The following is a 115,343-nucleotide window of genomic DNA, read 5'->3' as shown; positions in this document are numbered from 1 at the left end:
CGTTTGCACTTTTAACGAAATACGAATGAATTTATTCGCCGCAAGGTTCGTCGTGATTTCCGGTATATCGACCGAGGATTCTACTATTTCATCGATAGTCGGCCCTGTTTCTTCTTCACCTTTATTTAGTTGAAAAATAATGAGCACTGCAATGACACCTACTAAAGTGATAGAAACTAAAATAATAAGCATAATCGTTAGCAGTCTATTTTTACTCTTCATGATCTTCACCTCTTATATGGGGGTTCGCTAATATATGTATATCCTTGTAAAACTGATAAATTTGAGCGTGTACTTCTTCTCTGGACTCCAACGCAACATATTTATGACCATTTGTAAGTGTAATCGTTGTATCCGGAAAAGCTTCCACCGTCTCTATGTATAGAGCATTCAACGAAAACTCTTTGCCATTTAATCGTGTTAAGTTAATCATATATAAAGGGCCGGGCCATTCAAGGAACGGCCCACCCCTCCCTTACAAATTTACTAGTTTAATAGATTAACGTTTTAAGTTGATAAGCTCTTCTAATATGGAATCAGAAGTTGTAATAATACGAGTGTTCGCTTGGAAACCACGTTGTGCTACGATCATGTCTGTAAATTCTTCGGATAAGTCAACGTTGGACATTTCTAGGAAACCTGAGTTGATAGATCCACGACCTTCCTCTAAAGGATTTCCTGCTAATGGAGCACCGGAAGCTGGAGATTCTTTAAAATAGTTTGAACCTGCTTTTGTTAATCCGCCGCTATTTGGGAATTTTGCCATTTGAATTACACCCGCAGTTTGTAGAGCTCCCGCATTATCAACATAAGTAACTGTACCATCTTGTCCAATTGACATACTTTGTGAGTCTACTGGAATATTTAAAGGTGTAGTATCACCTACCAAATACATACCATCTCCATTTACTAAATCACCGTTGCTGTCTAGATAGAAGTTACCGGCTCTAGTATAAGAAATATCAGTAGAACCATTTTCGCTTACCTGAAAATAACCTTCTCCCGAAATACCTAAATCCAATGTATTACCAGTAGTCTGTAAAGAACCACCAGAGTGAATTGTATCAATGCTTGCCAATTGAGATCCTAACCCGACTTGTTTAGCATTAACTCCACCACGTGTAGCTGTCGCAGCTGTTGCTCCAGCAGTAGTTTGCGAGATCAAATCTTTAAAAACTGTACGCCCCTTTTTAAATCCATAAGTATTAACATTGGCAATATTGTTACCAATCACGTCTAGTTTTGTTTGAAAGTTTTTTAAGCCTGAAATTCCTGAGTACATTGAGCGAATCATTTAATTTTTCTCCCTTCCATTTGTGTGCTAGCTTCTATCAGTCCGCTGCACATAGCATCCTTTTCAAGGTCCTGCTATTTATTAGTTAAGCACGATGGTGCCGTCGATATTTGTAAATAATTGATTGTTTGCTTCCGTGCGATCCATAGCAGTAATCACTGTTGCATTTTTTGCACTGACGATTAAAGCTGCTTGATCCGTCAAGACTAGAGAGTCTTTTACACCTTTTGAACGTGCTTCTGCTACTTTGTCATTTATCATTTGCCATTGTGCTTCTGAGATGTGAATATTTCTATCAATCAATCGTTGATTAGCATGTTTGCTAACTTTCAGCTCTGTTTTTACGGTAGCCTCATGTAAATGCTGTAAGAACGATTGTTTTGGCGTTGTGACTTGTTTGGATGTATAGGCTTGACGGATTGTTGGTTGCAGCGGAACTCGATTCATCTTCATGTTGTCCATTGCAAGTCCCCGTTCTATTTAACTAATCGAATTTATTTGATCAGATGTAATTGTCGTGTTATCACTTAAGTTATAAACGATTGAACCGTCTTTTTTGGTTACAGAAACAACCTGTCCGGTTCCTGCTGTTTCACCGTTCATATAGCCTACTGTTTTACCTATCATCATACTTGCATCTACTAAGCTATTTGCACCTGCTCCGTTTGCTATAATTTCAGAAATATTTCCTGGTGAAATCACTTTACCGTCTGCGAGTGTAAATTCTACATTCCCATTAACAAATTTAATCGCTTTTATTTGTCCGGTACCTTCATTTGCAATAGGCTTGCCCGCTTCATCTAGCTTATCTGTTAACTCATGCCATTTCACTTCTTTTCCTACGAAGCTACTATACTCAATCATCTGGCTTTGTTCTTGTACTTGTGCAAAATCCTCAAACGCTTTTGTTAAGTTGGACATTTGCTCTAAAGATGAGAATTGAGCCATTTGAGCGATGAACTCGGTGTCTTTCATCGGGTTTGTTGGATCTTGGTTTTGTAACTGCGCCATCAATATTTTTAAAAACGCATCTTTTCCAAGTGCACTGTTCCCCGTTTGCTTTTCTACCTTTTTTTGATTTGCCAAGTACATATTACTTGTAATTGGGTTCATGTCAGCCACTTGCTATACCTCCATTTCCTTTAAAAACTCTTCAAATGAAGATTGGTCTTCCGGTTGTTCATTAGATTGTTCCTGCTGCTGTTGTTGCTGTTGTCTAAATGACTCCTGGAAAGATTGGTTTCTTTCTTGTCTATTTGGATCTTGTAGAGCTTGTGTTATTTCTAGCTTATCGATTTGTATGTTTTGGTTAACTAAGCTTTGCTTTAAATGACTGGAGTTTGAATCTAACAGCTCTTTTCCAAGTGCGGTAGATGCCAACATTTTCGCCGTTAATATTCCATCTTTTTGGACTAATTCGATACGAATTGTACCAAGCTGCTCCGGATACACTTTAATAACTAACCTATTCGCTCCGCCTGTTTGTCCAAACTGTACACGATTCATGACCTTTTGTAGCTCTTTTAAAAATTCTTCTGATTGTGCAGGTTTTTCAGTCGGTAATGTGATCGATACTGTTTCTACTTTTGTTTGTACAATGGCAGAAGATTGCGATTGTATATTGGTCATTTCTTCTTTCGTTACAACAATCGCTTCATTTGGAGCCTGAGTTGAAACTTGTCGGACGATCACTTGTTGGGTAACTTGCTTTAACCCTAGCATCATATCGTTTTTCTGGCTTCCATTAACGTTAACTTGTGTGTTACCTTCTTTGACTTTTTCGAGCAATTGTTTTAGGTCAAATAGTGTGGATTCTTGTTTTAAATTAAGATCCGATTTATTGCCAATTAGCTGTGCTATTTTTAGTAATTGTACAGCTTGCTTTGCTTCAGCCGGTGATACCGGTCCTTGCCCATTAAGTGATAAGGTAATCGCATCTGTCAGCTTACTTGGCTGTTGTTGTACGCCTGCTAGAATGTCCCATACGTTGGCTTCTGTCATTTCTTCTACCGGATCCATTTCTTCTCCTAGTAGCTTAGAAAGTAACTCTTTTAATTGTTTCGGACTTACTGCTAATTCTTTCGATCCGATTAACGTTTCTAGTTCTTCTAGCGACACTGTATTAAGAATGGATAATACGTCTTGGGTTACATCCTGTTCAGGCATTTTACGCATCGTATCAACGGTTGGTTGCAGTTGTTGATTGGATAGTATTTGTCCAAAAACATTGCCAAAAATTTGATTACTTTTAGGAGATAACTGCTGCCCCTTTGCTGGTAATGCTATATTATTTCCCATATGGACAATTGTTGCGAGATTCACGAACTATCTCACCTCCTTTCAAATAGAACTGTTATTACTCTGCCATGAGCTCTGTATATTTTGCAGCGTCTTCAGGCGTCATTTTTTCGTAAATTTTCGCTACGGTATCTGGTTTTAAACTAGTTAGTATGCGCAGTGCCTCTGCGTCACTCATTTTCGTTATGACAGGAGCAGCCGCTTTAGCAGACATTTTTTCAAACGTCGAAACTATTTCGCTATATGCTTGTTTCGTGCTTGTTTGTTCTCTTTTAAGTGTTTCTATTTCATCAAGTAGTCGTTCCTGTTCTACTAGCAGCGCTTCATTTGACTTTGCCGAGTCTTCTATCTGTTGTTGCAATTGACCTATTTCTGCCTCTTTTTGTTGAATTTCTGCTTGTAGAGAGACAACTCGTTGTTCAAGATTGTCCGTTTTTAAGTCTTCTGTTACCACTTCAGTTTGTCCAACACCGGTTAACTCTTTTGCTTTCTCAAAAACATTCACATTCAATATTTGAGCAATAATTAGTAGGAGAGCTAAAGCAAATAACAAAGGAATGATAAACCAATAAAAAAACATTTTCATTTTGCTTATACCTTTTGCATTATTTTCTTCTTGTAGAATGCTTTTCTTCGATTTGTTCCGGTTAGCCATGCTTTTACTCACCTAATCTCTTTGTTTTGAAACTTTATAGAAGAAATCTCATCTAACTGTATCGTTTCTAGTCGTTGTTGTTCTTGCCTGAATTGTTCAAAGTCTTTTTCTTTCATCTTTTCGAACTTTCGCACTTCCAATGATTTTTCTACTAGCTTCTCTTCGAACCAATTCATCTTTGTGCGTGCTTGTATGACTTCTTTTTGAACTACTTCAATTCTTTTTTGGAGTCCATCTATATATTTGGAATAATGATGGACTTGGTCGATATACAGCCCTGATGATAAACGGTCATTTTGCGCATCAACTGTATCTTCTTGCTTTTTCAATAGCTCATATAATTCCGTTGCTACTTTTTCAAAAGAATGGACAGATTCTTTATACGCAATTTCCGTTTCGGACTTTTCCTGTTCCCGAATGTTTAACACTTTTGCAAATTTATATTGATAGGCAACCATTTTACGAACCACCACCTGCTAATTTCACTAATTCATCTACACTGGACGCGAGAGATACTTTGTCTAAATAGCCTTGTTTTAGGAATGCTGTGATTAAAGGCTCATACTGTATTGCTTCATCTATTTCTCTGGATGTTCCTCGCTTATAAGCACCTATATTGATCAAATCCTCTGATTTGTTATACGTAAAATATAAATCTCGCAAACGTTCCGCTGCTTTTTTATGTTTTTCATCCGAAATATGATTCATCAGCCGGCTAATACTTTTCAGTACATTGATGGCTGGGTACTGTCCTTTGTTGGCAAGTGAACGATCGAGTACGATATGCCCATCTAAAATACCTCGGACGGTGTCTGCAATCGGCTCGTTCATATCGTCACCGTCTACAAGCACGGTATAAAACGCAGTAATTGTTCCATTTTCATTGGTACCGGTACGCTCTAATAGCTTCGGTAAGATAGAGAACACAGAAGGAGTATACCCTCTTGTTGCAGGAGGCTCCCCAACTGCAAGTCCAATTTCTCGTTGAGCCATCGCAACGCGAGTCACAGAGTCCATCATCAGCATGACATTGAGCCCTTTATCTCGGAAATACTCGGCAATGGCAGTAGCAGTAAACGCCCCTTTAATACGCATTAAAGCAGGAGAATCTGATGTGGCTGCCACAACAATTGATCTTGCTAAGCCTTCTTCCCCTAAATCTCGCTCGATAAACTCACGTACTTCTCTTCCACGTTCTCCAATAAGTGCGATAACGTTTAAGTCAGCATTCGTATTTCTTGCAATCATCCCAAGCAATGTACTTTTACCAACACCAGATCCAGCAAAGATCCCAACCCTTTGACCTTTTCCGATTGTTAACATTCCATCAATCGCTTTTACTCCAACTTCAATTCGTTCGTCAATCGGTGGACGAGTAAGAGGATTTGGCGGATCTTGCTCTGTGCCAACAGTCATCAAGCCTTTTGGCAACATAGTTCCATCTATCGGATTCCCCATCGAATCAAGTACTTTCCCTATTAACTCAGGGCCAACCTTTATCTCTAACGGGCTACCCGTACCTTCGACTAAACATCCTGTCGATATTTCACGAATATTGGTGTAAGGCATTAAAATAACGATTTCGTCTTTAAACCCTACTACTTCAGCAAAAATGACAGAATGACCGTTTTTAGAAGAGTTGATATGAATTTTACATACATCGCCGATTGAGCTTTCAGGACCTTGAGATTCAATCATTAATCCAACAACCCTATTTACACGGCCATATTTTTTAAATGTAGGCACATTGGAAATTTGTTGAACTAAATCGACTGCTTTCATCACATTCACTCCATGCTTTCTAGTATGCCAACTAGTTTTTGTCTTAACTCCTGTAGTTGCTCATCAATGCTGACTACGATTCTTCCATGATTTGTTTCGATCAAACAATCCGTGGCATCCATATCTTCATCTACAAAAATCATAAAAGGCACGTCTACCGGAAACAAAGAGGCAAGTTCATCCCGATTACTTGACACTAAGGAAAAATAAGTGGAGGAGACATACAGTTTTATTTCCTTCATCTCTCTCGCTTCTTTTAATCCTCTTTTTACGATGGATAAAAAAACTTCGTCATTTTCTTCTAATTTGGTTCCAATTATTCGTTCAGCTGTTCGTAGGCCAAGTTCTAATATTACTTGTTCTTGCTGCCGTAAGTATTTTGCTGCGTTTTCTTGCGCTATTTGTATAGTTTCATTCGCAATTTGTATGGCGTTTTGCATATCAGAAAATGCCTTTTCGCGACCTTCCTCCACTCCTTGGGTAAATGCTTCGTCATATGCTTGTTGTTGAAAAGCCAGTTTTTGTTCATCCCAAGCTTTCCGTTCGTTTTCAATCGACTGATTGAATGCTTCTCTTTCCATTTCTAGAGCAGCTTTCTTTTGTGAAATTTCCTGCTCTACTTCCTGTATCATTTTTTCTCTTTCTTTTAATAAAATGTCCAAAGAAAGTGGTCGTTCGCTATCTAATTCTTCTTTCACATGAAGATTTCTTATTCCAATAGGCTTTAATTTTTCATTGTTTTCATTTACCTGTACGCCACGGAAAATCCTAGACAATAATGTCATCTCCTCCACCACGTGCAATGATGATTTCGCCTGCATCTTCTAATCTTCGAATAACTGTCACGATACGAGATTGTGCTTCTTCGACATCGCGTAAGCGAACTGGCCCCATAAATTCCATTTCTTCTTTAAAGGTTTCTGCCATACGAGTAGACATATTTCGGAAAATCACATCTTTTACTTCTTCGCTCGATACTTTCATCGATAGAAGTAAATCTTCGTTTTCACAATCACGAATAACACGCTGAATCGAACGATTATCCAATGTAACAATATCTTCGAATACAAACATTCGTTTTTTGATCTCTTCTGCAAGTTCTGGATCTTGAATTTCTAAAGCATCCAAAATCGTTTTTTCCGTTGTACGATCAACACCATTCAACACTTCAACTACTGCATCGACTCCACCAGTTTCGGTATAATCTTGTGTAACTGTGGATGAAAGTTTCCGTTCTAACACGGATTCAATTTCACTTATTACTTCTGGTGACGTAGAATCCATTGTCGCAATACGTTTTGCAATATCTGCCTGCATTTCTTGTGGCAATGAAGAAAGAATAATTCCCGCTTGCTGTGCCTCTAAATAAGATAAAATCAGCGCAATTGTTTGCGGATGCTCATTTTGAATAAAATTAAATAATTGCGTTGGCTCCGCTCTTCTTGCAAAGTCAAAAGGTCGCACCTGAAGTGAAGAAGTTAAACGATTAATGATCGCTTGAGCATGTTCTGCACCGAGCGCTTTTTCAAGCACCGTTTTCGCATAGCCGATACCGCCTTGTGAGATATAATCTTGCGCAAGAGCAATATTATGAAATTCTTCAATAATATCTTCTTTTATTTCAGGTTCTACTTTTTTCACTCCTGAAATTTCTAAGGTCAAGCGCTCAATTTCCTCTTCATTTAAATGTTTATAAATCGAAGCCGAAACTTCTGGCCCAAGAGAGATTAATAAGAGCGCTGCTTTTTGTTTACCACTAAGTTCTTTTTCTTTTTTATTCATAGCGGTCCTCCTAATCAATTACCCCACAGCGTAATTGCGTCCAGATTTTGAATTGCGCGAGCAATTAACTCCTTACAAAATCTGTGACATCCGCCGGAGGCTTTAACTTTATTCAGCAGAATAAAGTTAATCTTCGGCTATCCAAGTACGTAACAATTTCGCGAAATCTTCTGGCTTGTCTTTCGCCATTTTTTCTAGTTGTTTTCGTCTTAAGCTAGCTTCCGTTTCTTTTTCATCATTAATATCATCAATTCTCAATTCTTCTCTTTGCTCTTCTAGAATCACTTGTTCTTCCTCTTCTTTTCTTCTAGAACGAACGAGTAAGATTACGAGTAGAATAATTGCTGCGAGTGAAATTCCACCTATAAGGTACACCCACCAAGGAATTGTAGAGGTAGTTTCTGTAGTCGCTACAGATTTACCGTTAAATGGTTGAACAGATACTACAATTTTTTCTTCTAGTTGGGCTTCCGTTAATTCTCCTGCTTCTTCTTTATCAATCGAAGTTCGAATGATCGTTGCAAGAATTTGTTCAATATCTCCTTCAACACCAGTAGGCATAGAAGCAGCATCCTCAGGATTAGGCGGTTCCACCATTACTTGAATACCGATATCTCTAATTTTATAAGGACTTTCAACAATTTCTTTTCGAATTCTATTTACTTCACTATTGATCATGTCTTCGGTTCTTTCGTAGTCACCATTAGCATTAGAGCCTTCTACATAATTGGTGAAATTATCTGTAGCATCTTCTGCTTGTGGCGTCCCTCCCGCAACCGGGTTGTTTCCTGTGAATGTTTCCGAAATACGCTGCGCGCTTATTTCAATACCAGCCATATTTTCTTCATCTACAGGTAGTACTAAATTTTCTTCCCTATTTTCTTGTTGGAAATCGATATCTGTTGTGACAGAAACGACTACTTTGTCTTGACCCATTAAAGTGCCTAGCATCGTTTGTACTTGTCTTTGTAAGTCGCGCTCCACGGTCTTTTTAATCGTCATTTGATCCGTTACAGTTGTTCCACCTGCGCCACTACCTGCTTGTTTCATATCAAAATACTCTAAATACTGATTTCTAATCGTAATGTCGTCTGTTGATAAATTCGGAACGGATTTGGAAACTAAATTATATAAAGACGTGATTTGAGATTCTGTAAATTGATATCCTGGTTCCGTATTTAATATGATTGCAGCACTTGCAGCCTCATTGCTTTGTGTTAAAAACACACTCTCCTCTGGTAATGTAATCATTACTTGAGCATCTTTGATTCCTTTTACACCTTTTATCAGATTAGCTAGTTCCGTTTGCATAGAAGCTAATTTTAGTACGTTAAATTCATTGTCTGTCATACCAAAACCAGCATTTTGAGAAAAGAAACTATAGTCAATCATTCCTGATTGCGGAAATCCTTCTGCTGCTAGTTGGACCAATAATCCATCTACTTGTTCAGCAGGAACGGAGATCGAAGTTCCTCCAGCTGCAATCTCATTGGGTACTCCTTGTGCATCCAATGTTTCTTTTATGCGCCCTATCTCAGCAGGTGAAACGTCCGAGTAAAGGGGAACGAATTCTGTTCTTGTTAAAAAATAGGTAAGTATAGCAGCTAGTAAGATAACCGCAACGACACTACCTATCATTGTCCCTTTTTGAGTCTTCGTTCGACTTTTCCAAAACAGGGTTATATCATTTGTCATTTTTTTTATACGCTCATTCATTTGTATCCTCCGGTTATGGTGAATATTTTGCTCGATATTTAGCGATAACCGAGAGTTTATACTGGCATTCGCATGATTTCTTGATACGCTTCAATCACTTTGTTTCGAATTTCTAAAGTTGCGTTCAATGTAATACTTGCTTTTTGTGAAGCAATCATAACATCATGCAATTCTATATTCTCCCCACGGATTAATTTTTCTGTTGCAACATCAGAAGCTTTTTGATTTGCATTTACAGAATCAATTGCGCTTTTCAAAAAATCGCCAAATTTTTCTTGTGCTTCTGCGGAGCTTATCTTTGAAGTTGTAGAATCAGGATTTATTTGGGAAGGATTAAATAATGAAATAGATTCAATCGCCATATTCGTTCAGACCTTCTTTCTTCTTATTTTCCAATTTCTAATGCTTTCGACAACATTGCTTTATTCGCATTAAAAACAGTGACATTCGCTTCATAAGAGCGAGTGGCTGATATTAAGTCAACCATTTCTTTTAACGGGTCCACATTAGGCATTTCTACATATCCTTCCTCATTCGCGTCGATATGAGTCGGATCAAATACTAATTTGAATGGAGTTTCTGTATCTTCGTTGATTTTCGTTACTTTTACCCCATGTCCAACGCTATCTTTATTTGCCGTCCCCATCGCTACGTTTAAGAAATTCGAAAATTTCCCTTCTTGCGGTTGTAGTGTGACTGTCTTTCTTCTATATGCCTGCCACTCACCATCGACATATTTCGCACGAGTGGTATCAACGTTTGCGATATTAGAAGAAATCACATCCATACGCAGGCGCTGTGCCGTTAAAGCAGAAGCAGTTGTATTCATCCCTTGAAAAATCGACATTATCTGCTTCCTCCTTTAATAACTGTTTGGAGCGTGTTCATTTTTCCGCTCACACGGTCTACAAGTGCATTATAGTAAAGCTGATTGGTCGCAAGGTTCGCTTGTTCTTTGTCCATGTCGACCCCATTTCCATTGTTGCTATATCTAAAGTTTTTATAGTCAAACACTCCAGAAGTACTAGCTTGCATGCTAAAATTCATATGCTTCTGTTCTGTTCGATTCGCAGAAATAGTACTTTTTTTTGCATCTGATAAAAATTCATTAAAGCTAACACTTTTCGCTTTGTAATTCGGTGTGTCAACATTCGCTATATTTTGCGCTATTGTTTTTTGTTTCGCAGCAGAGAAAGCCAGTCCTCTTTCCAAATTTGATATTGTCCCACCAAATATACCCAACTATTTCACCCCATTTTGCTCTTGTATGTTTTTATAATAAGAATCTATGAAAATCATAATAATCTAATTGTAATGAAAACGTTACATTGTGTCTATTCAATTTACGCCGTTTTAATAGGTACTTTGTCCTTTTTTTCGCTAACTTTCGACTTTTTAATGTCTGTTCTTCACAATTGTTAATTTTTGCATAGATTACCTCCAAAAATCAATCAAAAAGTATCAATTTTCACAAATACTTAACTTTTGAATTAATAGAAAAGTGAAAATAATGTATCTTATTGTCTACCCTATTAGAGAATAAAAAAACTCTTGATTAAAAAGATAGTTCTTACTACGTGGAAAAAAAGTAGGAAGGTTTTATCAGATTACCAAACAATTTTCCGCTCCCTCCAATGTAAAAAATAGAGCTTACTATTTACTTAGTTCCATGTGAACCGATAACTTATATCATTAGTAAATATATTCCAATAAATGGTGTGGCGAGAGATAACTTAAGATGAACACGACAATCAAATCAAGCGGATGCTTTTCGCTCTCGCTAGTAATTTGGTTGCTCTTATCCTGTTTTAGTTGCTTTCAAATAGAATTGGTTGCTTTCTATGACTGGTTGATCGCCCTTAGCCATTAATTGGATAATAGTGAAGGGAGAAACTTTCACTTATTGAGATATTGCTGAGCAAAGGTGCCTAATAAAAAAAGCGCAACATTTTAGTCGGTACTCGCAACATTGTATGACATTTGCGCAACATTCGTAATCATACGTGCAATGATAATATCGATTTGCGCAATGTTTATAAATTATCACTTGTTATTTTAAGAATTGGTTGCTTTCATTACTAATTTGGTTGCTCTCGCCTTGATTTAGTTGATTTCACTAAGCAATCTGTTGCCCTTAGTCAATTATTGGGTTTACACCGTAGGAAATGCTGAAACTTCTCACCCACAAAAAAAGCCTCTCCTACTATTAAGTTGAAGAGGCTGCTTTGTCTTATTTATTATTTCATTTTTAGTTGAGCTAATTCAGCAAGGAATTTGTCATTAAGAACTTTAATATAAGTTCCTTTCATTCCTAAAGATCTAGATTCGATTACACCAGCACTTTCAAGTTTACGAAGCGCATTTACGATTACAGAACGAGTGATACCTACGCGGTCTGCAATTTTAGAAGCAACAAGTAATCCTTCGTTGCCGTCTAGTTCTTCAAAAATATGCTCAATTGCTTCCAATTCACTATAAGATAATGAATTGATCGCCATTTGTACAACTGCTTTACTACGTGCTTCCTCTTCAATTTCTTCCGATTTTTCACGTAGGATTTCCATACCAACAACTGTTGCACCATATTCTCCAAGGATTAAATCATCGTCATGGAATTCTTGTTTTAAACGACCTAAGATTAATGTCCCTAGACGCTCTCCTCCACCAATGATTGGAACGATCGTTGTTAACCCTTCTTTAAATAGGTCACGATTTTCCTCTGGGAATACAGAATGTTGACTGTAAACATCTAAATTAGATGATGTTTCGTTTACAGAAAACAAGTTCTTCGTATAATCTTCAGGGAATTGACGTTCTTCCATCATTTTAATCATACGCTCATTTTCAATTTGTTGATGTACTTCAAATCCAAGTAATTTACCTTTTCTGCTTACGATGAATGCGTTACATTCAATTACGTCACTTAATGTTGCTGCCATTTCTTTAAAGTTAACTGGTTTCCCAGCAGATGCTTGTAGCATTGAGTTAATCTTTCTTGTTTTGTCTAATAAATTCATTTTTGTATCCTCCATTGTATTTCCATTATTTATTTTAATATTCTAAAGTTTTTCAATTGTTCCGTTGAAAACACCCAGTATTCCATTCTACAGTATAAACTGCGATAAATCTTTATTTTTCACAATATTGTCAAGTTTTTGGTCGATATAAGCTGGTGTTATTTGAATATGGGCTGGTGAAATGTCGGAAGCTTCATAAGAAAGCTCCTCTAAAATTTTCTCCAAAATAGTATGAAGTCTTCTAGCTCCTATATTATCAGTTTCCTGATTTACTTCATAAGCGATTTCACCAATACGTTCAATGGATTCATCTGAAAACGTAATTGTTACTCCTTCTGTTTGAAGTAATGCCTCATACTGCTTCACTAAAGAATGTTGAGGCTCTTTTAAGATTCGAACGAAATCATCTTTTGTTAGCTTTTCTAACTCTACACGAATCGGAAAACGACCTTGCAATTCTGGAATAAGATCCGATGGTTTCGACATATGGAAAGCACCTGCAGCGATGAACAAAATATAATCTGTCTTAACAGCTCCATATTTAGTTGTCACAGTGGAACCTTCAACAATAGGTAAAATATCTCGTTGAACACCCTCTCTAGAAACATCCACGGAAGAGTTGCTTCCATTCCTACTCGCAATCTTATCCATCTCGTCGATGAAGATTATCCCGGATTGTTCCGTTTTTTCAATTGCAATTTGAGAAATTTCGTCGTTATCAATTAGCTTACCCGCTTCTTCTTGAACTAAAACTTTCCGTGCATCTTTCACTTTCATTTTTCTTTTCTTCTTTTTCTTTGGCATTAAGCTCGAAAACGCATCTTGCATATTCATACCCATGCTTTCCATTCCGCCGCCCTGTAATGCGTCAAAAATAGAAGGTGCTGTTTCCGTTACCTCAACTGTTACAATTTCCTCTTCAAGTTTACCGTCTCTTAAATCTTCGGCAATTTGAGAGCGTTTTAAACGTATATCTGTATCTTCTACATCAGAATTTTCATCTTCTGCTTTTCCACCAAAAAGAGCTTCAAACGGATTTTGGTTCGCACTCTTTTTCTTTAAGGAAGGAACTAATAGTTTCACAATAACATCATTTGCCAAGCGGACTGCTTGATCTTTTACTTCTTCCATCTTTTCTTCTTTTACAATTCGTATAGCTGCTTCTACTAAATCCCTAACCATCGATTCTACGTCTCTTCCGACATATCCGACTTCTGTAAATTTAGTTGCTTCTACTTTTACGAAAGGAGCTTTTGTCAGTTTCGCGATTCTTCTAGCAATTTCTGTTTTCCCTACACCTGTAGGTCCAATCATTAAGATGTTTTTAGGAATTACTTCATTTCTCATCTCTTCGCCAAGCAACTGTCTTCTATAACGATTTCTAAGTGCAACTGCCACCGCTTTTTTGGCAGTTTCTTGACCAACGATGTATTTATTTAGATGCTCTGTAATTTGTTTTGGGGTTAAGTTTGTTTCTTTCATTCACCTAATACCTCCACAATAATTTGATGATTCGTAAATACGCAAATATCAGCTGCAGTGGTTAAAGAAGCAACTGCAATTTCTTTTGCAGTCATTTTATCCCCAGCGTACTGTTTTAATGCTCTCCCTGCTGCAAGTGCATAGTTTCCACCCGATCCTATTGCAAGAATACCATCGTCTGGTTCAATAACTTCCCCAGTACCAGATACTAGTAATAGATTTTTACTGTCCATCACTAATAGCATTGCTTCTAGTTGGCGTAGCATTTTGTCTCCTCGCCACTGCTTGGCAAGCTCAACAGCTGCTCGTTGAAGGTTTCCATTATACTCCATTAATTTTCCTTCAAACATTTCAAATAATGTAAATGCATCCGCTACAGATCCAGCAAATCCAGCTACAACCTGACCGTTAAATAATCTTCTTACTTTTTTCGCTGTATGTTTCATTACTACTTGATTGCCTAATGTAACTTGACCGTCTCCTGCCATTGCATGAGTACCGTTATGACTAACCGCAAAAATCGTTGTTGCATGAATACTAGACATTTATCATTACCTCCAATATATCAAATTCACCTTCATATTGTTGCATTTATGCTCGCGGGTGAGCATTCATATACGTTTTTCGTAAATGTTCTTTCGTTACGTGGGTGTATACTTGAGTAGAAGAAAGATGTACGTGGCCTAATAACTCTTGAACACTTCTCAAATCGGCCCCATTGTTCAATAAATGAGTGGCAAATGTATGGCGCAGCATATGTGGATAAATCGTTGAATGCATGGATGCTTTCTCCATCATCCCATTTAAAATATACCTAACTCCCTCTGCTGTTAAGTGCTCTCCCCTGTTATTGACAAATAAAAAGGTATGAGACGTATGCTTCATCAGTTTGGGCCTACTATTTAACACATAGTCTTCTACAGCAGAAAGCGCAAAGTCTCCTACAGGCACATATCGCTCTTTTCTACCCTTTCCCATTATGCGGACGACCCCGTAACTACTATCTACATGACGTAATTCGATAGATATAAGTTCACTTACCCTTATTCCAGTCGCATATAACAGTTCAAGTATGGCAATATTGCGAACAGATAATGGATCAGAAGCCTTGTTTGCTTCGAATAATTTCTCCATTTCCTCTTCGTAAAAGAAATGCGGCAGCTTTGTTTCTTTCTTTGGAAGGTATAACGATTGGAAAGCATCATCTCGAATATTGTACTCTCTATGCAGAAATTTATAGAACGATCTTATTGCTGAGATTTTCCGTGAAATGGTAGTTCTTGCAAGCTGCTTCTCATATAAGTTCGTCACATACAATCTAGTATGAACATACTCCACAGCATTTAAATTTTTTACTCCTTCTATTTCAAGAAACTGGATAAATTGATATATATCATTTTCATATTCGCGGATGGTAAGTTCCGAATAATTTTTCTCTAATTGGATGTACGTTATAAAAGTATGTAATTTATCAGGTTCAATCATACAAAACAACTCCATTGCATTTCCATAATAAAAGCCTCTAAAAGTATACAACTTTTAAGAGGCTTAAAGCAATTATATTGCAGTATTTTTCATAAAATTTTGAATTGTCGCAAGCGCTCTGTTCGCTAATTGTTCCGTTCTTGCCTTTTTATCTCTTACTTTTGGTTGCAATTCTGGGAATAAGCCAAAGTTTATATTCATAGGTTGGAAGTTTTTTGAGTCTGCTTCTGTAATATATCGAGCCATACTGCCGAGCGCAGTTTCGCTTGGGAACACTACTAATTCTTCCCCTTTAGCAAGTTTCGCAGCATTGATGCCCGCTAGTAACCCACTACCAGCTGACTCTACATAACCTTCTACACCAGTCATTTGACCCGCAAAGAAAATATTTTGATTTGCTTTTAACTGATACGTCGGTTGCAAAACATATGGCGAATTGATGAACGTATTTCGGTGCATGACACCATATCGAACGATTTCCACATTTTCAAGTCCAGGTATTAACTTGAGTACTTCTTTTTGAGGTCCCCATTTTAAATGTGTTTGGAAGCCTACGATATTATAAAGTGTACCAGCTGCATCATCTTGTCTAAGCTGAACAACCGCATATGGTCGTTTGCCTGTTTTCGGATCTTCTAGACCTACTGGTTTCATCGGTCCGAATAATAATGTTTTACGACCACGCCCTGCCATTACCTCTACCGGCATACAGCCTTCAAAATAAATTTCTTTTTCGAATTCTTTTAGAGGTACTACTTCTGCCTCAACTAATGCATCATAAAAGCGATTGAATTCCTCTTCTGTCATCGGGCAGTTTAAATAGGCTGCTTCCCCTTTATCGTAACGAGACTTCAAGTATACTTTGTCCATATCAATGCTGTCTTTTTCCACAATCGGAGCAGCAGCATCGTAGAAGTATAAATATTCTTGCCCTGTCATTTCTTTCACTTTTTCAGCTAGTGCTGGGGAAGTTAAAGGGCCAGTCGCAATAACTGTAATACCTTCCGGGATTTCTGTTACTTCTTCATTGACTACCTCGATCAATGGATGATTTCGAATTGCTTCTGTTACTCTTCCAGCAAAATCATGGCGATCGACTGCAAGTGCACCCCCAGCAGGTACGCTGCTATTATCAGCGGAATCAATAATAAGCGAATCTAACATACGCATTTCTTCTTTAATAACGCCTACAGCATTCGTTAAATTATTTGCTCTAAGGGAATTAGAGCATACTAGTTCTGCAAATTTATCCGTATGATGGGCTGGTGTTTGTTTGACAGGGCGCATTTCAAAAAGACGTACTTTCACGCCTCTTTTTGCAATTTGCCAAGCTGCCTCACTTCCAGCAAGACCTCCACCAATAACGTTTACTATTTCAGTCATGTTGTATCCTTCTTTCTTTTAACTCTGTGGATCTTCTTTATAATCACAAGAAACACATTGTATTTGTATACCTTTTTTCAATTTTTTCTCTACTAGCATAGCATTACACTTAGGACATGGTCGATTGATTGGCTTGTCCCAAGAAACAAACTCACATGTTGGATACTGGTTGCATCCGTAGAATAATCGTTTTGTCTTACTTTTACGTTCAACGATTTGTCCTGTTTCACATGACGGACATGGTACGCCAATTTCCTTAATAATCGCTTTTGTATTTCTACAATCCGGGAAATTGCTACAAGCCATGAATTTTCCGTAACGTCCTAATTTGTATACCATCGGAGATCCACATTCTTCACAGTCTTCTCCAGTAGGTTCATCTTTAATGACGATTTTTTCCATTTCAGCATCTGCATGCTCCACGTGCTTTGCAAAGTCTTTATAAAAACCATCAATTACTTCTACCCATTTCACTTGCCCATCTTCTATACTATCTAAATCTTGTTCCATTTGAACAGTAAATTCGATATTTAAAATATTTGGGAAGAATTCTAGAACAAGCTGATGCACAATTGTTCCAAGCTCAGTAGGCACGAAACGTTTTGTTTCTAACGCAACATATCCTCTTTTTTGAATCGTATCAAGCGTCGGTGCATAAGTGGATGGTCTACCTATGCCTAACTCTTCTAAAGTTTTTACGAGTCTTGCTTCCGAATATCGTGGAGGCGGTTGAGTAAAATGCTGTATTGGTTCAATGGATAGAGCACTTACTTTATCCCCGACAGCTAGAACAGGTAAGAGTTTGTCTTTATCATCTGTTTGATCGTCCGAGCCTTCTACATACACTTTCATAAAACCAGGGAATTTTATTTGAGAACCGTTTGCACGGAATACGGCTTCTCCATTTTTCAAATCTACCGCAACTGTATCTAAAATAGCAGGTGCCATTTGACTAGCGATGAATCGTTCCCAAATTAGTTTGTACAAACGAAATAAGTCACGAGATAAAATCGCTTTCAACTCATTTGGTGTTCTTAAAACACTTGTGGGACGTACGGCTTCATGAGCATCTTGTGCTTTTTTTGATTGTTTTTCTGCTTTTTTCGGTGATATGAACTCAGAACCATATTCTTTCGTAATGAATTCTTGTGCATCTGCTTTTGCAGTATCCGAAATTCGCGTAGAGTCTGTTCTCATGTAAGTAATTAAACCAACAGTACCCTCTTTTTTACCAAGATCAATACCTTCGTATAGTTGTTGCGCAAGCATCATTGTTTTTCTAGCTCTAAAGTTTAACTTACGAGCCGCTTCCTGTTGGAGGGAAGAAGTCGTAAAAGAAGGTGCAGGATTTCTTTTGCGTTCTTTTTTCACAACGTTTGTTACTGTGAATTTTTTGCCTTTCATGACATTTAAAACTTCTTTTACTTCTTGTTCATTTGATAGCTTTACTTTTTCTTTTTCCGTACCGTAGTAAAGAGCATCAAATGCTTTTTTATCCTTTTCAAACTGCCCTTCGATTGTCCAGTACTCTTCTGGAACAAAGTTATTTATTTCATTTTCACGGTCAATAATCAATCGAAGTGCTACAGATTGAACTCGACCTGCCGATAGACCTTTTTTTACTTTCTTCCATAGTATAGGACTAATATTATATCCTACAAGGCGATCCAAAATTCTTCTCGCTTGTTGTGCATCTACTAAATCCATATTAATCGGTCTAGGATGCTTAAAGGATTCTAGAATGGCATCTTTTGTAATCTCGTTAAAAACAACTCGACAGTCTGATTCAATATCAACATTTAAGGAGTTAGCTAAATGCCATGCAATTGCTTCCCCTTCTCTGTCGGGGTCAGCCGCGAGATATACTTTCTTTGCTTTTTTTGCTGCTTTTTTTAAGTCTTGTAATACAGGACCTTTGCCGCGTATCGTAATATATTTTGGCTCATAGTCATTTTCCACATCGACTCCCATTTGACTTCTAGGTAAATCGCGGACATGGCCGACCGATGCTTTTACTTTATATTTTTTTCCAAGGTATCGCTCAATCGTTTTTGCTTTGGCTGGCGATTCTACTATAACTAAATAATCCGACATAAATGTGCCTCCTTATAGAAGGTAACTCGCTTTATTCTTCAAAACAAATACCTGTTGCAAAATGTATAACAGTTTCATAAGAAATGCAAGACTTTTCATTTTTAATTTATTTTGTTCGTTCGTTATTTTAGTAATTCTTCGAGTATTTGATGCCCATCCCAAACAGGCTTCGCACCTTCTAGTATAAGGTGATGAGGGCCTGCAGAAAGGGGAGAAAATATAGAGCCTGGGACCGCAAATATTTCTTTTCCGTTTTCGAGAGCATGTTCCATTGTCGAAACTGTACCACTTTTTTCTTTTGCTTCTGTAATAACGACACCTTGTGACAATCCACTAATAATTCGATTTCTCATAGGAAAATTCCACTTTTTTGGCGTTATATACGGAGGATATTCCGTTACTAACAGCTGGTTTTTCGACATTTTATGCGCTAGATTTTCGTTTTGTTTTGGATACATATGAAAAAAGCCAGTGCCTAATACAGCGATTGTATTTCCACCATATTGCATCGTCATTTCATGCGCTAATGTATCTGCACCTTTTGCTAATCCACTAACGATAACAAAGTTATTTTGTATTAATGGAGGCAAGATTTTTTCAATACTACTTTTAGAGTATGCGGTTGCTTCTCTCGATCCGATAATTGCAAGTTTTTTATCATTTAAAAGTAAATTTATATCACCTTTTATATAGAGAACAGCTGGTGGATCATATAAGTTTAATAGATTTGATGGATAATTGGGATTAGTGTAAATAATAGGGGATATAGCATGTTTTTCATATATTTGTAGAAGTGGGATTTCTACATATTTTCGGTACATTTCTTGCAATTTTATCGCGCGATCCTGTGAAATCTTGCCTAAACTTGCCAGTAAAGAAGGCTTCATCGTTTCTAGTTGAGTGAGGTTGGGGTCATACTCAAGCAGAGGTTTTATCTTGTTTAAAGGAACTGGAAATACATAATGCAAAGCTAAAAATCGTTGTAGAAATTGTTCATCCTTCATTGCTTCCCTCCTATAAAAAAATAGTACGGCAACACCAAAAGATGTGCCGTACTATTATCTTAATGTGTTTTACAAGCGTCGTAAAGACCTGCTTCTTTAATAGCTTCTATTAAAGTATCACCAATAACAGATGGAGTTGCAGCAACTTTCATTCCTGCATCTTTCATCGCTTGGATTTTTCCTTCAGCCGTACCTTGCCCACCAGAGATAATTGCTCCAGCATGTCCCATACGTTTACCTTCAGGAGCAGTTTGACCACCAATAAATCCTACTACTGGTTTTTTCATGTTAGCTTTAATCCATGCTGCTGCTTCTTCTTCAGCAGTACCACCGATCTCACCAATCATTACTACTGCATACGTTTCTTCATCTTCATTGAATGCAGTTAATGCATCGATAAAGTTTGTTCCGTTTACAGGGTCTCCACCAATACCTACAGCTGTCGTTTGACCGATACCAGCTTGTGTTAATTGATGAACTGCTTCATAAGTAAGTGTACCAGAACGTGATACAACGCCTACATGTCCTTTTGTATGAATATATCCTGGCATAATACCAATTTTACATTCATCTGCTGTAATAACACCAGGGCAGTTTGGTCCTACTAAACGAGTTTTCTTTCCTTCCATGTAACGTTTTACGTTAACCATGTCTAGTACTGGAATATGTTCAGTAATACAAATTGTCATATCTAGTTCAGCATCTACTGCTTCCAGAATCGCGTCAGCAGCAAATGGAGCTGGTACATAGATTACTGAAACGTTCGCACCAGTAGCTTTTACAGCGTCTTCTACTGTATTGAAAACTGGAACGCCTTCTACTTCTGTACCACCTTTACCAGGTGTAACCCCAGCAACGATTTTCGTCCCGTATTCAAGCATTTGTTTTGTATGGAAAAGAGCAGTTGAGCCCGTAATTCCTTGAACGATTACTTTCGTATCTTTATTAATATATACGCCCACAATATGTCCCTGCCTTTCTTATCCTACAAGATTAACGATTTTTTGAGCACCGTCTGCCATTGAGTCAGCAGCGATAATATTTAAGCCAGATTCATTTAATAATTTTTTACCTAAATCAACATTCGTACCTTCTAAACGTACTACTAACGGTACTGAAAGACCTACTTCTTTCGCAGCAATAATAACACCTTCTGCGATAACGTCACATTTCATAATACCACCGAAGATATTAACGAAAATACCTTTAACGTTTGCATCAGAAAGGATGATCTTAAATGCTTCCGTTACTTTTTCAGCTGTAGCACCGCCCCCAACGTCCAGGAAGTTTGCGGGTGAACCGCCGTAATAGCTAATTGTATCCATTGTAGCCATTGCAAGTCCTGCTCCGTTAACCATACAACCGATGTTTCCATCTAATGAAATATAGCTTAGGTCATATTTAGAAGCTTCGATTTCTTTTGGATCTTCTTCATCAAAGTCGCGCATTTCTAAAATATCGCTATGGCGATATAAAGCATTTGCGTCGAAGTTAAATTTTGCATCTAGCGCTAAAACGTTATCATCCGCAGTTACTACTAACGGGTTGATCTCTACGATAGAAGCATCTTTTTCTTTATACACTTGGTATAGGCCAAGCATAAATTTAGCTGCTTTATTAACAAGTTTTGCTGGAATGTTCATATTAAAAGCCATGCGACGAGCTTGGAAGCCCGTTAAACCTACAACAGGATCAATCTCTTCATAGAAAAGCTTTTCTGGTGTATTTGCAGCTACTTCCTCGATGTCCATTCCGCCCTCTTCAGAGCCCATCAATGTTACACGAGAAGTTGCACGGTCTAGTACTAAACCTACATAATACTCCTTCTTAATATCGCTACCTTCTTCGATTAGTAAACGTTTAATTTCTTTACCTTCTGGACCTGTTTGGTGTGTTACTAACACTTTCCCTAAAAGTTCCTTCGCGTATTCACGTACTTCATCTAAATTTTTTGCGATTTTTACTCCGCCTGCTTTACCTCGTCCACCTGCGTGGATTTGAGCTTTCACAACAATAACGCTTGAGCCTAACTCTTTTGCCGCTTTTACAGCCTCTTCAGGTGAAAAAGCAACAATTCCGTTTGAAACTGCTACGCCATATTGTCTGAGGAGTTGTTTCCCTTGATATTCATGGATATTCATCTTGCATCCTCCAATCAAACTTGTGTCAAGTAATTTACTACCTTATTCATTGTATTAAAACCGACACAACTTGTCCACAAAAGTCTAGTATTTGTAAAATTATCGAAAATTCAGATTTCAAGTCGAAATATTAGATTTGTAGATTTTTATTTGCTTTTTCCTGATCCACCTTATAAATAAAAGCGAATACCTCTGCAACCGCTTGATATAACTCTTCTGGAATGGATTGATTGATATCTAACTGCCCAAGAAGTTCTACTAAACTTGCATCTTGCTGGATAGGCACATTATGCTCTTTTGCTTTTGCTAGTATATTTTCGGCAATTTTTCCTTTTCCTTTTGCCACTACAGTAGGAGCATCTACCATACTAGGTTTATAGTTTAATGCTATTGCTTCTTTTCGGGTTTGTTTATCTTCTGTCATATTCGTATATCTACTCCTTGCGATTGTTTCGAAGCTCCTTTTGACTGGATCTTTGATGCAAGCTTTTGTTCTTCGAATGTTTTCATAAATACACCAGATAATGTGTACCCCACCGATGACAGGCCATCTTTTAAAGCATTTTTAAATGTATTGGCAATGTGCTGCAGCTGCGCATCGTTATTGTAAACATTAATGGTTACAATCCTATTTTGCACTTGCATATCTACTACTGTCTCATCCAATGTTTCCAATTTTAAATAAAACATAATCCTCGCAAAATCAGAGTCTATTTTACCGTCTTCTTTCATTCGTCCATTCCATTCGAGCGTCGCATCCATTTTCTTTCCAAAAAATTCTAAAGGCACTTGCATGAGCAGTTGATGTTGAGGGCCACTTTCTCCCGACAAAATTTGCAAACCATTCATTCGACCTAGTAACATTTCCGCACTCTCTCTAAGAGATGCAGCGATCGCGTGATTTTGCACTAGCTCCACTAATTGAGGTTTTAACTGGTGTGCTATATTTCTTATTTCTTCGCTGTTAGTTCCTAGTTTTGCTTCATAACTAAACCCAAGTGATTTTAACACTTCTTTCAATGCATGCTCAAAAGCTTTTCCATCCAATTGTTTTAGTGCTGCTTGCTCGGACTCCATCATCGATTGCGAGTTAAAACTATTAGAGTTACTTTTCACCAGCATATTTACCTGGTGTAAAATTTGATTAACAGTTTCCACCGTCTGTCCTTTGCCTAGTAACGTAACTAAATGTTCTTTAGCAGTTAAACCATTTGTATCTTTCTGAAAAATAGCTTGCCCACTTTGTTCTGCAAATGCTTTAACAAGCGCGTTTTGGATTGGTTGAGCTTCGCTATTTTCTTTTATTAGAGACAATACTTGTTCTTTTTGCCCTGCTATCAATAAAGGCTGTGCATTTATCCAGTTACGGAGCTGTTCCTTCAGTACTCCTTTTTCAGTTGGGGCAGCTTGTACTAATTTTGTCATCCATTGACCCGCAGAATTTGGTAAAGAAGGCTGGCTAAGTATTGGTGTTGGGTTTGATAGGGAAGCCACTGCTGGTAAAACTCCCGCTTCTTTTAATGTTTGTAAAATCGGTAATCTCTTCGAAATACTTGTTTGCTGATTTTGAAGTGTCTCTAATTGCTTTCCGATAATCGCACCTGCTACTGGTAAACGAAAAGGCTCTGCAATTTTTTGTAGGCTTTGCTGCATATCAGTTTTTACAGCCTGTGAAATAGTTGAATCTTGTAGCAAAGCGAGTTTGAAGCTTTCAATGGAGGACTGAAGCCCCCTTGTGGATTTCCCACTCAAAACGGCCTCCAACAGACTTGTTGTCAAAGGCAGCTTTAACTCTGTCATTTTTTGAATACCTTCCAACGCAGCCTTTATCGACGTCCCTGGTGGCAGCTGCTTTAATAGCTGTTCTGCTTGTATTAATAATTCTTTCGAAATAGGCAACTGCTCTTTCAAGAAAAATTGAGTCACCGCTTGCATTTCATTCGTTTTCGTTAAATTCATCGCCTGCAATAATTGGGTCGCTTGTTGAGCTAAAGTATTACCTCCAGTTAATGGACCGGTCACTACTTTTAGCTGTACTTCGGGAGATGCTTTAGATACTTGAAAAAAATGAGCATCTCCTGCTTTTAAAGGTGTTTCTAGCTTTGCAATGACTTTTTGATTGCCTATTTGCACCTCTGCCGTTTGATTTGGATATAGTTTTTTTATCACTCCGTGTACAACTTGCCCTTCTTTCATCGGCATTTGTTTACTAGCTGTAACGGCCTGGGTTGACTGTGCTCCAATAGTTGAAAAAAATGGAGATGTCATATATTCACCTCATTTTTAAAATAGACTTGATCGGTTCAAACGTTTTTCGATGATGCTCAGTTGGCCCATATTGTTTAATCATCTCCACATGTTCTTTCGTTCCATATCCTGCGTGTTTGTTAAATAAATAAAGTGGAAACGTTTCATGTAGTTGATCCATATACTCGTCTCTGGCTGTTTTAGCAAGTATCGATGCCGCCGCAATCGCTAAACTTTGCGCATCCCCCTTAATGATAGAGTGTGTCTCTATATCAATTGGTAGCTTCATAGCGTCTACAAGTACTACAGAGGGACGTTTATGTAAATGAAGGACCGATTCAGTCATGGACTGTTTTGTTGCCTCGTAAATATTTAATTCATCAATTTTTTCAACCGGTTGAAAATGAATAAAATAACTGATTGCATTGTTTTTAATAATGGTTGCTAGTTCATTGCGTTTTATTTTGGAAAGTTGCTTAGAATCGTTTAAGCCAATCAATTCTTCAGCTTGTGTATTTAAAATGACAGCTGCTGTTACTACAGGTCCCGCTAATGGTCCCCTGCCCGCTTCGTCTACTCCAGCTACTAAATCAAGTTCGTTTGCACAAAAACTGCGATCAAATAATATCTTTTCATCATGCGCTTGTTTTTCTAGCAGTAACTTTTGCTGCTTTCTTTTCCAACTACTAATTAATTTCTGTGCACCTACTCTAGTATCATTTTCTAGCTCCGTAAACCAAGTTTCTGAACCGGTTGCATGCTCTAATTTCTCTTTCATCTCTTTCAAACTTAACATATTCACATCTACTTTCTCTTGCTTACTATTATGTATCGGTTGATTTATCGATTAATTAAAAAAGTGCTTACATATTTTCTTTTTTTCTAACTAATTGGAATCTATATATCACATTATAGGGAAACTGCGCGGCAGTGAGTTGAATGAAGTAGCCACTGGGATTTCCGCTACGGGGCGGACGCTTTCCACGGGCACGGCTTCAATCTCCTCGGAGCTCTCGCTCCTGCGGGGCTTTCAGCTCGTACTGTTCCCGTCGGAGTCGCCACCCCTTCGCTACAATCCAATAGAGTATGCTATTTACTCCATAATGAGACACTAAATTTAGTACTATGTTGCATTTTCTATGGGTGAAAACCTTTGATTAGTTGAAAAGATATACTATCTAGCGATTGTTGGGACCCATTGCTTGAATGGCTAATAACAACCTTCCCTATAATTTATACTGTACATAAAATTATTTTAAATAAGAAACAGCTTGACAGTGGTAACTAAATTAAAGAGCTTTTTTGCATTTAATTATGGATTAGTCAGCAAGTTCTATTGATTGAAGCGCAAGGCGGCGACACCTGCGGGATCAGCGGGACAGGTGAGACCCCGCAGGAGCGTGCGACGAGGAGGCTCACCGCCCGCCCCGCGGAAAGCGTCCGCCTGGAGCGGAAATCAATTACCTTTGCCGTATCTCTTTACCGCGCAGTTTCCCTAAACTGTCTTATATCATAAATTTTATTACATCCCCAAAACAAGAAAACCCTTTTTACCATATGGCAAGAAGGGTATTTTTCGCATTAATATTCTTCTACAAAATCGAAAGTCAATCGACCAAGATGGAGACTACGTACGTCACGAACGATTAACTCTGCCACTTGATCGTAATCTATTTCTCCGCCACCTGCATAACATCTCCGCAGCTTTCCTATATGGTCGAACGTTTCGACTAAATCTTCGCTAACCTCTGATAGCTGATATCGTTCTTGCATACGCTTTGGATAATGCTCCTGTAGGAAACGAAGCCCGTAAACAGCTAGATCTTCCATGTTGATGACCGCATCTTTTATCGCACCAGTAAGTGCTAGCTTATATCCAACTTGTTGATCCTCAAACTTTGGCCAAAGAATACCTGGTGTATCGAGTAATTCAATTTCTTTTTCCACTTTGATCCATTGTTGTTTTTTTGTTACGCCGGGTGTATTACCTGTTCTAGCAATATTTTTCTTTGCAAATCGGTTAATGAGTGTAGATTTCCCTACATTCGGAATTCCAACAATCATCGCTCGAATTGCACGAGGTTTAATGCCACGGTCTTTCATTCGATCCCATTTCGGCTTTAAAAGCTCTTTAGCGGCTTTAAAAACCGTTTGGAGACCTTTTCCCTCTAAAGAGTTTATCGCAACAGCAGGATGTCCTTTTGACTCAAAATAAGCTATCCATTTTTTTGTTTGCGCTTCATCTGCCATATCCATTTTGTTAAGGATAAGCAATCTCGTTTTTTGATGAACTACTTCATCAATCATCGGATTTCTGGAAGACAACGGTAAACGTGCATCTATTAATTCAAAAATGATATCCACTAGTTTTAAGTTTTCCGTTACTTCTCTTCTCGCTTTGGCCATATGACCAGGAAACCATTGAATCGTCATTTTTGTACCACCTTCTTTACTTCACAAAACCAATATCATCCATAGGCCAAAATACGAAGTTCGTGTTTCCAATCACTTCATCAATCGCTACTAGACCAATATGTCGGCTATCTTTACTATACAAACGATTATCTCCCATAACGAATATGTATCCTTCAGGGATTTTATTCTCTTGTGTAATATCTTCTAAAGTGAAGTCACCTGTTAATGTTCCTTCAGTAATTTCGCTTTTATACTGCTCTAAATATGGTTCTGGTAATTCTTTTCCATTAATAAATAATTGATCATTTTTAAATTCTACATGATCGCCAGGTAAACCAATCACCCGTTTAATATAATTCTTTTGTTCTGGTGCATGAAATACTACTATATCGTAACGATCTGGTCCGCCAATCATGTATCCAATTTTGTTAACAACCATACGATCGCCATTTTTTAAAGTAGGCATCATCGATTCTCCGTCTACTACAATTGGTGTAAATAAAAAGAAACGAATTATTGCTGCGAGTCCAAAAGCGATCAAAAGAGCTTTCGACCATTCCCATAATTCATTCTTTTCTTTTTTTACTTGTTCCATCAATTTGCCTCCTTTATTCACTCTCTATATTGTACAAGGAAAATTAGTTTCAAGCAAAAAGAATGACATCATTTCTTTTGAAAAGCAAAAATGTTGTAGCAAAAGTGGCATCACCTTCACTACAACATTTACTTTTACTATTAGCGACGTTCTTTAATACGAGCTGCTTTACCGCGTAGTTCACGTAAGTAGTACAATTTAGCACGACGAACTTTACCACGACGAACAACTTCTAAGTTTGCAATTTTTGGTGTGTGTACTGGGAAAGTACGTTCAACACCAACGCCAGAAGAAATTTTACGAACTGTGAAAGTTTCGCTGATTCCGCCTCCACGACGTTTAATTACAACACCTTCGTACATTTGAATACGTTCACGAGTTCCCTCTACTACCTTAACGTGTACACGAACTGTGTCACCAGGACGGAAAGTTGGAAGATCTGTACGTAATTGTTCTTTAGTGATTTCTGCAATAATGTTTTGCATCATTTTCTCTCCTTCTCTAGAATGCTCTTACACACATTAACTGTTGCAGCGGAACACCCAAAATCAGTACTTTACATAAAAGTACATAATAGAATATATCATAACTAGTTGTTACTTGCAATTATAATTTGCTTTTTAATTCATTAATTAATTGTTTTTCTTTGTCACTTAATTCAACCTGGTCTAACAAATCTGGTCTTCTTTCCACCGTTCGTTTTAGCGACTGTTCTCTTCTCCATTTATCAATGGCCGCATGATTACCTGACAACAAAACATCTGGCACTTTATAGCCGCGATATTCTACCGGACGGGTATAATGCGGATGCTCTAATAGTCCAGTCGAAAAAGAATCTTGTTCATGTGAGGCAGCTTTTCCAAGTACATTCGGTAATAGTCTTACAACACTATCCACCACAGTCATTGCAGCTAGCTCACCACCGGTAAGCACAAAATCTCCAATGGAAATCTCATCTGTCACTAAATGCTCTCGTATACGTTCATCATAGCCTTCATAATGACCACAAATGAAGATAAGTTCCTCTTCTTTTGCAAGTTCTTCTGCTTTTTGCTGCGTAAATCGCTCGCCTTGAGGGCAAAGAAGAATAATACGTCGTTTATGTTCCGAATGTTGAACAAGCGACTCTACCGCATTAAAAATGGGTTCTGGCTTTAACACCATCCCGGCTCCGCCACCATATGGATAATCATCTACTTGGTGATGCTTGTTTCCTGCAAACTCTCGAAAATTAACTACATTAATCGTAACTTCTTCTTTTTCCTGCGCTTTTTTCAAAATAGAGGAATTAAAAACCCCCGTAAACATTTCCGGAAAAAGCGAAAGAATATGAATGTTCATCATGATAATAAACCATCCAACACGTCAATCGTAATTTTCTTATTCGCAATATCGACCGTTTTCACAACATCCTCGATATACGGAATATAATGGGTTTTCCCTTTTACAGGTTGAACTGCCCAAACGTCATTAGCACCGGTTTGAATAATTTCTGTAACTGTTCCGATTGCCTCACCTTCCAATGATTCAACCGAGCAGCCAATAATTTCATGGTAATAAAATTCATTCTCTTCTAAATCTGAAAGATACTTCTCCGATACTTTCAATACAGCATCTCTGAAAGCTTCTACATCTTTTAATAATGTATAACCTTCAAATGTCAATAAATCAAAGTTTTTGTGCTTACGATGACTAGCCACTTTGACGATAATCGGTTTAGATCCATCCGCTTTATAAAGTCCAAGCTCGCTTCCTACTTCATAGCGTTCATCTGCAAAGTCAGTAGTTGAAATAACACGAACTTCTCCCCAAATACCATGCGTGTTTACAATTTTACCAACATTAAACCATTCCATCTATAATTACCTCCTATCATAAAAGCGCAAGTGCCTATGTCTGCCCCGACAGGCAAGGCGCTAGAGCTGGATCTATCAAAAAAGGAAGAACAAAGTGTTCTCCCTTAATCTTGAATGTCGACATATGTTTTTTTCTTTTGGTGACTGCCTGCTGCTGAGTAAACAATAGTGCGAATGGCTTTTGCTACTCGCCCTTGTTTGCCAATTACTTTCCCCATATCTTCAGGATGAACAGAAAGTTTATAAACTATACGGTTTACATTCTCCTCTTCTTCAACTTGAACTTTATCAGGATAATCAACTAATGGTTTAACGATTGCCTCGATCAGCTGCTTCACATTGTCCCCTCCGATTATTTGCCGATTTTTGCGTTATGGAATTTTTCCATAATTCCTTGTTCTGAGAACAAGTTACGTACTGTATCAGATGGTTTCGCACCGTCTTGAAGCCATTTTAACGCTAATTCTTCGTTAATTTTAACTTCAGCTGGTTTTGTAAGTGGGTTGTAAGTACCTACTGTTTCAATTTGACGACCATCACGTGGTGAGCGAGAGTCTGCTACTACAATACGATAGAAAGGAGATTTTTTTGCTCCCATACGTTTTAAACGAATTTTAACTGCCATTTTTATTGCACCTCCGAATAGTTTCACACAAGATAGTATATTATCAAGCTTTTATTTGTTTGTAAAGTGTTTTTTCTTAACACCTTATTTTTTTCTAGAAATTTTACTTAAAAAGTGAGTCTAAACCAGGCATTCTCATCTTTTTCTTTCCTTTTTGTTGCATGTTCGTCATTTGTTTCATCATTTTTTTCATGTCTTCAAATTGCTTCAATAATCTGTTTACATCTTGAATCGATGTTCCAGATCCTTTGGCAATTCGTTTTTTTCTTGGACCGTTGATAATTTCAGGGGTTGTTTTTTCTTTTGCCGTCATCGAGTAAATAATGGCTTCTACACGATCCATTTGCTTTTCATCGACTTTCGCATTTTCCAACCCTTTAATCTTACCTGCTCCTGGTAGCATCTTCAGAATTTCATCTAATGGTCCCATTTGTTTAACTTGGCTAAGTTGCTCCAAAAAGTCATCAAATGTAAAAGACTGCGTACGGAATTTTTCTTCTAATTCCTTCGCTTTTTCTTCGTCTACATTTGCTTGCGCTTTTTCGATAAGAGACATCATATCTCCCATACCTAAAATACGAGAAGCCATACGTTCAGGGTGGAAGGCTTCTAAAGCATCCATCTTTTCGCCCATCCCGACAAATTTAATAGGCTTTTGCGTTACAGAACGAATAGATAAAGCCGCACCACCACGAGTATCCCCATCCAGTTTCGTTAAGAGAACACCTGTGATGCCAAGCGTTTCGTTAAAATTATTCGCAACATTGACTGCGTCTTGCCCCGTCATCGCATCGACAACCAAGAAGATTTCGTCTGGTTCTTTTATGGCACGAATGTCTTTTAACTCCTGCATAAGCGTTTCGTCAATATGAAGTCGACCTGCTGTATCAATCATTACAACATCATGATGCTCTTCTTTTGCATGTTCAAGTGCCTGTTTGACAATTTCTACAGGCGAAACATCTGTCCCTAATGCAAAAACCGGTAAAGATAACTGTTTCCCAAGCGTTTCTAGCTGTTTTATTGCAGCCGGTCGATAAATATCTGCGGCCACAAGTAAAGGCTTTTTGTTGTATTTTTTGCGCAGTACGTTTGCTAACTTCCCAGTAGTAGTGGTTTTACCTGCACCTTGAAGCCCAACCATCATAATGACAGTCGGAGGTCTCGTTGCAAAAGAAATCTGACTTTGCTCCCCACCCATTAACTCCGTTAGTTCATCTTTAACGATTTTAATGACATGCTGGCCAGGAGTTAAACTTTTCATCACTTCTTGACCAACTGCTCGTTCGGATACATTTTTGACGAATTCTTTTACGACTTTTAAGTTAACATCCGCTTCGATTAACGCACGTCTTACATCTTTCATCATTTCTTTTACATCTGCTTCAGAAATTTTTCCTTTGCCTTTGATTTTCTGAAGCGTCCCTTGGAGTCGCTCAGCTAATCCTTCAAATGCCATGCACGCCGCCTCCTAATCCCATTCTTTTAATTGATTAATGAGTTGAATCAGTGTTTCTTCAGATGATTGATCTTTTACTACTAGCAATAGCTCATCAATCGTTTCTTGCCGTTTTTCAAATTTCGTAAACAGATTAAGCTTCTCTTCATATTCTTCTAGCATTGCCTCTGTTCTCCGAATATTATCATAAACTGCTTGTCTCGAAATATCATATTCCTCTGCTATTTCTCCAAGTGATAAATCATCTAAATAATAAAGCTGCATATAGCTTCTTTGTTTATCGGTTAATAGAGCTTGATAGAAATCGAATAAAAAATTCATACGAGTTGTTTTTTCAATCATTTCCATCTCTCCTATTCAATTGTCATTCTCTAGTTTAGTAACTGCTGATGCATCTGTCAAGTAAAATTACTTGTCTGATTCATTTTCACTTTCGTGCTCTAGACCTTCTGCAAAAAGTCCATATACATATTTCTCTGCATCAAACGGCTGTAGGTCATCCATTTGTTCACCAAGCCCAACGTATTTAACCGGTATATGCAACTTCGTACGAATAGCTAACACAATACCACCTTTTGCAGTACCATCTAACTTTGTTAATACGATACCTGTAACATTTGTAGCTTCTTTAAAGGTTTGTGCTTGCACTAATGCATTTTGACCTGTTGTAGCGTCTAAAGCAAGTAATACCTCATGCGGAGCGTTCGGTATTTCCCGAGAAATAACGCGATGAATTTTCTCTAATTCATTCATTAAGTTAACTTTGTTTTGCAGACGACCTGCAGTATCACATATTAAAACATCTGCATTTCTATTTTTTGCTGCTCTAATAGCGTCGTACATAACTGCAGCTGGGTCAGAGCCTTCTGCTTGTTTAATCACTTCTACACCTACTCGGTCGCCCCAAACTTGAAGTTGGTCAATGGCTCCTGCACGGAATGTATCTCCGGCAGCAAGCATTACTTTTTTTCCTTCTCCTTTTAGACGATGCGCAAGTTTTCCAATTGTAGTAGTTTTTCCCACGCCATTTACTCCGACAAATAAAATAACAGATAATCCCTCGTTTTCCAATTGGAGTTCCGTTATATTCTCTTCGCCAGCTTCATAAATTTCTACTAGCTTTTCGGAAATAACTGACTGAATTCCTGCTGTGTCTTTTATATTTTTACGCTGTACTTCAAAGCGTAATGCTTCCATTAGCTCGTCTACCGTTTCAAAACCAACGTCCGCTTGCAGTAAAATTTCTTCTAATTCTTCAAAGAACTCTTCATCTACTTTACGGTACTTTGCCACAAGATCATTTACTTTAGAAGTAAATTGATTTCTCGTTTTAGCTAATCCTTCTTTAAACTTGTTTGTTACCGTAACAGTCTCTTGGACTTCTTCTGTTGTACCAAGCATTTTATCTTTTAGCTTTTTAAAAAAACTCATCCATATAAACTCCTTTACGTCACTAATTGTTCTTCTAGTTTAACAGAAACTAATTTAGAAATTCCTGATTCTTGCATCGTAATACCATACAAGACATCCGCACCTTCCATCGTTCCTTTTCGATGGGTAATCACGATAAACTGTGTATCATGACTGAATTTTTTCAAATAATCACTATAACGAGTGACATTTGCTTCATCTAGCGCTGCTTCGACCTCATCCAAAATACAGAATGGTACTGGTCTTGTATGAAGAATAGCAAACAACAATGCTATCGCTGTAAGTGCACGCTCCCCACCTGACAGTAAGGAAAGGTTTTGCAATTTCTTCCCTGGAGGCTGGGCGATAATATCAACACCAGTGTCTAGTAATGAAGTTGGATCTGTAAGGATAAGGTCAGCCTGCCCACCACCGAACAATTCACGGAATACTACTTTAAAATGTTTCTGTATTTCCTGGAAGGTAGTTTCAAAACGAATGGTCATTTCTTCGTCCATCTCTTTTATCACTTCATGCAATGTTTCTTGAGCAGAGAGCAAATCCTCTCTTTGTTCGGTCAAAAATGCATGACGTTCACTGACTTGTTCGAATTCTTGAATGGAACCCAAATTAATCGGTCCAAGTTCTTCAATAGAAAGTTTTAATAGCTTCACTTTTTTGCGAGCCAAATCTTCTTCCAGATCAAACGGGAAATCGCGTTCAGCCTCTTCTAAAGTCATTTCATACGTATCTTCTAGATGATTTTGTAAAGTATGCATCTCTACTTCTAGCTTACTGAGCTTAATCTCTAGTTCTCGTTCCATATTTGCATGAATGTTTGCTTCATTTTGTACAGATTTCAAGGTATGCTCGAGTTTACTTATTTGATGCACAAGGTCCAGCCTATTTGTTTTGCCAGATTGAATTTGTTCGATCAATTGATCCTTTTTCTCTTTCAATTGCGCGATCAGTAAAACTAGCTCTTCGGCAGAAGTACCACTTTGTTCATCATTTTCGTACCATGCAATTTCTTTCTGTAATGACTCTACTTTTTGGTTACTCGTTAAAATGGAGCTTTCCAACTGCGCTTTTTCTTTTTCTTGCTGGGAAACTTGTTCGTTTACGACAGCGATATGAGATAGTAGCTTCCCAAGTTCATTTTGAAACTTATCTTTTTCTACAATCGATTGTTGTTTCAACAATTGTAGTTGGTCAATTGTTTGAGTAATTGTAGCTAATGATTCCTTAATCTCCGCGTTTCTAATCGCAGTTTGTTCTTTTTTACGAACTAGGTTCTCTTGTAGATGATTTTTTTCCGTTTTTTCCTCATCGTATTCTAATAATTGATGCGTAAGTCTAGAAATGATTGCGGCACATTCTCTCGTTTCGGAAAGTACTCGAAGTTCCTCTCCTCGCAATGTTTCACCTGCAAGACGAGTTTCCTCTAACTCAATTTTTAGCTGCTGAACTTCTTGTTTCCTTGAAGAAACAGCTTTTTCTGCTTGATATACAGACTTTTCTAGTTCAACAAGCTTGTCATTTAGTTGATCCAACTCTGCTTTACGTGTAAATAGCGATGATTGCTGTTTTACCGAACCACCGGTCAGTGATCCCCCTGCATTGACTACATCTCCGTCTAACGTGACAAATCGGTACTTAAACTGTAAACGAGACGCCATTTCATTTGCGCCTTTTAAATCTTTGGCAATAATAATACTCCCAAGTAAATTTTCCACAATAATTTGATAGCCATCACTATAGTTTACAAGCTTATCCGCTGTATTGACAAACGATGGATGTCCGCTAATCGAAGCTAGAGTATGCTCGTTTAATTTACGAGACTTCATCACTTGGAGTGGTAAAAATGTTGCTCTACCAACCCTTTTCTTTTTCAACCATTCAATCGCCATTCGTGCATCTTGGCTCGTATCTGTAATAATATGCTGAGATTGCTGGCCAATAGCCGTATCAATTGCATTCATGTATTCAGGTGGAATTTGGATCAGCTCAGCTACAGCTCCATGAATTCCTTGTAATTCCTTTTTGTCTCTAGCTTTTAATACTTCTTTTACGCCCTGGAAAAATCCGGAGAACTCAGATTCTAGTTCTTCTAGCGAATCTTTTCTTGCTTGCATTTGATGCTTCATCTGATACGCTTTTTGGAGCATGGTTTGCTGCTCTTCAAATGTCGTCTCTAGTTGTTCTGATGCTTTTCTCTTCTGCCCAAAGTCACTTAGTTTTTGTTCTAATTCTTTTTGACAGGTTGCTAGCAATTTGTCTAATTCCTGTTTACGAGAAGTAAGTTTTTCTAACTCTTCTTTTATGTCCCGATAGTCTTCAATCATTTTTTCGGAAGAAACATGTTCAAAATGCAATTGCTGCTCCATATGCTTCATTTCATTTTTCATCGTTGCTTCTTCATTTAATAGATCAATATACTTGCTTTTCAACTCTTCTATTTCATCTTCTACTTCGGAGGCAGATTTACTTAATACAAGATCAATTTGATGCTTTTTAGCACGAAGCTCTTTTAGCAGAAGCTGTTTTTCTGATTTGGAAACATTATTTTCTTTTAATTGTTGTTCAAAAGAAACAAGTTTTTCTTGTTCCTCTTCTAGCGCTTTTCTTAGCTGAGAAATTTGCTGACTGGCATTATGTTGCTTTTCTGCGAGTAAAAGCTTACGACCTTCTAAACGTTCTAGTTCAGAGCTTGTCTCTACTAGTTCACTTTGTTCTGCATCTAGCTTTTCGTCTATTTGAGACATTGTTTTTCGATCTTTTTGAATAGAAGCTTCCATCGTATGAATTTGTTCTAAAAGTGATTGTTTTGTTTCTTCCATGGCTTGTAATTTACTATGTAATGTAGCATTTTCTTGAACATATAATCGTAAATCATGTGCAATTACAGCAATCTCAATACCTTTTAGCTCCTCGGACATTCGCAAATAGTCAGATGCAAGAGAAGACTGAATTTGTAAAGGCTCCATCCGACCGTCTAATTCATGTAATATATCTAGTACACGATTCAAATTATCATCTGTTTCGATCAGTTTAAATTCCGCTTTCTTTTTACGCTGCTTGTATTTTAGTACTCCAGCAGTTTCCTCAAAAATAGTTCTTCTATCTTCCGGACGGCTATTTAAAATCTCATCGACCCGCCCCTGCGAAATAATGGAAAAAGCTTCTTTTCCAAGACCAGAATCCATAAACAAATCGGTAATATCCTTCAACCTACATGATTGTTTGTTCAATAAATATTCGCTATCGCCGGATCTAAAAACCCTTCTAGTTACGCTTATTTCTGCAAAATCAAGCGGAACTAAATTGTCCGAGTTATCTAGTATCAATGTAACTTCTGCAAAGTTTAGGGCTTTTCTAGAATCGCTTCCTGCAAAAATAACATCTTCCATTTTCGCACCACGTAATGATTTAGCTGATTGTTCGCCCAGTACCCAACGTATTGCATCGGTCACATTACTTTTTCCACTACCATTTGGACCTACAACCGCTGTAACTCCTGGTACAAAATCTATACCAATTCGGTCTGCAAATGACTTAAAACCAATAATTTCTAATCTTTTAAGGAACAATGATTATTCCCCCTGTTCTTGATCCTTTATTGCAAGTATTGCTAGTCTTGCTGCTTGTTGCTCTGCTTCTTTTTTAGAACGACCCTTACCAATACCTAATTCTTTTGCGTTTAGTAAGACACGCGAAACGAACGTACGATTATGCGCCGGTCCTTTTTCCTCTACAATTTCATAGCTAAGTGTTCCATTGTTATGCTGTTGAACAACTTCTTGTAACTGACTTTTATAATCCATCACATGCGAAAAAGCACCGAGTTCTATTTTCGGAAAAACAATTTTTTGTAAGAAGGAGACAACTTCATCTAACCCTTGATCCAAATATAATGCGCCGACAAACGCCTCAAAAACGTCTGCAAGTAACGCTGGTCTTTCCCGTCCGCCTGTTAGTTCCTCTCCTTTTCCAAGCAATACATATTTACCAAAGTTTAACTCATTGGCAAATAACACAAGCGAAGGCTCACAAACGATTGCCGCACGAAGCTTTGTTAACTCCCCTTCACTCATCATAGTATATTGTTGAAACAAATATTGGGAAACAGATAATTCTAATACGGCGTCACCAAGAAATTCTAAGCGTTCATTATCGGCAAAAAATTTCCGTCGATGCTCATTCACATAGGATGAATGGGTAAAGGCTTGATACAATAGTGCTGGATTATTAAATTGAATTTGAAAATGCTGTTGAAATTGTTCAAACTTTTCTTTTACATTTTCAGAGAATACTGCTTTTCTGATTTGATTATTTTTGCGATTTACTTTCATGAATAATCTGCCTTCCTCACTTTTTTCACTTTTTCACGTATGCTTTTAAGTTTACCTGTTTATAAAGCATTGTGCAAAAAGAAATAGAGACGTCCTACTTATTCACCCGGAATAATAGAACGTCTCTTTTCGCTATTTGTCATTAGCTTTGTTTACTTTCAATATAGCTAACTGCACTACCTACAGTTGAAATGTTTTCAGCATCTTCATCTGAAATTTCCATATCGAACTCATCTTCCAGTTCCATTACTAATTCAACTACATCTAGGGAGTCAGCACCTAGATCATCACGGAAAGATGCTTCTAGTTTCACTTCGCTTTCGTCTACACCTAGACGATCCACGATTACTTTTGTTACGCGTTCTAATACTGTTGACACATTAGTCACCTCCCCTCAATGATTATACAAAATTCTCTCGCCTAATGAAAGAGGAGATTACATGAACATTCCACCGTTTACATGAAGCGTTTGCCCAGTTATATAGTTTGCATCATCGGAAGCTAAAAAAGCAACTGCTTTTGCAACATCTTCCGTGTTACCAAACTTAGCAAGTGGAATTTGGCTCAACATTTGTGCTTTCACTTCTTCCGGAAGGGCATCCGTCATATCTGTAGTGATAAATCCTGGCGCAACCGAGTTCACTGTAATATTACGACTTGCTAGCTCCAATGCCGACGTTTTAGTTAATCCAATAACACCAGCTTTAGCCGCTACATAGTTCGCTTGCCCTGGATTACCTGATACACCAACGATGGATGTAATATTAATAATACGGCCAGCACGTTGCTTCATCATTTGTCGTGTGACAGCTTTCGTGCATAGGAATACGCCTTTTAAGTTCGTATTAAGCACATCGTCCCACTCTTGCTCTTTCATGCGCATTAGGAGATTATCGCGTGTAATACCAGCATTATTTACTAAAATATCAATCGAACCGAATTGTTCAAGTGTTGCGCTCACTAATTCTTTAATATCTTCTGATTGATCTACATTTGCTTGAATAGCGAATGCTTCGCCACCAAGTGCTTTAATTTCTTCTACTACCGCTTCTGCTTTTTCTTTGCTTCCGCTATAGTTAACCGCAACTTTTGCACCTTCTTTTGCTAGGTAAAGTGCAATGTCTTTTCCAATTCCGCGAGATGCTCCTGTAACAATTGCTGATTTTCCGTCTAATTTACCCATTTACATTCTCTCCTAACAAATCCATTACTTGCTGCAATGATTCCTCATCATGTACACAATACGTCGTAACAGAACGATCGATTTTTTTCACTAATCCACTCAACACTTTTCCTGGACCACATTCGATAAATGTAGTGACACCCAGTTCGATCATCTTCCCAATGGATTCTTCCCATCGTACAGGTGAATAAAGCTGTTCCACTAATAGGTTTTTAATAGACGCACTTTCAGTCACTGGAAGTGCTGTTACATTCGAAATAACCGGAATTTCCGCTTCCTTTAAGTCTATGGAAGAAATAGCATCATCTAATTTAGCGGCTGCTGGTCGCATTAACTCCGAATGGAATGGTCCGCTTACTACTAATGAGATTGCTCTTTTCGCACCAGCTTCTTTTGCTTTAACAGAAGCTTCTTCTACTCCAGCAGCAGTTCCAGAAATAACGATTTGTCCTGGGCAATTTAAGTTGGCTACTTGTACAGTTTCGCCATTTGCAGTTACTTCTTTTGTTACTTCGATTAATGAGTCTTTGTCCAGCCCTAAAATAGCGGCCATTGCCCCTTCTCCAGCAGGTACTGCTTCATTCATAAAAAGACCTCTTTTATGAACCAACAAAACAGCATCTTCAAAACTCATTACACCGGAAGTTACAAGTGCGGAATACTCTCCTAGACTGTGCCCAGCCGTATAATCTGGAGAAATACCTGCGTCAAGCAACTTTTTCGCCACCATCGTACTAGTTGTCAGTAGAGCAGGTTGTGCATTGTAAGTTTTCGTTAATTCCTCCGCTGGACCTTCTAGCATAATGTTCGATAAAGAAAATCCTAATACTTCATCCGCTTGCTCATAATATTTTTTACTATCTTGATTACTTTCAATCAGTTGCTGACCCATCCCAACAGATTGGGAGCCTTGTCCTGGAAAAATAAATGCAATTTTAGTCATTGGATAATTCCTTTCTTAATGTACTATGAATAATTCCACACACGTCGTACTCAACCATCGTTCTTGCTTGGCGGATTGCATGGAAAATAGCGTTCGCATTGGAAGAACCATGCGCTTTAATAACAGGTGCTTTTAAACCGAATAACCCAGCACCACCATACTCCGTATAGTCTAGCTTGTTTTTCAATCCTCGAAGCTGGTCTTTAACTAATAAAGCGGAGAGTTTTGTTTTTGTAGAAGTATTAAACGCTTCTTTTAGCAAAGTAAAAATGCTTGATGCTGTACCCTCAATTGTTTTTAACACCATATTACCTGTAAAGCCATCTGTCACTACTACATCTGCAACGCCACTTAGCAAGTCTCGAGACTCCACATTGCCGATAAAGTTAATCGGTGCATTTTTCAATAATTCGAAAGCAGCTTTTGTTAGATCGTTTCCTTTAATATCTTCTGTCCCGATATTTAATAGCCCAACACGGGGGTTTGCAATTCCACGAACTTTTTCTGCATAAACGCTTCCCATAACTGCAAACTGCTCTAAATGTTCTGGCTTTGCATCTGAGTTTGCTCCTAAATCCAACATGACAAATCCTTTTCCATCGAGCGTCGGCAAAGTAGGGGCAAGCGCCGGACGATCTACTTGGTCGATACGTCCAACAACAAACAACCCAGCAGCCATTAAAGCACCTGTGTTTCCAGCTGACACACAAGCATCTGATTCACCGTTTTTCACAGATTCAGCCATTTTGACTAAGGAAGAATTTTTCTTTCTGCGAATGGCACGTACAGGTTCATCCGTCCCTTCAATCACTTCCTCTGTGTGGATCACTTTTAATCGGTCATGTACTTTAAGGAGGGGGTTTAACTGTTGTTCGTTTCCGTACAACTGGATTTCAATATCATCAAAAGCTTGTAGCGCTTCATATACACCTTTTACAATTTCATGTGGGGCATTATCTCCCCCCATTGCATCAATGGAAATTTTCATTTGTCATCACCTTTATTTAAGACTTTGTTACTCGGTACATACTAAATTGACCGATAAAAACGGTATCATTTTCTACTTTACTAGTCACTTCGATTAGCGTGCTATTTTTTTCTGTATCGCTAGATAGAACGACTGCTTTTGCAATTACTCTATCTCCTGCTTTAACAGGTTTCACAAACGTAATCGTAGACTTTCGAGTAAGTGCTAATTCATCATTTATAACAGCTACCGCTAAGGAATTTGCTTGTGCAAACAAGTGATGCCCCCTTGCAATGCCATTTCTTGCAAATACATGGTCTTGTGTAATATCCAATATGGAAATAGCTTGTTTATCTAAATCAATATCGATAATTTCTCCAATTACCTCATTTAGCGGAAGTGACTTAACTTCTTCTCCAAAATTATGTGCCGCCACTGATTTTATTCGTTCACGTAATTCTGGGATAGATAACTCCATTCGATCAAGACGAATCGTTTGAACGCTTACGTTAAAGGTCGAAGCCAATTGTTCATCTGTGATAAATGGATTTTTCTCTAATGTCTCTAGAAGTAGTTGTTGTCTGTCTTTTTTAGTGTATTTCATCCAATCACCACCATTTTAGCACTTGGTACTAATATCAGTATATAAATATTAAAAAAAGAATGCAAGAATAGATTCACATCTATCTCGCATTCTTTTTAATCGATACGTTCTCCATCTAGCGCTTTTGAATGGATAAGAATGGTTCGGAGAGCTTCCATTTCATCGGACTTCCAAAATTCATCCGAGCTTAAAAGCTTCTCAGCATCCACCTTTGCCGTATCAAGCGCACGATAATCATGCACAAGATCTGCCATTTTAAATTCGGGCAAACCGCTTTGCTTTCGACCGAAAAAGTCACCAGGTCCTCTTAGCTCTAGATCTTTTTCTGCTAAAACAAACCCATCATTTGTTTCGGTCATCGACATCATGCGCTCTTTTCCTTCTTCTGATTTCGGATCAGCTAGTAATATACAATACGATTGATGCTCCCCACGACCTACACGACCTCTGAGCTGATGGAGCTGCGCAAGTCCAAAACGCTCTGCATCGAAAATAATCATAAATGTCGCATTGGGCACATTCACCCCAACTTCCACAACCGTGGTAGAAACAAGCACTTTCACTTGTCCCTCTGAGAAGCTACGCATCACTTCATCTTTCTCATCCGGGTGCAAGCGACCATGCATGAGACCAACTGAATAATCAGTGCCCAGTTCTGCTGCCATCATATTATATACATCCACTGCATTTTGAACATCTAACTTTTCCGACTCCTCGATAAGCGGACAAATAATATAGGCCTGTCTTCCTTTTGCCAATTCTGCTTTTAAACGAACGATCAATTTATGGAGTTGTTCCTGCTTCATCCAATATGTATCGATTTTTTTACGACCAGCTGGCATTTCATCGATAATGGAGACATCCATTTCTCCAAAAGCAGTAATGGCTAAAGTTCTTGGAATAGGTGTTGCCGTCATAAACAAAACATCTGGATTTTCGCCTTTTTCTTTTAACACTCTTCTTTGCTCGACACCAAAACGATGCTGTTCATCCGTAATTACTAAGCCAAGCTGTTTAAACACCACGTCTGGTTGTATTAAAGCATGTGTTCCGATCAATAAATCGATGTTACCTGCTTCTAAGTTTTCTAGTACCGTTCGACGTGCTTTTGTTTTGGTCGACCCAGTAAGCAGAGCAATTTTCACACCAATTGGTGCTAGCCACTCATCTAAAGAGCTGGCATGTTGTTCAGCCAAAATCTCTGTTGGCGCCATAAGCGCACCTTGATACCCGGCAGTGATTGCTGCGTACAAGCAAATCGCCGCCACTATCGTTTTACCGGAACCAACATCTCCTTGAAGCAAACGGTTCATCCGATGTGGCTCTTTCAAATCTCGGCAAATCTCATTTACGACTCTTTTTTGTGCGTTTGTTAGTTCATAGGGCAATGTTTCGATTAACTTTTTCAGTTTTTCATTATCAAATGCTATGCTATTCCCTACATTTTGTTCTTTGCGAGCTTTTTTTATCGCTTGCATTTTCAACTGAAAAACAAGCAATTCTTCATACACAAAGCGTCTCCGAGCATTTTTGGAATGCTCTACATTTTGTGGGAAATGAATTCCTTCCAATGCTTCCGATATATCCGGCAGACGATAAGGTCCCTTAATCGATTCTGGTAAAGGATCTATTAAATGACCATTCACTTCATCCAACGCTTGACGCATAAATTTACGGAAAACCTTTTGGCTTATTAAACCTTTTAACGAATAAACCGGTTCAAAGTCTTGTTGATCCGTTTTAGGACCTGCTGAAAAAGTAGACACATTAATAACCTGTCTACCTCGATCCCATTTTCCAGTTACGGTAACTATGGATCCTGGAGTTATTTTATTTTTTAAATATGCTTGGTTGAAAAATACTGCTTTAATCAGATGCTGTCCTGCCAATAAACGAACTTGCATTCTAGATTTTTTCTGTCCTAAAAAAAGTAAGGAAGGCTCACTTTCGACCCTTCCTTCTACAGTGACACGCTCATTATGTGGTGTTTCTGCTATATTTTTTAATCGAAAATCCTCGTGTCGGTAAGGGAAAGTCATCACTAAATCTTCTAAGGTCTCAATACCGAGTTCTCGCAATGCGTTAGCAGATCCACTTCCCACTCCTTTTAAGGAAGTTACTAACTCATCTTTTTTAGTTACCACCAGTGACAACTGCTCCGCCAAAAATCTTCGCTTCTAACCATTTTCCAGTAGGAGTTGCCGCTAAACCGCCTTGAGCTGTTTCCTTTAAAGCAGTTGGCATTGTTTGTCCAATTTTATACATTGCATCAATTACTTCATCACAAGGAATACGACTAGTAACACCTGCTAGCGCCATATCAGCTGCTACCAATGAATTCGAGGCACCCATTGCATTTCGCTTCACACAAGGAACTTCCACTAATCCCGCTACAGGATCGCAAACTAAACCAAGCATATTTTTTAACGTAATCGCAAATGCAGTAGAGCTTTGTTCAGGTGTACCACCAGCCATTTCTACAATTGCTGCCGCTGCCATTCCCGCCGCTGACCCTACTTCTGCTTGACAGCCACCAGCTGCCCCAGAAATCGAAGCATTGTTCGCAACAACAAACCCAAATGCTCCCGCATTAAACAAATAACGAATCATTTGTTCTCTTGTCGGATTTAACTTATTTTTCACTGCAAATAAAGTACCTGGCACAACTCCCGCAGAACCTGCAGTTGGAGTAGCGCAAATAGTTCCCATTGCCGCATTTACTTCATTTGTAGCTACCGCTTTGCTGACAGCATCTAGCATTAACTCCCCAGATAAAGTGTTCCCTTTTTTCATATAAGCTTGAAGAAGTACTGCGTCTCCTCCAGTTAAACCGGAAGTAGAGCGAACACCCTTCAATCCTTTTTCAACCGCTTCTTCCATGACAGTCAAATTACGATCCATTTGAGCCATAATTTCTTCACGGGAACGACCTGTGATTAACATTTCTTGTTCTATCATAATTTCTGAAATGAGCTTTTGCTCACTATTCGCTCTATCTACTAACTCACGAACATTATGAAATAACACATCCATCTGACATCCCCCTTAATCTGCTATTCTCGTTACTTGTGTAATATTCGGTAGTTTACCAATTTCCTCAAGTATTTGCTCATCCACTGTTTGATCCACTTCTATAACCATTAACGCCATATTTCCTTTTTCTTTTCGTGAAACTTCCATATGACCAATATTTATATCGTACTTCGCTAAACAATTAGCAACATTTGCAATACAACCAGATCGGTCTTCGTGCACTACTAAAATGGCTGCTAAATTACCAGAAAGTCGTAATGGAAATCCGTTTAGCTCAGTAATTTCAGTTTTCCCACCACCGATAGAGATACCAACCATGGACATTTCCTGCTTGCCATCCCCAATAACGATACGCGCGGTATTTGGATGCTCTGTATTTGCCGTCTCCGGTATAAACTCAAAAGAAAGCCCTAATTTTTCGGCATCTTCAAAAGCCGTTTTAATGCGCTCATCAAATGTATCATAATCGAGCAATCCGCCAATTATGGCCACATCTGTACCATGTCCTTTATACGTTTCTGCAAAAGATCCATATAAATGTATTTTTGCCCATGTAGGTTGTTTTCCAAATAAATCCCTTGCCACTCGACCAATTCGTGCTGCTCCTGCCGTATGGGAAGAGGATGGTCCAATCATAACGGGTCCAATTATGTCAAAAACGGATTTGAATTTCAATGCATAGACCTCCAGTTGACTATTATATTTATCTTCTATTTTACACCTAAAATACTAAATTAACAAAAGGATTAAATTAGAGTAACCTATCTGGCACCATCCCTTGGTACTTACTAGGAAAAATAGCAAGCTGCACACGCTATGTTTTAGCGCTCTAGTATTCATTTTCAAGCGCAAACAACGCCTCCAGCCGCTACATTTCGTCCCAACATTTACTAATCTGATATAGCATAGGGGAACACTCTGTGGAAATCACTAACTTATTGGGGCTGAACGCCTAATGCGTAAAAAAACCACGGGAATTTCTTTTTCCCGTGGCATCGTATTATTCAACAGATAAAATATATGGATAAAGAGGTTGTTTACCGTTATAAACTTCCACTTCTACATCTTCATATTGTTCCTCGATGAATGTAGCAAAAGCATTTGCTTCTTCTTCTGAAACGTCTTCCCCATAAATGATTGTAACGATTTCTGCATCTTCATCGATTAATGCTTTTGCTAAGCTTGTTGCAGATTCTTCTCGAGAAGGGTTTGATAAAATAATTTTTCCTTCTGCAAGTGCCATGAAGTCATCTTTTTTAATTTCGACACCGTCGATTGACGTGTCACGAACTGCAAAAGTAACTTGACCTGTTTTGACATGCGCAAACGCGTTTGTCATATTTTTTTGATTTTCTTCTACAGTTGCCTGCGGATTGAATGCCAAGATAGCTGCCATTCCTTGTGGGATCGTTTTTGTTGGTACAACAGCAGCTTCGATTCCTAACACTTCTGCAGCTTGCTCAGCAGCCATCACGATATTTTTGTTATTAGGCAATATTAATACGCGCTCTGCTCCAACAGCTTCAATCGCTTTCACGATATCTTCTGTGGAAGGATTCATTGTTTGACCACCTTCGATGACAGCAGATGCACCTAAGCTTTTAAGCAGGTCTGAAACGCCGCTTCCCATTGCAACTGTAACTACAGCGTATGGATGTACCTCTTGTTTTTTCGAAGGCGCTTCTTTAGCGAAATCATCGCCAACGATTTCCGAGTGTTGCTCACGCATATTTTCGATTTTAATTTTGATCAAATCACCATATTGCTGACCATATGTTAATACATCACCTGGTGTTTCCGAGTGAATATGGATTTTCGCTACTTCTTCATCTGAAATGACTAATAAAGAATCTCCGAATGCACTTAAATCATTACGAAACTGTGTCTCGTCAAATGCTTTTTTACCTTCTTCTAAACGAACCATGAATTCGGTACAGAAACCAAATTCAATGTCTGCCGTATCCATAAATCCTTGCACACTTTTATGATGCTCTGCACTTACTAAATCGTCCATCGAAGTAGCAACCGTTTTTTCAGGAAGCGCTTCCCCTCTCAAGCTAGCTAAAAAGCCCTCATAGACGAAAACAAGCCCTTGCCCACCACTATCAACTACTCCTACTTCTTTTAACACTGGTAATAAATCAGGAGTTCTGTTTAACGATTGTTTCGCTTCTTCCACAATTTCTGCCATTAACGTACGAATGTCATCCTCTGTTTCACTAACTTCCACAGCTTTTTTAGCAGCATCTTTTGCTACTGTTAGAATAGTACCTTCGACAGGTTTCATCACTGCTTTATATGCAGTTTCTACTCCGTAGTTCAATGCTTGTGCAAATTGTTTGGCATTTAAAGTGTCATAACTCTCCACCGATTTTCCAAAGCCTCTAAACAATTGTGATAAAATAACACCTGAATTACCACGTGCCCCCATAAGTAATCCTTTAGATAGAGCTTGTGCTGTTTTCCCAACATGCTCTCCTGTATGCGCAGCAGTTTCTTTTGCACCCGAAGTCATGGAAAGATTCATATTTGTTCCTGTATCTCCGTCCGGTACTGGAAACACATTTAGTGCGTCTACATAATCTGCGTTTTGAAAAAGATGATGCGCTCCCATCTTGACCATATCCGCAAATTGAATTCCATTAATTAATTTCATTATGTTCTCTCCTTATTCACACGTTTGCCACGCGAACTCCTTGTACATATACATTTACGGATTCCACTGACATTCCAAGAGATTTGTTAAGTGTGTATTTCACTTTCGATTGTATTTGATAAGCTATCTCAGAAATCTTCGTTCCGTAACTTACAATAATATACATATCAATATGTAGATTCTCTTTCTCTTGTCTTACTACTACACCTTTTGTGAAGTTTTCTTTTCTTAATATATCTGTTAGTCCGTCTCTTATTTGGTGCTTTGAGGCCATCCCAACGATCCCATAGCACTCAATCGCAGCCCCACCAGCAATTTGAGCAACTGCATCTTGCGATATATCAATTTGTCCGAATTCGTTTTTCAATTCAATTGACATGTTGAAACCTCCCAAGTCTTTTTGACTACCCATAATTGTACTACATCCATTGAAATTATAAAAGAAACGTTTCTTTTCGTCTATAGATTCACTGTTTAGGGAAACTGCGCGGTAAGGCTTTATTAGGTATCCGCCGTGATTTTCGCTACAGGGTGGACGCTTTCCGCGGGCACGGCTTCAATCTCCTCGTCGCTCACGCTCCTGCGGGGCTTTCAGCTCGTGCTGTTCCCGCTGGAGTCGCCACCCTTTCGCTACAATCCAGTAGAGTTTGCTAATTACTAAGACATAATGCACTAGATCTAGTGCTACATTGTTTTTTCTATAGGGAAAACCTATGATTAATTGAATAAGACTTACTTGATAGTGATTATTAGTAGGTTCTATTGATTGGAGTGCAAGGCGGCGACTCCTGTGGGATTAGCGAGACAGGTGAGACCCCGCACGTAGCGTTAGCGGAGGAGGAGGCTCACCGCTCGCCCCACGGAAAGCGTCCGCCTGGAGCGGAAATCATGGCGAACATCTTGAGATCTTTACCGCGCAGTTTCCCTAAACAATGCGTCTTTGGTCGACTATGTTGCGCATTTATTCTCCAGATAGTTCGGATACTTTTGCCGTTACGCGTCTGATCCTCATGTTCCGCGACATGAGATTCACATGTGGAACACTAGTTAAATCATACAGAGTACAGTAAGTGCGAAGGCAAGTAGAAACTCCATAAAACGCACTTTTCTTAAAGTGTACAGTTTTTGTCTGTAAAGGTTTTTTTCTTGATAAGGCTTGCGCATAGCAAAAGTCTGTGGTAAATTATTAAAGTATGTGAAATATCGAACTGAAAAATCTTTCAGCTTCTTTTAAGAGGAGGAAAATATAATGCCAAAAGTATGTGCAATCACTGGGCGTAAAGCTCGTACTGGTAATGCTCGTTCACACGCTATGAACGCTAACAAACGTACGTGGGGAGCAAACCTTCAAAAGGTACGTATCCTTGTAGATGGTAAACCTAAACGTGTATGGGTTTCTGCTAGAGCTTTAAAATCAGGTAAAGTTGAGCGCGTTTAATCGCACTCGTAATTAACACCAAGCTGACAATTGTCGGTTTGGTGTTATTTTATTTTCCCTAAACTATTCATACATACAAACAAGACCTAAACAGGCTAAATAAATAAAAAAGACCCCAAATATATTTGGAGTCCACTAAGTATTTCACTTCTTTACTTCTTCTTTCTTAAACAAACGAATGCAAACTTTCATCAAACTACTGACGGATTTAGGCAATCTAAATGTGTAGACCTTCACACAATTCCTCCCTTTTAGTCACTGCTTCTTATCATTAAACATATGCCAGCTATAAAAGAGATAGTACTTGTTCGTCCTTTTAGTTCATTACTAGTAAATTTTGCTGTACCCGCTGTAATGTTTTCATCTGTGACATTGTAGAGAAACCCATTTAGAGAAATTTTCTCAACTTTTTCACCGAAAGAAAAAAAAGAAATGTATTTATAATGGTCGTCTTGCTCGATTTCATGGCTTCCCGGCAGCAAAAAACGGATGATGTTTTGATTGTTTTGAATGGAGAAAAGAATATTCGGGTGTTCTATTTGAAAGCGGCATATATCATGCAAACTCGCTTCGTAATGATCTAATCGCCCACCAGTAACTCCAGTTAATATAATTTCGTCTGGTTCATATGTAAGTGCTTTTTGAACGGCTAGATGGGTATCCGTATCATCTTTTTCTACTTGGAGGATTGTGACTTCACTTACCCATTGTTTTACGAACTTTAATTCTTCTGCTGTAAGCGAGTCGAAGTCACCGATAATTTCATTAGGTGTTATCCCTCTTTCCAATAAATGAAGGGCGCCACGATCAGCGCCGATAAAAACAGTCTCTTCTTCCAAAAGAGGAAGCTGTTCAAAAGCAACAACTTCCTCTACTGGCCCACCGGAACAAACAATTACCCGTCTCATTTCGCTAATACACTTAAACCAGCTTCTTTAATCGCTTGTAAAGCTTTTCCTTTATCAGGTGCGTTATAAATAGCAGATCCTGCCACTAAAATAGTTGCCCCTGCTTCCACACAAGGTTTAATCGTTTCTTCATTAATACCACCATCGATTTCAATCTCAATTGACAGATTTCGTTGTCGAATAATATCTGCTAATTGCTTCACTTTTGGAACGACCGAATGAATAAATTTTTGCCCCCCAAAGCCTGGGTTAACAGTCATAAAGAGCACCATATCAATATCTTCCAAAACATGTTGAATGGTTTCGATTGGTGTATGTGGATTAAGTACTACACCTGGTTTTACACCAAATGTTCTGATCAGTTGAATCGTTCGATGTAAATGAGGACAAGCTTCCACATGAACTGTAATATAGTCAGCACCTGCTTTTGCAAATGCTTCAATATATTGATCTGCATTTTCAATCATTAAATGCACATCAAGCGGCAATTTTGTAAGCGGACGTAACGCTTCCACAACAATTGGACCCATCGTAATGTTTGGTACGAAATGACCATCCATGACATCGATATGAATCAATTCTGCGCCTGCTTTTTCAACTTCTAATACTTCTTCTCCCAGTTTTGCGAAATTCGCTGCTAAGATAGATGGAGCTATTTTTACCATAATTAGTACCTCGGCTTTCTTTCTACTATTTCATCGAAAAACTGTAAATAATGCTTATATCGATATTCCTTAATTTCGCCTGATTCCACAGCTTCTTTTACTGCACATTTCGGTTCCTTTACATGCAGGCATTCTCTAAATTTACACGCATCTTGTTTTTCCACAAAGTCAGGAAAACAGTTAGACAGCTCTTCCTTTTCCATCAGGTCAAACTCAAATGAGCTAAAACCTGGTGTATCAGCGAGTAAACCGCCACAAACTTCGATCAGCTCTACATGCCTTGTCGTATGTTTTCCACGGCCTAATGCATTGGAAATAACACCCGTTTTTAAATCTAGAGAAGGTAAAATCGTGTTTAAAAGTGTAGATTTACCGACACCTGATTGACCTGCAAGTACGGTCGTTTTATCTTTTAGTAGCGGTGCTATTTTTGCATCAAAATCAGGGTCATCCTTGAATGTCATCAATACTTGATATCCAATTTGCTCGTAGTCTTTTATATATGCTTCCATCGTTTTTTCCATTTGTTCATCCATTAAATCGCTTTTCGTTAAACAAATGATTGGTTCGATATAGAATGACTCAAGCACTACTAAAAAGCGATCCAATAAGATTGTATTGAAATCTGGTTCTTTTATCGAAAATACTAAAATCGCTTGATCTATGTTGGCAATCGGTGGGCGAACTAAGTTATTTTTGCGTTCATGAATGACCGTAATCGTACCGTCATTTTCTCCCTCCACCGTATAATCTACGAAATCACCTACTAAAGGAGATTCCCCCCTGTTTCTGAAAACTCCTCTAGCACGGCATTGAATCATCTTTCCATCATCATATACATAATAAAATCCACTTAACGCTTTTCTAATTTGACCTTGTGGCATCCGAAGCCTCCTTTATATATCGTCATAAGCAATCGTTTCATCTACGATTACATTTGAATTCACCAGAATACGATAGACTGCTTTTTGTCCTTCACTAATTTCAAATTTAAGTTGTTTTTGTGTCGTTTCGGTTAAAACAAACTCCTCTGCTGGCTCTTCCAGTGTTCTTGTTTTGTCTTGTATATAAATACGTACAACTTGTGGTTGCACTTCTATTTCTTCTTCCTCTTGTTCATCCTCAGCGTCTTCTTCATTTGGATTTGGTTGCGTATATGGAATTGTAACTGTTTTGGCATAGTATTTAGTCGGCTTTGCTTTCGGTCCGTCCGAAATGACGACTTTGATTGTACTGCCTGGTGCTACTTTGGCATTCGGTTTTGGATCTTGACTAATAACATTCCCTTTTTGAATACTATCAGAGTTTTCTTTCCCAGCTATTTGAATTTTAAAACCTGAAGACTTTTCCGTATCCTTTAATGCTTTTTCATTGTAATTTGTTAGATCATTTACCGTTCTTAGGTCAGGACCTTTACTTACGACAAAAACTAGATCCGTTTCTGCTGGAATAATTTCAGTACCACCAGCTGGATTTTGCTCTAAAATAGTCCCTACAGGTTCTGAATTGAATTTTTCTTCTACGTCAATATTACGTAATCCTTGATTTTGTAGTAAAGTTTTCACTTGATCTATATCGTGACCTGTATAATCACTAATCGCAGAGGTTTCTTTACCAGATGAGACAAACAAATGTATTTCTGTATCTTTGTCCCGCATTTTACCTGCTTCAGGTGTTGTCCGAATGACGTGATCCTCTTCAATATCTTCGGAAAATTCTAGTGTTTGTTCACCAATTTTGAACCCTTCTGCTTCTAGCTGTTCTATGGCTAGGTCAACCTCTAGCTTGGATACATCTGGCACTTCAATTTTTTTCGGCTTAAATAATCCAGGGAATACGATAATAACTAGCAGTGCAAGCACTACGATGCTTGCTATTATAGCGCCAATTATCTTTCTTTTTTTCCCCTTTTTCTTCGGTTTTACTTCTTCTACTCCCCCTGTTTCAGTTGCGACAGGAATCTTTTTTGTTTCCGAAACTTCTTCAAAAGAAACAGGTTCTTTAATAACCGGTAAAATCTTCGTTGCATCATCATCCAATGCTACAACAAACTTTGGTTCTTCCGCTCTTTCGGGTGATAGAGCAGTTGCTAAATCTGCTTCCATATCTTCTGCAGTGCGATATCGATTCTTTTGATCTTTTGCAGTTGCCTTTAAAACAACATTTTCTAAGCTTTGCGGTATTGCAGGATTAATCGCACGAATAGAGGGCGTTTCCGACTGCAAGTGCTTTAGTGCAATAGATACAGCAGATTCTCCCGAAAATGGGAGTTGTCCGGTAAGTAGCTCAAACAATACAATCCCTAATGCATAAATGTCGGATTGGTTCGTAGCCGTTCCCCCACGTGCTTGTTCGGGAGATAAATAATGCACCGTTCCTAACACAGAATTTGTCTGTGTGAACGAAGTTGCACTAAGGGCCATTGCAATTCCAAAGTCCGTAATTTTAATATTTTCCTCTTCATCCAACAATATATTTTGAGGTTTAACATCTCGGTGAATTATATGATTATTATGTGCATTAGCAATAGCGGAAGTAAGCTGTCTCATAATCGTTACTGATTTTTTAGGTGAAACCGGAGCATTCCGTTGTATGTATTGTTTTAATGTTTCTCCTTTTACATACTCCATGACAATATAATGTATATCGCCATCTTCCCCTACATCATATATATTCACTATATTGGGGTGTGTAAGGCTTGTTGCAGATAATGCTTCGCGTTGGAAACGACGGTGTAATTCTTCTTCATTGGAAAAATCGTAGCGTAAAATTTTGATTGCCACATCGCGGTCCAAAATCATGTCATGCGCCAAATATACATTGGACATGCCGCCTCCACCTATCATTTCAAGCAATTTGTATCTGCCGCTAATTCGTTTGCCTATTAACATCCTTACACCTCCTCTTCATTATTTGATAATAAGACTAATGAAATATTATCTTCCCCACCAGATTGATTAGCTTCCTTCACTAATTGACTCGCCTTTTCTTGGAGCGTTTTATCCGAGTAGAGGAGAGATTGCATAAAGTCTTCGGTTAATTTATTACTTAATCCATCTGAACAAAAAAGAAAATAAGAATTAGGAACAAATTCAACTTCGTAAAAATCAGGTTGGATGGTTGGTTCAGTACCAACTGCTTTCATCAATACATTTTTCTTTGGATGTGTTTTTGCCTGTTCCTCACTAATTTCTCCTGAATCAATTAATACATTTACATAAGAATGGTCTCGTGTTATTTGATTCACTTTTTCCTTTGTAATTTGATAAACCCGACTATCGCCGACATGTGCAACGATTCCTTTTTGCTTTTCAAATAAGCCAGCAATTAATGTAGTTCCCATTCCTTCGCACCCAGCATTCATTGCGGAATGTCTAGCAATGGATTGGTTAATCGATTGGAATGTATAAGTGAGCCAATCTTTTGCTTTTATTACAGTGGGGTTATAGGTCGTAAAATACTTTTTGAACTCAGATATCGCTAACTCACTTGCCACATCTCCCGCATTATGCCCCCCCATACCGTCAGCAACAACGGCAAGTATTCGATGATCGTCGCGGACAAATACATCCACCCGGTCCTCATTGACCGTCCTCTTCAAGCCAACATCAGTTTCAACAACGAACTTCATTTCTTCCATCACCTCTTTTAGATTAAGAAAAGTGTAAGCGCCTATGTCTGCCCCGACAGACAAATAGGGTTGGGGTAGGTCTGCAGAGTACGCCACATCGTGTGGCAAAGCAGACATAACCCGCATCGTGCGGGCCAAGGGGGCAGCTCCCCAGCCACCACAAGCGATTTTGTTTGCGACGAGCTTTGCGCAGGAGCAGCTTTTTCACATTTGACCCCGAGGGGCAAGGCGTTGCAACTGGATCGATACTTAGTAAATTTTTTTTTCCTTTAAGAATCTTACTTCTTCTTGAAAATTGAAACAAAAAATCCATCACTTTTTAAATCTTGCGGGAAAAGTTGGAGCATTCCTTCCTGTTCTTGTTCTTTAATACTTGAAATAACGTTAGGGAAAGGCTGTAGTTCCATATCAGGATGAGCTTCTAAAAATAACTTGGCTGTTCCTTCATTTTCTTCCCGGTCTACCGTACAAGTGCTATACACTAAAAGTCCATCTCGCTTTAACAGTGTATAGGCCTCATCTAAAAGTTTTAGCTGAATTGGCTTAAGCGTTGCAAAATCTTTTACATTTTTCGTGTATTTAATATCCGGCTTACGCTTCATGACACCTAAACCACTACATGGAGCATCGACCAATATACGGTCAAATGATTCTTTTGGAAATGCCTCTGAAGATTTACGACCATCCATTTGCATCGTTTCGATAAAATCGAAGCCGAGTCTAGCAGCATTTTCTTTTACTAGCTTTAACTTATGTTCATGAATATCCATTGCTACAAGTTTACCAGTATTACGCATTTTCTCTGCGATATGCGTCGTTTTCCCACCGGGAGCTGAACACATATCTAGCACCGTCATACCTGGTTCTGCTTGAAGTGCATAAGCAGGTATCATCGAGCTTTCATCTTGAATCGTAACGAAACCTTTCTCAAAAGCAGTCGTTTTCGCCGCTTGCGCATTAAACAAATAAATACATTCAGGGATTACTTCACTACGAGCCACGACGTATCCTTCTTGAGTATATAAATGTAGCACTTGTTCTACTGTACGTTTAAATAAATTCACACGAAGTGTAGTGACAGGTTGCTCATTATTTTCCTTTAACATTTTCGCTGTTGTTTCAAATCCGTATTCGGAAACGAATCGTTTTACCATCCAAAGTGGATGACTTGTTTCAATTGAAAGTCGCTCCAATTCATCTTTTATCTCTTCTGTTGAACGGACACCTTCTCTTAAAATAGAACGAAGAATACCATTTACGGCTCCTGAAATTCCTTTATGACCTCTTCTTTTCGCGATATTCACTGCCTCATTTACCGCTGCATGATCTGGAATTCGAGATAAGTAATGAATCTGATATAAAGAAAGGCGCAGTAATTGCTTAACCCAATCATCTAACTTCCCTTTAATAAATGGCTCCAAATAATAGTCTAATGTCATTTTATATTGGAGCGTTCCATAGGTTAACTCGGTTAATAACGCGCGGTCTTTATCATCGATTTTATATTTTTCAATCGTCTGATGTAATAACAAGTTGCTATATGCTTGTTGCTTTTCGACCGCCATTAGTATATTGAGTGCTGCGTCCCGGACATTACCTGTCCAAATTTTTTCTTGTTTTTTTGTCATTCAAAAATATCCCCTATTCGCAATTTCGAACCAACGCCACGCAAATAATCTTCTGCGGACATTTTCTTCTTTCCAGCTGGCTGTAATTCATTTATTCGAATTGCTTCTTCCAAGCCTGTTTGTACAACAAAATAATCCGATTCAATTTTCACAACCGTTCCTGGTAATTCTTTTGTCTTTACCTGTATCGTGTCTGCTTTCCACACTTTTACTGTTTGTCCTTCAAGCGTTGTATACGCTACAGGCCATGGATGCAAACCACGGATTTGGTTGTGTATATCAAGGGCCGATTTGTTCCAATCGATTCTCTCTTGCTCGCGTGATATATTTCTAGCAAATGTTACTTGAGACTCATCTTGCTGTATTCGATTATTAGTTTTCGAAATGATGGATGGTAAAGTTTCTTTCAATAAATCAGAGCCAACCTTGCTTAACTTTTCAAAAAGGAAGCCTGTATCATCTGTATGGGCAATCGGGATTTCGCTTTGTGAAATAATATCCCCAGCGTCTAGTTTTTCTTCCATATACATAATCGTTACGCCCGTTTTGTCTTGCCCATCAATAATTGCTTGATGAATCGGTGCCCCTCCGCGATATGCTGGTAATAGCGAAGCATGTACATTAATACAGCCAAGTTCCGGTGCATCAAGTAATTCTTTCGGTAATAGTTGTCCAAAAGCAGCTGTGACGATTAAATCGGGGTTTAACGCAATAATTTCTTCCAATTCTGCTGATCCTTTTAACTTAGTCGGTTGGATTACTGGAAGCCCCAGTTTAACAGCTTCTTCTTTAACAGGAGGAGCTGTTAATACCTTTTTTCTGCCGACTGGTCGATCCGGCTGTGTCACTACCGCTAGTACGTTATAGCCTTCTTCGACAAGCATTCGTAGTATTGGCGCTGAAAATGCAGGTGTCCCCATGAAAACAATATTTGTCATGCTTCTTCCTCCTCATTCTCTAATTCCTCTAAATCTACATATCGAATAACTTTGGAAGTAAACAAAACGCCATGTAGGTGATCGATTTCATGTAAAATAGCTCGTGCTTCATAGTCCTCTGCCTCTAGTTCATACAAAGCACCATCTCGATCTTGCGCTTCCACTTTTACATAAAAAGGACGTTCTACCTCCCCATAAAGATCAGGAAAACTTAAACAACCTTCCACTTCTATTTCAGATCCACCTACTTCTACGACTTCCGGGTTAATCATTTCGATTACTTCTTGCCCTTCCCCAAGGTCAACAATTGCTACTTGAATCGTCTCTCCAACTTGTGGGGCTGCGATTCCTATTCCGTCAGAAGCAATCATCGTGTCATACATATCATCTAATAATGTCGCTAACTTTGCGTCAAAAACCTCTACTTCGCGACATTTCGTCGTCAGTATTTCATTTGGGTGTGTAACTATTGGTAAAATTGCCATGTCATTTCCTCATTTCAAACTTAATCAATTTCGCCTCGGCGTAATTGCGTCCAAATTTTGAATTGTGCTTTGGGCTCAATTAACTCCTTTCAAAATTTGTGACATCCGCCGGAGGCATTATGCCTACAGGATGTAGGTCACTCAGGCGTTGCCGCAGGACGCGGCGTTCTTAGCCAGAATTCCTTTATTCAGCGTTTTGTTTGCGAAAGTAAAATTAAATAATAGTGGAAGGGTCTAAATCAATCGTCAAAATAACGCCTTTTTTTATCCAATCCGTACGGTACATTTTTATTAATTGCTGTAGTTTTTCGATTAATAATGGTTCTTTTTTGTATTTTATCAAACATTGGTAACGATATCTATTTTGTATTTTACTAATCGCACTTGCGGTAGGTCCAACGACCATTGTCGTGGACGATAAATTTGCTCTTAGCCAATCCGTCGCAAGCTTTGCATATTCAGAAGCAAGCAGGACATTCTCATGTGTTACTTGCACTAATGTTAAATAGTAGAAAGGTGGATACCCATACTGTTTACGCGTGAGCATTTCCGTATGATAAAAAGGTTCATAAAGTTGAGATTTAGATAATTCAATCGCATAATGCTCTGGCGTATACGTTTGTATATATACTTGTCCTTCTTTATCATGTCTTCCAGCTCTTCCGCTAACTTGGGTCATCAATTGAAACGTTTTTTCCGCTGCTCGGAAATCTGCTAGATGGAGAGTCGTATCAGCATTTAACACACCTACTAGTGTGATATTCGGGAAATCGAGTCCCTTGGCAATCATTTGTGTGCCAAGTAATATATCAGCTTCACCGTCCCCGAATTGCTTCAAAATTCGCTCATGCGCTCCTTTAGCTCTGGTCGTGTCCACATCCATTCGCAGTACTCTTGCATACGGAAATAATTTCGCAATTTCTTCTTCCACTTTTTGCGTACCAGTGCCAAAGAAACGGATATGCTCACTATTACATTCTGGACACTTAGTTGGAACCGGCTCTTCATGTCCACAATAATGGCATTTTAGTTGTTCACCGGCGCGGTGATAAGTTAAGGAAATATCACATTGTTTACACTCCACTACCGTTCCACAGTCTCGACATAAGACGAAGGAAGAAAACCCTCGTTTATTTAAAAACAGCACGATTTGTTCTTTTTTCTCTAGCTTGTCTCTTACAGCATCTGCAAGGTCCACGCTGAACATAGATCGATTGCCGTTTTTCAGCTCTGCTCGCATATCGACTACATTAACAGTTGGTAGCGCTTGTTCTTTTGCACGCATTTTCAATTTTAGTAAAGAATAAACTCCTTTAGATGCCCGTGCGTAAGATTCAAGAGAAGGTGTAGCACTTCCTAAAATAACCGGGCATTGGTGATATTCCCCTCGCCAAATCGCTACATCTCTTGCATGGTATCTTGGATTGTCGTCCTGTTTATAAGTCGACTCATGTTCCTCATCTAAAATAATGATACCTAGATCTTTGAACGGAGCAAAAATAGCAGATCTAGCACCGACCACCACTTTTACTTCTCCACGCCAAATTTTCCGCCATTCATCGTATTTTTCACCGATAGATAAACCGCTATGCATCACTGCAACCTGGTCACCAAAACGCAGCTTGAAACGTCGTGTCATTTGAGGTGTCAACGAAATTTCGGGTACAAGCATAATTGCTTGCTTTCCATTTACAATAGAATGCTCGATGGCGTTTAGATAGATTTCTGTTTTTCCACTACCGGTAATACCATGTAAAAGAAATGTGGTGTTTTCGGCATACTCCTGTGCATGATTTATCTTTGTTAGCGCTTCTGTCTGTTCATCTGTTAGCTCAAATCGCTTGTCTATATCCTGATAGTCTAAGGAAGTAATCTCACGGTAGACTTCTTCCGTTTCTTTTTCTAAAATGCCTTTTTCGAGTATAGCTTTTACCGTACTATTTGTGGCATTTGCTAGTTCAGTCAATTGTTTCATTGTAAAAGAGGTTTGTTCTTGCTTTAAGAGCCATTCGATCAATTCTTTTTGCTTCACTGCTTGTTTGGTTAAGCTGTTTAACTGCTCCACGATAAATTCTTTATCTGCAGTTACTTTGTACTTCGCAATCGTTTTTGCCTTGGCATGCTGTTTAATAACCGTTTCTAATTGAACAGCTCCATCTGACAAGTACTTTTTCATTGCACGTAGTAAGCCAGCTTTTTCAATAGCTTCATAAGAAACAACTTCTTTTTTGCCAAAGAGCGCTAAAAAATCAGCATCTAATGCAGAGGAATCGACTAACTTTATATTTTTCTTATAAGTGGCACGCAATGCCGCTGGAAGCATAACCTGCAAGGCATCGATTTCATAGCAAAGTGTTTTATTTGTCAGCCATTTAGATAACTGCAACAGCTCTTCCGTCATTACAGGCTCAACATCAATAATAGAATGAATGGCTTTTAACTTCGATATATCCAAATCCGTTTGTTCTTTTATATTCGTTATAAATCCTTGCACTTTTCGAGGACCAAAAGGAACATGCACTCGGCTTCCTCGTTCAACAAGGGTCTCTAATTCTTCGGGCACAACGTAGTCAAAGGGGCGATCAATTGGATAGGCAGAAACATCGACAATTACTTCTACAATCATTTTGACTCAGCTGTTTCTAATTTCATAATCGTTTGTAGTAATTGAATAGCAAGTTCTTTTTTAGGCAAATGAGCAAAATGTATTTCCACATCATTTTTCCCGACTAATGTAACGGAATTCGTATCCGTACCAAATCCTGAGCCTGCCTCTGTAACGTCATTTGCGACAATATAATCCGCATTTTTCTTTTCCAGCTTCCCTTTTGCATAATGGGTGACGTCATTCGTTTCTGCAGCAAACCCTATTAATAACTGAGTTGTTTTTCTTTCACCAAGCGCTGCCAGAATATCCGTTGTTCGCTCTAAAACAATCGTCGCTTCCCCCGGTTGCTTTTTCATCTTCCGGTCATGTACTTCTTTCGGTTTATAATCCGCAACTGCTGCTGTTTTAATAACGATCGAAGCGTTATCAAATTGCTCTACAACCGCTTCATACATCTCTTTGGCACTTTCTACCGAAATAAGTTTGACATTGGACGGTGGATTAATACTTACAGGACCAGAGATCAGAATCGTTGCTGCACCTAAATCAGACGCAGCTTCTGCCATCGCATAGCCCATTTTCCCACTAGAAAAGTTCGTCAAAAAGCGAACAGGGTCTATTCTTTCTCTCGTAGGACCAGCAGTTACGACGACTTTCTTTCCTTTAAGCGGTAAATCCTTCGGCGAGAAGTAGTCTTCCACAAGTTGCACAATTTTTTCTGGTTCCTCTAGTCGGCCTTTTCCAACATAACCACATGCTAAAAAACCTTCAGAAGGCTCTACGAATGAATATCCGTCTTTTGAAAGTTGGTCGATATTTCGTATAACCGCTGCATTTTCATACATATGTACATTCATCGCCGGTGCAATCCAAACCTTTGCAGTAGTCGCAAGTAATGTTGTCGTCACCATATCATCTGCAATTCCATTCGCAAGCTTACCGATTACATTCGCAGTTGCAGGTGCCACAATAACCAAATCTGCCCAATCTGCTAAATCTATATGCGCAATCACACTAGAATCTTTTTCATCGAATGTATCAAAATACACATCATTTCTAGACATCGCTTGAAAAGCTAGAGGTTGTACAAATTCCATCGCCGATTTCGTCATGATTACTTTAACATTGGCACCAGCCTGAGAAAGCTTGCTTACAAGTGCAACCGCTTTATATACCGCAATTCCACCAGTAACACAAACGACTATTTTTTTAGAAGTTAACATCTTAATTTCTCCCCTCTAAATAACAACCTCCCAAAGATTAAATTCTTTGGGAGGTGTTTCATACATCTCTTATTACACTTCGTCTTCGTAAATTACATTTTCGTTAGATGACTCAATTGCCAGTTCGCCTGCTGCTACTTCCTCTAACGCTTTCCCAACTTGTTTCGCAGATACGTATGAAGTTAAACGCTCGCCGCCTTCTTCTTGTAACTGTCGTGCTCTTTTAGAAGCCACACTCACTAATGAGTATTTAGAATCGATTTGATTTTTTAATTGGTCTACTGATGGATATAACATTTAAAATTCCCCTTCCAACATTGCTAAATATCTTTTTTCCACACGTTCACGTCTACAGTGTTCTGCAGCAACGATGGCATTAATTTTTGCACAAGCTCTTGCAACTTCATCATTTTCCACGACATAATCGTATAAATGCATCATTTCAAGCTCTTGTCTCGCAGCTTGGATTCTTGAATTGATCACATCTTCGGTTTCTGTTCCTCTGCCTATTAGTCGTTGCTCTAACTCAGACAAGCTAGGAGGCGCTAGGAATATAAAAAGTGCGTCTGGTGCTTTTTCTCGTACAAGTGCTGCTCCTTGTACTTCGATTTCTAAAAATACATCGCGCCCAGAATCGAGCGTTTCATTTACATAATCAATGGGAGTACCATAATAATTGCCGACATAAGAGGCATACTCTAATAACTTCCCTTGTCCGATCAACTGTTCAAATTCTTCTTTCTGTTTAAAGAAATAATCCACTCCATCTACTTCTCCCTCTCTTGGAAGTCTCGTAGTCATAGAAATGGAATATTCGTAATTTGTGCCAGGCTCGGAAAACAGTTCTTTTCTCACTGTCCCTTTACCAACTCCGGACGGACCTGATAAAACGATTAATATACCTTTTTCTCTTCGCATAACGTCTCCTTCAAATATATGCTTACTCCGTTTCGTTGTTGCAATATATACTTAACTGATTATAACACAAGTTTCCATTAAAATGATATCATATTAGAAAAGCGTTATTGCCGAAGGTTTGGCAATTGGCTAGTTCGACGATAAAGATTTGAAAGAGGATATAATTATGGCTTTTGATGGTTTATTTACTATAGCAATGACAACAGAACTGCAGCAATTAGTGACAGGACGTATTTCTAAAATACATCAACCTAATGCGCAAGAAATTTTAATGCACATCCGAGCACAAGGACAAAACTTTAAATTATTGTTTTCTGTACACCCTTCTTATTCTCGTGTACAAATTACAAATGAAACAATCGATAACCCAGCACAACCACCGCTATTTTGCATGGTATTACGCAAGCATTTAGAAGGTGGTATCATTCAGTCTGTTAAACAGCATGAAACAGACCGAATTATCATTATCAAAATTCAAAGTAAAAATGAAATCGGAGACGACATTACACGAGAAATTCATATGGAAGTAATGGGTCGTCACAGTAACCTACTATTAATAGATCCAACGCGCAATCTGATCTTGGAAAGTATTAAGCATCTATCTCCTTCCATGAATAGTTACCGAACGATTTTACCTGGGCAACCTTACATTGCACCACCTGCCCAAAATAAGCACCATCCTTTAGAATATTCAGAGGCACTACTGAATGTTATTCAATCAGCCAATGAATCAAAAGAAATTGTAGAGCAAATTTCTGGATTCTCTCCCCTGCATGCAAAAGAATTACTACATCGATTCCAAAACGGTGCGAACCGTGTCGAAATTTATAAGGAATATATGAAAGAATTTGAGCAAGGTGGAGCAGCAATACAAATTGTCGAATCTGGCGGAAAAACGTATTATTCACCAAACGAATTAACTCATCTAGATGGCGACAAATTTCGCGAAAAAACACTAGGAGATTTACTGGACCGAGTATATTTCGCAAAAGCGGAGCGCGACCGTGTAAAACAACAAGCTGGAGATTTAGAAAGATGGCTTCAAAACGAATTAAATAAATTGAAGCTGAAAATGAAAAAACTCCAAAAAGATTTTGAACAAGCCGAAAAACTAGATACATTCCAATTGTACGGAGAGCTACTAATGGCAAATGCATACGCATTGGAAAAAGGGTTAAAAGAAGTAGAGCTCGTCAACTACTACGATGAAGATCAAAAAACAGTCATCATTCCATTGGATACACGAAAAACACCAACCCAAAATGCCCAAAGTTATTACAATCGCTACACAAAAGCAAAAACAGCCTTACAAAAAATCGAACAGCAATTTGAAATAACAAAAGACGATATCGCCTATTTCGAATTACTACTACAACAAGTGATGCAAGCATCTCCAACCGACATCGAAGAAATTCGAGAAGAACTAATGGAACAAGGCTTACTAAAAGCAAGAGCATCCAAAAAGAAGAAAAAACTACTGAAGCCAACACCAGAAAAATTCATCGCCTCAGATGGCACCGAAATTTCTGTTGGTAAAAACAATAAACAAAATGATTTCGTGACATTCAAGCTAGCCAAGAAATCAGATACATGGCTCCACACTAAGGATATCCCAGGATCCCATGTCGTTATACATTCCGATGATCCTTCGGAAGTAGCTTTGCTTGAAGCAGCGAATCTTGCCGCTTATTTTAGTAAAGCTCGGGATTCCGCTTCTGTACCAGTCGATTATACAGTGATCAAACAAGTGAAGAAGCCTAGTGGGGCTAAACCGGGGTTTGTAATTTATTTTGAGCAGACTACTTTGTTTGTTACGCCGGATGAAGAGAAGATTCGGCAGATGAAGAAATGAGAAAAGGTTATCAGAGCGGCTTTGTTAGTCGCTTTGATAACCTTTTTGTTTTATTTTTCAACTATGATCGCAAGAACATTCTTTAAAGATATAACAGATACTTTAGTAGAAATACAAATCAAATAGGTCGCTCATGCGAATGAGCCTGTTTTTCCATGTATGATTATTAAAAGTTCCTTAAGCTCATTTATGAACAAGTTCCTAAATTTTTTTTAAAGATGTCACATCTATTTACCCTTTGTCGTCTTGAGTAATGAAATAACTTTTAGGAGGTTATCTTATGACTCAAAAATGGGATATTGTTATAGTTGGTGGTGGATTAGCAGGTTATGTTGCAGTTAATTATTTAACTAAAGCAAATTTATCTATATTACTAGTAGAAAAAGGAAAAAGTATTGGCGGCAGGGCTAGAACAAACAAGGTCAACCAACAGTATTTGAATCTAGGCCCGCATGCTCTTTATAAAAAAGGAAAAGCAAAGTCTATTCTCAATGAATTAGGTATTAGTCTTAGTGGAAAATCACCCAAATTAGGCGGTATATTAATTGAAAACGATAACGAATATGCTGCCCCTCTTTCTCTTTTGGAACTATTTACAACAAGCCTTTTGAATGGGAAAGAACGTATGGAGTGGATTGCGGTTTTGTTAAAAATAATGAGTATAAATCCTGAAAATTTGGCAGAGCAAACATTCCAACAATGGGTTATGCAAGTAGGCAATTCTGAAAAAGTTAAATCATTACTATATGTACTTGGCAGACTTGCAACATATTGTCATGCACCTGAAATGGCGAGCGCCAAAATAGTAGTATCGAATATAAAAAGTGCTATGGGAGGCGTTCTTTATCTAGATGGTGGCTGGCAAACTATTATTGACCAACTTCACAATAAAGCAATCATCTCGGGTGTTCAGGTTCAATCACATACTTTTGTTAAACAGATTGATCCCGTTCAACAGGATCAATTTAAATTAATTCTGTCTAATAACAAAGAAATTTACGCGAAGTATGTAATTTGTACAACTGGCCCTCATGAACTTAATGAAATGTTAAACAAAAAGGTTAATCTTTATCAAAATAGCTTTTTTAACCAGATAACAGCTGTAAGAGGGGCAACGTTAGATTTGGCTTTAACACAGCTTCCTAACCCAAGGCGATTATTCGCCATGGGCATCACAGATCCCCTATACTATTCGGTACATTCAAATTATGCCCGCCTTTCTGATGACACAGAGAGTACAGTTCTTCATGTATTTAAATATCATCACCCAGATGATCACATTGATAGAACAAGTATTAAAAACGAGCTTGAACAATTCTTAGATAGACTACAGCCAGGTTGGCAGCAATATGTGATTACAAAACGATTTATTCCTAACATTACGGTGAACCAGCGCTTACCCCTAATAGGAGATGAGCAAAAGCTACAGCGTTCTAAAACAGAAATTCCGGGATTATATATAGCAGGAGACTGGGCTTCCCCCAACTCCATTTTGGCAGATGGAGCAGTCAGCAGTGGTAAACAAGCAGCTGAAGAAATCATTTTAAACGAGAAGGAGAAAAATAGTGAAAGTTACGAAAGAAGATTACCATCTTTTTAAACCATTGTTATTTTCAATTGGTTATCGGATGCTAGGTTCAGTAGTAGAAGCAGAAGATATTGTCCAAGAAACTTTTCTAAGAGCTTACCAATCAAGTGAAGAAAATATAAAATTTAAGAAAGCATATCTCTGTAAAATAATGACAAACCTCTGTCTTGATGTATTAAAGTCTACACGGTACAGACGAGAACAATATGTGGGACAATGGAATCCTGAACCTTTATTACTAGAAAAATTACAGACCTTTGATCCATCTGAAACGCTTATAGAAAAAGAAGGATTAAGTATTGCCTATTTACGAATGATGGAGCATTTGGGAGCAGATGAACGAGCAATTCTCCTTTTAAGAGAGGTATTTGATTTCCCATACTCAGAGATTGCTAACATAATAGAAAAGAAAGAAGAAAACTGTAGAAAAATTTTTAGCAGGGCTAAGCAAAAGATCTCACGTGTAGAAGGCGAAAGCTTAAACTATGAGAAGAATACGCTAATAATTAATCGCTTTATAGAAGCATTTCAAAAGCAAAATATGGATGCCTTATTAGAGCTTATATCAGAAAATGTCACACTATTTTCTGATGGTGGCGGAAAAGTAACGGCTGCTATACGTCCAATCGTATCCTTCTCTAATGTTTTATCCTTATTATATGGAGTCATAAAAAAGGCGCCTGAAGACTTTTATTTTGAAATTAAAAATGTCAATTGTCAACCAGCATTAGTGATATACATGAATGGTAAGATTCAAAGTATCCTTAGTTTTTATATTAGTAATGAGAAAATAGTCGAGATGTATATAACAATGAATCCTGAAAAATTACCTATTCATTAAAAGCTATAGAGAAGCGGGGAAAAAGATCATGCTTGCAGCAGCTTTTTTATCGGGATTAGAATAAGTAAATCTAATCTACATGTCAAAGTTTCCAATTGTAAAACTTGTATTTAAGTATTCAAACAAAACTGTCCCTAAAACTCAATTAATGAGATCCTTTAGGGACATTCGCTTTTTTCCTTTTCTAGTAGTAAAACCTCATTTACCTATGATACGGTTCCCCACTACTAATATAATTCGGTTTTTCCAATTAACACTTATAATATTTAGAAGGTGTGATACGTGTGCTAACAATTAGGCTTGCCTTAATAGGTGCGCGTGGAGTGGACTTAGTGGATATAAAAAATATTGACCTAAGGATTCTCACTTTTGTAAGAAAACTTTTCATCCTTCCTATACAAAAAGCTTCCCTGTGTTAGACACAACTTAAAACAATTCAGAGCAGTATACCATTTATTCCCAACACAGGGGTATATCCCAGACACAATCAAAAAACGAGGTCCTGCCTTGATTAGCAAAAGACAGGACCTCGTATATTTATTTTAAAATGGTAGTCTTTAAAAACTCCTGTGTTCGCTCTTCTTTCGGATTACTGAAAAATTGCTCAGGATTGCCTCGTTCGACAATTTTTCCATCGTGCATATACACGATCCAATCCGCTACTTCTTTCGCAAAATCCATTTCATGGGTAACAACAACCATTGTCATTCCTTCTTCAGCCAATTCTTTCATGGTTGCTAAAACCTCTCCCACAAGCTCGGGATCGAGTGCCGATGTTGGTTCATCAAAAAGCATAATTTCTGGTTCCATCGCAAGTGCTCTAGCAATCGCCACCCGTTGCTTTTGCCCGCCTGATAGTTTGTTCGGATAGACATCTAACTTATCCTCCAAGCCTACTTTACTCAGTAATTGTTTTGCTTTTGAGATAGCCTCCTCTTTATCAACACCCTTTACCATGATTGGTGCTTCAATAATATTTTCTAAAACAGTTTTGTGTGGGAATAAGTTGAAGTGCTGAAACACCATCCCTACCTTTTCTCTAATTTTATTGAGGTTATCGGTATTTGGGTCAACTTCTTTTCCTTTAATGATAATATTGCCGTTATCCTTTTTTTCTAAAAAATTCAAACAGCGAAGGAGCGTACTTTTCCCCGAGCCGCTTGCTCCTATTAAACAGACAACATCGCTCTCGTAAACGGTCATATCGATCCCTTTTAATACATGCAAGTCTCCAAATGATTTATTCAATTGATTTATTTTAATCATTTCTTTTGTGTCCAATGAATTTCATCTCCTATCTGTCACTTACTGCTAATTTCGATTCAAATCGGTTCACTACGAACGTCAACAACGCCACTAGTACTAAATAGTAGATTGCTACAATGAGTAAATAAGTCATTTCGTCAAAATTATTGGACCCTAGTGTTGTCGCAACATTGAATAGCTCATTCATGGAGATAAATGCAGCTAACGAAGAATCTTTTAACCCAATGATAAATTGGTTGCCTAAAGGCGGTAGCGCTCGGCGGAATGCCTGCGGTAGAATAACTCTTCTTAATGTGAGTACTTTTGTCATCCCTAAAGAGCGGCCTGCCTCCATCTGACCTTTATCGACTGCCTGTATTGACCCTCGAAGGATTTCCGAAATATATGCTCCATTATGTAACGCCAAGGCTAAGGATGCGGCCCAGAAATCAGGAAGAAGGAAAATCCCGCTAATTCCGAAGTAGAGGATAAATATTTGAACAATCAGAGGTGTCCCACGGACTAAATAGACATATGCATCTGAAATGAATTCTAATACTTTTATTTTAGAAATCTTTAATAAAGCAAAGAAAAGTCCAATAACTATCCCGATTAAGATAGAAACTACAGTCAGCTCTATTGTTAGAAGCATGGCTTTTAGGAATACACTTTTTGTTTCTATGAGTGTTTGTATAAAATGAGAAAAACTTGGCAATGTAGCTACTTCCTTTCTTTCCATAGTGATGGCTTATTCCGGTTTTTTGGTAATGTCCTCACCAAAATATTTGATGCTAATCTTAGTTAGTGTCCCATTTTCCCGTAGTTTCTCCAGCGTTTCGTTTATTCGCTTCAATAGTTTTGGGTTATCCTGGGGCAGCACGATCGCTTGTTCACTACGCTCAATTAACTGCTGTCCTTTAATCTTAAACCCTTCCTTTGCAGCATTTTTACCGGTAACAAAATCTGTGATTACTGCATCATGACGTCCGGTGTTTAACGCTTGTAAAGCTGTAATATCACTGTCATATGTTTTTATATCGTCTGTATATTTAGCCGCAGTATCGGCATAAGTCGAACCTTTTGCTACAGCTACTTCTTTTCCTGCTAAATCTTCTACAGTCTTAATATCACTATCCGGTCTGGTGAAAATTTGTGGCCCCGAATAATAATAAGGGGTAGTGAAGGAAACATGTTTGCTCCGCTGTGGATTAATCGTGTGGCTAGCAACAGCCGCATCCGCACGTCCTGTTTTTACCCCTTCTACAATCCCTTTAAATTTAATTCGCTTCTGAACCGGCTTAAGACCCATTTCTTTTGCAATGGCTTCGCCAACTTCCACATCAAAGCCTGACATGGTGAGATCATCATTCATATAACTAAATGGCTTAAACTCACCAGAAGCAGCAAAAACAAATTGATCATTATGTATCAGTTTTGATCCATCGGCAAGCTCTTCCTTCTCCGCACAAGCAGATAAAAAGCAGACCGCGATCAAACTAAAAAACAATATTAACTTTTTATTTAACCACATGTTGGCTATCAATCCCTTTCACTCTTATATATTTCTACAATACTATTGCTAACTAAATAGCTAACTTATATATGGTAAATACCCAATTACTCCCGGATTAAACAAAAGAGTGTCAGGCACCTTTAATGGCGCTTGACACTCTTTGTATAACACCTATCATACACATTTGACTTATGTGAAAATGAAAGGGACCCCATGATGGGATCCCTATACATCAATTTTATTTATTTTTAGTTGTCTACATATGCGTTAACAGGCGATCCTTTTGACCAAGAAAATATGCCATCAGTTTCTTACATTGAGGAATAGAAAATCCTAAAATTGGCCCTAATCCAAACGCAATAAACACAGTTCCAATTCCAACAGGCCCCCCTAACATCCAACCAAGAAGAAAAACGAGTACTTCTATTCCATTTCTAACAAACGGAATACTCCAACCCGTTCTTTCAATGATTAAAAACATAAAGCTATCTCTAGGACCTGCTCCAAAATCAGCGGAAACATATAATCCAATTCCGTACCCAATAAAAACTACACCTATGATAAAGGCAATCGTTGCTTCCGCTAAACTATCAGTGCTAGGTAAAATTGAATTGAAAAAATCAATAAATAATCCTAATAACAACATATTCAAAAAAGCTCCTACTTTTGGCCATGCCTTATTGAACAGTGAACTGATGAGCAAAAGTAAAAATCCACTTATTATCGACCAAGTTCCAATAGTAAAGCCAAATTTAGTGAATAAACCATAATGAAAAACATCCCATGGTCCAATACCTAAATGCTTTCCTTCAATTGTTAAAGAAATCCCAAATGCTAACACCATTAATCCAAAAATAAAAAAAGACCAGCGTAGAATCCATTTCTTTTTCATAACCGCTCCTCTATCATATAAAATACTTTCTCATTAATATAACATTAAATTTGGACAGAATTTATAATCTATATTTTCCGAAATGTCCTCCAAAATCATATCTTACATTTTCTTATTAAGAGAATCGCGGAGTCTTATTCGTTTTATCAATGGAGAAGCTGACGAAGGTAAAAAGAGGAGCATTTTTACTACTGACCCATTACTTCCAACTTCCCATGAATTTCTGTTAGAATTAATATCTACTGGTAATAATAAAATATAGAAAAAATAGGATGATGCATATGATAGGAATGGGTTATCGGACAATTAAAACGGCAATAGGAGCAGGGTTAGCAATTTGGCTTACGAGTTTATTCGACTTGGAGTTTGGATCATTTGCCGCCATAATCGTTATCATGGGTATTGAGAAGACAAAGAGAAAGACATTACATTCTATCCAGAAAAAGTTTTTCGCATCTTTGTTATCGTTAATTCTTGGTTCCATATTTTTTGAAGTATTAGGATATCACCCCATTGTCTTAACTCTATTTATCCTATTGTTTGTCCCAATTCTTATGAAGGTACGTATTCAGGAAGGTTTAGTTACAAGCATAGTTATCATTTTACATATTTATACAGTAAGGGAAGCCAACCTAGAGAACTTATTGAATGAACTCTATATAATTTTCATCGGTATAGGAATCGCCGTACTTGTAAACAGTATTATGCCAAGCTTTAAGAAAGAAATTGAAAAATATAAAACGGAAATCGAAAATAGATTCAGCGTTATTTTGTACCAATTCTCTATTCTTTTAAAAGATAATGATCAAAAGTGGGACAGAAAAGAGTTAGTCGAAGTAGAAAATATTCTTAATCAAGCTAAAAATATTACTATTCAAGATGTAGAAAATCATCTGTTAAGAAAAGAAAACAAAGATTATTACTATCTCGAAATGCGAGAGGATCAACTGGAAATCCTAAAACAGATGGTCGACACCCTAAGCATAGTTTCTTCATCAGAATTAGATGTCAAACAAAAAGGAATGCTTGCGAATATCTTTCAGTACATCAGTGAACATGTGGATTCAGGAGATACCACCATTGCATTAGAGCTATTAGAGGAATACGAAGAATCAATTCGTGAAACAGAATTACCGAAGACAAGGGAAGAATTTGAAATCAGAGCAAATCTATTTTATTTAAATTTCGAGATAAAGAATTACTTAATTATTAAACAGGATATATATAATAGAAGTAAACTTTAGATCCAGAGGCTAGTCATCATCTTAACAATGTCGTTATTTTAGAAGTAGATACCGAAGAAGAGGCAGTTGAACTGATGAATTAATGACCTTGCTGTAAAAGAAGGAATAATGTAAGCACAACCATTTCTATACCGAGTTGCTTAATATAAACAAATATAAAAATCCTATTCAAGAAAAATGATTGAATAGGATTTTTATATTCAACTCTTTACAAGAGCTCTACCACCGGCGATACCAGGATGGGTCATTTCAAATGGATCTAATATTATATCTAATTGTTCTGCTGTTAAAACGCCGGATTGTAAACAAAGTTCACGTACAGAAGCACCTGTAGCAATGGCTTCTTTTGCAATTTGAGCTGCAAGTTCGTATCCGATATGTGGATTTACTGCAGTGATAATTCCTACACTTTTTTCAACGTATTCTCTTAATCGTTCTTTATTTGCCGTAATGCCTACTAAACATTTTTCAGTAAATGTTGTAAATACATTATTCATGATCGAAATAGATTGGATTAAATTATAAAATAAAACCGGTTCCATGACATTTAGTTCAAATTGACCAGCTTCAGAAGCTGCCGAAATAGTTAAATCATTCCCCATAACTTGGAAAGCTACTTGGTTCACGACTTCCGCCATTACCGGATTTACTTTTCCAGGCATGATCGATGATCCTGGTTGACGAGCAGGTAATTGGATTTCAAATAAACCATCACGTGGTCCAGAAGCCATTAAGCGCAAGTCATTTGCGATTTTTGACATATTAATCATACAAACTTTTAAATTTGCCGATACTTCCGTATAACAATCTGTATTTTGAGTAGCATCCACTAAATGTTCGGCGCATTTTAATGGTAAGCCACTTAATTCACTAAGATTTCGTACGACTAATTCGATATATAAGGGGTCCGCATTTAATCCTGTTCCAACGGCAGTTGCACCCATATTGATGTCATATAAGTGTTGTCTGGAAAGTGAAATACGATCAACGTCACGTGAAATAACTCGACTATATGATTCAAATTCTTGACTCAGTAAGATTGGCACGGCATCTTGAAGATGAGTACGCCCCATTTTAATAATACCTTCAAATTCTTGCGCTTTGGAAACAAATGCTTTTTGCATTGTCTTAGTAGCTTCGAGTAATTGATCCATTAAGCACAACACTGCAATATGTGTTGCCGTTGGAAAGGCATCATTTGTAGATTGAGACATATTAATATGACTATTTGGGCTAATGAGTGTATAATTCCCTTTTTCTTCTCCCATTAACTCAAGCGCACGATTTGCTATGACTTCGTTTGCATTCATATTAATAGATGTACCTGCGCCACCTTGAATAGGATCGACTATAAATTGGCCATTCCATTTTCCAGCAATGACTTCATCACACGCTTGAATAATCGATTGTCCAATTTCCTTCTCCAACATACCAACTTCCATATTTGCTAATGCTGCAGCTTTTTTCACAATACCTAAAGATTTTATAAGTTCTGGGTGAATTCGATATCCCGTAATCGGAAAGTTTTCTACTGCTCTCATAGTTTGAACGCCATAATAAGCATCTTTCGGAATCTCTTTTTCCCCTAAAAAATCTTTTTCCATACGAAACTCTGTGGTAACCATTATCATAATCTCCATTTCTAAGAAAACGTTTATTTCGGAATATTCTTCAACAGTTAATAGGTTAACACAATTAAAAAATAATACTATTATATTATTCATTAATCAGCACAAAATCCTACTGAAAAGCTAACTTGTCGGCTTTTTAGTAAGATGTTCTTTTCACATTTATTTCTCTTTTCTCACAACCAACATAAAAATCACCAACGCAAAACCACTACAACAAACAATAATAATACCCATCGGCCAAGCCGTTTGATCACCTGCTATTCCAACGAGCGGAGAAACAGTCGCTCCACCGATGAAAGGAAGTAAACCAAGGAATGCCGAAGCACTACCTGCCGATTTACCTTGTCTTTGCATCCCTAATGAAAACGCGGAAGTTGAAACCATCCCCACACTGGATACGACTAAGAATAATGCAAGAGACATGAAGAACAAAGGCAATTTATAAATAATCACTACCAAAAGCAAAAGACTGCCTATAAATGATAAAAGGACGCCACTGAAAAGTAATCTCACTTCCCCAATGGTACTTGATAGTCTTCCTGTTACTTGCGCTGCGATAATAATTCCAATTCCGTTCAATGCAAACAACATAGAAAATTGTTGCGGAGTTACATTGTAGATGTTTTGCAAGACAAACGGAGATCCCGCGATATACGCAAACATACTCGCCATAATAAGTGCTTGTGTACATGCAATCCCCATAAAGAGACGATCCTTCAATAAAATTCGAAATGTCTTAACAACCGCCAACATACTACCTTCCGACCTTTTTTCTCTAGGTAATGTCTCCGGTAGAAAAAGGAGTACACCTAAAAACATAACCAGCCCAATAATTCCCAAAATAATAAACACAGCATTCCATGAGGTAAAGTTTAAAACCACCCCACCCGCGATTGGTGCTAGAATTGGTGCAGCTCCATTTACAAGTGCAAGCAATGCGATAAATTTCGTTAAATCTTTACCCGAATACAAATCGCGAGCTGACGCACGGGCGATGACGATTCCTGCCGCCCCCGTTACACCTTGCACAAAACGCAAAACAATAAATACCCAAATATGTGTACTAAGGGCACATAATACGGAGGCAATAACGTAAACAATTAGTGTATATACAAGCGGTCTGCGTCTTCCCCGAATATCACTTAACGGTCCAAATATGAGCTGACCAACTGCAAGTCCTAACAAGCAAGCGGTAATGCTTAACTGTGCCAGAGATGTAGTCGTTTCTAAGTCAACAGCAACAATCGGTAGCGCCGGCAGATACATATCCATCGATAAAGGCCCGAATGCAGTGAGTGAACCTAATAGGAGCACAAGCCAAACCTTGGATATGGAATTTGTAGCTTCCTTGTCATTTTCTAATCTATTCATAAAATAATATAATTCCTTTCAATAATAACTTAATTTTCAATTGAGATACTCAAAATTCAACTTTTGGAGTTTCATTCCTAAGTTGTACCCTCGGTATTACTAGCAGAAAAAATCGTCCCTGTATTTAAAATTATTCTACACTATTATAAGGTTTATTAATACTTGTCTATTTAAGATGATTCGGATTCCTTTCCAATAAAGTTCTTCCACAGAGGGCTCATTCCTAGTTGATAATATTCTACACCTTGACTATCTTCTAAAATACGCTCAGCCTTTCTCCTATTTTTTAATGCCAGCTTAGCAAATCATAACTGCGATTGATCTACAAATAAGTACGATACATGGCCTCTCCACGAAACTCTGCTTGCTTTTCAACTGCTTCGAGCAACAACATCTTGGACAATGTCTTCTGAAATTTTACACATAAGTATAAGAAAGTCTTAACAACTCCTTGCCACGCTCATATATAAATTTGGTAAACGGAACAACGCGAATTTCTGTTTCAAAATAACTGTGTTTTTTAATTACTGCTACACTTCGCAACTAAATCATAGTATCTTTAACCCTTTTCGATTTCATTTAAAATAACAAAAACGAATGATGTTGAATAAGTCCATCTCTCCTGAGCACATTAAGTTTTAGGAGGTGACGATACCATGGCAAAGAAAAACAAACCAAATTTTAAAAAGAAAGAACCTAATTCAAGAAAAGATACACGTGAAGAATTTGCAGAAGAACATAATTTAAATCAAGCGAAACGAAACGACAAACAACCAAATAATCAACAGAATCGATAATTCAAGTATGCAAAAAACACGAAGGCTATATTTTGCCTCCGTGTTTTTACTAAACATTTTAATTACTATTATTAATAATTAATATTGGGACATAATCGTCAGATTCACCGCCATAGAATTCGATGAAATTAGCGCTGAATCCTGCTGTAGTATCCGCCTTTAAACGGAATTGTGTAGGCCCGTTCAAGTTAATCTTAGACAAACTGTTTACTGGTATATCAATCTCCATATATTCACCTTCAACAGGTGAGAAACTATTGATAGTAGATTGGGTAGCTAGATTGGCGTAATCTGTTTGTTCGATAGTAGAATTACTTCCGAATACCCCAGTTTTAATGTCTAGGTGGAGCAGTGAAATTGTTCCTTGTTTTGCCTTAGTGTATAGACGAATTTTTGCAGATTCTATAGGTTCTGTTATTGAACTTGTATCGAAGGATAAGATGCCTCTATACGTATCTGTATTATACATTCCTTTATCCCCAACTTTAATTGTCGCATTACTCTTTCCATCTGCAGTATATTTTCCTACAAACCCATCTTCACTTCCAATGGACGGTATTATTGTTTCACCGGTAGGATCACCGTCTGTTTTGATAATATAGGTTTCTGTTTTGACCGATTCGACGTTGCCATCGTTATCTATACTAAAGAATTTTAACGTTGTATTTTCCGTTAGTGTAAGCGGTTGGGAATAGTTTGTTGAGTGAATGGTTGGTTCAGATCCATCGGTTGTATAATAGGTAGTTCCTGTTTTATTCGATTTAAGCTCCACACTAACAGAATCTTTGTAACTTCCACCAGCCGGAGTTGCAGTGGTTACTGGTATATCTCCAGGAGGTTCTACTTCAGATTGAAAAAATTCCCACATCATACGACTTGCATCTGGCCCTTGTGGATCTGTATAGCTTCCTTGTGAATTTCCTCCAGACCAAGCATGTCCCATATTTAAGATGTTTACTTTTTTCATCCAAACCTGATTATCTTGTGCCTTATAATCATATACCGTATAACTTTTTCCTGATGGTACTTGTAAATTCTGCGTGCTATCCGCTTGATCATCTAGCCATCCTTCTGTTCCAGTCGCCGCCAAGCTATTTGTAACAGCCCATTGGGAAATGACTTGATCACCATTTACTTTATTCACAGTGTAGTCTGAAGTTCCATGAAAAACGATTATCTTTAATGGTTTAGCTCTACTAGCCATGGCCTTATAGGCATCTCTACCTCTTTGAATCGGATTTGCCCCACCACTAGACATTGCAGTAAAAGCTTCCGTCATACTAGTTGCCGCTTTATATTCTAAGCCTGCGCCAACTCCTATACCTGAAAAAACATCTGGATATGTCGCGCCCATAATAACACTCATTGCCGCACCAGCCGATAGACCTGCCACGTACACCTGATCATCCTTTATTGAATAATCCGTTTTAATAGATTGCACCATACCAGCAATCACGCTTGGTTCTCCACTTCCACGAGATTGATGACCTGTTTCAAACCAATTCCAACATTTATTCGCGTTAGAGCTAGCACTTTGTTCTGGATATAGCACTAGAAAACCTTTTTCTTCTGAAAGCGCATTCATTTTTGTCCCTGTTGAAAACTGAGTAGCATCTTGTGTACAGCCATGTAGCATAACGTATAGCGGATAGTTTTTACTAGAGTCATAGTGACTCGGCACATATAGCTTGTAGTTCTTCCCACCATAGGATCCAGAGATGAAACTTCCCGAGGCATTTGTAATAGAAGGCAAACCAACCATAGAACCTATCAACACTAGGCAGAAAACAATTAACCAAATACGTTTGTGTCGTAACAATTAAACAACCCCTTCTCATTTTGGTTAAACAATAGTAAACGATTGGAGTTACAAATTAGTTACAAACTATATTTAACCAAGAGATACTGTGCGGTAACAAGTTGAATGAAGTGTGTACTATAATCTAACCAATAAACGGTAGAGTGCGACAAACGACCGCTGAACAAGACAATTTCGATATAGCAGATATTCTTTTAGAAAAAGCTTGAATTCTGGCTACTATTTACTATGCAGTATCTCCTTGTATTATTATCCAGTAAATGGTTAAGGGCAATCAATCAGTCATGGAAAGCAACTAATTCTTAAAATAGCAAGTTTACTTGGATTGAGATGCCGATAACTAACACACAGTATTCCTATACTGATCGACAAGCCATAGAACCTATTATTTCTTGAGCCCCCCAAAAAATAACTCATCTTTTCTCAGATGGGTTACTACTATTTACAAGCATGCTTTTTCTAATAATGAGTAGTCCATGATAATTTCTTGTTTCTTGCTTGTTGCTCTTTCATTGGATGATGAACAAGAAAGCATACCCCTAAATCCCTACAATTCCTCCGCCATAACTTTCACGATTTCATCAATCACTGTGGATGCCCCCGATTTATTTTGTACTAATACACTAAAAATGTAGGATTGCCCGCTACTTGCTTCTAAGTAACCGCTTAGTGTACTAACACCAGTTAATGAGCCCGTTTTTGCAAATACTTTTCCTGCCGTGAGCGGATCTTTTAATCGAGTTCTTAAAGTACCTCCTACCATTCGGTCTGCATTTGCAGCTACCGGTAGGCTATTCAAATAGGTAGTAAACCAATCTTCGTCTTGTACTTTAAATAACAATTCACTGACTAAAAAACTCGAAACACTATTTTCATGAGACATGCCAGAGCCATCTTTAAAATGCCAGTCTGCCATATTTAAGTTAATGGAGTTACCATATTCTTCTAAAACCTTTAATCCACCCTTTGTACTACCATGTTGATTTTTTACTTTCCCCATTGTTTTGACTAAAATATCCGCAATACCGTTATTACTTAGTTTCATATACGGGATTAACAATTGCTCCAGTGGCATTGATTGCTTCATTGCTACTAGTTGAGCACTCTTTGGTGTTGCAGCTTGAAATACTTTATCTTTTGTAAATTCGATTCCAGCTTCTGTTAAAACTGCTTGGAACATAGTCATTGTATGCGTGGTTGGATGCTGAACAGTCACCCATTCTTTTTTCGTTTTGTCGATTGGAAGATTCCCACTAATAACAATTTTGTTGGTTTGATATAATCTTTCAATTGTTATTGTGTTGGTTTCTCCAGCTTCCACTGTTTGTGCTTCATTTACTATTTGTAGATCACCAATTTGAGGTGTTACTTTAATGGACGGTGATTCTGCAACTGCTGAACCAATAGCTTCTACGATAATAGTTCCAGAATCGTAGTCTGTGTTTGGAGAAGTAGTTAACGCTGAAATAGGAGCAGCGTAATAATAAGATTCGTCTCCAACCCAAATACCAGGCGTTAATAAATCGTTATCAAACCATTTGTCATCCCCAACAATTCGTCCATCAATTTTTTGAATTCCCTTTGCTTTCAACTCTTCTGCGAATCGTTGTAGATCCTCGATAGATAGAGTTGGATCACCTTGTCCTTTTAAATAGACATCCCCTTTTAAAACCCCATTCGATAGTTTCCCGGTAGTATAGAGGCTTGTATTAAATCGATAATCCTTGCCAAGTACATTTAAAGCTGCTGCTGTAGTTAATAGCTTCATATTAGATGCTGGTTTTATGGTTGTTTGACCATTATAGTCATAAATCATTTCTCCCGAATGTCGGTCTCTTACTGTAATACTTACATCTGCTCCAGCTAATTTTTCTGCTACAATCCTAGTAATAGAATTGCTTAATGTTACTTTTACTGCTTCCTCAGCTTGAGCTACATGTTGAAAACTGAACATGCTTATTACCAACATCCACGCCATTACCATCACTGACCATTTTTTCCTCACAAATCTTCCTCCCTTTATTTGAATATTCAGTTATACCAAAGCATAAATTCACCATAAATAGTTTTTTTCCTTTATTGTTATTAAAAACAGGCTTATCGATGGAGATTAGCAGCATTAGTATAAATCTATAGTTCTATCTCATTCCCTTTAAAAATACTCATATAACTAAAACACCTTGAGAGGCTTTAGCCACTCAAGGTACATTGTATCTTCTTGTAAAAATATTTATGCTCAGCTTACTTTTCAGATGATATTTTTCATAAAACGGCTTATAATTTTTAACTGCACTTTGACCAAATTTTGTGCTGTATGATATAAAATCCATAGTTTCTTTCTCATCAAGGTATGTTTCAAGTCTAAAAGTTAAAATAAACCTTGAACGTTCTAATCGCTCAAGGTTTTAACGTATACTATTTATAGATAACATTCGTTCTAAAATTATTATTTTATCTAATTAGTGCATATATAATTGGATATATTATTCTTTAACTAAAATTACCTAAGTACTCCTTAACTTGATTACTCGGTATCACTTTTCTTTCTTCTGGAAAATTGAAGAATTCCAATATTGGCTCCATAATTTCTACTAATGCATCAATCTCATATATACTGACTTCTTTCGTAAAAACAAATTGCTCTTTTTTTTCAAAACCATTACTTTCATAATCTTTGTAATCACTACTAAACAAAGTAATTTTTCCATCATCAATTACTAGTTCTCCTATTGAAAAGGCTTCATATTCCTTTCCTTTATATATTATCCTATGTCTTAACTCAAATAAAAAATCGATTTCATCTAATGTTACTTCTTTTATAAAGATATCATGATGAACATTTCCACCTAAATCAATTAATTCTTTAAAACCATTTTCCTGTTCTTTACTCTTTAATCTATACTTATCATTACGAATATTTACTGAATAAATTTTATTATTATGTTTAGCATATTTCCCCATAGTAACACCACCTAATTGATTTCTACCCACGTATTTGTATCACCATCAAAAATAAATTTCAATACTGGCTCCCCTACTTTACTATCCCTAATATAAAACATATCGCCTTCAACAAATTTCCTTGCTTCTTGATAATATTCTGGTAAAACGATTTCTTTGCTGCCTGTAAATCCTCTCCCAGTATATGGATATGAATCAGGTTGAGGATCCCACCTAGGTATTGATAATTGATTAGGTTCACTTATTTTGTATTCAATTGTTCCATAAAATCTATCGGGGCTTCCAATTGATTGTGATATACCATCAACACCATTTGTTATTTTAAATGCTGTATTATTATAATCCAAACGAGCCCCTTCAAAATTACTCTCTAAGGATTTTAGTTTTTCCGAATGTTCCTTTACTGCAGTGAATCCTCTAACACCATTATATTTTTCATTATAAAAATAATTATATATATCTCTTTGAGGTATAACCTTTGCCATCATAGTATCTTTTGACGGAATACCTATCTGTTCTCTTATCAAATTTACTTTCCTAGCTTCCTCATCGAGTAGTAGCCTATCTGGATGCAATAATTTTAAAAATTCGTCAGTAGTATATCCATTCTTTTTTAAAACAACTTGTATCGATTCACTAGTTTTAATTGCTCCATTTTTTGAAACAGTGGTACCTGTCCTCTTAACGATTTCGATTGTACCATTAGTAGCAACTTTCTCTGCTACTTCGTTGACCCCATTTCCAACTCTAGTACTTACTCCAATTTCCGTTTCCTTCGGAATTCCTATAATAGGTTTTGTCGGAGATGTTATCAATTTTCCAGCCCCAAAAATACTTGTGACTAAGCCGAAGCTATTTTGCCAATGTTCTTTTGAAAAAGAATCTTCTGGAAGAACGGCTTCTTTAACCATACCGCTGAAACCGAAAGTAGCATAGTTAGCAAAATTAGTTTTCGAATCGAACATTTTGTCTGCTCTGTCTTTGGCTCCTGACCAAATTCCATCTGAAGCCCCAAGCGTCATATAATTTACAAAATCATAAGGCGAATCTAATGATTTATCAGCCCGTGTTTGTAGTCCATTCCAAAAATCTTTTCCCATTTCTTTAAAGCTATTCATCGATTTCATGAATGGATTTACATCTTCTTGCTGATTGTCATTTGTTTCAGGTACTGGACATGAAAGGGCGATCATATCAGAACCGACAAAAGGACTTTGTTTGCTAATGGTACCTCCAAAGCCAAAAGTAATTGGTTTCGCATAATTCAACAATGTTTGGTAAATCGACTGAAGCTTTTCCCAGGTGAGCCCATGTGAAAGTTTTAGTAGATTAGCTTGCCGTGCATCAAGTTCTACCTTTAATCTGCTTTGGGAAGTTAAAGCTGCCCAGTCATTTTGTTGGAAATTGACATCCGTCAATCCTCCTATTAACAGTCCTTCTATATCCGATAGCCATTGGTCCATCGCATGTATATCCATTTCAATCAGGTTCAGTGCAGTCGTCTGTTTCGCATCAAATTCGTAAAGCAGTGTAATCGTATCATCACGTTTCTTTTTCGAATGAATGACCCCTTCTTGCACGCCACTATCATCAAGATGCGGCAATCCAATAATGTCACTTACTTCGTCAATCACACTGTTTGTCTCATCCGTCAAACTATTTGTCAGCCGACCGATGAACGTAAGCCCCTGTTCCAATTCACCTTCCAGAAATTGTTCTTGTATGTAACCTGCTGTATCAGGTTCGAGTGAAAAAAGGGCTGCTTCCATTTGGTGAAGCACTTGTTTAAATTGCATGGAAAACAATTGAAAAAATTGAAGGAATGGCAAGTGACACTCTTCATAAAAAGAGCGAATCGCGTTTCCTCCTTCCCCTTTCAGCATTTCATCCATTTGAACAAGCCCTTCGACCGAACGAAGAATAACTTCTGTTTCGTTTCTTAACCTTTCTAGCATTGCTATATTTCGCTGTAGTCCATCTTGAAATAAATCGACATCTAAAACTTTCATATGTAATACCTCAACGAAGGTCTAGAAATTATAACTTTATTAAGTTCTCTATTATATAATAATACTCTAAAAGTGAACATTCTTCTCCTCCTCAAGTAAACTATCCATAGTTATAATATTCCATTTTTACATATGAAGGTAAAGAGAGAAATAATAATATTCATAAAAATGAACCCTAAGCAACGATTTTATACAATTATTTTATAACTCTTATCCTACTACATCATGACAATAGTGGTTATTTAGATAGGAGTGAGCATTTATTCAACTAGTATGTATCTATATGTTTTTTGGGAAAAGGTGAGCATTTATACACTCACCTTTCATTTACCGACCTAATCTCTTTTTTTAGGTTTATTTTTATTCAATTCTTTGGTCACTTTGTTTTTAGATATCTCCACAAATTCTTCCCCAAATTCCTCGTCAGGATTATTCGTAGGATTTTTATATAGCTCGAAACTATTATGTGTTCGGACATTCATGGTTTTATTATTATTTTTACTCATTGATTATCACCTCCTAGAGTCTAATTTGCTCTACAGTGAGGGTTTTATTCTTACTAAACCAAACAAATCGGTATAGAATGGAGCTTTTGTGGAGACGAAAAAAACAGAACTACATTAATAATACCTTTCTATCATACATATACTTTTATATTTAAGTCTTCAAAGATGAGGAGGAAAGTACATGGAAGTTCATGTAAGACGTGGTGATTCCCTCTATTACTACAGCCAATTATTTATGATTCCGTTGCAATTAATTATTCACTCGAATCGCAGTGTTAATACTCAAACACTGGCGGTTGGTCAACTCATTCAAATACCCGGATTTGTAACAGTCAATTATCAAATTACACCAGGTGACTCTCTTTGGAGACTAGCGGGCAGTCGTAATCTTCCTTTAGATGCAATTCTAATTCTAAATCCCAATTTGAATCCAAACTTTTTGCAAATCGGGCAGACGATTCAGCTTCCACTAAGAGTGGACTGGCGAATTGTTAGTGGGAAACAAGATTATGATTACAATACCATGATATTTGATATTAGACGTTTACAGGCCATCTATCCATTTTTGCGAGTTTCATCCATAGGTAATACGGTTTTAGGAAAGGATATCCCGGAAATAGAAATTGGAAATGGAGAAAAACGAGTGCATTACAATGCCTCCTTTCATGCTAACGAATGGATTACAACTCCTATCCTGTTAACCTTTTTAAATGATTATTTATTGTCCTTAACGAATCAACGTTCAATCCGTGGACTGGCTACTTCTCCCTTGTATATTCAAACAACTCTTTCCATTGTTCCGATGGTAAACCCGGATGGTGTGGACTTGGTATTAAACGGTCCTCCTACTGAAGAACCATCTAGAAGCAATGTAATTGAATGGAATAATGACAGCTTAGACTTTTCAGGATGGAAAGCAAATATTCGCGGAGTAGATTTGAATGATCAATTCCCCGCCGAGTGGGAACGTGAACGGGCCCGAAATCCTAAAACACCCGGTCCAAGAGATTATGGTGGTGAAAGTCCCTTATCCGAACCGGAAGCGATTGCGATGGCGGATTTAACAAGAAATAAAGATTTTGCTAGAGTACTAGCTTTTCATACACAAGGAAGAGTTATTTATTGGGGATTTGAAAATCTCGAACCACCGGAGACCGAAGCGATGGTCACAGAATTTAGTAGAGTGAGCGGATACGAACCCGTTCAAACAATTGAAAGCTACGCTGGTTATAAAGACTGGTTTATACAAGACTGGAGAAGACCCGGTTTTACGGTGGAACTCGGATTAGGAACAAATCCACTACCACTTACCCAGTTTGATGAAATTTATGAAGAGGCGTTGGGGATATTCTTGGCTGGGTTATATTTATAAATATTTATAAAAAAACAGCTGCTTTCGGGATTCTCCAATTCCTTTAGCGGCTGTTAGTTTTTGCGTTTATTATTTGATTTTGACATCCGTTACCGTGAGCAAAAGCTAGTTGAACATTAACTTATTGCAAGACAAATACCCTCAAGTGCATAACACTGAGGGTAGTAATTTTGCATGCTCTTTCTCTAGCTTCCATCGTTAATTGTCTCATCGACAATATACTAACTTCTAATCTTCCTGAGAATACTACTAGGCACTTTGAACTTAAATACTTTCTTTATATTATCTAATGTTATTGCTTTTCGTAATGCTGTATAACTTTTCCCAAATAGCTCGCTATTTTTTACAATATCAACAATCAATGTCTCTATTAAAGCAATACTCCCTACAATTATAAGGATAATAAATAAAATCATATCGTAAATACCATCAAATGAATTTGGTTTATAAGAAATAAAATGGAGTTTGCTATAATAAAAAATTACACCTGAAGCAAAAGAAAAGACTGGAATATATTTCATTAAGCTATGGGCTACTTTTTTTCCTAAATAAAAAGTAACGCCCGCTATAAACACCATTATGATTAAACAAATAATAATGCCAATCTTAAAGCTCATTTCTTCACCTCTTTCATTATAACAGTATATTCATATTCCCTATTTAATATACAAATAAGACCCAATTCAGAATCGTTACTGAATTGGGTCTTGCAGGGATATTTAAAATGCTGGAATTGCTGTTTCTTCATAATTTTCTTCTAAAAATTTGCGTACTTCTGGACTTGTCATCGCTTCGGCTAATTTTTGAATCGGCTCCCAGTCCTTGTTGTCTTCTCGTGCAATTAAAGTAATCGCAAAATCATTTTCTGTTCCTTCTGTAAGGAGGGCATCACTTTTAGGCGTTAATCCTAGTGGTGCAGCATAGGCAGGTGTCATAACTACCGCATCTGCATCATCGTACATTCTCGCTAACATTAACAAGTCTACCTCTTCAAACTTCAAGTTTTTAGGGTTGTCCTTAATATCCGCTAACGTATAATATGTATCTGTTTTTTCTTTTAACATAATGACATCATGCTGCGCTAACAAAGTCAAAGAGCGATCAATATTCGAAATGTCATTGGCGATTGCTACAACAGCACCTTCTGGCAATTCATCCATTGAATCATATTCCTTCGCATATACGCCGTAATTTGCAAAATAAATTGGTACAATTGGAACTAGTTCCGCATTATTGTTTGCATTGAATTGCTCCATATACGGGACATGTTGGAAGAAGTTCGCATCCACTTCTTTTGCTGCAAGTGCACTATTAGGCTGCACATTATCACCTAAAACAACCATTTCCAGATTAATCCCTTCTTCAGCAAGTTTTGGTTTCACTAGCTCAAGAATTTCTGTCATCGGTGGTATTAAGGAAGCCACCTTCAGTGTCACTTCTTCGGTCTTCTTATTTTGCGGATTTTCATTTTTCGCTACTTTATCTTCTTTACCACAACCAGCCAAAATAAGTAGTAGCATGGCGATTAAAACGAGTAGTTTTTTCATAACTATTTTCCTCCATTTATCTTTTATCTATTTTTCTTGATACAGTAGTTCCTATAAACTGAATGAGCTGCACAAGTATGACCATAATAATGATCATATACATCATTAAGTCTGTTTTAAATTGTTGATAGCCATACCGTATAGCAAAGTCTCCTATACCGCCTCCTCCTACTACGCCCATTATAGTCGAATAGGAAATAAAACTAATGATAGAAGTTGTCAAACCTAGAACAAGACCGGACCGAGCCTCTACATAAAGGAATTTATAAATTATTTCCTTTACAGATGCACCCATGGAAATCGCTGCTTCCAATACCCCTTTTGGTACGTCCAGTAAAGATTGCTCGACCAATCGAGAATAATGCGCAATTGCTATTATAGCTAGTGGAATGGTAGCAGCCGCTGTGCCAATCGCAGTTCCAATGATGAATCTTGTAAATGGGATTAAAAAAACAACTAATAATAGGAAAGGAAAAGAACGTATTATATTTACCAATAAATTCAAGGAGGAGAAAATCACTTTATTCTCCAGTATTTGTCCCTTCCTACAAAGGAAAAGTAATGTTCCAACTGGGAGTCCCAATATAACCGCAGCTAGAATAGAAACACCAACCATTACAAAAGTTTCTCCAATAGACGACCAAATTTCTGCTTCATATTGAACTAATATTTCAGGCATGGTCCACACCTCCATCCTTTGTCAATTGTTCCACAAAGTACTTTGGACTATCATCTGTACCCAGCATCCTTTTTGGTTCGATTGATATTGTGTCATATATTGCTCCATCCGCCATTACCGTTGCGCGATTACATATACTTTTTATCACGTCCATCTCATGACTAACGATTACAATTGTCACACCAAAACGTTGGTTCACTTTTTCTAATACATCCAATATTTCACCGGTTGTATGGGGATCAAGTGAAGAGGTTGGTTCATCACATAGCAAAACCTGCGGGTTATTCGCTAGTGCCCTAGCAATTGCGACACGCTGCTTTTGGCCACCGCTTAATTGTGCAGGATATTTAGAAATAAAATTTTCTAAACCAACAAATTGAAGACATTCCACCACGCGATTTCGAAGATCTTCTTTCGGAAACCTTGCCAACTCTAAAGACACCGCTACATTTTCAAAAACTGTTTTATTCGCGACTAGATTAAAATGTTGAAAGATCATCCCAATCGATTTGCGAGCTTCCCTTAGATGTTTGCTAGTCAAATTAGTAAGTACTTGACCATTTACTACCACTTCCCCTTCATCGGGATTTTCCAGCAAATTCATGATACGCAGTAAGGTGGACTTTCCTGCTCCACTTGCTCCGATAATTCCATAGATTTCTCCTTCTTCAATCTCTAGAGTTACGGAGTTAATAGCCCGAAAATGTGCGTATTTTTTCGTTACATTATGTAATTTAATCATAAAAAAAACACCTTTCTATTATTTGAAGGGCGATTGCAACGATACTTATTATAGCTTAAATTACTTAGGCTGTCATGGTTGTTCTTCCGTGTGTCCTAGACAATTTAGACATTACTACATCTAGATTGTCCGGTACACAAGAAAAGTATTTAATTCAACAACTGGTCAATCCACTCTTGCACCTTTAATCCTTCTTCAAACGAAACAAGGAATGATTCTTGACCGTTTACAGTTTGATGACATGCATCTATTAGACTATAAGGCCTAATGCTAGAACTCACTTGAACAGCTTCTTGATCTTTTTCACTGACCCAAAGTTCTGACCAATTTCGGATAGTCATCACTTTATTTGTTCCAAAAACTTTAAACTCCAGACGTTCCTCCTGCGCAATTCCAGACAAACCGTTTAAGACAATCGGTATTCCATTTTCTGTTTTAGCTAATGCTGTTACACCTGTCTCACACAGCTCCATCTCTCTTGGATAAGTCGTTGTATGAGAAGATATTGTAAACCCTCCGAAAAGATGATACATAAGCTGGAGATAATGTGGGAATATTTCTCTTATAAAACCACCTTGTTCCCTTGTGCCAATCCATGGATTTTGTTGCCATTTTCTAGGCCAATTCGGTAAGTATGTATGTAATTCAATGCGAACAATATCACCAAGCTCCTTTGTAGCTAGTGCATTCTTGAGACTGTGTACAACCGGGCTATACATTAACGGAAAATGCATTGCTGTATGAACTTTTGCTTCAGATGCTACTTTCACCATCCGTTTACCATCCACCACATCATGAGCAAGTGGCTTTTCAGAAAGAATATTTAATCCGTGTGCTGCTATTTGTTCTGAAAGAGGCGCGTGGCTGACAGGTGGAGTACCGATATAAACCCAATCTGGACGCGTTTGTAAAAATGCTTCTAATGATTCTGCAGCGGAAAGCTGATACTTAGTGGAGATTTCTTCTAGCCTTATTTTATTTTCATCAAATACCGATATAATTTCGCAATTAGGATGAGCTAAAATTTGATTGATAATACGTTCTCCTACAACTCCGGTGCCGATTATTGCAAATGAAGTTTTTGTCATTATTTGCACTCCTTTAATATTCTATTTTCAAGCTATGTAACTAGTTAATCATAATCATCTGAAGAATGAAAGATTAATCAGTGCCTCATTAAAATTGTGTAAACGTTTATTTTCCGGAAATACTAACAGGCAAAGGAGTGAATAAAATGGCAAATAGAAATAAAATATTAGTTCCCTCTGCTCGAGAAGAATTAGACAAATTAAAAGCTCGTGTGATGAAAGAACAAGGCTATGCTGTAAATATGGACAAACCAAATGATGTGAAATATGAAATTGCCGAAGAGCTAAGCATCCCATTAAAAAAGGGATATAACGGCAAACTTACATCAGAACAAGCCGGAAAAATCGGAGGATCAATCGGCGGTAGCATGGTAAAAGAAATGATTAGAATGGCACAAGAGCAGATGTTGAAAAAATAACGGACCTCATTATTCATAAAGTGAAAACACATAATTTATTTAGGATGGGGGATTCTAAAGTTGAAACGGAGAAGGAAAGAACATTGTTAAACTACAGATTGGAGGATTTACACAGATGACAAAAAGTCAACAAAACCTGAGTCCAAGTGCTGCCTTTGCCCGTTTCATGTTGGGCTCTGTCCTAACCGCTTATGGTACGGTTAAAATGTTACGTGAACCGAAGAGCAGAAGCGGAAAAATGCTTGTTCTATTTGGTTCTATGAAAGTTGCGGAAGGTGCCACTAAATTTTGTCCAACTAAAGCGATGAGTAATGTGATGGACAATATGATGAGTGAGAATACATCACAATCATCTTCTACAGGTTCCAGTGCATCTATGAGTAGTGGAACAGGAGCTCAACAAAATGCTTCCAGTAACAGTTCGGCTCAAATGGGCGGAAACATTATGCAGATGGTTGGTAATCTTGCTCAAAAACTAACCGGTGCAAGTGCAACTCAACAAATGACAAGCGGGTCAAGTGCTCAAACTATTGGCAACATCGCTCAAACGGTAGCACCTAAAGTTGGTCAATTCATGAACGATGTAGCATCCACTATGGCGGGATCACAAAACGCTACTGGAGGAAACAATGGCGGAAAACAAGCTGCTGCGACAAGCGGGGCTTCAAGCAAAGCAACAAGCTCCAATGCGAATTCACAAACTGCTACAAACGGAGCCGCAAGTGGGAACAAAACTGCTTCTGCAAATGCAGATAATACCAAAACCGCTTCGGCTACAAACAGCGCGAAGAAGCAAACCACCTCTACAAATAGCAAAAACACACAAAAAACGGACGCTTCCGTGATAGACGCTACGTCAAAATCAGCTGCCAATAACTCAAATATCCCCAATATTCTTCAGTAATCTAAAACATGTCACCGTATTTGCGGTGGCATGTTTTTTTATTCTCTAATTTCACAAAACATTTGAATAAACGAAACATACGTTCTATACTGAAGATAAGGGAGGAATTCATCATGAATATAAAAGTCCAAGAGCCTCAACAAGATCATTCACAGGATTTACTTGATTTGAGAAACATGTATATTTTCAAAAAAATATTTAGAAAAGAGGAAAATCATGACCTCTTACTTGATTTTATTAGTCCATTTTTAGATTTCAATATTGTAGAAGTAGTAAGAGTGAAGGATTCCAATTACCTCGGACATGAATTCCTTGAAGAGTTTTCCGTCGATATAAAAACGGATAATGGAAAGCTTTATAATATAGAGCTACATCTTATTCATTCCGAAAAATATTATAATCAGATGACTATGACATGGGCAAAAGAGTATATAAGAGAAGTTGTACAAGGCAATATAGGCTGTATTCCTAAAGTAGTCATATATTTTTTTGATTTCAGCAAGCATTTGGATTCCCGACATAAAGTTCAAAAAGCTGTAACGCACGATGGTAGTTCCTATTCCGAACATTACGAAGTCTTTGCTAGAGATGAACATGAACCCGAGAAAAGGAAGTGGTTAGAATTCTTTATTGGAGATCTCGAAGCAAAGCAAGCACTTGCAACTCAACATCCTCTACTGGGGAGAGCCCTAAAAGCACTTATCGAACTTAGCGAAGATGAAGTTACCGTGAATGAGGCTGCAGATTATCATTCTGCCTTACAGCAAGTGTATTTTTATAGATACGAAAAGATGGATACTACCAAATGGCAAATAGAAATGGATGAAATTCATCACCTAGTTTCAAGCTCCTGTCCAATGTCTTTTCAAGAAACAGCATTCCATATGAAAATTCCTATTAGTGAAGTAATAGCAAAAACAAATATGTATTACTTCTTCTAATAACACACGGCGGTATTCCAATAATCCATTAAAGAAGACCGCCGTATTAAAATCTACAAGGAAACTGACTGCCCCCTCTCATCCTGGAACCTCACATTGAAGGTATCGATGCAACTGAACAAATTTAAATCACTACATACAAATATCTGAAAATACTAAATTATTTTTCTAGTGAGTGTATTCTTAAAAGCCTTAAGCTATAATTATTAGTTGAAGGGGGAAAAAATATGATCAAACAATCCGTTATTGAAAACGTGTTAGAAGCCGCACTATCGAACGGCGGTGATTTTTCAGAAGTGTTTATTGAAGATAAATATGTAAACAGATTGGAATTGCAAAGCGGAAAGATCGATAAAAGTATATCCGGGCGCGATTTTGGAATTGGCATCCGTATTTTTTCAGGTTTGCAAAGCATTTATACTTACACCACTGATTTCTCAGAAGAAGGCTTGTTGCGAGCTGCAAAACGTGCAGCGCATGCTATTAAAAATGGAACAAATGGAACGATCCATCCACTTCGGAAAGAAATGGTCCTTCCTATTCATCCAATTGAACAAATGCCGCAAAATGTAGAGCATGCTCGAAAAGTAGCCGTTATGAGAAAGGCAAATGAGATTGCTAGAAATTACGATGAACGAATTCGGCAAGTCGGGCTACGATATATAGACGAAGAACAGCATGTGCTAATCGCCAATTCAGAAGGCAAATTTGTGGAAGATACTCGCGTCCATAGTAGGCTATCTATACAAGCGACCGCTTCAGACGGTGTGGAAATGCAAACCGGATTTTATGGACCGGGTGCACATGCAGGATTTGAATTTATTGAGAACTTAAATTTGGAGCATTATGCAGGTGAAGCTGCACGTATTGCAATAACAATGCTTAGTGCGGATGAATGTCCAAGTGGGAAATTCCCTGTCATTATTGATAATGAATTTGGCGGCGTGATTTTTCATGAAGCATGTGGACACGGATTGGAAGCCACTTCTGTTGCCAAAAATAATTCCGTTTTCGCAAATCGAATAGGTGAAAAAGTTGCTCCTGATATCGTGACATACATCGATGATGGTACCCTACCGAATGAATGGGGTTCCCTAAATATTGATGATGAAGGTGAAAAGACTCGTAAAAATGTATTAATCGAAAACGGGATATTAAAGGGCTATCTAATCGATAAATTTAATGCTCGTCGTATGAATGCGGAAGTAACAGGATCTTCCCGCCGTGAGTCTTACCGCTTCAACCCGACTTCTCGTATGACAAATACGTATATTGCCCCAGGCACCTCAACACCAGAAGAAATTATTGCATCCACTGAAAATGGTCTATATGCAAAATATATGGGTGGAGGTTCTGTTAATCCAGCTACAGGCGATTATAATTTCGCTGTTTCGGAGGCTTACCTCGTGAAAAACGGAAAAATTGATCGACCTGTTCGTGGCGCGACCCTAATTGGAAATGGTGCAAAAACATTGCAGCTTGTAGATAAGGTCGGCAATAACCTAGCCCATGGAGCAGGGATGTGTGGCTCTATAAGTGGAAGTCTACCAGTTAATGTCGGGCAGCCGATGATTCGTATCAGTGAAATTACAGTCGGTGGGACAAAGGGGGAATAAAACATGCAAATCACTGAGTTTCAAGAAGAACTACTAAGTAAGGCTATAGATGCTGGTTTCCAGGAAGCTGAAGTCTATTATGAGCGTTCGGAATCATTTCAATGTATGATTTTTGAAGGAGAAATTGATAGTTATGAAACGTCTGAAGAAGGCGGTCTTGGATTTAGAGGTCTTTATAATGGAAAAATGGGCTACGCTTATACGGAAAAAATCGATGAAGATTCCATCCCTTTTTTAATTGATAGTGCAAAAGCAAATGCAGACACCCTTGATGAAGACGATGGTTCGGATATTTTCGGTGGAAGTAAAGATTATTCTACTCATACGTTTTATAGCGAGGAACTTGCAAAGATTCAAGTCCCAGAAAAGATTGAACTCATTAAATCTGTTGAAAAGAAAGTGCTCGCATACGATCCACGAATTGTAACGCTCAACTACTGCGTTCTTCAGGATTTTTCTGGAGAACGTATCCTAGCAAATAGTAAAGGTCTTTCATTGAAAGAAAAAAAGAATGGTATAGTTATCTTCATTTCCGCAGTCGTCAAAGATGGGGAAGAAATGAAAACAGGTAGTTTCATTAAGGTAACTCGTGATTTTGGTTCTCTAGATGCCGATAAAATTGCAAAAGAAGCAGCAGAAGAAGCATTGTCTTATCTCGGTGAGCAGTCCATTCCAACTAGAAGGTACCCGATTATTATGCGACATGATGCAGCAGCGTCGTTACTTGCGACATTTACACCCATTTTCTCAGCTGAAAATACACAAAAGGATCAGTCGCTTTTGAAAGGTAAAGTCGGGAAAAAGGTCGCGTCGGATATCTTTACCTTGCTGGATGATCCCTTCCACCCTGACGCCGCTTCGGGATCTAATTTCGATGGTGAAGGTGTTGCAACTAAAACAAGAAGCATCGTTTCAAACGGGATGCTTGAAACTTTACTTCATAACCGAAAAACGGCAAAAATCGATGGTGTAAAGACAACAGGTCATGCACATAAAACATCTTATAAAAGCACACTTACTATAGCACCACTAAATATGTTCATCGCACCAGGTGAAAAAAGTCAGGATGACCTAATTGCTTCTTTAGATAACGGGGTCCTCATTACGAACCTAGCCGGACTTCATTCCGGGACAAATACGATTTCCGGAGATTTTTCGGTTGCGGCTTCTGGCTTCCATATAAAAGATGGCAAGATTTCGTCTCCTGTAAAACAGATGACAATCGCCGGTAACTTCTTCGACCTTATAAACGATATTGAAGAGATTGGATCCGATTTACATTTCCGTCCAGGCGGTTACGGTTCTCCGTCATTACGAGTAAAAGAACTCTCTGTTACAGTTGATTAAGTAAAATACGGGACACCCTCCACTTTTGAGGATGTCCCGTATTAAAAAGAATTGATTAACTTTTCCTTAAAACTCCTACCCTATTAATGATAGATTTATTTCACTGGTCAAAATCCTGCTCCAGCCGTTTCACGAATTCTTCCGCTGCACTATAGCCTTGCTGCTTCAAATACCAGTTATTTGCCGCCGCTTCTATTAAACCGGCAACATCTCGACCTGGCTGTAATTGAATTTGGATATGTGGAATTTGGACACCCATATATTCCGTGAATTTCGTTGCTAATTCTAGTTCGTTATTAAGTGTATTATCCTCCCATTTGGTTAACTCAATATCTAGCGCAATCCTTGTTTCATCTTGGAATGCAGCTCTTCCGTATAACCGCACGACATTTAATAAGCCAATACTTCGTAAAGCAAGAAATTCTTTGTTTTTTTCATTATGCGAGCCTAGCAATGTTTGTGGGCTTAGCTTTTTCAAAACGACAATATCATCTGCTACTAAACGATGTCCGCGACCGATCAATATATGGGCAGTTTCACTTTTTCCGACGCCTGATTTACCGCGCAACAAAATACCAATTCCAGCTACATTCACACAAACACCGTGGATTGCGATTTCTTCTGCCATTGCTTTTACCACATAAGCATCTAATTTTGCACTTACCTCGCTTGTTGAGTCATGGGTACGCAATACTGGAATCTTTTTTTCCACACAATATTGGATTAATCCGAGTGGTTCATCTTGATTGGATGTGATGATAATACATGGTGGATTATATTGAACAATGTTACCGATACGTAATTTACATTCTTGATCTGAAAGTGTATGTAAATAATTTATTTCATTTTTCCCTAAAATTTGGACATGTTCAGTCGCAATAAAATCGAATTTATCCATAAATTCGAGTCCAGGTCGACGAACTTTCGATTTTTTCAGTACACGATGTAACTGATCCTGTCCTGTTAACACATCAAATGAAAATGTACGGACAATATTTTCAACTGTTATGATTTTCATATTATCTCTCTCGCCTTCTAAATTCCCCGTTAAATATTAGTTATAATACCTCATTAAAGTATACTTAACAAGTGTACAAAACATGAATAATAAACAAGTGCTTACTTAGAAAAGAAAGAGGGTATACCATTGTATACTATCCGAATGGAGGAGATCTTACGTGTATTTAGATACATTAGTGAAACTTACAGTCGGACTTGCCGCATTAATGGTTGTTATCCGCCTTCTTGGTAAAAAAGAGCTTGCCCAACTGACACCTTATGATTTTATTTATACACTCGTACTTGGTGGAATACTAGAAGAAAGTTTATTTGACGAGAAAATAAAAATCACTCATTTTCTGTTTGCAATCGCTTTGTGGGCAGTCCTCATATTTCTAATTGAAAAAGCAGCCAAACAATGGAACCCTGTTCGTATACTACTAAAAGGAGAACCCGTTCAGCTGATAAATAAAGGTGAGTTAGACATGAAGAAATTTAATAAGCATAATCTCGAAATGGAACAACTTCGTTCCGCTCTAAGAAAACAAGGTGTCTTCTCTCTTCGTGAAGTACGCGATCTATTTCTAGAGCCTGGAGGAGATGTAACGATCAATAAATATGTGGATTATGAACCAGTTAAAAATGGAGATGTTAAGACTGATGCAAATGATCAAGAACCGACTGCTCTATTGATCGATGAAGGTGAAGTGAAGGATGATATATTAACCTCAGTCGGAAAAGATCGAACATGGTTAATAACCAATCTATCTGAACAAGGGTATACTAATCTCCAAAACATCGCCTATTGCGATTGGTCCGAAACAGAAGGATTTTTTATTAAGGTTTATAAGTAAAATAGGCTATCAAACAATTAAGTTTGATAGCTCATTCACTTCCTCGACTCATTAAGCTTGCCCATTTTCTATAATCTCAACAAACTTTTTGGACGCTTGAGACAAGGACACACTCTTTAAAAAACATACACCAACACTTCTCTTAGGTATTTCTTCTACTAACGGCACTTCATATACTAATCCTTTTTCTATATACTCTTGCGAAAATTCTTTTGTAACACATGCAATACCTAAATTTATTTTAGCGAATTCTAATAATAAATCATGAGAGCCTAATTCAAACTCCGGAGCTATCTTTATCCCTTTGGAAAATATATAATCCTCTACGTATTTTCTTGAAATCGAACTGGGTTCCAACAATATGAGCGGAAGTTTCACTACTTCATCTAGACTTATTGGTTGAGAGAATAGACTTTTATATTTTTCTCCGCAAACAAAAACATCATGTATATCAATACATGGAATTTGTTCTAAGGTGGTATCCTCGATCGGAAAATTACAAATTGCAATATCGATTACTCCTGATTTTAGCATCGAACAAAGCTCTAGTGTCGTACCGTTCTCAATCTTGAATTTTATATTCGGATACTTCATATGAAAGGCTTCTAAATAGGGAAGTAAATAATACCTCGAAATGGTATCTCCTACCCCTATTGTCAATTGCCCAGCAGTTAAATGCTTAAATTCAAGCATCTTTTCTTCCCCAACATCGATTAAATTCAAAGCAGAGCTAACATACTCAAAAAGTAGAGCCCCTTCATTTGTTAAAGAAACCCCCTTTGGTGTTCTATTAAAAAGGCGGATATCTAGCTCTCTTTCTAGCTGCATGATGGACTGGCTAACAGCCGGCTGTGTCATATAGAGATCTTTTGCAGCCTTCGAAAAACTTTTGCTTAGGGCAACCTTCCAAAACACTTTATATAAATCTAATTTACTAACCATATAAGCACCTCTTATACCAGCTATTTGATATATTCATTTTACTTATACCATTAATAACCTGTATAGTACAAGTAGGTACGGTTTTAAAATAATTTTTTTATGCTTATTAAGGAGCGATCATTTTGGAAAGAGTTGTAGGAACAGTTGTAAGAGGACTTCGTTGCCCTATCATCAATCAAGGAGATAACATCGAAGAAATAGTTGTAGATAGCGTATTAAAAGCTGCAGAGGTAGAAGGATTTACAATTCAAGACAAAGATATCGTTACGTTAACAGAATCCATCGTTGCACGTGCGCAAGGTAACTATGCGACGATTGACCATATCGCACAAGATGTGGAAGCGAAATTTGGAGAGGAAACAGTTGGCGTTATCTTTCCTATATTAAGTCGTAATCGTTTTGCAAACATCCTTCGCGGTATAGCAAAAGGTGCTAAAAAAGTTGTATTAATGCTAAGCTATCCATCGGACGAAGTTGGCAATCACTTGGTGGACATAGATTTACTTGATGAAAAAGGAGTAAATCCTTGGACAGATGTTCTAACAGAAAAACAATTCCGCGATCATTTTGGATATATTAAACATACGTTTACTGGAGTCGATTATATTGAGTATTATAAATCATTAATCGAAGAATTCGGCGTGGAATGTGAAGTAATTTTCTCTAATAATGCGAAAACAATTTTAGATTACACGAAAAATGTTCTTACATGTGATATCCATACAAGATTTAGAACGAAAAGAATCTTAAAAGCAAATGGCGGAGAGAAAATCTACGGCCTGGATGATATCTTAGCTACATCTATTAATGGTAGTGGATTTAATGATGCATACGGTCTACTTGGATCAAATAAATCAACAGAAGATAGCGTCAAACTTTTCCCACGTAATTGTCAACCTCTTGTTGATAATATACAACAAATACTAAAAGAAAAAACAGGTAAAAATGTAGAAGTTATGGTATACGGTGATGGAGCATTCAAGGATCCAGTCGGTAAGATTTGGGAACTTGCAGATCCAGTTGTATCCCCTGCATATACAGCAGGACTTGACGGCACACCTAACGAAGTGAAGCTAAAATACCTTGCGGATAATAACTTTGCTGATTTAAGAGGTGAAGAACTGAAACAGGCTATTTCAGAATTTATCACAAATAAAGATGAAGACCTTGTTGGTGCAATGGAAGCACAAGGAACAACTCCAAGAAAACTGACAGACCTAATCGGCTCTTTATCTGATCTAACTTCTGGAAGTGGCGACAAAGGAACACCAATTATCTTCATTCAAGGTTATTTTGATAACTATACAAAATAATATATTAAAATTACTGGTTATAGGCGAGGTATTCAACAAATTAATTGTTGAATACCTCGTTTTTTTAATTGGATAACTATAAAACTGACCTTTAAGTTTTGTTTTAAACTGACGCTTTTACAAGTGCCATAATTTTGATAAAGTTATCGACAAATACATAAAGAAAGAAAGGTATAAGATTATGAACTCAATAAATAGGTATTCGAGAACCAATACGACCGATCTAATCATCACTTCGATGTTAATTGCGCTCGTATTTGTTGCAACAGTTCTTCTAAATATTAAACTACCAATCTCAGCAAACGGCGGTTTAGTTCATCTTGGTACAGCTATGCTCTTTATCGCTTCTATTTTATTTGGTCCTAAAAAAGGTGCAATTGCTGGTGCTGTTGGAATGGGTTTATTCGATTTAATGATGGGATGGACTTTGTGGGCTCCATTCACGATTGTTGCTCGAGGGCTACAAGGATATATTGTTGGAAAAATTGCTTGGTCAAATGGTCGTAAAGGAAACAGTTATGTCTTCAATCTAATCGGAACCATCTGTTCAGTTCCTGTTATGCTAGCTGTGTATTATATTTGTGAACGGGTTATTTTTGGTAGCTGGGTAATACCATTAGCTTCTATTCCGGGGAATCTCGTTCAGATTGTTGTAGGTATGGTTATAGCCCTTCCGGTTTGTGTTGTATTGAAAAAGGTGCCTATTTTTAAATAATCGTTTAAATCCCTCTTCAAAATGTGAAGAGGGATTTATCTATTGTATCAACCATAAAAGCCTTTGATTGCTTCTATTTGAAGTAACCAAAGGCTTTTCTAGGCGTAGTCTAGCGGAAAATGACTAGAATCTCAAACCAAATGGCTTGGACGTTGCATTAAAGGCATTATTGTAGTAAATTCTGTGCTTTCTCCAAGCTTACTTTGAACAGTTATACTTCCGTCATGCATATCTATTATTCTTTTCACAATGGAAAGCCCTAAGCCGCTCCCGCCATTTACCGCTGTTCTCGATTTTTCCGATTTAAAAAATCGTTCAAAAACATGCTTCTGATCTTCTTTTGTCATTCCGATGCCATTGTCTTTGATAGAAATAATCGCTGTTTCATTTTGTTTCCTCATATGAATGTGAATGGTTCCTCCGTCGGGCGTAAACTTAATACTATTATTAAGTAAATTCATCCATACCTGATTCATCAAGTCTTCATCCGCTACTATGGTCACTTCATCTAGCTGAATATCCATTTCAATATGTTTGCTTACCCAGCTTGGCTCACAAGCTAACACAACGCTTTTCAATTGTTTATCTAGCCTATATGATATCGGTTCGAATGGATGATGCTTCGATTCTAATGACGTTAGTTTTAATAAATTATCACTAATCTTTGATAATCTACTACTTTCCATTTCGATGATTGTTAAATATTGGAGTCGTTTTTCATCGGTCATATCGATATTTTTCAACGCTTTCGCAAAACCATTAATAGATGTTAACGGAGACTGAATTTCATGCGAAACATTGGAAATAAACTCTTGGCGCATCTTCTCCATCTCTCCTAGTTCGACCGCCATATTATTTATCCCACTAATGAGCTGACCAAACTGATCTCGTTCATTTGCTTTAAAATCTAATTTTACATTAAAATCTCCTGTGGACATTTGTCGCAAAGCACCTACGATGGAATCCCAATAAACTCGCTGCCTTTTAGAACCGAATAGAAAAGTAATGATCGCTGTACACCAAAAGAAAATTATTACCCCTATGACAGTGATGAGCTGCTGCAAGTACCCTTGAGGATACTTTCCAATCCAATCATACAGAAAAGAGGTTAAATGAAAAGAAAGGAACGAAAAAACAGTAGTAGCGACAAGAAATAGTACAATCACCGCTAGAATCTTCCCTATAAACTTCCAATCCTTCATGATTCAAGCTCCAATCGGTACCCAAGCCCGCGAATCGTACGTATTGTAAATCCACTTTCTTCTTCTGGGAATCTTTCACGTAGCCTTTTAATATGCACATCTACGGTTCGCTCATCCCCTTCATAATCGAATCCCCAAATTTCTTCTATTAATTGCTCACGTGAAAATGTTTTTCCTGGGTAACTTGCTAATGTAAATAAAAGTTCAAATTCCTTTAATCGCAGCGTAATATTTTCATCTAAATACACTAGCTCGTACGTATTGCGATTCATCTGAAGATGGCCAACTTCAACTGTTTGGGATAAGGAAATACGGTAACGCTTTAAAATGGATTTTACCCGCACAATTAATTCCGCTGGTTCAAAAGGTTTCACCATATAATCATCTGTACCGAGGTTAAAACCCTTCACTTTTTGTGTCGTTTCTCCTTTTGCCGTAAGCATAAGAATCGGCAAATCCTCCTTATACGTTCGTATTTCCTTACATAACTCCCACCCATCCATATTGGGCATCATTATATCCATAATAACCATGTCAATCTTTTCCGACTCAAGCTTGGACAGTGCATCCATCCCATCCACCGCTTCAAGTACGCTAAATCCTTCATTTTGCAAAAACACTTTTATCAGCTCTCTAATATGTTCCTCATCATCTACAACTAATAGTTTGGTCATAGCAACAAATCCCTTCGCACTTATTCCTCAATACGCAATTGTTGTTTGGCAAACTCTCGATACATATCATGTGTTTGAAATAATGTATCATGTGTACCACTTCCCGTAATATGCCCTTTCTCCATAAATAAGATATTATCCGCATCCACAACCGTAGAAAGACGATGAGCAATTACTAGTGTCGTTCTGCCTTTCATCAAATTATCGAGTGCTTTTTGCACATAAATTTCTGATTTACTATCTAGGCTGGAAGTTGCTTCATCCAGCATTAAGATTTGAGGATTGCGTAATAACGCTCTGGCAATTGCAATTCGTTGTCGTTGGCCACCAGAAAGTTTGATCCCTCTTTCTCCTACTTCGGTTTCAAACTTTTCTGGAAGTGCTTCTATAAATTGATCAGCATACGCCATTTTCGCTACTCTTTCAAGCTCTGCATCATCCACATTCTTTTCAATTCCATAACATATATTTTCACGTATCGTACCAGATAATAGTGCACTTTCCTGTGCAACATATCCAATTTTACTTCTCCAAGAATGTAATGAAAACGTATCGATTGGTGTTTCCCCTAGAGTAATAGTTCCTTTTGTCGGTTGATAGTACCGCTCTAAAAGAGAAAATGTAGTCGTTTTCCCTCCACCACTCGGTCCGACAATAGCCGTTACTTTACCCGGTTCAATCGAAAAGTCAATATCCGATAAAATGTTCTCTTCTCCGTATGCAAAGTCTACATGATGCACATGGATTGATTCATTTACTACCTCCAACGTCTTACCTGCATGTACATTTTCCTCTTCATGTTCTAGTACTGTGCTAATGCGTTCCGTTGCTCCCATTGCTTTTTGTAGCTGCGTAAAGAACATTGTTAACTGTGTCATCGGAATAATTATTTGGATTAAATATAAAATAAACGCGACCATATCACCAGCAGTTAGCTCTCCAGAAGAGACACGTACACCTCCATAACCAATGATAGCAACTAGTACTATCATTAGAACAAAGGAAATTAAAGGACTGATCAGTGCATGAATTTTTGCTTCTTTTAATCCAAATTGGAATAGATTTGTAATCCCCTTTTTTCCTCGCTTATATTCCAAATCCTCTGCATTAGATGCTTTCACTAAGCGAGTTTCAGGTAAAACTTGATTCAACACAGCAGTAAATTTTGCCGTTTCATCTTGCATTCCTTTTGAGATTACGTACATCCGTTTACCGAGCAACATTAAAATAACCATCGCAATCGGAACTGCTATCAGCATTACTAATGTCATTTTCCAATCCAAAAATAGTAAAATCGTAACAGAACCGATAATCGCAATAATTCCTGTTAAACAATTCGCAAGATGTTCTGTAATAAGTTCTTTCACAACAAAAGTATCATTTGTCACACGACTTAACGTCTCACCGGTATCGTTCTCGTCATAATAAGGAATCGGTAAATGAAGTAATTTTCTCCACAAACGGTCTCTTAAATTGGCTACCACATGATGCCCCACACGATTCAATAAATAAATAGAAAGCCCGCTCGCGATCGCTTGGGCAACAAAAGCAATCACTAACAAAATAATTTGCCAATAGTTTAGAGAATCTATGGAAAATCCGTCTACTAATTGCTTGGTAAATAATGGGACGATGAATCCTACCCCCGTTGTTGCAAAGCTCATACAAAGTGCAATAATTAATAGAAGCTTAGGTGGTTCCGTTTCTTTTATTAGCTGAAAAAATTGTCGCCAATTTTTAAATTTATTTTCACTTTTTTCTTCTTTCATTGTTTTCTTCCTCCTAACAAACTCTTTTACAAAAGTTACTTTAACATCCCTTTATGAACTGAATATGAAATATAAAAAAGAAGAGACATCTTCGTTGCATGATGTCTCTTCTTGTAGTCGTTTCTATTAAAGAATATTACAGTTGAGTTCATACCCTAACTGCAGCAAATGTACTTCCTGTTTCAACAACGAGTGAACGTCTTTTCTTTTTGTTTCCACAATCTTTCTTTTAATTTAGTATAACATAATGAAAGTTTTATAAATCTCCTTCTAAAATTGTTCATGCTTCTCTTTTAGTAATCCGTTTTTTAAAAAAACTCCCGCTTTAGAAATTCCATTATAAAACAGTAATATTATTTAATCCTTCACTTTTTTAAAATATCGATATATCTTGTTTAATTTTTTAATTTGCTTTCCATTGACATTTTCCATGTTACCGAATTCAAAAAACTTCACTTTTTTTATTCCAACAAAACTGAATAGGGCCCGTTTCATTAATATTTTATGTGCATTATTCAACCAAACAAATATGTAGTTTGTAGGTCCCTTCATAGTGGATACACATACTACTGATTTTCCTTTTAATAGCCCCTCGGGTATGAGACCCTTCTTATCCCTGTAGGCAAAATTTGCAGCGAATAATTGATCAATATATCCCAGGAGCATCGCTGGAGGTCTACCCCACCAAATCGGATAAATAAAAACTATCTTGTCGGCCCAAGTAATTTGGTTTCTATATTTTTCAAGTTTCGGATCACAGTACATGTCACGTCTACGTTTATGCTCATTAAATTTGAGAAGTGGATCAAAGCCCTCTTCATACAAATCTAATAATTGTAACTCTTTTATATTAGGATTTTCATTACTACCTTCCATTACTTTCTGTAAGAATGCATAATTTAAACTTTTATGATTGGGGTATGTGTAAATCACAAGGGTATTCATCATTACACTCCTTTTACTTATCATTTGATAAGTAAATGATAGCACGAATTTTTTAGTTGTCAATTGATAATTGTTTTTAGATAACCTTTTTGTTATGTTAGCAATAAGAGGTGAAAATTATGGACAAAAAAATTCTTTTTAATAAATGCATAACATTATTAACTTCTGTACATCGTGTGACCCATGAGTTAACACAAAACGCCAAATCGGAGTCCATCACACCAGTTCAATATAAAATTCTTGAATATATAACCGTTAGTCAGCCTGTTACTCCTAGCGATATTAGCGATTGTCAGCATATGTCTATGTCAAATACAAGTCGTGAGTTGAAAAAGTTAAGTGAAAAAAACTTAATCAAAAAAATAAGCGATACAGAAGATCGTCGAAAACAATATATTTGTCTTTCAAAAGATGGGGAGGCGCTGATGAACGAAGCCTTTGCAAAAGTTGAGTTACGTTTTCTAGATCGAATACGAAATGCTTCCAAAGAAGATTTACAAGAAATTGATCGCTCTCTCGATATACTTCAAACAAAATTATTTTATTAACCGAATATAAAAAAGTCCATCAGAAATCGATGGACTTTTCTTTGTTTATAAGATTCTTTTTTCTATCACTAAGTTATGCAAAATCAGTTTTGTTAATTTCCGGTTTCGCAGCATCAATCATTAGAAAAATTGCTGAAATGATATGCATAATCATCCCGACAAATGGGATCCAAGCAATGCAAGAGGTAACAATCCCTAATACACTGCCAGTAATTGAACCCCCTTCGTTTTTAGTAAGAACAAGTGTAGTAATATGTAGTATCAGCATTACAAGTAAAGGCAACCATAAGAAACTAATCACTATAGTGGCTCCTAATATTGGTACACCTAAAATCGCCTCTAAACCACCAGTTACCCACTTTAACACTCTGGATGACGACATCCACATACATCCCCTTTTAGATAATATTTTTAATCGGATATAATTTCCATTAAACATACCATACATTAACCATTATGTCTGTAAACTTTCATAATTTTAGCGTTCAAAAAGTGTTTATGAACAGATACAGAAAATGGATAAGGGCAATCAAACTGTCAAGCAAAGCAATCAGTTTAGCGTAAGAGCAACCAAATCTTAAAATAACAAGCTTACTTGGCATGAGACGCCTATCACTGTGACTCATTTTTTATGTATGGTGTTTTGGCGAGAATTTGCTGCGCTCTCCTAACCATAAAAAAACACAAGCAAGTAAATTTATCGTTTACCTGCTTGTGTATTCACTTTTATTTCAACAATCCTTCTTTTAAATCATTATGCCATTTGGAAAGCATTGGCAAATCTGATTCTGCAATGGTGCCAACTTCTTTTGCTGCGTTTGTCAGTGCGTCATAATTCGTCAAACTCACAAAAGAGATACCTGCTTCTTTAAAAGCTTGCTCTGCTTTCGGAAGTCCGTATGTAAAAATGCTTACTACTCCTAATACTTCAAAGCCTTCATTTTGCAATGCTTCTACAGCGACTAAGCTGCTTCCACCTGTGGAGATTAAATCTTCAACGACTACTACTTTTTGTCCCTCAACAATTTTACCTTCGATTTGATTGCCACGACCATGTTCTTTTGCTTTTGAACGAACATACATCATTGGAATTTCAAGGACGTCACTCACCCATGCAGCGTGTGGGATACCTGCCGTTGCCGTTCCAGCCACAGCTTCTGTTCCTGGGAAGTTTTTTTCGATTGCTTCTGCTAGTCCTCTTGCAATTTCTTTTCGAATTGCTGGTGATGACATCGTAATGCGGTTATCACAGTATATTGGTGATTTGATGCCGGATGCCCATGTGAAAGGATCATTTGGTTTTAATTCGACTGCTCCTACTTCGAGCAATGCTTTTGCGATTGTATTTTCTAATGTCATGCTTGTTCCTCCCACATTTTTAATATGTTTTCATAAGATTCTACTGGGTTTTCTGCTTTTGTAATAGCTCGTCCTACGACGATATGTGATGAACCTAGCAATCTTGCATTAGAGGGAGTTGCTACACGAATTTGATCGTGGGCTTCTCCTTGTGCTAAGCGAATGCCTGGCGTTACTCGTAAAAATTCATTGCCACATGCTTCTACGATTTGCTTAGCTTCAAGCACCGAGCAAACAACTCCGTCTAAGCCAGCACTTTTTGCTAGTTTTGCATAGTGGACAACGGATGCATCGATAGACGTTTGAATCAGCTGCTCTTCCTGCATTTGTTTTTCAGACGTAGAGGTTAGTTGTGTTACAGCGAGTATAGAAGGTCTTTTATTGCCAGCAGATGTTCCTGCTTCTAATCCTTCACGTGCGGCAACCATCATTGCCGCGCCTCCTGCAGCGTGAACATTGACTAAATCTGCTCCCAATCTTGCTAGTCCTTTCATCGCTTGACCGACTGTATTAGGAATATCGTGCAATTTCAAATCCAGAAATACATCATGTCCCATTTCTTTTAATTTATAAACGATAGCAGGTCCTTCTTGTAAATAAAGCTCCATTCCTACTTTCACAAAAAGGGACTGTTCAAAAGGTGATAAAAAGCTGTAAGCATCATTTGCTGAAGCAAAATCTAATGCTATAATTGGGCTATTTTTCATAATCGATGACTCCTTCCAACTAGCTCTGATACGGTTTCAAATCCAAGCTCATCCAGTTTTTCTGGCAGCTGTTCGATTAAATTTGGGCAAACAAATGGATCCACGAAGTTAGCCGTACCTACTGCAACCGCACTCGCTCCCGCGGATAAAAAGTCAATGACATCATCTATTGTTGAAACACCGCCCATTCCGATAATCGGAATCGACACATGTTTTGCCACCTCATAGACCATACGTAGAGCAACGGGTTTAATCGCTGGACCAGATAATCCGCCTGTTACGTTTGCGATGACAGGTCGACCTGTTTTCGTATCAAAACGCATACCAAGTAATGTATTGATCATCGTAATTCCATCTGCTCCGCCTGCTTCAACTGCTTTAGCGATTTCATTTACATTTGTTACATTCGGGGAAAGTTTTACGTATATAGGTACAGAAGAAACTTCTTTTACAGCACGAGTTAACTCTTCTGCAACTACTGGATCTGTTCCAAATGTAATGCCACCTTGCTTCACATTTGGACAAGAGATGTTTAATTCTAGTGCATGCACATTTGGTGCTTGTGAAATGCTTTTGGCAACTCCCACATAGTCTTCCATTAATGTTCCCGCAACATTTGCGATAATTGGCACATCATATTGCTCTAACCAAGGAAGTTCATTTTCCATCACTTTCGTTAAACCGGGATTTTGTAACCCTATTGCATTTAACATCCCAGCAGGTGTTTCCGCTACACGAGGAGTTGGGTTTCCTAATCTTGTTTCTAATGTTGTAGCTTTAATCATAATAGCTCCGAGCTTCGATAGATTATACAATTTGGCATATTCTTTCCCAAAACCGAAGCAACCAGAAGCCGGCATGATAGGATTTTTCAATGAAAGTCCTGGTAGTTCAACCGCTAATCTATTCATACACGAACCACTCCTGACTCGAACACTGGACCATCTGAACATACTTTCACATAATCAGCTTCCGTTTTTTTGGTCGTTTCACATACGCATGCAAAACAAGCGCCAATTCCGCAGCCCATTCGCTCTTCAAATGATAAGTATCCTTCTTTTTCTGGATACATTCTTTCTAAAGCAGAAAGCATTGGAGTTGGCCCACAGCTATAGTAAACAGCAAAATCATCCTTTAATGTTTCTAGCACATTTGTAACAAAACCTTTATGTCCATGTGATCCATCGACAGTGACAATATACGTTTCTCCTAGCTGTCTAAATTCCCTTTCGTAAAATACAACATCTTTTGATTGGAATCCTAGTACATGAACTGGTTTCACTCCTTTTTCTACAAGCCGTTTTGATAACTCATAAAGTGGTGGTACACCAATTCCTCCTCCAACAAGTAACGCAGTTTGACCTGCTTCTATCTTATCAATCGGAAATCCATTTCCAAGAGGGCCAAGTACATCGACTTGGTCTCCTGGTTTCTTTTCAGAAAGAAGTGTAGTTCCTCTTCCGTCTGCACGATAAATCATTTTAAACTCCAACGTTTCTTTATCTATTGACGAAATACTAATCGGTCTTCTAAGTAGTGGCTCCATTTGATCAGACACACGTAGATGAACAAATTGACCTGGTTGCTTCATATCTAGTACTTGTTGTCCAATTAATGTTAGCTCGAAAATGTTCGTCGCGATTTGTTGTTGATTTACTACTTGCATTTGTTCCTGTCTAATCATGAACGAACCTCCTCACGTTTCATCGTATTTGTTGAAAAAGCCATTGATTCAATAACTCGTAGCATTGCTTCTGCAGTATCTAATGATGTAAAACATGCAATACCATTTTCAACGGATTCTCTTCGGATACGGAAGCCGTCTCGTTCTGGCTGCATCCCTTTTGTTAGTGTGTTGATGACAAATTGTGCGTCGCCTTTTTGAATCACATCTACTATTGTCGTTCCTTTTGATCCAATTTTATCTACGATATCTACTGGAATTCCTGCTGTTTGAAATGCTGCTGCAGTTCCTGCTGTTGCAATTATGCGGAAGCCGATATTATGGAATCGTTTGGCAATTTCTGTTCCTTCTGCTTTGTCTTTATCCGAAATAGTCATTAGTACAGAGCCGTGATCTTTTATTTCCATTCCGGCTGCTACTAAGCCTTTGTATAATGCTTTTTCTAAAGTGATGTCTTTCCCCATCACTTCCCCAGTCGATTTCATCTCTGGCCCTAGTGTAATATCTACACGACGAAGCTTCGCAAAACTGAATACTGGCACTTTCACATATACGCCTTGACTATTCGGAGTCAGTCCTGGTGTGTAGCCTTGCTCTATTATAGATTGACCTAAAATTGCTTTTGTTGCGATATTTGCCATTGGAATAGAAGTGATTTTACTTAAAAATGGTACTGTTCGGCTGGAGCGTGGATTTACTTCAATCACATATACTTCATCTTTTGAAATGACGTATTGGATATTCATTAATCCTACAATTTTCAATCCTTTTGCAAGTCTAGTTGTATAGTCCACAAGCGTATCAATATGCTGTTGCGATAGTTTTTGTGGTGGATAAACTGCAATCGAGTCACCAGAGTGCACCCCTGCGCGTTCAATATGCTCCATAATTCCTGGTATTAATACGTTTTCTCCATCACAAATGGCATCTACTTCAACTTCCATGCCAGTTAAGTAACGGTCGATCAACACTGGTTTTTCTGGACTTGCATCTACTGCATGCTCCATATAATGTTTAATCTCTTCTTCGTTATAGACGATTTGCATTGCTCGACCACCTAGCACATAAGAAGGTCTAACAAGTACTGGATAACCGATTTCGTTTGCAATTGCTACTGCTTCTTCTATTGAAACTGCCGTTTTACCAAGTGGTTGTGGAATATCAATTTCATGTAGAGCAGCCTCAAATTCATTACGATTTTCTGCTCGGTCGATATCCTCTAGTTTAGTACCGAGAATTTTAACGCCTCTTTCTTCTAAAGCAGCAGCTAAGTTGATCGCAGTTTGACCGCCAAATTGTACGACTACCCCTTTTGGTTGTTCTAGGTCTACGATATGCATTACATCTTCCACCGTTAAAGGCTCAAAGTATAATTTATCCGAGATAGAGAAATCAGTTGAAACTGTTTCTGGGTTGTTGTTTATAATGATCGCTTCGTACCCAGCTTCTTTAATCGCCCAAACTGAGTGTACTGTTGCGTAGTCGAATTCTACTCCTTGACCGATACGAATAGGACCTGATCCTAGCACGATAACACTTTCTTTGTCTGTACGGATAGATTCATTTTCTTCTTCATACGTTCCGTAGAAGTATGGCGTTTCTGATTCAAATTCTCCTGCACAAGTATCAACCATTTTGTAAACCGGAACGATGCCATTTTCTTTCTTAAAGTTGTATACTTCTATTTCCTGTACATTCCAATACTTTGCAATTGTTTTATCGGCAAAGCCCATACGTTTTGCTTTGTAGAGCACTGCTGGATCAAAAGGATTTGCTTGTATCTCTTTTTCGTACTGCACAATATTTTGTAGTTTATTTAAGAAAAATAAATCGATTTGACTCCACTCATGAATTTGCTCTACTGACACTCCTCTGCGTAGCGCTTCTCCGATGAAGAATAAGCGCTCGTCACCAGCTCGGCGAATACGTTTTTCCATCCACTCATCTGTGATGGATTCAGCGTTCTTCATTTCGAGATGGAAATGACCAGTTTCGAGCGAACGAACTGACTTTAAAATTGCTTCTTCAAACGTGCGCCCTAGCGACATTACTTCTCCAGTAGCTTTCATTTGCGTTCCTAGATTACGTTTAGCTAACTCGAATTTATCGAATGGCCATCTTGGAATTTTCGCTACAATATAATCTAGCGCAGGTTCAAAGCAAGCATAAGTCTTTTCTGTTACTGGATTCATCATTTCGTCTAATGTTAATCCAACCGCAATTTTTGCAGCTAGCTTCGCAATTGGATAACCAGTTGCTTTAGAGGCAAGCGCAGATGAACGGCTTACACGAGGGTTCACTTCGATAATATAGTAGTTGAAGCTTTGCGGATCAAGGGCTAGTTGCACATTGCATCCGCCTTCAATCTTTAATGCTCGAATAATTTTAAGTGAAACATTACGGAGCATTTGGTTTTCACGGTCTGAAAGTGTTTGTGTCGGTGCAACAACAATCGAATCTCCTGTATGAATTCCAACTGCATCTACATTTTCCATATTACATACGACAATTGCGTTATCCGCAGAGTCGCGCATTACTTCGTATTCAATCTCTTTGTATCCGGCAATCGATTTTTCCAATAAACACTGCGTTACCGGGCTATATTTTAAGCCGCTTGTCACAATTTCTTGCAAGTCCGCATCATTATGACATATACCGCCCCCCGTTCCACCTAGCGTGAAAGCAGGGCGCACGATTACGGGATATCCTATTTTTTCTACGAATGCTTTTGCTTCAACCATATTATGGATAATGTCACTTTCTGGTACTGGCTCCCCTAGTTCATTCATTAAAGTACGGAATAAATCACGGTCTTCCGCTTTATGAATTGCTTCTAGTTTGGTTCCTAAAATTTCAATTCCTAGTTCGTCTAAAATACCTGATTCATCTAGTGCAATGGCCATATTCAATCCTGTTTGACCACCAAGTGTTGGTAGAATCGCATCGGGGCGTTCTTTACGAATTATTTTGCTTACAAAAGGTAAAGTGAGTGGCTCGATATATACTTTATCTGCTATTTCCGTATCTGTCATAATCGTTGCAGGGTTTGAGTTTACTAGAATTACTCGATATCCTTCTTCTCTCAATGAAATACAAGCTTGTGTTCCAGCGTAGTCAAATTCAGCTGCTTGGCCAATGACAATTGGACCTGAACCAATTACTAATATTGTTTCAATATCTCGACGTTTAGGCATGTAAACTCTCCTTTTGCTCATTAGCATTCATTAACTCGATGAATTGGTCAAATAAGTGAGCGGAATCCTCTGGTCCCGACGAGCCTTCCGGATGGAACTGCACCGAAAATACTGGATACTTAGTATGTTTGACACCTTCCACAGTACCGTCATTTAAAGCGATATGCGTTATTTCCAAATTAGTACTTGCAATTGAATCTGCATCAATTGCGTACCCATGGTTTTGAGAAGTAAGCTCTGTTCTTCCAGTAGTCAAATCTTTAACTGGATGATTACCACCACGATGTCCAAATTTCAATTTAAAAGAGGTAGCACCACTTGCAAGAGAAATAAGTTGATGTCCTAGACATACGCCAAAAATAGGAACTTGCCCGATAATTTCTTTTACCATTTCAATTGCTTTTGGAATATCAGTTGGATCTCCAGGACCGTTTGACAGCATAACTCCGTCGGGAGACATGCCTAAAATTTCTTTTGCAGATGTGTTGTATGGTACGACTATAATGTCACAATCACGTTTATTTAATTCTCTTAAGATGCCATGTTTCATGCCAAAGTCAACTAATACCACTCTTTTGCCACGACCTGGGCTTGGATAAGGACGCGTGATAGATACTTGTTCTACTACATTTTTAAGGATGATAGAAGCCTTTAGTTTTTCAATTTCCTGTTCGATATTCACTTCTTCTCCGGCTTTTGTAAGTTTCCCTTTTAATGACCCATGCTTGCGAATGATACGCGTTAATTTTCTTGTATCGATTCCTTCAATACCCGGCACATTTTTTGCCTTCAAAAATTCGTCTAATGTACGTTGGCTTCTAAAATTGGATGGCTGTTCTGCCAGCTCTCTAATTACTACTCCTGAAAGAGCAAGTTCGATCGATTCAAAATCGTCTGGGTTAATCCCGTAGTTTCCAACCATCGGATACGTAAATGTCAAGATTTGACCACAGTTCGATGGGTCTGAAATGGATTCTTGATAGCCTGTCATTGCAGTAGTGAATATTACTTCTCCAATTGAACCTTCTTCGCTTCCAAATGCATTTCCTTTAAATACAGTCCCGTCTTCCAGCAGCAAATATCTTGTTTTCATCAGTTCTCCTCCTGCCAAACGATATCTCCATTATAAATAGTTACTTGCGGCCATCCCACACAATTCCAGCCGTCAAATGGTGTGTTTCTCCCTTTGGATAAAAATGCTTCCTTATCAATTGCTTGCTCTTTCTCTAAATCTATTAAAACTAAATCAGCAGGTGCTCCAACTTCTAGCTTGCCAAATTCAAAGCCGAAAACGTCAGCTGGTTTAGTCGTTAAAGAGTTAAGTAATTGCTTTAAAGTCCACTCACCTGTTTTTACGAAATGTGTATATAAAAGTGGGAAAGCTGTTTCAAGTCCGACAATACCGAACGGAGCTTTTTCAAAGCCAGCTGCTTTTTCTTCTTCTGAATGCGGTGCATGATCTGTTGCTACGAAATCGAGAGTGCCATCTAGCAAACCTTCACGAAGAGCAAGCATATCCTCTTTCGCTCGGAGCGGAGGATTCATTTTCCAAATTGCCTCATTGGATGGGATATCGTCTTCACAAAGCAATAAATGGTGAGGGCTTACTTCCGCTGTAACATGAACGCCGGCTCTTTTAGCATCTCTTATCACACGCACTGATTCTTTTGTGCTTACGTGACACACATGATAGTGTGCTCCTGCAGCTTCAGCGAGTAGTATATCTCGCGCAATATGTACTGATTCTGAAACGGAAGGGATACCTTTTAACCCCAATTCCTCGTTTCGTTTTCCTTTATGCATTACACCACCGTAAATAAGTGTATTGTCTTCACAATGTGCTACAACCGGGATATTAAATTTCGCAGCTTCCTCCATTGCTTCTAGCATCGTTCCTGCCGCTTGTATTCCAACTCCGTCATCCGTTAATGCAAACGCACCAAGATTTTTCAACTCTTCAATATTTGTTCTTTCTTTTCCAGCTTGACGTATCGTAATCGATGCATATGGTAGTACTCGCACTAGTGCGTTTGTTTCTATTAAATCTAGTACATGTGAGAAGTTTTCCGCTGTATCAGGTACAGGTCTTGTATTCGGCATTGCACAAATCGTTGTGTATCCACCTCTAGCAGCAGATTTCGTCCCTGTTTCAATCGTTTCTTTATGCTCACCGCCTGGCTCACGTAAATGGACATGGACATCGATTAATCCAGGAGAGAGAAGCATTCCTTTTCCGTCTATAACAGTTGCATGTTCCGCCGTTACATTTGCTCCGATTTCTGCTATTTTTCCTTCTTTGATGATAACCGAAGTTTTTTCGAAGTCTCCTGCATTGTTAACTATTTGAACGTTTTGAATAATTTTTGTCATGTTATTCTCTCCCTTTCAATATCATTTCAGTGATCGCCATGCGGACATACACGCCATTTTCCATTTGCTTAAATATTCTAGAGCGGTCACATTCTACTAATTCACTCGCAATTTCCACATCTCGATTAAATGGAGCTGGATGCATAATGATCGCTCCATCCTTCATTTTTCGTTCTCTTTCCACTGTTAAACCGTATGTTTGGTGATAGTCTTCTTTTGAAAATATTCCACTTACTTCATGTCTTTCATGTTGAACTCGAAGCAACATTACTACATCACTAGATTCAATTACTTCATCGAAATCGTGAACACAGTTGAATTCTCCTTGCCATTCAGGTGGGCATACAAATTGTACTTTTGCTCCAAGTCTTGAAAGGGCATCTGCATTCGATTTTGCAACTCGGCTATGCGCTATATCTCCGACTATTGTGATAGTTTTGTTTTCTACGGTTCCAAATTCTTCCCAAATCGTGAAGATGTCGAGAAGACTTTGTGTTGGATGATTTCCCGTTCCATCCCCGCCGTTAATAATGGCAACCTTCGTTTTCCCTACTAGCTCTTCAAAAAAATTGTTTTGTTCATGTCTGACTACTAGAGCATCTATTCCGATCGCTTCTAAAACTTTCACTGTATCGTAAAGCGTCTCTCCTTTTAATGTACTGGAAAAACCTGATTCAAAAGGAATTACAGTCAACCCTAATTTTCGTTCTGCCACTTCAAAACTCATTTTCGTACGAGTACTTGGTTCAAAAAATAAATTGGACATTGTATATTTATTTTTTAATGACGAGGTAGCCCCTTCTCGAAAAGCTTTTGCCTGTTCTAATATTGCTGTTATTTGTTCAACCGATAAATCTTTCATTGATACTAAGTTTTCAATCGATAAATCTTTCATTAATACTACGTTTTTCAACTAAATCCCCCTCTTTCCTATAAAAAAAACTTCTTGAAAAGTCTCAAGAAGGTCCGTTTAAGCATAGGCAAGTAAAGGAATCTCTTCACGGAGTTCCAACTAGTCTATTCGAACCTTTTGCTGACTCTCTGTTCAACTTATTAAAAGGTTATTTATTCAATTTTCCTAAATCCTGTGTTGCTGCTTCTTTTCTACCTGGTAATACTAAGTTTAGTATAACCCCGATGATTGCTGCTAGAGCCATGCCTTCTATACTTAATGATTCAGTCACCACGAATTTTGCTCCACCGATTCCGATGACTAAGATCACAGAGGCGATAACTAAGTTTCTACTATTCCCAAAGTCTACGTTTGCTTCTACTAGCATTCTTAAACCACTTGCAGCTATTATTCCGAATAGTAGAATCGAAACTCCACCTAGAACTGCTGTTGGGATTGTTGCTATAACAGCCATTGCTTTTCCAAAGAATGATAATAGGATAGCGATTACTGCTGCTCCCATAATGACATACACACTATACACTCTTGTAATAGCGAGGACACCTATATTTTCACCATATGTCGTCTTCGGTGGACCACCGATTAATGCACTGACAAATGTACCAAAACCATCACCGAGCAAAGATCTATGTAATCCCGGCTCTTTAATATAATCTCGATTCACTACTTTTCCTAATACAAGCTGGTGTCCGATATGCTCGGATATAGTGACGATCACTATTGGTACCATGATTAATATTAAATGAGGAGTAATAACAAAATCATAATCTACTCCAGGTATTAAAAAGGCTGGAAATTCAAACCAAGCAGCTTCCTTCACTGCAGAATAATCAATTATTCCAATGGCAGCCGAGTATATATATCCTACTATTAAGCCAATTAAAATCGGCATTGTACTTAAAATATTTTTAAAAAACACTGTACAAAAAACTGCTGTTAGTAATGTTACTAATGCTGCTGTGAAATGGATGAAGCTATACTGCTTTAAATCCGTATCCGGAATTGGAATATTCATCGCCATATCAACTGCTACGCCTGCTAGTCCTAAACCGATAACCATAATAACTGGACCTACTACAATTGGTGGTAATAGTTTCATAATCCATTTGTATCCACTCTTCCAAATGATCAGCGACACTATGCCGTAAGTAATACCGACCAGCATTCCACCTATCATCGCACTTCCTACTCCACCTATCTGGGTTGCAAGTATGATTGGTGCAATAAAAGCAAAGGATGAGCCCAAATAAGCGGGTACTTGAAATTTGGTTATTAATAAGAAGAATATTGTCGCTATACCACTCGTAAGTAACGCAATTGCAGGACTTAAACCTACTAACTGTGGTACTAAGATAGTGGAACCGAACATGGCGAACATATGCTGGAAGCTTAAGGTGATGAGTTGCCCTCCAGACGGTTTTTCATTTACATCTAATACGGTATTTGACATGAAATATTCCTACCCTTTTCTTTAAAATTATTACTCGAAAATAGTAACAGCATCTACACCATCTTTTTCGGATACTGTCACAACAATTCGTTCGCTGCTTGAAGTCGGGATGTTCTTCCCAACATAATCAGCTCGAATAGGAAGCTCTCGGTGTCCGCGGTCTATTAAAACTGCAAGCTGTATTTGTGCAGGTCTTCCCAAATCCATTACTGCATCCATTGCAGCTCGAACCGTTCTTCCTGTATATAGTACATCATCGACAAGGATTACTTTTTTATCCGATACATCATGTGTTATATCTACTTCTTGTACTAATGGTTCGTCCGTTCCATTTTTTAAAGATAAGTCATCTCTATATAGAGTTATATCAAGTTCCCCTGTTTTGATTGCTTTGCCTTCTATTTCTTCAATTCGCTTCGCAAGTCGTTTCGCTAAGAATGCGCCTCTCGTTTTAATACCTACGAGTATACACTGTTCTATTCCTTTGTTTCGTTCGATAATCTCATGTGCAATTCGTGTAAGTGCACGCTTGATCGATTGTTCGTCTAAAATGCTCGCTTTTTCTGGCATCGTTCTTCATTTCCCCTTTCCGAAATATAAAAAACCCCTTGAGCTAGAGAAGCCCAAGAGGTTGTATGCGCATGATTAAATAGGGTGAGGCACACTTAAAAAGTCCGCAGACTAATAGTGAGTCACTTTCACATATACCTTCTCAGCCTCTCTGGACTGTTATTAAAGGTGAAGCTATTCGATTTTCTTTTTTCAGTATAAGCTACTAGTCTTCTTTTAGCAAGGATTGTTTTCTCATATCTTGCAATAAATTTTCGAAATCCTCCGGAAGTGGGGAAGAAAACTCTAAATACTCACCTGTTTTTGGTTGAACAAATCCTAAAACACCTGCGTGTAATACTTGACCGTTAAAATCAATTGTTTTCTTCGGACCGTATTTTGGATCTCCTGCTAATGGGTGTCCAATATATTTCATATGAACACGAATTTGATGCGTTCTTCCCGTTTCCAATTGACACTCTACTAACGTATATTTATTGAAGCGTTCTAATACTCGGAAATGTGTCACTGCATGCTTTCCGTTATCTACTACAGCCATGCTTTGTCTTTCTTTCTTATCTCGCCCGATAGGAGCATCGATTGTTCCTTTATCATGTGGAATATGTCCATGGACTAATGCCGTATACTTGCGCGTTACTGTTTTCTTCACTAATTGGTCTACTAATGATTCATGTGCAACATCATTTTTGGCAACCATTAATAACCCAGTCGTATCTTTATCAATACGGTGAACTATTCCTGGACGTAATACTCCATTAATGCCAGATAAATCATTTACTTGGTACATCAGCCCATTTACAAGCGTACCACTAGTATGTCCTGGCGCTGGATGAACGACCATTCCACGTGGTTTATATACAACTACTACATCTTCATCTTCATAGACAATGTGTAAATGCAAGTTTTCTGCAACAATATCGAGTGGTATTGCTTCAGGAGGCGAAACAACAATAACGTCGCCTTCTTTCACTTTATAATTCGATTTTGCAGCTTCGTTATTAACTAACACATGTCCATCTTTTATAAAGTTTTGGATTTGCGTTCGTGACCAATCCGTATCAAAAGAGGCTATTGCTTTGTCAATTCTCTCTTTTACTTGTTCTTTTTCTATTACAAATGTAAGTTCTTCCATTACTTCACCTTTTTCTTTTCTGCTCGTTCTTCTTTTATTATGAATATTATTACCATAACTACACCAATTGATAACGCCGCATCCGCAACATTAAAAATCGGAAAATCATAATTAATAATTGGTATTAACACATCGGCAAAATCGACTACTTCTCTTCTC

113 protein-coding genes (2 of these 113 running past the window's edge) are annotated in these 115,343 nt (G+C 37.9%); 16 read left to right on the top strand and 97 right to left on the bottom strand.

From position 1 onward, the window contains the following. The 49 genes from fliL to FG382_RS04635 all read right to left on the bottom strand — a co-directional run. Positions 1 to 222: the 5' portion of a flagellar basal body-associated protein FliL gene (gene fliL, locus FG382_RS04875; protein ID WP_142537769.1), read on the bottom strand. The gene continues 210 nt to the left of window position 1, outside the view; only the first 222 of its 432 coding nucleotides appear in the window; it begins with the start codon at positions 220 to 222; its stop codon lies beyond the left edge, outside the window. Continuing rightward, complete coding sequence (locus FG382_RS04870; protein ID WP_142537768.1) at positions 212 to 433, bottom strand: flagellar FlbD family protein; 222 nt, start codon at positions 431 to 433, stop codon at positions 212 to 214. Before FG382_RS04870 ends, fliL begins: the two co-directional genes overlap by 11 nt. 66 nt (positions 434 to 499) lie before the next feature. After that, on the bottom strand, positions 500 to 1,294 hold the full coding sequence (gene flgG / locus FG382_RS04865) for a flagellar basal body rod protein FlgG (protein ID WP_142537767.1): 795 nt from the start codon (positions 1,292 to 1,294) through the stop codon (positions 500 to 502). 81 nt (positions 1,295 to 1,375) lie between these two features. Beyond that, positions 1,376 to 1,756: a TIGR02530 family flagellar biosynthesis protein gene (locus FG382_RS04860; protein ID WP_142537766.1), complete on the bottom strand. Its 381-nt coding sequence runs from the start codon at positions 1,754 to 1,756 to the stop codon at positions 1,376 to 1,378. Positions 1,757 to 1,774: 18 nt separating this feature from the next. Next, positions 1,775 to 2,407 (bottom strand): flagellar hook assembly protein FlgD, encoded by a 633-nt coding sequence (gene flgD, locus FG382_RS04855; RefSeq protein WP_142537828.1) that lies wholly within the window; start codon positions 2,405 to 2,407, stop codon positions 1,775 to 1,777. A 12-nt stretch (positions 2,408 to 2,419) separates the two neighbouring features. After that, positions 2,420 to 3,616 carry a flagellar hook-length control protein FliK gene (locus FG382_RS04850; protein WP_142537765.1) on the bottom strand — a complete coding sequence of 399 codons (1,197 nt, stop codon included), beginning with the start codon at positions 3,614 to 3,616 and terminating at the stop codon, positions 2,420 to 2,422. A gap of 34 nt (positions 3,617 to 3,650) precedes the next feature. Beyond that, entirely contained in the window at positions 3,651 to 4,247 is a 597-nt protein-coding gene (locus tag FG382_RS04845; protein ID WP_142537764.1) for a MotE family protein, read from the bottom strand. Between the two features lie 8 nt (positions 4,248 to 4,255). Beyond that, positions 4,256 to 4,705, bottom strand: a complete 450-nt coding sequence (gene fliJ / locus FG382_RS04840; RefSeq protein ID WP_142537763.1) for a flagellar export protein FliJ — start codon at positions 4,703 to 4,705, stop codon at positions 4,256 to 4,258. 1 nt (position 4,706) lies between these two features. After that, on the bottom strand, positions 4,707 to 6,029 hold the full coding sequence (gene fliI, locus FG382_RS04835; protein ID WP_142537762.1) for a flagellar protein export ATPase FliI: 1,323 nt from the start codon (positions 6,027 to 6,029) through the stop codon (positions 4,707 to 4,709). 5 nt (positions 6,030 to 6,034) lie between these two features. Then, positions 6,035 to 6,814, bottom strand: coding sequence for a flagellar assembly protein FliH (gene fliH / locus FG382_RS04830; RefSeq protein WP_188713278.1), 780 nt, complete (start codon positions 6,812 to 6,814; stop codon positions 6,035 to 6,037). Beyond that, the gene (fliG, locus tag FG382_RS04825) at positions 6,798 to 7,811 is read right to left on the bottom strand and encodes a flagellar motor switch protein FliG (RefSeq protein WP_142537760.1); all 1,014 of its coding nucleotides are present in this window, start codon (positions 7,809 to 7,811) and stop codon (positions 6,798 to 6,800) included. Before fliG ends, fliH begins: the two co-directional genes overlap by 17 nt. Positions 7,812 to 7,937: 126 nt before the next feature. Then, entirely contained in the window at positions 7,938 to 9,527 is a 1,590-nt protein-coding gene (gene fliF / locus FG382_RS04820; protein ID WP_142537759.1) for a flagellar basal-body MS-ring/collar protein FliF, read from the bottom strand. Positions 9,528 to 9,583: 56 nt separating this feature from the next. Then, positions 9,584 to 9,889, bottom strand: coding sequence for a flagellar hook-basal body complex protein FliE (fliE, locus tag FG382_RS04815; RefSeq protein WP_142537758.1), 306 nt, complete (start codon positions 9,887 to 9,889; stop codon positions 9,584 to 9,586). Between the two features lie 23 nt (positions 9,890 to 9,912). Continuing rightward, positions 9,913 to 10,374, bottom strand: a complete 462-nt coding sequence (gene flgC, locus FG382_RS04810; protein WP_142537757.1) for a flagellar basal body rod protein FlgC — start codon at positions 10,372 to 10,374, stop codon at positions 9,913 to 9,915. Beyond that, a complete protein-coding gene (flgB, locus tag FG382_RS04805; RefSeq protein ID WP_142537756.1) occupies positions 10,374 to 10,769 on the bottom strand; it encodes a flagellar basal body rod protein FlgB in 396 nt (131 codons plus the stop codon). Before flgB ends, flgC begins: the two co-directional genes overlap by 1 nt. Before the next feature lie 995 nt (positions 10,770 to 11,764). Continuing rightward, entirely contained in the window at positions 11,765 to 12,544 is a 780-nt protein-coding gene (codY, locus tag FG382_RS04800) for a GTP-sensing pleiotropic transcriptional regulator CodY (RefSeq protein WP_142537755.1), read from the bottom strand. An 87-nt stretch (positions 12,545 to 12,631) separates the two neighbouring features. Further along, positions 12,632 to 14,026 (bottom strand): ATP-dependent protease ATPase subunit HslU, encoded by a 1,395-nt coding sequence (gene hslU / locus FG382_RS04795; protein WP_142537754.1) that lies wholly within the window; start codon positions 14,024 to 14,026, stop codon positions 12,632 to 12,634. After that, entirely contained in the window at positions 14,023 to 14,571 is a 549-nt protein-coding gene (hslV, locus tag FG382_RS04790; protein ID WP_142537753.1) for an ATP-dependent protease subunit HslV, read from the bottom strand. The genes hslU and hslV overlap by 4 nt, the downstream gene beginning before the upstream one ends. 46 nt (positions 14,572 to 14,617) lie before the next feature. Next, positions 14,618 to 15,511 carry a tyrosine recombinase XerC gene (xerC, locus tag FG382_RS04785; protein WP_142537752.1) on the bottom strand — a complete coding sequence of 298 codons (894 nt, stop codon included), beginning with the start codon at positions 15,509 to 15,511 and terminating at the stop codon, positions 14,618 to 14,620. 72 nt (positions 15,512 to 15,583) lie between these two features. Continuing rightward, entirely contained in the window at positions 15,584 to 16,894 is a 1,311-nt protein-coding gene (gene trmFO, locus FG382_RS04780; RefSeq protein ID WP_142537751.1) for an FADH(2)-oxidizing methylenetetrahydrofolate--tRNA-(uracil(54)-C(5))-methyltransferase TrmFO, read from the bottom strand. Positions 16,895 to 16,912: 18 nt separating this feature from the next. Continuing rightward, positions 16,913 to 18,988, bottom strand: a complete 2,076-nt coding sequence (topA, locus tag FG382_RS04775; RefSeq protein WP_142537750.1) for a type I DNA topoisomerase — start codon at positions 18,986 to 18,988, stop codon at positions 16,913 to 16,915. A 122-nt stretch (positions 18,989 to 19,110) separates the two neighbouring features. Then, a complete protein-coding gene (gene dprA, locus FG382_RS04770) occupies positions 19,111 to 19,992 on the bottom strand; it encodes a DNA-processing protein DprA (RefSeq protein WP_142537749.1) in 882 nt (293 codons plus the stop codon). Between the two features lie 59 nt (positions 19,993 to 20,051). Next, on the bottom strand, positions 20,052 to 20,954 hold the full coding sequence (gene sucD, locus FG382_RS04765; protein ID WP_142537748.1) for a succinate--CoA ligase subunit alpha: 903 nt from the start codon (positions 20,952 to 20,954) through the stop codon (positions 20,052 to 20,054). An 18-nt stretch (positions 20,955 to 20,972) separates the two neighbouring features. Continuing rightward, complete coding sequence (gene sucC, locus FG382_RS04760) at positions 20,973 to 22,133, bottom strand: ADP-forming succinate--CoA ligase subunit beta (RefSeq protein ID WP_142537747.1); 1,161 nt, start codon at positions 22,131 to 22,133, stop codon at positions 20,973 to 20,975. A 130-nt stretch (positions 22,134 to 22,263) separates the two neighbouring features. Further along, complete coding sequence (locus tag FG382_RS04755; protein ID WP_142537746.1) at positions 22,264 to 22,557, bottom strand: EscU/YscU/HrcU family type III secretion system export apparatus switch protein; 294 nt, start codon at positions 22,555 to 22,557, stop codon at positions 22,264 to 22,266. Continuing rightward, a complete protein-coding gene (locus tag FG382_RS04750) occupies positions 22,554 to 24,401 on the bottom strand; it encodes a hypothetical protein (protein WP_142537745.1) in 1,848 nt (615 codons plus the stop codon). Before FG382_RS04750 ends, FG382_RS04755 begins: the two co-directional genes overlap by 4 nt. Positions 24,402 to 24,405: 4 nt before the next feature. Further along, positions 24,406 to 25,176, bottom strand: coding sequence for a ribonuclease HII (locus FG382_RS04745; protein WP_142537827.1), 771 nt, complete (start codon positions 25,174 to 25,176; stop codon positions 24,406 to 24,408). Between the two features lie 785 nt (positions 25,177 to 25,961). Continuing rightward, on the bottom strand, positions 25,962 to 26,813 hold the full coding sequence (ylqF, locus tag FG382_RS04740) for a ribosome biogenesis GTPase YlqF (protein ID WP_142537744.1): 852 nt from the start codon (positions 26,811 to 26,813) through the stop codon (positions 25,962 to 25,964). Between the two features lie 16 nt (positions 26,814 to 26,829). Next, positions 26,830 to 27,390 carry a signal peptidase I gene (lepB, locus tag FG382_RS04735; RefSeq protein WP_142537743.1) on the bottom strand — a complete coding sequence of 187 codons (561 nt, stop codon included), beginning with the start codon at positions 27,388 to 27,390 and terminating at the stop codon, positions 26,830 to 26,832. A 140-nt stretch (positions 27,391 to 27,530) separates the two neighbouring features. Continuing rightward, complete coding sequence (gene rplS / locus FG382_RS04730; protein WP_142537742.1) at positions 27,531 to 27,875, bottom strand: 50S ribosomal protein L19; 345 nt, start codon at positions 27,873 to 27,875, stop codon at positions 27,531 to 27,533. Positions 27,876 to 27,996: 121 nt separating this feature from the next. Further along, on the bottom strand, positions 27,997 to 28,731 hold the full coding sequence (trmD, locus tag FG382_RS04725; RefSeq protein WP_142537826.1) for a tRNA (guanosine(37)-N1)-methyltransferase TrmD: 735 nt from the start codon (positions 28,729 to 28,731) through the stop codon (positions 27,997 to 27,999). Further along, the gene (gene rimM / locus FG382_RS04720) at positions 28,731 to 29,246 is read right to left on the bottom strand and encodes a ribosome maturation factor RimM (RefSeq protein WP_142537741.1); all 516 of its coding nucleotides are present in this window, start codon (positions 29,244 to 29,246) and stop codon (positions 28,731 to 28,733) included. Before rimM ends, trmD begins: the two co-directional genes overlap by 1 nt. 104 nt (positions 29,247 to 29,350) lie before the next feature. Further along, the gene (locus FG382_RS04715) at positions 29,351 to 29,584 is read right to left on the bottom strand and encodes a KH domain-containing protein (RefSeq protein WP_093263322.1); all 234 of its coding nucleotides are present in this window, start codon (positions 29,582 to 29,584) and stop codon (positions 29,351 to 29,353) included. 14 nt (positions 29,585 to 29,598) lie between these two features. Next, positions 29,599 to 29,871, bottom strand: coding sequence for a 30S ribosomal protein S16 (rpsP, locus tag FG382_RS04710; protein ID WP_142537740.1), 273 nt, complete (start codon positions 29,869 to 29,871; stop codon positions 29,599 to 29,601). 103 nt (positions 29,872 to 29,974) lie between these two features. Then, positions 29,975 to 31,330, bottom strand: coding sequence for a signal recognition particle protein (gene ffh / locus FG382_RS04705; protein ID WP_142537739.1), 1,356 nt, complete (start codon positions 31,328 to 31,330; stop codon positions 29,975 to 29,977). Between the two features lie 12 nt (positions 31,331 to 31,342). Then, positions 31,343 to 31,672: a putative DNA-binding protein gene (locus tag FG382_RS04700; protein ID WP_229677260.1), complete on the bottom strand. Its 330-nt coding sequence runs from the start codon at positions 31,670 to 31,672 to the stop codon at positions 31,343 to 31,345. 66 nt (positions 31,673 to 31,738) lie between these two features. Next, positions 31,739 to 32,761, bottom strand: coding sequence for a signal recognition particle-docking protein FtsY (gene ftsY, locus FG382_RS04695; protein ID WP_142537737.1), 1,023 nt, complete (start codon positions 32,759 to 32,761; stop codon positions 31,739 to 31,741). A gap of 14 nt (positions 32,762 to 32,775) precedes the next feature. After that, a complete protein-coding gene (gene smc, locus FG382_RS04690; protein WP_142537736.1) occupies positions 32,776 to 36,330 on the bottom strand; it encodes a chromosome segregation protein SMC in 3,555 nt (1,184 codons plus the stop codon). A gap of 3 nt (positions 36,331 to 36,333) precedes the next feature. Continuing rightward, positions 36,334 to 37,092 (bottom strand): ribonuclease III, encoded by a 759-nt coding sequence (gene rnc / locus FG382_RS04685; protein ID WP_142537735.1) that lies wholly within the window; start codon positions 37,090 to 37,092, stop codon positions 36,334 to 36,336. Positions 37,093 to 37,234: 142 nt separating this feature from the next. After that, positions 37,235 to 37,471, bottom strand: a complete 237-nt coding sequence (gene acpP / locus FG382_RS04680) for an acyl carrier protein (protein WP_142537734.1) — start codon at positions 37,469 to 37,471, stop codon at positions 37,235 to 37,237. 57 nt (positions 37,472 to 37,528) lie between these two features. Continuing rightward, the gene (fabG, locus tag FG382_RS04675) at positions 37,529 to 38,275 is read right to left on the bottom strand and encodes a 3-oxoacyl-[acyl-carrier-protein] reductase (RefSeq protein WP_142537733.1); all 747 of its coding nucleotides are present in this window, start codon (positions 38,273 to 38,275) and stop codon (positions 37,529 to 37,531) included. Further along, on the bottom strand, positions 38,268 to 39,218 hold the full coding sequence (gene fabD, locus FG382_RS04670) for an ACP S-malonyltransferase (protein WP_142537732.1): 951 nt from the start codon (positions 39,216 to 39,218) through the stop codon (positions 38,268 to 38,270). Before fabD ends, fabG begins: the two co-directional genes overlap by 8 nt. Then, entirely contained in the window at positions 39,211 to 40,206 is a 996-nt protein-coding gene (gene plsX / locus FG382_RS04665) for a phosphate acyltransferase PlsX (protein ID WP_142537731.1), read from the bottom strand. Before plsX ends, fabD begins: the two co-directional genes overlap by 8 nt. 16 nt (positions 40,207 to 40,222) lie before the next feature. Then, on the bottom strand, positions 40,223 to 40,789 hold the full coding sequence (gene fapR / locus FG382_RS04660) for a transcription factor FapR (RefSeq protein WP_142537730.1): 567 nt from the start codon (positions 40,787 to 40,789) through the stop codon (positions 40,223 to 40,225). Between the two features lie 95 nt (positions 40,790 to 40,884). Beyond that, the gene (recG, locus tag FG382_RS04655; protein WP_142537729.1) at positions 40,885 to 42,933 is read right to left on the bottom strand and encodes an ATP-dependent DNA helicase RecG; all 2,049 of its coding nucleotides are present in this window, start codon (positions 42,931 to 42,933) and stop codon (positions 40,885 to 40,887) included. Further along, on the bottom strand, positions 42,923 to 43,822 hold the full coding sequence (gene sdaAA, locus FG382_RS04650) for an L-serine ammonia-lyase, iron-sulfur-dependent, subunit alpha (protein WP_142537728.1): 900 nt from the start codon (positions 43,820 to 43,822) through the stop codon (positions 42,923 to 42,925). The genes recG and sdaAA overlap by 11 nt, the downstream gene beginning before the upstream one ends. Before the next feature lie 12 nt (positions 43,823 to 43,834). Continuing rightward, complete coding sequence (gene sdaAB / locus FG382_RS04645; protein ID WP_142537727.1) at positions 43,835 to 44,497, bottom strand: L-serine ammonia-lyase, iron-sulfur-dependent subunit beta; 663 nt, start codon at positions 44,495 to 44,497, stop codon at positions 43,835 to 43,837. A gap of 325 nt (positions 44,498 to 44,822) precedes the next feature. Next, positions 44,823 to 46,478 (bottom strand): DAK2 domain-containing protein, encoded by a 1,656-nt coding sequence (locus tag FG382_RS04640; protein ID WP_142537726.1) that lies wholly within the window; start codon positions 46,476 to 46,478, stop codon positions 44,823 to 44,825. Between the two features lie 16 nt (positions 46,479 to 46,494). Further along, positions 46,495 to 46,857 carry an Asp23/Gls24 family envelope stress response protein gene (locus tag FG382_RS04635; protein WP_142537725.1) on the bottom strand — a complete coding sequence of 121 codons (363 nt, stop codon included), beginning with the start codon at positions 46,855 to 46,857 and terminating at the stop codon, positions 46,495 to 46,497. An 870-nt stretch (positions 46,858 to 47,727) separates the two neighbouring features. Here FG382_RS04635 and rpmB point away from each other — a divergent pair. Then, entirely contained in the window at positions 47,728 to 47,916 is a 189-nt protein-coding gene (gene rpmB, locus FG382_RS04625) for a 50S ribosomal protein L28 (RefSeq protein ID WP_142537723.1), read from the top strand. A 144-nt stretch (positions 47,917 to 48,060) separates the two neighbouring features. Here rpmB and spoVM read toward each other — a convergent pair whose 3' ends face one another. From spoVM to gmk, 13 genes are all read right to left on the bottom strand, one after another. Next, positions 48,061 to 48,153: a stage V sporulation protein SpoVM gene (gene spoVM / locus FG382_RS04620; RefSeq protein ID WP_142537722.1), complete on the bottom strand. Its 93-nt coding sequence runs from the start codon at positions 48,151 to 48,153 to the stop codon at positions 48,061 to 48,063. A gap of 14 nt (positions 48,154 to 48,167) precedes the next feature. Further along, positions 48,168 to 48,824: a thiamine diphosphokinase gene (locus FG382_RS04615; RefSeq protein ID WP_142537721.1), complete on the bottom strand. Its 657-nt coding sequence runs from the start codon at positions 48,822 to 48,824 to the stop codon at positions 48,168 to 48,170. After that, positions 48,821 to 49,489, bottom strand: a complete 669-nt coding sequence (gene rpe, locus FG382_RS04610) for a ribulose-phosphate 3-epimerase (RefSeq protein WP_142537720.1) — start codon at positions 49,487 to 49,489, stop codon at positions 48,821 to 48,823. The genes FG382_RS04615 and rpe overlap by 4 nt, the downstream gene beginning before the upstream one ends. Positions 49,490 to 49,491: 2 nt before the next feature. After that, complete coding sequence (gene rsgA, locus FG382_RS04605; RefSeq protein WP_142537719.1) at positions 49,492 to 50,373, bottom strand: ribosome small subunit-dependent GTPase A; 882 nt, start codon at positions 50,371 to 50,373, stop codon at positions 49,492 to 49,494. A gap of 12 nt (positions 50,374 to 50,385) precedes the next feature. Then, positions 50,386 to 52,380, bottom strand: coding sequence for a Stk1 family PASTA domain-containing Ser/Thr kinase (pknB, locus tag FG382_RS04600; protein WP_142537718.1), 1,995 nt, complete (start codon positions 52,378 to 52,380; stop codon positions 50,386 to 50,388). A gap of 2 nt (positions 52,381 to 52,382) precedes the next feature. After that, the gene (locus FG382_RS04595; protein ID WP_308421220.1) at positions 52,383 to 53,258 is read right to left on the bottom strand and encodes a Stp1/IreP family PP2C-type Ser/Thr phosphatase; all 876 of its coding nucleotides are present in this window, start codon (positions 53,256 to 53,258) and stop codon (positions 52,383 to 52,385) included. A 140-nt stretch (positions 53,259 to 53,398) separates the two neighbouring features. Then, on the bottom strand, positions 53,399 to 54,748 hold the full coding sequence (gene rsmB, locus FG382_RS04590) for a 16S rRNA (cytosine(967)-C(5))-methyltransferase RsmB (RefSeq protein WP_142537717.1): 1,350 nt from the start codon (positions 54,746 to 54,748) through the stop codon (positions 53,399 to 53,401). Next, complete coding sequence (gene fmt, locus FG382_RS04585) at positions 54,745 to 55,686, bottom strand: methionyl-tRNA formyltransferase (protein ID WP_142537716.1); 942 nt, start codon at positions 55,684 to 55,686, stop codon at positions 54,745 to 54,747. The genes rsmB and fmt overlap by 4 nt, the downstream gene beginning before the upstream one ends. Then, a complete protein-coding gene (gene def, locus FG382_RS04580) occupies positions 55,683 to 56,171 on the bottom strand; it encodes a peptide deformylase (RefSeq protein ID WP_142537715.1) in 489 nt (162 codons plus the stop codon). Before def ends, fmt begins: the two co-directional genes overlap by 4 nt. Positions 56,172 to 56,385: 214 nt before the next feature. Then, the gene (gene priA, locus FG382_RS04575) at positions 56,386 to 58,797 is read right to left on the bottom strand and encodes a primosomal protein N' (protein ID WP_142537714.1); all 2,412 of its coding nucleotides are present in this window, start codon (positions 58,795 to 58,797) and stop codon (positions 56,386 to 56,388) included. After that, entirely contained in the window at positions 58,794 to 60,002 is a 1,209-nt protein-coding gene (coaBC, locus tag FG382_RS04570) for a bifunctional phosphopantothenoylcysteine decarboxylase/phosphopantothenate--cysteine ligase CoaBC (RefSeq protein ID WP_142537713.1), read from the bottom strand. Before coaBC ends, priA begins: the two co-directional genes overlap by 4 nt. A 72-nt stretch (positions 60,003 to 60,074) precedes the next feature. After that, entirely contained in the window at positions 60,075 to 60,299 is a 225-nt protein-coding gene (gene rpoZ, locus FG382_RS04565) for a DNA-directed RNA polymerase subunit omega (protein ID WP_142537712.1), read from the bottom strand. Beyond that, positions 60,300 to 60,920 carry a guanylate kinase gene (gene gmk, locus FG382_RS04560; RefSeq protein WP_142537711.1) on the bottom strand — a complete coding sequence of 207 codons (621 nt, stop codon included), beginning with the start codon at positions 60,918 to 60,920 and terminating at the stop codon, positions 60,300 to 60,302. It lies immediately after the preceding gene. A gap of 166 nt (positions 60,921 to 61,086) precedes the next feature. On the opposite strand from gmk, the gene FG382_RS04555 reads away from it, so the two are divergent. The 3 genes from FG382_RS04555 (at position 61,087) to FG382_RS04545 (ending at position 65,201) form a co-directional block, all read left to right on the top strand. Then, complete coding sequence (locus tag FG382_RS04555) at positions 61,087 to 62,772, top strand: Rqc2 family fibronectin-binding protein (protein WP_142537710.1); 1,686 nt, start codon at positions 61,087 to 61,089, stop codon at positions 62,770 to 62,772. Positions 62,773 to 63,052: 280 nt separating this feature from the next. Continuing rightward, a complete protein-coding gene (locus tag FG382_RS04550; protein WP_142537709.1) occupies positions 63,053 to 64,372 on the top strand; it encodes a phytoene desaturase family protein in 1,320 nt (439 codons plus the stop codon). Next, positions 64,338 to 65,201, top strand: a complete 864-nt coding sequence (locus tag FG382_RS04545; protein WP_142537708.1) for an RNA polymerase sigma-70 factor — start codon at positions 64,338 to 64,340, stop codon at positions 65,199 to 65,201. Before FG382_RS04550 ends, FG382_RS04545 begins: the two co-directional genes overlap by 35 nt. A gap of 537 nt (positions 65,202 to 65,738) precedes the next feature. Here FG382_RS04545 and FG382_RS04540 read toward each other — a convergent pair. The 4 genes from FG382_RS04540 to FG382_RS04525 all read right to left on the bottom strand — a co-directional run bounded on the left by FG382_RS04540 (position 65,739) and on the right by FG382_RS04525 (position 68,851). Then, complete coding sequence (locus tag FG382_RS04540; RefSeq protein ID WP_170206454.1) at positions 65,739 to 66,467, bottom strand: amino acid ABC transporter ATP-binding protein; 729 nt, start codon at positions 66,465 to 66,467, stop codon at positions 65,739 to 65,741. Positions 66,468 to 66,495: 28 nt separating this feature from the next. Then, the gene (locus tag FG382_RS04535; RefSeq protein WP_142537706.1) at positions 66,496 to 67,161 is read right to left on the bottom strand and encodes an amino acid ABC transporter permease; all 666 of its coding nucleotides are present in this window, start codon (positions 67,159 to 67,161) and stop codon (positions 66,496 to 66,498) included. Between the two features lie 33 nt (positions 67,162 to 67,194). Then, positions 67,195 to 67,977 carry a transporter substrate-binding domain-containing protein gene (locus FG382_RS04530; RefSeq protein ID WP_142537824.1) on the bottom strand — a complete coding sequence of 261 codons (783 nt, stop codon included), beginning with the start codon at positions 67,975 to 67,977 and terminating at the stop codon, positions 67,195 to 67,197. Positions 67,978 to 68,215: 238 nt separating this feature from the next. Beyond that, entirely contained in the window at positions 68,216 to 68,851 is a 636-nt protein-coding gene (locus FG382_RS04525) for a YczE/YyaS/YitT family protein (protein WP_142537705.1), read from the bottom strand. Between the two features lie 281 nt (positions 68,852 to 69,132). Here FG382_RS04525 and FG382_RS04520 point away from each other — a divergent pair, with 281 nt between their 5' ends. Next, complete coding sequence (locus tag FG382_RS04520; protein ID WP_170206451.1) at positions 69,133 to 70,095, top strand: aromatic acid exporter family protein; 963 nt, start codon at positions 69,133 to 69,135, stop codon at positions 70,093 to 70,095. A 200-nt stretch (positions 70,096 to 70,295) separates the two neighbouring features. Here the strand turns inward: FG382_RS04520 and aspA are convergent, their stop codons facing one another. Together aspA and FG382_RS04510 are read right to left on the bottom strand one after the other, a co-directional pair. Then, on the bottom strand, positions 70,296 to 71,726 hold the full coding sequence (gene aspA / locus FG382_RS04515) for an aspartate ammonia-lyase (RefSeq protein ID WP_373287554.1): 1,431 nt from the start codon (positions 71,724 to 71,726) through the stop codon (positions 70,296 to 70,298). A 159-nt stretch (positions 71,727 to 71,885) separates the two neighbouring features. After that, positions 71,886 to 73,097 (bottom strand): multidrug effflux MFS transporter, encoded by a 1,212-nt coding sequence (locus FG382_RS04510; protein WP_142537702.1) that lies wholly within the window; start codon positions 73,095 to 73,097, stop codon positions 71,886 to 71,888. A gap of 656 nt (positions 73,098 to 73,753) precedes the next feature. Between FG382_RS04510 and FG382_RS22540 the strand changes: the two genes are divergently transcribed. Next, complete coding sequence (locus FG382_RS22540; RefSeq protein WP_170206450.1) at positions 73,754 to 73,894, top strand: hypothetical protein; 141 nt, start codon at positions 73,754 to 73,756, stop codon at positions 73,892 to 73,894. Positions 73,895 to 73,952: 58 nt separating this feature from the next. On the opposite strand, the gene FG382_RS04505 is transcribed toward FG382_RS22540, so the two are convergent. The 5 genes from FG382_RS04505 to FG382_RS22535 all read right to left on the bottom strand — a co-directional run bounded on the left by FG382_RS04505 (position 73,953) and on the right by FG382_RS22535 (position 81,189). Continuing rightward, positions 73,953 to 75,713 carry an extracellular catalytic domain type 1 short-chain-length polyhydroxyalkanoate depolymerase gene (locus tag FG382_RS04505; RefSeq protein WP_229677261.1) on the bottom strand — a complete coding sequence of 587 codons (1,761 nt, stop codon included), beginning with the start codon at positions 75,711 to 75,713 and terminating at the stop codon, positions 73,953 to 73,955. Between the two features lie 547 nt (positions 75,714 to 76,260). Further along, complete coding sequence (dacB, locus tag FG382_RS04500; protein ID WP_142537701.1) at positions 76,261 to 77,718, bottom strand: D-alanyl-D-alanine carboxypeptidase/D-alanyl-D-alanine endopeptidase; 1,458 nt, start codon at positions 77,716 to 77,718, stop codon at positions 76,261 to 76,263. A gap of 485 nt (positions 77,719 to 78,203) precedes the next feature. Continuing rightward, a complete protein-coding gene (locus tag FG382_RS04495; protein ID WP_142537700.1) occupies positions 78,204 to 78,704 on the bottom strand; it encodes a hypothetical protein in 501 nt (166 codons plus the stop codon). Continuing rightward, positions 78,686 to 80,683 carry a ribonuclease YeeF family protein gene (locus FG382_RS04490; RefSeq protein ID WP_142537699.1) on the bottom strand — a complete coding sequence of 666 codons (1,998 nt, stop codon included), beginning with the start codon at positions 80,681 to 80,683 and terminating at the stop codon, positions 78,686 to 78,688. The genes FG382_RS04495 and FG382_RS04490 overlap by 19 nt, the downstream gene beginning before the upstream one ends. Positions 80,684 to 81,018: 335 nt before the next feature. Next, entirely contained in the window at positions 81,019 to 81,189 is a 171-nt protein-coding gene (locus tag FG382_RS22535) for a hypothetical protein (protein WP_170206449.1), read from the bottom strand. A 181-nt stretch (positions 81,190 to 81,370) separates the two neighbouring features. Here FG382_RS22535 and FG382_RS04485 point away from each other — a divergent pair, with 181 nt between their 5' ends. Beyond that, the gene (locus FG382_RS04485) at positions 81,371 to 82,561 is read left to right on the top strand and encodes a M14 family metallopeptidase (RefSeq protein WP_142537698.1); all 1,191 of its coding nucleotides are present in this window, start codon (positions 81,371 to 81,373) and stop codon (positions 82,559 to 82,561) included. A 221-nt stretch (positions 82,562 to 82,782) separates the two neighbouring features. On the opposite strand, the gene FG382_RS04480 is transcribed toward FG382_RS04485, so the two are convergent. The 5 genes from FG382_RS04480 to FG382_RS04460 form a co-directional block, all read right to left on the bottom strand. Continuing rightward, positions 82,783 to 83,178 carry a hypothetical protein gene (locus FG382_RS04480; RefSeq protein ID WP_142537697.1) on the bottom strand — a complete coding sequence of 132 codons (396 nt, stop codon included), beginning with the start codon at positions 83,176 to 83,178 and terminating at the stop codon, positions 82,783 to 82,785. A gap of 102 nt (positions 83,179 to 83,280) precedes the next feature. Beyond that, positions 83,281 to 84,108: a MetQ/NlpA family ABC transporter substrate-binding protein gene (locus tag FG382_RS04475; protein ID WP_142537696.1), complete on the bottom strand. Its 828-nt coding sequence runs from the start codon at positions 84,106 to 84,108 to the stop codon at positions 83,281 to 83,283. A 16-nt stretch (positions 84,109 to 84,124) separates the two neighbouring features. Then, a complete protein-coding gene (locus FG382_RS04470) occupies positions 84,125 to 84,787 on the bottom strand; it encodes a methionine ABC transporter permease (RefSeq protein WP_142537695.1) in 663 nt (220 codons plus the stop codon). Beyond that, positions 84,780 to 85,529: a methionine ABC transporter ATP-binding protein gene (locus tag FG382_RS04465; RefSeq protein WP_142537694.1), complete on the bottom strand. Its 750-nt coding sequence runs from the start codon at positions 85,527 to 85,529 to the stop codon at positions 84,780 to 84,782. The genes FG382_RS04470 and FG382_RS04465 overlap by 8 nt, the downstream gene beginning before the upstream one ends. A gap of 149 nt (positions 85,530 to 85,678) precedes the next feature. After that, on the bottom strand, positions 85,679 to 86,617 hold the full coding sequence (locus FG382_RS04460; RefSeq protein WP_142537693.1) for a Gfo/Idh/MocA family protein: 939 nt from the start codon (positions 86,615 to 86,617) through the stop codon (positions 85,679 to 85,681). 146 nt (positions 86,618 to 86,763) lie between these two features. Here FG382_RS04460 and FG382_RS04455 point away from each other — a divergent pair, with 146 nt between their 5' ends. From FG382_RS04455 to FG382_RS04435, 5 genes are all read left to right on the top strand, one after another. Next, positions 86,764 to 87,036: an alpha/beta-type small acid-soluble spore protein gene (locus tag FG382_RS04455; protein ID WP_142537692.1), complete on the top strand. Its 273-nt coding sequence runs from the start codon at positions 86,764 to 86,766 to the stop codon at positions 87,034 to 87,036. A 115-nt stretch (positions 87,037 to 87,151) separates the two neighbouring features. Continuing rightward, positions 87,152 to 87,940 carry a YgaP-like transmembrane domain gene (locus FG382_RS04450; RefSeq protein WP_142537691.1) on the top strand — a complete coding sequence of 263 codons (789 nt, stop codon included), beginning with the start codon at positions 87,152 to 87,154 and terminating at the stop codon, positions 87,938 to 87,940. 113 nt (positions 87,941 to 88,053) lie between these two features. Then, positions 88,054 to 88,881 (top strand): PD-(D/E)XK nuclease family transposase, encoded by an 828-nt coding sequence (locus FG382_RS04445; RefSeq protein WP_170206448.1) that lies wholly within the window; start codon positions 88,054 to 88,056, stop codon positions 88,879 to 88,881. A gap of 227 nt (positions 88,882 to 89,108) precedes the next feature. Further along, complete coding sequence (locus FG382_RS04440) at positions 89,109 to 90,497, top strand: TldD/PmbA family protein (RefSeq protein WP_142537689.1); 1,389 nt, start codon at positions 89,109 to 89,111, stop codon at positions 90,495 to 90,497. Between the two features lie 3 nt (positions 90,498 to 90,500). Next, entirely contained in the window at positions 90,501 to 91,844 is a 1,344-nt protein-coding gene (locus tag FG382_RS04435; protein ID WP_142537688.1) for a TldD/PmbA family protein, read from the top strand. Between the two features lie 100 nt (positions 91,845 to 91,944). Here FG382_RS04435 and hprK read toward each other — a convergent pair whose 3' ends face one another. Next, entirely contained in the window at positions 91,945 to 92,862 is a 918-nt protein-coding gene (hprK, locus tag FG382_RS04430) for an HPr(Ser) kinase/phosphatase (protein WP_142537687.1), read from the bottom strand. A gap of 160 nt (positions 92,863 to 93,022) precedes the next feature. Between hprK and FG382_RS04425 the strand changes: the two genes are divergently transcribed. Then, positions 93,023 to 93,697, top strand: a complete 675-nt coding sequence (locus tag FG382_RS04425; RefSeq protein WP_142537686.1) for a DUF421 domain-containing protein — start codon at positions 93,023 to 93,025, stop codon at positions 93,695 to 93,697. A gap of 51 nt (positions 93,698 to 93,748) precedes the next feature. Here FG382_RS04425 and FG382_RS04420 read toward each other — a convergent pair whose 3' ends face one another. After that, positions 93,749 to 94,639: a LysR family transcriptional regulator gene (locus tag FG382_RS04420; RefSeq protein ID WP_142537685.1), complete on the bottom strand. Its 891-nt coding sequence runs from the start codon at positions 94,637 to 94,639 to the stop codon at positions 93,749 to 93,751. 122 nt (positions 94,640 to 94,761) lie between these two features. Between FG382_RS04420 and FG382_RS04415 the strand changes: the two genes are divergently transcribed. Together FG382_RS04415 and FG382_RS04410 are read left to right on the top strand one after the other, a co-directional pair. After that, positions 94,762 to 95,952 carry a coenzyme F420-0:L-glutamate ligase gene (locus FG382_RS04415; RefSeq protein WP_142537684.1) on the top strand — a complete coding sequence of 397 codons (1,191 nt, stop codon included), beginning with the start codon at positions 94,762 to 94,764 and terminating at the stop codon, positions 95,950 to 95,952. Between the two features lie 181 nt (positions 95,953 to 96,133). Beyond that, on the top strand, positions 96,134 to 96,667 hold the full coding sequence (locus tag FG382_RS04410) for an ECF transporter S component (RefSeq protein ID WP_142537683.1): 534 nt from the start codon (positions 96,134 to 96,136) through the stop codon (positions 96,665 to 96,667). A gap of 131 nt (positions 96,668 to 96,798) precedes the next feature. Here FG382_RS04410 and FG382_RS04405 read toward each other — a convergent pair whose 3' ends face one another. From FG382_RS04405 to FG382_RS04390, 4 genes are all read right to left on the bottom strand, one after another. Then, a complete protein-coding gene (locus FG382_RS04405; RefSeq protein WP_142537682.1) occupies positions 96,799 to 97,869 on the bottom strand; it encodes a HAMP domain-containing sensor histidine kinase in 1,071 nt (356 codons plus the stop codon). Continuing rightward, on the bottom strand, positions 97,866 to 98,543 hold the full coding sequence (locus tag FG382_RS04400; RefSeq protein WP_142537681.1) for a response regulator transcription factor: 678 nt from the start codon (positions 98,541 to 98,543) through the stop codon (positions 97,866 to 97,868). Before FG382_RS04400 ends, FG382_RS04405 begins: the two co-directional genes overlap by 4 nt. A gap of 20 nt (positions 98,544 to 98,563) precedes the next feature. Further along, positions 98,564 to 100,312: an ABC transporter ATP-binding protein gene (locus tag FG382_RS04395; protein WP_142537680.1), complete on the bottom strand. Its 1,749-nt coding sequence runs from the start codon at positions 100,310 to 100,312 to the stop codon at positions 98,564 to 98,566. A gap of 357 nt (positions 100,313 to 100,669) precedes the next feature. Continuing rightward, positions 100,670 to 101,257 (bottom strand): NAD(P)H-dependent oxidoreductase, encoded by a 588-nt coding sequence (locus FG382_RS04390; protein WP_142537679.1) that lies wholly within the window; start codon positions 101,255 to 101,257, stop codon positions 100,670 to 100,672. A 119-nt stretch (positions 101,258 to 101,376) separates the two neighbouring features. Between FG382_RS04390 and FG382_RS04385 the strand changes: the two genes are divergently transcribed. Beyond that, on the top strand, positions 101,377 to 101,805 hold the full coding sequence (locus FG382_RS04385; RefSeq protein ID WP_142537678.1) for a MarR family winged helix-turn-helix transcriptional regulator: 429 nt from the start codon (positions 101,377 to 101,379) through the stop codon (positions 101,803 to 101,805). Positions 101,806 to 101,878: 73 nt separating this feature from the next. Here FG382_RS04385 and FG382_RS04380 read toward each other — a convergent pair whose 3' ends face one another. From FG382_RS04380 to lspA, 13 genes are all read right to left on the bottom strand, one after another. Beyond that, positions 101,879 to 102,187 (bottom strand): hypothetical protein, encoded by a 309-nt coding sequence (locus FG382_RS04380; RefSeq protein ID WP_142537677.1) that lies wholly within the window; start codon positions 102,185 to 102,187, stop codon positions 101,879 to 101,881. A 344-nt stretch (positions 102,188 to 102,531) separates the two neighbouring features. Then, the gene (pyrE, locus tag FG382_RS04375; protein WP_142537676.1) at positions 102,532 to 103,164 is read right to left on the bottom strand and encodes an orotate phosphoribosyltransferase; all 633 of its coding nucleotides are present in this window, start codon (positions 103,162 to 103,164) and stop codon (positions 102,532 to 102,534) included. Further along, positions 103,161 to 103,871 (bottom strand): orotidine-5'-phosphate decarboxylase, encoded by a 711-nt coding sequence (gene pyrF, locus FG382_RS04370; protein WP_142537675.1) that lies wholly within the window; start codon positions 103,869 to 103,871, stop codon positions 103,161 to 103,163. The genes pyrE and pyrF overlap by 4 nt, the downstream gene beginning before the upstream one ends. After that, positions 103,868 to 104,782, bottom strand: coding sequence for a dihydroorotate dehydrogenase (locus FG382_RS04365; protein ID WP_142537674.1), 915 nt, complete (start codon positions 104,780 to 104,782; stop codon positions 103,868 to 103,870). Before FG382_RS04365 ends, pyrF begins: the two co-directional genes overlap by 4 nt. Next, positions 104,779 to 105,555 carry a dihydroorotate dehydrogenase electron transfer subunit gene (locus tag FG382_RS04360; protein ID WP_142537673.1) on the bottom strand — a complete coding sequence of 259 codons (777 nt, stop codon included), beginning with the start codon at positions 105,553 to 105,555 and terminating at the stop codon, positions 104,779 to 104,781. The genes FG382_RS04365 and FG382_RS04360 overlap by 4 nt, the downstream gene beginning before the upstream one ends. Beyond that, a complete protein-coding gene (gene carB / locus FG382_RS04355; protein WP_142537672.1) occupies positions 105,552 to 108,749 on the bottom strand; it encodes a carbamoyl-phosphate synthase large subunit in 3,198 nt (1,065 codons plus the stop codon). The genes FG382_RS04360 and carB overlap by 4 nt, the downstream gene beginning before the upstream one ends. Beyond that, the gene (locus tag FG382_RS04350) at positions 108,742 to 109,842 is read right to left on the bottom strand and encodes a carbamoyl phosphate synthase small subunit (RefSeq protein ID WP_142537671.1); all 1,101 of its coding nucleotides are present in this window, start codon (positions 109,840 to 109,842) and stop codon (positions 108,742 to 108,744) included. The genes carB and FG382_RS04350 overlap by 8 nt, the downstream gene beginning before the upstream one ends. Next, entirely contained in the window at positions 109,842 to 111,119 is a 1,278-nt protein-coding gene (locus FG382_RS04345; protein WP_142537670.1) for a dihydroorotase, read from the bottom strand. Before FG382_RS04345 ends, FG382_RS04350 begins: the two co-directional genes overlap by 1 nt. Before the next feature lies 1 nt (position 111,120). Beyond that, a complete protein-coding gene (locus FG382_RS04340) occupies positions 111,121 to 111,999 on the bottom strand; it encodes an aspartate carbamoyltransferase catalytic subunit (RefSeq protein WP_142537822.1) in 879 nt (292 codons plus the stop codon). Positions 112,000 to 112,180: 181 nt separating this feature from the next. Then, a complete protein-coding gene (locus tag FG382_RS04335) occupies positions 112,181 to 113,482 on the bottom strand; it encodes a uracil-xanthine permease family protein (RefSeq protein WP_142537669.1) in 1,302 nt (433 codons plus the stop codon). A gap of 30 nt (positions 113,483 to 113,512) precedes the next feature. Further along, positions 113,513 to 114,052: a bifunctional pyr operon transcriptional regulator/uracil phosphoribosyltransferase PyrR gene (pyrR, locus tag FG382_RS04330; protein WP_142537668.1), complete on the bottom strand. Its 540-nt coding sequence runs from the start codon at positions 114,050 to 114,052 to the stop codon at positions 113,513 to 113,515. A gap of 205 nt (positions 114,053 to 114,257) precedes the next feature. After that, positions 114,258 to 115,184 carry an RluA family pseudouridine synthase gene (locus FG382_RS04325; protein ID WP_142537667.1) on the bottom strand — a complete coding sequence of 309 codons (927 nt, stop codon included), beginning with the start codon at positions 115,182 to 115,184 and terminating at the stop codon, positions 114,258 to 114,260. Further along, positions 115,184 to 115,343 carry the end of a signal peptidase II gene (lspA, locus tag FG382_RS04320; protein ID WP_142537666.1) on the bottom strand. The gene runs 317 nt beyond the window's last position, so 160 of the gene's 477 nt are visible here — the last part of the coding sequence; the start codon falls outside the window, past its right edge; it ends in the stop codon at positions 115,184 to 115,186. Before lspA ends, FG382_RS04325 begins: the two co-directional genes overlap by 1 nt.

It is taken from the genome of Psychrobacillus lasiicapitis, assembly GCF_006861795.1.
Lineage (GTDB): Bacteria > Bacillota > Bacilli > Bacillales_A > Planococcaceae > Psychrobacillus > Psychrobacillus lasiicapitis.
The sequence above is the reverse complement of the archived record's forward strand: the minus strand, read 5'-3'. Positions and strand labels throughout refer to the sequence as shown.

What these genes read in the sequence shown, in the direction of transcription:
- FG382_RS04750 (WP_142537745.1), bottom strand. Translation starts at nt 24,401, where the DNA reads ATGACATCTCCATTTTTTTCAACTATTGGAGCACAGTCAACCCAGGCC.
- trmD (WP_142537826.1), bottom strand. Translation starts at nt 28,731, where the DNA reads ATGAACATTCATATTCTTTCGCTTTTTCCGGAAATGTTTACGGGGGTT.
- plsX (WP_142537731.1), bottom strand. Translation starts at nt 40,206, where the DNA reads ATGAAAATTTCCATTGATGCAATGGGGGGAGATAATGCCCCACATGAA.
- fliF (WP_142537759.1), bottom strand. Translation starts at nt 9,527, where the DNA reads ATGAATGAGCGTATAAAAAAAATGACAAATGATATAACCCTGTTTTGG.
- ylqF (WP_142537744.1), bottom strand. Translation starts at nt 26,813, where the DNA reads ATGACGATTCAATGGTTTCCTGGTCATATGGCCAAAGCGAGAAGAGAA.
- ffh (WP_142537739.1), bottom strand. Translation starts at nt 31,330, where the DNA reads ATGGCATTTGAAGGATTAGCTGAGCGACTCCAAGGGACGCTTCAGAAA.
- FG382_RS04755 (WP_142537746.1), bottom strand. Translation starts at nt 22,557, where the DNA reads ATGACAGAAGATAAACAAACCCGAAAAGAAGCAATAGCATTAAACTAT.
- FG382_RS04700 (WP_229677260.1), bottom strand. Translation starts at nt 31,672, where the DNA reads ATGATTGAAAAAACAACTCGTATGAATTTTTTATTCGATTTCTATCAA.
- rimM (WP_142537741.1), bottom strand. Translation starts at nt 29,246, where the DNA reads ATGGAATGGTTTAATGTTGGTAAAATTGTAAACACGCATGGTATTTGG.
- rpoZ (WP_142537712.1), bottom strand. Translation starts at nt 60,299, where the DNA reads ATGTTATATCCATCAGTAGACCAATTAAAAAATCAAATCGATTCTAAA.
- FG382_RS04395 (WP_142537680.1), bottom strand. Translation starts at nt 100,312, where the DNA reads ATGAAAGAAGAAAAAAGTGAAAATAAATTTAAAAATTGGCGACAATTT.
- rnc (WP_142537735.1), bottom strand. Translation starts at nt 37,092, where the DNA reads ATGAAAGTAAATCGCAAAAATAATCAAATCAGAAAAGCAGTATTCTCT.
- FG382_RS04380 (WP_142537677.1), bottom strand. Translation starts at nt 102,187, where the DNA reads ATGTCGTCATCCAGAGTGTTAAAGTGGGTAACTGGTGGTTTAGAGGCG.
- FG382_RS04400 (WP_142537681.1), bottom strand. Translation starts at nt 98,543, where the DNA reads ATGACCAAACTATTAGTTGTAGATGATGAGGAACATATTAGAGAGCTG.
- flgC (WP_142537757.1), bottom strand. Translation starts at nt 10,374, where the DNA reads ATGTCGATTTTTCAAGGGATGAATACAACTGCTTCTGCTTTAACGGCA.
- fmt (WP_142537716.1), bottom strand. Translation starts at nt 55,686, where the DNA reads ATGACAAATATTGTTTTCATGGGGACACCTGCATTTTCAGCGCCAATA.
- rsmB (WP_142537717.1), bottom strand. Translation starts at nt 54,748, where the DNA reads ATGACAAAAAAACAAGAAAAAATTTGGACAGGTAATGTCCGGGACGCA.
- FG382_RS04520 (WP_170206451.1), top strand. Translation starts at nt 69,133, where the DNA reads ATGATAGGAATGGGTTATCGGACAATTAAAACGGCAATAGGAGCAGGG.
- lepB (WP_142537743.1), bottom strand. Translation starts at nt 27,390, where the DNA reads ATGGAACAAGTAAAAAAAGAAAAGAATGAATTATGGGAATGGTCGAAA.
- coaBC (WP_142537713.1), bottom strand. Translation starts at nt 60,002, where the DNA reads ATGTTAACTTCTAAAAAAATAGTCGTTTGTGTTACTGGTGGAATTGCG.
- FG382_RS04410 (WP_142537683.1), top strand. Translation starts at nt 96,134, where the DNA reads ATGAACTCAATAAATAGGTATTCGAGAACCAATACGACCGATCTAATC.
- FG382_RS04485 (WP_142537698.1), top strand. Translation starts at nt 81,371, where the DNA reads ATGGAAGTTCATGTAAGACGTGGTGATTCCCTCTATTACTACAGCCAA.
- FG382_RS04490 (WP_142537699.1), bottom strand. Translation starts at nt 80,683, where the DNA reads ATGAAAGTTTTAGATGTCGATTTATTTCAAGATGGACTACAGCGAAAT.
- rplS (WP_142537742.1), bottom strand. Translation starts at nt 27,875, where the DNA reads ATGCAAAACATTATTGCAGAAATCACTAAAGAACAATTACGTACAGAT.
- FG382_RS04635 (WP_142537725.1), bottom strand. Translation starts at nt 46,857, where the DNA reads ATGTCAATTGAATTGAAAAACGAATTCGGACAAATTGATATATCGCAA.
- carB (WP_142537672.1), bottom strand. Translation starts at nt 108,749, where the DNA reads ATGCCTAAACGTCGAGATATTGAAACAATATTAGTAATTGGTTCAGGT.
- xerC (WP_142537752.1), bottom strand. Translation starts at nt 15,511, where the DNA reads ATGATTGAACCTGATAAATTACATACTTTTATAACGTACATCCAATTA.
- flgD (WP_142537828.1), bottom strand. Translation starts at nt 2,407, where the DNA reads ATGAACCCAATTACAAGTAATATGTACTTGGCAAATCAAAAAAAGGTA.
- FG382_RS04345 (WP_142537670.1), bottom strand. Translation starts at nt 111,119, where the DNA reads ATGACAAAAATTATTCAAAACGTTCAAATAGTTAACAATGCAGGAGAC.
- FG382_RS04640 (WP_142537726.1), bottom strand. Translation starts at nt 46,478, where the DNA reads ATGAAATTAATTAATGGAATTCAATTTGCGGATATGGTCAAGATGGGA.
- fabG (WP_142537733.1), bottom strand. Translation starts at nt 38,275, where the DNA reads ATGGGTAAATTAGACGGAAAATCAGCAATTGTTACAGGAGCATCTCGC.
- FG382_RS22540 (WP_170206450.1), top strand. Translation starts at nt 73,754, where the DNA reads ATGGCAAAGAAAAACAAACCAAATTTTAAAAAGAAAGAACCTAATTCA.
- FG382_RS04475 (WP_142537696.1), bottom strand. Translation starts at nt 84,108, where the DNA reads ATGAAAAAACTACTCGTTTTAATCGCCATGCTACTACTTATTTTGGCT.
- topA (WP_142537750.1), bottom strand. Translation starts at nt 18,988, where the DNA reads ATGTCGGATTATTTAGTTATAGTAGAATCGCCAGCCAAAGCAAAAACG.
- pyrR (WP_142537668.1), bottom strand. Translation starts at nt 114,052, where the DNA reads ATGCCAGAAAAAGCGAGCATTTTAGACGAACAATCGATCAAGCGTGCA.
- rpsP (WP_142537740.1), bottom strand. Translation starts at nt 29,871, where the DNA reads ATGGCAGTTAAAATTCGTTTAAAACGTATGGGAGCAAAAAAATCTCCT.
- aspA (WP_373287554.1), bottom strand. Translation starts at nt 71,726, where the DNA reads ATGATAATGGTTACCACAGAGTTTCGTATGGAAAAAGATTTTTTAGGG.
- pyrE (WP_142537676.1), bottom strand. Translation starts at nt 103,164, where the DNA reads ATGACATTAGAAAATACAATCGCAAAAGCATTGCTCGAAGTAGGAGCA.
- FG382_RS04860 (WP_142537766.1), bottom strand. Translation starts at nt 1,756, where the DNA reads ATGGACAACATGAAGATGAATCGAGTTCCGCTGCAACCAACAATCCGT.
- FG382_RS04745 (WP_142537827.1), bottom strand. Translation starts at nt 25,176, where the DNA reads ATGTTAAGTTTGAAAGAGATGAAAGAGAAATTAGAGCATGCAACCGGT.
- fliJ (WP_142537763.1), bottom strand. Translation starts at nt 4,705, where the DNA reads ATGGTTGCCTATCAATATAAATTTGCAAAAGTGTTAAACATTCGGGAA.
- FG382_RS04530 (WP_142537824.1), bottom strand. Translation starts at nt 67,977, where the DNA reads ATGTGGTTAAATAAAAAGTTAATATTGTTTTTTAGTTTGATCGCGGTC.
- hslU (WP_142537754.1), bottom strand. Translation starts at nt 14,026, where the DNA reads ATGAAAGAAACAAACTTAACCCCAAAACAAATTACAGAGCATCTAAAT.
- trmFO (WP_142537751.1), bottom strand. Translation starts at nt 16,894, where the DNA reads ATGACTGAAATAGTAAACGTTATTGGTGGAGGTCTTGCTGGAAGTGAG.
- FG382_RS04455 (WP_142537692.1), top strand. Translation starts at nt 86,764, where the DNA reads ATGGCAAATAGAAATAAAATATTAGTTCCCTCTGCTCGAGAAGAATTA.
- FG382_RS04335 (WP_142537669.1), bottom strand. Translation starts at nt 113,482, where the DNA reads ATGTCAAATACCGTATTAGATGTAAATGAAAAACCGTCTGGAGGGCAA.
- pyrF (WP_142537675.1), bottom strand. Translation starts at nt 103,871, where the DNA reads ATGAAAAATAGCCCAATTATAGCATTAGATTTTGCTTCAGCAAATGAT.
- FG382_RS04555 (WP_142537710.1), top strand. Translation starts at nt 61,087, where the DNA reads ATGGCTTTTGATGGTTTATTTACTATAGCAATGACAACAGAACTGCAG.
- FG382_RS04350 (WP_142537671.1), bottom strand. Translation starts at nt 109,842, where the DNA reads ATGAAAACAAGATATTTGCTGCTGGAAGACGGGACTGTATTTAAAGGA.
- FG382_RS04870 (WP_142537768.1), bottom strand. Translation starts at nt 433, where the DNA reads ATGATTAACTTAACACGATTAAATGGCAAAGAGTTTTCGTTGAATGCT.
- codY (WP_142537755.1), bottom strand. Translation starts at nt 12,544, where the DNA reads ATGAATTTATTAGACAAAACAAGAAAGATTAACTCAATGCTACAAGCA.
- hslV (WP_142537753.1), bottom strand. Translation starts at nt 14,571, where the DNA reads ATGTCTAGTATTCATGCAACAACGATTTTTGCGGTTAGTCATAACGGT.
- FG382_RS04420 (WP_142537685.1), bottom strand. Translation starts at nt 94,639, where the DNA reads ATGGTTAGTAAATTAGATTTATATAAAGTGTTTTGGAAGGTTGCCCTA.
- FG382_RS04385 (WP_142537678.1), top strand. Translation starts at nt 101,377, where the DNA reads ATGGACAAAAAAATTCTTTTTAATAAATGCATAACATTATTAACTTCT.
- FG382_RS04325 (WP_142537667.1), bottom strand. Translation starts at nt 115,184, where the DNA reads ATGGAAGAACTTACATTTGTAATAGAAAAAGAACAAGTAAAAGAGAGA.
- rpe (WP_142537720.1), bottom strand. Translation starts at nt 49,489, where the DNA reads ATGGTAAAAATAGCTCCATCTATCTTAGCAGCGAATTTCGCAAAACTG.
- ftsY (WP_142537737.1), bottom strand. Translation starts at nt 32,761, where the DNA reads ATGAGTTTTTTTAAAAAGCTAAAAGATAAAATGCTTGGTACAACAGAA.
- FG382_RS04470 (WP_142537695.1), bottom strand. Translation starts at nt 84,787, where the DNA reads ATGCCTGAAATATTAGTTCAATATGAAGCAGAAATTTGGTCGTCTATT.
- FG382_RS04435 (WP_142537688.1), top strand. Translation starts at nt 90,501, where the DNA reads ATGCAAATCACTGAGTTTCAAGAAGAACTACTAAGTAAGGCTATAGAT.
- FG382_RS04845 (WP_142537764.1), bottom strand. Translation starts at nt 4,247, where the DNA reads ATGGCTAACCGGAACAAATCGAAGAAAAGCATTCTACAAGAAGAAAAT.
- flgG (WP_142537767.1), bottom strand. Translation starts at nt 1,294, where the DNA reads ATGATTCGCTCAATGTACTCAGGAATTTCAGGCTTAAAAAACTTTCAA.
- fliE (WP_142537758.1), bottom strand. Translation starts at nt 9,889, where the DNA reads ATGGCGATTGAATCTATTTCATTATTTAATCCTTCCCAAATAAATCCT.
- FG382_RS04460 (WP_142537693.1), bottom strand. Translation starts at nt 86,617, where the DNA reads ATGACAAAAACTTCATTTGCAATAATCGGCACCGGAGTTGTAGGAGAA.
- FG382_RS04550 (WP_142537709.1), top strand. Translation starts at nt 63,053, where the DNA reads ATGACTCAAAAATGGGATATTGTTATAGTTGGTGGTGGATTAGCAGGT.
- sucC (WP_142537747.1), bottom strand. Translation starts at nt 22,133, where the DNA reads ATGAATATCCATGAATATCAAGGGAAACAACTCCTCAGACAATATGGC.
- FG382_RS04540 (WP_170206454.1), bottom strand. Translation starts at nt 66,467, where the DNA reads ATGATTAAAATAAATCAATTGAATAAATCATTTGGAGACTTGCATGTA.
- priA (WP_142537714.1), bottom strand. Translation starts at nt 58,797, where the DNA reads ATGATTGTAGAAGTAATTGTCGATGTTTCTGCCTATCCAATTGATCGC.
- def (WP_142537715.1), bottom strand. Translation starts at nt 56,171, where the DNA reads ATGGCAATTTTACCAATAGTTACACACCCAAATGAAATACTGACGACG.
- sdaAA (WP_142537728.1), bottom strand. Translation starts at nt 43,822, where the DNA reads ATGGATGTGTTATTTCATAATGTTCGTGAGTTAGTAGATAGAGCGAAT.
- fliG (WP_142537760.1), bottom strand. Translation starts at nt 7,811, where the DNA reads ATGAATAAAAAAGAAAAAGAACTTAGTGGTAAACAAAAAGCAGCGCTC.
- FG382_RS04465 (WP_142537694.1), bottom strand. Translation starts at nt 85,529, where the DNA reads ATGATTAAATTACATAATGTAACGAAAAAATACGCACATTTTCGGGCT.
- fliH (WP_188713278.1), bottom strand. Translation starts at nt 6,814, where the DNA reads ATGACATTATTGTCTAGGATTTTCCGTGGCGTACAGGTAAATGAAAAC.
- rsgA (WP_142537719.1), bottom strand. Translation starts at nt 50,373, where the DNA reads ATGCCACAAGGTCAAATTAGAAAAGCGTTAAGTGGATTTTATTATGTA.
- pknB (WP_142537718.1), bottom strand. Translation starts at nt 52,380, where the DNA reads ATGTTAATAGGCAAACGAATTAGCGGCAGATACAAATTGCTTGAAATG.
- FG382_RS04480 (WP_142537697.1), bottom strand. Translation starts at nt 83,178, where the DNA reads ATGAGCTTTAAGATTGGCATTATTATTTGTTTAATCATAATGGTGTTT.
- FG382_RS22535 (WP_170206449.1), bottom strand. Translation starts at nt 81,189, where the DNA reads ATGAGTAAAAATAATAATAAAACCATGAATGTCCGAACACATAATAGT.
- FG382_RS04615 (WP_142537721.1), bottom strand. Translation starts at nt 48,824, where the DNA reads ATGAGACGGGTAATTGTTTGTTCCGGTGGGCCAGTAGAGGAAGTTGTT.
- FG382_RS04445 (WP_170206448.1), top strand. Translation starts at nt 88,054, where the DNA reads ATGAATATAAAAGTCCAAGAGCCTCAACAAGATCATTCACAGGATTTA.
- FG382_RS04450 (WP_142537691.1), top strand. Translation starts at nt 87,152, where the DNA reads ATGACAAAAAGTCAACAAAACCTGAGTCCAAGTGCTGCCTTTGCCCGT.
- gmk (WP_142537711.1), bottom strand. Translation starts at nt 60,920, where the DNA reads ATGCGAAGAGAAAAAGGTATATTAATCGTTTTATCAGGTCCGTCCGGA.
- fapR (WP_142537730.1), bottom strand. Translation starts at nt 40,789, where the DNA reads ATGAAATACACTAAAAAAGACAGACAACAACTACTTCTAGAGACATTA.
- FG382_RS04510 (WP_142537702.1), bottom strand. Translation starts at nt 73,097, where the DNA reads ATGAATAGATTAGAAAATGACAAGGAAGCTACAAATTCCATATCCAAG.
- FG382_RS04405 (WP_142537682.1), bottom strand. Translation starts at nt 97,869, where the DNA reads ATGAAGGATTGGAAGTTTATAGGGAAGATTCTAGCGGTGATTGTACTA.
- FG382_RS04390 (WP_142537679.1), bottom strand. Translation starts at nt 101,257, where the DNA reads ATGAATACCCTTGTGATTTACACATACCCCAATCATAAAAGTTTAAAT.
- fabD (WP_142537732.1), bottom strand. Translation starts at nt 39,218, where the DNA reads ATGACTAAAATTGCATTTATTTTTCCAGGACAAGGCTCCCAATCTGTT.
- fliI (WP_142537762.1), bottom strand. Translation starts at nt 6,029, where the DNA reads ATGAAAGCAGTCGATTTAGTTCAACAAATTTCCAATGTGCCTACATTT.
- FG382_RS04360 (WP_142537673.1), bottom strand. Translation starts at nt 105,555, where the DNA reads ATGATTAGACAGGAACAAATGCAAGTAGTAAATCAACAACAAATCGCG.
- rpmB (WP_142537723.1), top strand. Translation starts at nt 47,728, where the DNA reads ATGCCAAAAGTATGTGCAATCACTGGGCGTAAAGCTCGTACTGGTAAT.
- FG382_RS04440 (WP_142537689.1), top strand. Translation starts at nt 89,109, where the DNA reads ATGATCAAACAATCCGTTATTGAAAACGTGTTAGAAGCCGCACTATCG.
- hprK (WP_142537687.1), bottom strand. Translation starts at nt 92,862, where the DNA reads ATGAAAATCATAACAGTTGAAAATATTGTCCGTACATTTTCATTTGAT.
- FG382_RS04365 (WP_142537674.1), bottom strand. Translation starts at nt 104,782, where the DNA reads ATGAATAGATTAGCGGTTGAACTACCAGGACTTTCATTGAAAAATCCT.
- FG382_RS04525 (WP_142537705.1), bottom strand. Translation starts at nt 68,851, where the DNA reads ATGAAAAAGAAATGGATTCTACGCTGGTCTTTTTTTATTTTTGGATTA.
- dprA (WP_142537749.1), bottom strand. Translation starts at nt 19,992, where the DNA reads ATGAAGGATGAACAATTTCTACAACGATTTTTAGCTTTGCATTATGTA.